The sequence below is a fragment of the Qipengyuania sp. S6317L1 genome, from assembly GCF_023015615.1.
Lineage (GTDB): Bacteria > Pseudomonadota > Alphaproteobacteria > Sphingomonadales > Sphingomonadaceae > Erythrobacter.
In genome coordinates this window covers 453,066-565,061 of sequence record NZ_JALKAJ010000002.1, presented here as the reverse complement: position 1 = coordinate 565,061, position 111,996 = coordinate 453,066, and the positions used below count along the sequence as shown (strand labels likewise).

118 protein-coding genes and 2 tRNA genes (2 of these 120 running past the window's edge) are annotated in these 111,996 nt (G+C 57.4%); 49 read left to right on the top strand and 71 right to left on the bottom strand.

Translation table 11 applies throughout. From position 1 onward, the window contains the following. From MWU38_RS04040 to MWU38_RS04030, 3 genes are all read left to right on the top strand, one after another. Positions 1–1,096: the 3' portion of a phospholipase D-like domain-containing protein gene (locus tag MWU38_RS04040; RefSeq protein ID WP_247270545.1), read on the top strand. The gene continues 314 nt to the left of window position 1, outside the view; the window shows 1,096 of its 1,410 coding nt (coding positions 315–1,410); its start codon lies beyond the left edge, outside the window; the stop codon is at positions 1,094–1,096. 133 nt (positions 1,097–1,229) lie between these two features. Then, positions 1,230–2,549, top strand: coding sequence for an MFS transporter (locus MWU38_RS04035; RefSeq protein ID WP_247270544.1), 1,320 nt, complete (start codon positions 1,230–1,232; stop codon positions 2,547–2,549). Between the two features lie 102 nt (positions 2,550–2,651). Then, on the top strand, positions 2,652–2,996 hold the full coding sequence (locus tag MWU38_RS04030; protein ID WP_247270543.1) for a hypothetical protein: 345 nt from the start codon (positions 2,652–2,654) through the stop codon (positions 2,994–2,996). A gap of 81 nt (positions 2,997–3,077) precedes the next feature. Here MWU38_RS04030 and MWU38_RS04025 read toward each other — a convergent pair whose 3' ends face one another. Both MWU38_RS04025 and MWU38_RS04020 read right to left on the bottom strand, forming a co-directional pair. After that, positions 3,078–3,797 (bottom strand): hypothetical protein, encoded by a 720-nt coding sequence (locus MWU38_RS04025; RefSeq protein ID WP_247270542.1) that lies wholly within the window; start codon positions 3,795–3,797, stop codon positions 3,078–3,080. Next, positions 3,794–4,303, bottom strand: coding sequence for an RNA polymerase sigma factor (locus MWU38_RS04020; protein WP_247270541.1), 510 nt, complete (start codon positions 4,301–4,303; stop codon positions 3,794–3,796). Before MWU38_RS04020 ends, MWU38_RS04025 begins: the two co-directional genes overlap by 4 nt. Before the next feature lie 125 nt (positions 4,304–4,428). Between MWU38_RS04020 and MWU38_RS04015 the strand changes: the two genes are divergently transcribed. The 4 genes from MWU38_RS04015 (at position 4,429) to MWU38_RS04000 (ending at position 8,674) form a co-directional block, all read left to right on the top strand. Further along, positions 4,429–5,625, top strand: a complete 1,197-nt coding sequence (locus MWU38_RS04015; RefSeq protein ID WP_247270540.1) for a S8 family serine peptidase — start codon at positions 4,429–4,431, stop codon at positions 5,623–5,625. 104 nt (positions 5,626–5,729) lie between these two features. Beyond that, complete coding sequence (locus tag MWU38_RS04010) at positions 5,730–6,659, top strand: hypothetical protein (RefSeq protein WP_247270539.1); 930 nt, start codon at positions 5,730–5,732, stop codon at positions 6,657–6,659. A gap of 245 nt (positions 6,660–6,904) precedes the next feature. Beyond that, positions 6,905–7,756: a mechanosensitive ion channel family protein gene (locus tag MWU38_RS04005; protein ID WP_247270538.1), complete on the top strand. Its 852-nt coding sequence runs from the start codon at positions 6,905–6,907 to the stop codon at positions 7,754–7,756. Positions 7,757–7,858: 102 nt separating this feature from the next. Then, on the top strand, positions 7,859–8,674 hold the full coding sequence (locus tag MWU38_RS04000; protein WP_247270537.1) for a formate/nitrite transporter family protein: 816 nt from the start codon (positions 7,859–7,861) through the stop codon (positions 8,672–8,674). Positions 8,675–8,682: 8 nt separating this feature from the next. Here the strand turns inward: MWU38_RS04000 and MWU38_RS03995 are convergent, their stop codons facing one another. The 11 genes from MWU38_RS03995 to MWU38_RS03945 form a co-directional block, all read right to left on the bottom strand. Continuing rightward, positions 8,683–9,993, bottom strand: a complete 1,311-nt coding sequence (locus tag MWU38_RS03995) for a radical SAM protein (RefSeq protein WP_247270536.1) — start codon at positions 9,991–9,993, stop codon at positions 8,683–8,685. Between the two features lie 109 nt (positions 9,994–10,102). After that, the gene (locus MWU38_RS03990) at positions 10,103–10,318 is read right to left on the bottom strand and encodes a hypothetical protein (RefSeq protein ID WP_247270535.1); all 216 of its coding nucleotides are present in this window, start codon (positions 10,316–10,318) and stop codon (positions 10,103–10,105) included. Continuing rightward, complete coding sequence (gene ccoS, locus MWU38_RS03985; protein ID WP_247270534.1) at positions 10,315–10,467, bottom strand: cbb3-type cytochrome oxidase assembly protein CcoS; 153 nt, start codon at positions 10,465–10,467, stop codon at positions 10,315–10,317. The genes MWU38_RS03990 and ccoS overlap by 4 nt, the downstream gene beginning before the upstream one ends. After that, a complete protein-coding gene (locus tag MWU38_RS03980; RefSeq protein WP_247270533.1) occupies positions 10,464–12,602 on the bottom strand; it encodes a heavy metal translocating P-type ATPase in 2,139 nt (712 codons plus the stop codon). Before MWU38_RS03980 ends, ccoS begins: the two co-directional genes overlap by 4 nt. Next, complete coding sequence (locus MWU38_RS03975) at positions 12,603–13,061, bottom strand: FixH family protein (protein WP_247270532.1); 459 nt, start codon at positions 13,059–13,061, stop codon at positions 12,603–12,605. Next, positions 13,061–14,614, bottom strand: coding sequence for a cytochrome c oxidase accessory protein CcoG (ccoG, locus tag MWU38_RS03970; protein WP_247270531.1), 1,554 nt, complete (start codon positions 14,612–14,614; stop codon positions 13,061–13,063). Before ccoG ends, MWU38_RS03975 begins: the two co-directional genes overlap by 1 nt. Further along, on the bottom strand, positions 14,601–15,554 hold the full coding sequence (gene ccoP / locus MWU38_RS03965) for a cytochrome-c oxidase, cbb3-type subunit III (protein WP_247270530.1): 954 nt from the start codon (positions 15,552–15,554) through the stop codon (positions 14,601–14,603). Before ccoP ends, ccoG begins: the two co-directional genes overlap by 14 nt. Then, complete coding sequence (locus MWU38_RS03960; protein ID WP_247270529.1) at positions 15,547–15,708, bottom strand: cbb3-type cytochrome c oxidase subunit 3; 162 nt, start codon at positions 15,706–15,708, stop codon at positions 15,547–15,549. The genes ccoP and MWU38_RS03960 overlap by 8 nt, the downstream gene beginning before the upstream one ends. Beyond that, positions 15,705–16,484 carry a cytochrome-c oxidase, cbb3-type subunit II gene (gene ccoO / locus MWU38_RS03955; RefSeq protein ID WP_247270528.1) on the bottom strand — a complete coding sequence of 260 codons (780 nt, stop codon included), beginning with the start codon at positions 16,482–16,484 and terminating at the stop codon, positions 15,705–15,707. Before ccoO ends, MWU38_RS03960 begins: the two co-directional genes overlap by 4 nt. A gap of 12 nt (positions 16,485–16,496) precedes the next feature. Beyond that, positions 16,497–18,173 carry a cytochrome-c oxidase, cbb3-type subunit I gene (gene ccoN, locus MWU38_RS03950; protein ID WP_247270527.1) on the bottom strand — a complete coding sequence of 559 codons (1,677 nt, stop codon included), beginning with the start codon at positions 18,171–18,173 and terminating at the stop codon, positions 16,497–16,499. A 186-nt stretch (positions 18,174–18,359) separates the two neighbouring features. Beyond that, entirely contained in the window at positions 18,360–19,058 is a 699-nt protein-coding gene (locus MWU38_RS03945) for a Crp/Fnr family transcriptional regulator (RefSeq protein ID WP_247270526.1), read from the bottom strand. Positions 19,059–19,384: 326 nt separating this feature from the next. On the opposite strand from MWU38_RS03945, the gene MWU38_RS03940 reads away from it, so the two are divergent. Both MWU38_RS03940 and MWU38_RS03935 read left to right on the top strand, forming a co-directional pair. Beyond that, entirely contained in the window at positions 19,385–20,056 is a 672-nt protein-coding gene (locus MWU38_RS03940; protein ID WP_247270525.1) for an OmpW family outer membrane protein, read from the top strand. Between the two features lie 51 nt (positions 20,057–20,107). Continuing rightward, a complete protein-coding gene (locus MWU38_RS03935; protein ID WP_247270524.1) occupies positions 20,108–20,878 on the top strand; it encodes a DUF2189 domain-containing protein in 771 nt (256 codons plus the stop codon). A gap of 30 nt (positions 20,879–20,908) precedes the next feature. Here the strand turns inward: MWU38_RS03935 and MWU38_RS03930 are convergent, their stop codons facing one another. The 24 genes from MWU38_RS03930 to leuC all read right to left on the bottom strand — a co-directional run bounded on the left by MWU38_RS03930 (position 20,909) and on the right by leuC (position 44,330). Beyond that, positions 20,909–21,649 carry a sigma-70 family RNA polymerase sigma factor gene (locus MWU38_RS03930; RefSeq protein ID WP_247270523.1) on the bottom strand — a complete coding sequence of 247 codons (741 nt, stop codon included), beginning with the start codon at positions 21,647–21,649 and terminating at the stop codon, positions 20,909–20,911. 332 nt (positions 21,650–21,981) lie between these two features. Next, a complete protein-coding gene (locus MWU38_RS03925) occupies positions 21,982–22,479 on the bottom strand; it encodes a DUF892 family protein (protein ID WP_247270522.1) in 498 nt (165 codons plus the stop codon). An 85-nt stretch (positions 22,480–22,564) separates the two neighbouring features. Next, positions 22,565–22,720, bottom strand: a complete 156-nt coding sequence (locus MWU38_RS03920; RefSeq protein ID WP_247270521.1) for a DUF1328 domain-containing protein — start codon at positions 22,718–22,720, stop codon at positions 22,565–22,567. Between the two features lie 190 nt (positions 22,721–22,910). Next, positions 22,911–24,884: a hypothetical protein gene (locus MWU38_RS03915; RefSeq protein WP_247270520.1), complete on the bottom strand. Its 1,974-nt coding sequence runs from the start codon at positions 24,882–24,884 to the stop codon at positions 22,911–22,913. A 98-nt stretch (positions 24,885–24,982) separates the two neighbouring features. Then, positions 24,983–26,482 carry a serine protease gene (locus MWU38_RS03910; RefSeq protein WP_247270519.1) on the bottom strand — a complete coding sequence of 500 codons (1,500 nt, stop codon included), beginning with the start codon at positions 26,480–26,482 and terminating at the stop codon, positions 24,983–24,985. Beyond that, the gene (locus tag MWU38_RS03905; RefSeq protein ID WP_247270518.1) at positions 26,460–26,717 is read right to left on the bottom strand and encodes a hypothetical protein; all 258 of its coding nucleotides are present in this window, start codon (positions 26,715–26,717) and stop codon (positions 26,460–26,462) included. Before MWU38_RS03905 ends, MWU38_RS03910 begins: the two co-directional genes overlap by 23 nt. A 21-nt stretch (positions 26,718–26,738) precedes the next feature. Then, positions 26,739–28,688, bottom strand: a complete 1,950-nt coding sequence (locus tag MWU38_RS03900) for a TIR domain-containing protein (RefSeq protein WP_247270517.1) — start codon at positions 28,686–28,688, stop codon at positions 26,739–26,741. A 744-nt stretch (positions 28,689–29,432) separates the two neighbouring features. After that, on the bottom strand, positions 29,433–30,683 hold the full coding sequence (locus MWU38_RS03895) for an LlaJI family restriction endonuclease (RefSeq protein ID WP_247270516.1): 1,251 nt from the start codon (positions 30,681–30,683) through the stop codon (positions 29,433–29,435). 29 nt (positions 30,684–30,712) lie between these two features. After that, positions 30,713–32,146, bottom strand: a complete 1,434-nt coding sequence (locus tag MWU38_RS03890; RefSeq protein ID WP_247270515.1) for an AAA family ATPase — start codon at positions 32,144–32,146, stop codon at positions 30,713–30,715. A 97-nt stretch (positions 32,147–32,243) separates the two neighbouring features. After that, a complete protein-coding gene (gene vsr, locus MWU38_RS03885; protein WP_281494511.1) occupies positions 32,244–32,696 on the bottom strand; it encodes a DNA mismatch endonuclease Vsr in 453 nt (150 codons plus the stop codon). Continuing rightward, entirely contained in the window at positions 32,693–33,943 is a 1,251-nt protein-coding gene (gene dcm, locus MWU38_RS03880) for a DNA (cytosine-5-)-methyltransferase (protein WP_247270514.1), read from the bottom strand. Before dcm ends, vsr begins: the two co-directional genes overlap by 4 nt. 102 nt (positions 33,944–34,045) lie before the next feature. After that, complete coding sequence (locus MWU38_RS03875; protein WP_247270513.1) at positions 34,046–35,134, bottom strand: site-specific integrase; 1,089 nt, start codon at positions 35,132–35,134, stop codon at positions 34,046–34,048. A gap of 487 nt (positions 35,135–35,621) precedes the next feature. Then, on the bottom strand, positions 35,622–35,789 hold the full coding sequence (locus MWU38_RS03870; RefSeq protein ID WP_247270512.1) for a helix-turn-helix domain-containing protein: 168 nt from the start codon (positions 35,787–35,789) through the stop codon (positions 35,622–35,624). A gap of 120 nt (positions 35,790–35,909) precedes the next feature. Further along, a complete protein-coding gene (locus MWU38_RS03865; protein ID WP_247270511.1) occupies positions 35,910–36,869 on the bottom strand; it encodes a hypothetical protein in 960 nt (319 codons plus the stop codon). A gap of 73 nt (positions 36,870–36,942) precedes the next feature. Next, positions 36,943–38,172 (bottom strand): integrase arm-type DNA-binding domain-containing protein, encoded by a 1,230-nt coding sequence (locus MWU38_RS03860; protein WP_247270510.1) that lies wholly within the window; start codon positions 38,170–38,172, stop codon positions 36,943–36,945. 185 nt (positions 38,173–38,357) lie between these two features. Further along, a tRNA-Leu gene (locus tag MWU38_RS03855) sits at positions 38,358–38,444 on the bottom strand. 111 nt (positions 38,445–38,555) lie between these two features. Continuing rightward, on the bottom strand, positions 38,556–39,365 hold the full coding sequence (locus MWU38_RS03850; RefSeq protein WP_247270509.1) for an NUDIX domain-containing protein: 810 nt from the start codon (positions 39,363–39,365) through the stop codon (positions 38,556–38,558). Positions 39,366–39,734: 369 nt separating this feature from the next. Then, complete coding sequence (gene grxD / locus MWU38_RS03845; protein WP_247270508.1) at positions 39,735–40,067, bottom strand: Grx4 family monothiol glutaredoxin; 333 nt, start codon at positions 40,065–40,067, stop codon at positions 39,735–39,737. A 55-nt stretch (positions 40,068–40,122) separates the two neighbouring features. Next, complete coding sequence (locus tag MWU38_RS03840; protein ID WP_247270507.1) at positions 40,123–40,356, bottom strand: BolA/IbaG family iron-sulfur metabolism protein; 234 nt, start codon at positions 40,354–40,356, stop codon at positions 40,123–40,125. A gap of 5 nt (positions 40,357–40,361) precedes the next feature. Continuing rightward, complete coding sequence (locus MWU38_RS03835) at positions 40,362–40,685, bottom strand: DUF1476 domain-containing protein (protein WP_247270506.1); 324 nt, start codon at positions 40,683–40,685, stop codon at positions 40,362–40,364. Positions 40,686–41,001: 316 nt separating this feature from the next. Continuing rightward, complete coding sequence (locus MWU38_RS03830; RefSeq protein ID WP_247270505.1) at positions 41,002–42,000, bottom strand: NADPH:quinone oxidoreductase family protein; 999 nt, start codon at positions 41,998–42,000, stop codon at positions 41,002–41,004. Positions 42,001–42,033: 33 nt separating this feature from the next. Next, the gene (leuD, locus tag MWU38_RS03825) at positions 42,034–42,633 is read right to left on the bottom strand and encodes a 3-isopropylmalate dehydratase small subunit (protein ID WP_247270504.1); all 600 of its coding nucleotides are present in this window, start codon (positions 42,631–42,633) and stop codon (positions 42,034–42,036) included. A gap of 17 nt (positions 42,634–42,650) precedes the next feature. After that, positions 42,651–42,839, bottom strand: a complete 189-nt coding sequence (locus tag MWU38_RS03820; protein WP_247270503.1) for an isopropylmalate isomerase — start codon at positions 42,837–42,839, stop codon at positions 42,651–42,653. 48 nt (positions 42,840–42,887) lie between these two features. Beyond that, positions 42,888–44,330 carry a 3-isopropylmalate dehydratase large subunit gene (leuC, locus tag MWU38_RS03815; RefSeq protein ID WP_247270502.1) on the bottom strand — a complete coding sequence of 481 codons (1,443 nt, stop codon included), beginning with the start codon at positions 44,328–44,330 and terminating at the stop codon, positions 42,888–42,890. Between the two features lie 124 nt (positions 44,331–44,454). On the opposite strand from leuC, the gene MWU38_RS03810 reads away from it, so the two are divergent. From MWU38_RS03810 to MWU38_RS03800, 3 genes are read left to right on the top strand one after another with little or no spacing between them, the layout of a single operon-like run. After that, a complete protein-coding gene (locus MWU38_RS03810) occupies positions 44,455–44,868 on the top strand; it encodes a thioesterase family protein (protein ID WP_247270501.1) in 414 nt (137 codons plus the stop codon). A gap of 45 nt (positions 44,869–44,913) precedes the next feature. Then, a complete protein-coding gene (locus MWU38_RS03805) occupies positions 44,914–45,720 on the top strand; it encodes a fatty acid desaturase (RefSeq protein ID WP_247270500.1) in 807 nt (268 codons plus the stop codon). After that, positions 45,717–46,250: a sterol desaturase family protein gene (locus tag MWU38_RS03800; RefSeq protein ID WP_247270499.1), complete on the top strand. Its 534-nt coding sequence runs from the start codon at positions 45,717–45,719 to the stop codon at positions 46,248–46,250. The genes MWU38_RS03805 and MWU38_RS03800 overlap by 4 nt, the downstream gene beginning before the upstream one ends. A 20-nt stretch (positions 46,251–46,270) precedes the next feature. Here MWU38_RS03800 and MWU38_RS03795 read toward each other — a convergent pair whose 3' ends face one another. From MWU38_RS03795 to MWU38_RS03740, 12 genes are all read right to left on the bottom strand, one after another. Then, a complete protein-coding gene (locus MWU38_RS03795; RefSeq protein WP_247270498.1) occupies positions 46,271–46,618 on the bottom strand; it encodes a YbaN family protein in 348 nt (115 codons plus the stop codon). Between the two features lie 9 nt (positions 46,619–46,627). Next, complete coding sequence (locus tag MWU38_RS03790; protein ID WP_247270497.1) at positions 46,628–47,044, bottom strand: SufE family protein; 417 nt, start codon at positions 47,042–47,044, stop codon at positions 46,628–46,630. A 56-nt stretch (positions 47,045–47,100) separates the two neighbouring features. Beyond that, a complete protein-coding gene (locus MWU38_RS03785) occupies positions 47,101–47,358 on the bottom strand; it encodes a hypothetical protein (RefSeq protein WP_247270496.1) in 258 nt (85 codons plus the stop codon). After that, a complete protein-coding gene (locus MWU38_RS03780) occupies positions 47,355–47,705 on the bottom strand; it encodes a hypothetical protein (RefSeq protein WP_247270495.1) in 351 nt (116 codons plus the stop codon). Before MWU38_RS03780 ends, MWU38_RS03785 begins: the two co-directional genes overlap by 4 nt. Continuing rightward, the gene (locus tag MWU38_RS03775; protein ID WP_247270494.1) at positions 47,705–48,064 is read right to left on the bottom strand and encodes a hypothetical protein; all 360 of its coding nucleotides are present in this window, start codon (positions 48,062–48,064) and stop codon (positions 47,705–47,707) included. Before MWU38_RS03775 ends, MWU38_RS03780 begins: the two co-directional genes overlap by 1 nt. Further along, positions 48,061–48,408 carry a hypothetical protein gene (locus MWU38_RS03770; protein WP_247270493.1) on the bottom strand — a complete coding sequence of 116 codons (348 nt, stop codon included), beginning with the start codon at positions 48,406–48,408 and terminating at the stop codon, positions 48,061–48,063. The genes MWU38_RS03775 and MWU38_RS03770 overlap by 4 nt, the downstream gene beginning before the upstream one ends. Further along, positions 48,408–48,722, bottom strand: coding sequence for a hypothetical protein (locus tag MWU38_RS03765; RefSeq protein ID WP_247270492.1), 315 nt, complete (start codon positions 48,720–48,722; stop codon positions 48,408–48,410). Before MWU38_RS03765 ends, MWU38_RS03770 begins: the two co-directional genes overlap by 1 nt. A 45-nt stretch (positions 48,723–48,767) precedes the next feature. Then, positions 48,768–49,034, bottom strand: a complete 267-nt coding sequence (locus MWU38_RS03760) for a hypothetical protein (protein WP_247270491.1) — start codon at positions 49,032–49,034, stop codon at positions 48,768–48,770. 27 nt (positions 49,035–49,061) lie between these two features. Beyond that, positions 49,062–49,439 carry an envelope stress response membrane protein PspC gene (pspC, locus tag MWU38_RS03755; RefSeq protein WP_247270490.1) on the bottom strand — a complete coding sequence of 126 codons (378 nt, stop codon included), beginning with the start codon at positions 49,437–49,439 and terminating at the stop codon, positions 49,062–49,064. Further along, positions 49,436–49,741: an envelope stress response membrane protein PspB gene (gene pspB, locus MWU38_RS03750; RefSeq protein WP_247270489.1), complete on the bottom strand. Its 306-nt coding sequence runs from the start codon at positions 49,739–49,741 to the stop codon at positions 49,436–49,438. The genes pspC and pspB overlap by 4 nt, the downstream gene beginning before the upstream one ends. A 2-nt stretch (positions 49,742–49,743) precedes the next feature. Then, on the bottom strand, positions 49,744–50,583 hold the full coding sequence (gene pspA / locus MWU38_RS03745) for a phage shock protein PspA (protein ID WP_247271235.1): 840 nt from the start codon (positions 50,581–50,583) through the stop codon (positions 49,744–49,746). A gap of 203 nt (positions 50,584–50,786) precedes the next feature. Then, positions 50,787–50,954 carry a hypothetical protein gene (locus tag MWU38_RS03740; RefSeq protein ID WP_247270488.1) on the bottom strand — a complete coding sequence of 56 codons (168 nt, stop codon included), beginning with the start codon at positions 50,952–50,954 and terminating at the stop codon, positions 50,787–50,789. A gap of 211 nt (positions 50,955–51,165) precedes the next feature. Between MWU38_RS03740 and pspF the strand changes: the two genes are divergently transcribed. The 7 genes from pspF to infB all read left to right on the top strand — a co-directional run bounded on the left by pspF (position 51,166) and on the right by infB (position 59,053). Then, on the top strand, positions 51,166–52,245 hold the full coding sequence (gene pspF, locus MWU38_RS03735; RefSeq protein ID WP_247270487.1) for a phage shock protein operon transcriptional activator: 1,080 nt from the start codon (positions 51,166–51,168) through the stop codon (positions 52,243–52,245). Positions 52,246–52,372: 127 nt separating this feature from the next. Then, entirely contained in the window at positions 52,373–52,699 is a 327-nt protein-coding gene (locus tag MWU38_RS03730; RefSeq protein ID WP_247270486.1) for a hypothetical protein, read from the top strand. 112 nt (positions 52,700–52,811) lie between these two features. Next, positions 52,812–53,297: a PilZ domain-containing protein gene (locus MWU38_RS03725; RefSeq protein WP_247270485.1), complete on the top strand. Its 486-nt coding sequence runs from the start codon at positions 52,812–52,814 to the stop codon at positions 53,295–53,297. 167 nt (positions 53,298–53,464) lie between these two features. Then, positions 53,465–54,043, top strand: coding sequence for a ribosome maturation protein RimP (gene rimP, locus MWU38_RS03720; RefSeq protein WP_247270484.1), 579 nt, complete (start codon positions 53,465–53,467; stop codon positions 54,041–54,043). After that, the gene (nusA, locus tag MWU38_RS03715; protein WP_247270483.1) at positions 54,043–55,692 is read left to right on the top strand and encodes a transcription termination factor NusA; all 1,650 of its coding nucleotides are present in this window, start codon (positions 54,043–54,045) and stop codon (positions 55,690–55,692) included. Before rimP ends, nusA begins: the two co-directional genes overlap by 1 nt. After that, entirely contained in the window at positions 55,673–56,407 is a 735-nt protein-coding gene (locus tag MWU38_RS03710; protein ID WP_247270482.1) for a DUF448 domain-containing protein, read from the top strand. Before nusA ends, MWU38_RS03710 begins: the two co-directional genes overlap by 20 nt. A 78-nt stretch (positions 56,408–56,485) precedes the next feature. Then, entirely contained in the window at positions 56,486–59,053 is a 2,568-nt protein-coding gene (gene infB, locus MWU38_RS03705; protein WP_247270481.1) for a translation initiation factor IF-2, read from the top strand. A 2-nt stretch (positions 59,054–59,055) separates the two neighbouring features. Here the strand turns inward: infB and MWU38_RS03700 are convergent, their stop codons facing one another. Further along, positions 59,056–59,256 carry a hypothetical protein gene (locus MWU38_RS03700; protein WP_247270480.1) on the bottom strand — a complete coding sequence of 67 codons (201 nt, stop codon included), beginning with the start codon at positions 59,254–59,256 and terminating at the stop codon, positions 59,056–59,058. 37 nt (positions 59,257–59,293) lie between these two features. Between MWU38_RS03700 and MWU38_RS03695 the strand changes: the two genes are divergently transcribed. From MWU38_RS03695 to rbfA, 3 genes are read left to right on the top strand one after another with little or no spacing between them, the layout of a single operon-like run. Continuing rightward, the gene (locus MWU38_RS03695) at positions 59,294–59,737 is read left to right on the top strand and encodes a PaaI family thioesterase (RefSeq protein ID WP_247270479.1); all 444 of its coding nucleotides are present in this window, start codon (positions 59,294–59,296) and stop codon (positions 59,735–59,737) included. Then, on the top strand, positions 59,734–60,267 hold the full coding sequence (locus tag MWU38_RS03690; protein ID WP_247270478.1) for a DUF1697 domain-containing protein: 534 nt from the start codon (positions 59,734–59,736) through the stop codon (positions 60,265–60,267). Before MWU38_RS03695 ends, MWU38_RS03690 begins: the two co-directional genes overlap by 4 nt. Positions 60,268–60,287: 20 nt before the next feature. Next, a complete protein-coding gene (gene rbfA, locus MWU38_RS03685; RefSeq protein WP_247270477.1) occupies positions 60,288–60,689 on the top strand; it encodes a 30S ribosome-binding factor RbfA in 402 nt (133 codons plus the stop codon). Here rbfA and MWU38_RS03680 read toward each other — a convergent pair. Beyond that, the gene (locus MWU38_RS03680) at positions 60,686–61,276 is read right to left on the bottom strand and encodes a YceI family protein (RefSeq protein ID WP_247270476.1); all 591 of its coding nucleotides are present in this window, start codon (positions 61,274–61,276) and stop codon (positions 60,686–60,688) included. The genes rbfA and MWU38_RS03680 overlap by 4 nt on opposite strands. Before the next feature lie 78 nt (positions 61,277–61,354). Then, entirely contained in the window at positions 61,355–62,986 is a 1,632-nt protein-coding gene (locus tag MWU38_RS03675) for an AbgT family transporter (RefSeq protein WP_247270475.1), read from the bottom strand. Positions 62,987–63,141: 155 nt separating this feature from the next. Here MWU38_RS03675 and MWU38_RS03670 point away from each other — a divergent pair, with 155 nt between their 5' ends. Further along, complete coding sequence (locus tag MWU38_RS03670; protein WP_247270474.1) at positions 63,142–63,735, top strand: thymidine kinase; 594 nt, start codon at positions 63,142–63,144, stop codon at positions 63,733–63,735. 46 nt (positions 63,736–63,781) lie between these two features. Next, positions 63,782–64,498: a site-2 protease family protein gene (locus MWU38_RS03665; protein ID WP_247270473.1), complete on the top strand. Its 717-nt coding sequence runs from the start codon at positions 63,782–63,784 to the stop codon at positions 64,496–64,498. Here MWU38_RS03665 and glpD read toward each other — a convergent pair. Continuing rightward, positions 64,495–65,982, bottom strand: coding sequence for a glycerol-3-phosphate dehydrogenase (gene glpD / locus MWU38_RS03660; protein ID WP_247270472.1), 1,488 nt, complete (start codon positions 65,980–65,982; stop codon positions 64,495–64,497). The genes MWU38_RS03665 and glpD overlap by 4 nt on opposite strands. Positions 65,983–66,031: 49 nt before the next feature. On the opposite strand from glpD, the gene truB reads away from it, so the two are divergent. The 4 genes from truB (at position 66,032) to MWU38_RS03640 (ending at position 70,505) form a co-directional block, all read left to right on the top strand. Then, complete coding sequence (gene truB / locus MWU38_RS03655) at positions 66,032–66,970, top strand: tRNA pseudouridine(55) synthase TruB (RefSeq protein WP_247270471.1); 939 nt, start codon at positions 66,032–66,034, stop codon at positions 66,968–66,970. 12 nt (positions 66,971–66,982) lie between these two features. Then, entirely contained in the window at positions 66,983–67,252 is a 270-nt protein-coding gene (gene rpsO, locus MWU38_RS03650) for a 30S ribosomal protein S15 (protein ID WP_247270470.1), read from the top strand. A 206-nt stretch (positions 67,253–67,458) separates the two neighbouring features. Beyond that, the gene (pnp, locus tag MWU38_RS03645; protein ID WP_247270469.1) at positions 67,459–69,747 is read left to right on the top strand and encodes a polyribonucleotide nucleotidyltransferase; all 2,289 of its coding nucleotides are present in this window, start codon (positions 67,459–67,461) and stop codon (positions 69,745–69,747) included. A 71-nt stretch (positions 69,748–69,818) separates the two neighbouring features. Beyond that, positions 69,819–70,505, top strand: a complete 687-nt coding sequence (locus tag MWU38_RS03640; RefSeq protein ID WP_247270468.1) for a spermidine synthase — start codon at positions 69,819–69,821, stop codon at positions 70,503–70,505. Here the strand turns inward: MWU38_RS03640 and ahpF are convergent. From ahpF to MWU38_RS03615, 5 genes are all read right to left on the bottom strand, one after another. Beyond that, on the bottom strand, positions 70,502–72,091 hold the full coding sequence (gene ahpF, locus MWU38_RS03635; protein WP_247270467.1) for an alkyl hydroperoxide reductase subunit F: 1,590 nt from the start codon (positions 72,089–72,091) through the stop codon (positions 70,502–70,504). The two genes, MWU38_RS03640 and ahpF, sit on opposite strands and share 4 nt — an antisense overlap. Before the next feature lie 208 nt (positions 72,092–72,299). Continuing rightward, positions 72,300–72,866, bottom strand: a complete 567-nt coding sequence (gene ahpC / locus MWU38_RS03630; protein WP_247270466.1) for an alkyl hydroperoxide reductase subunit C — start codon at positions 72,864–72,866, stop codon at positions 72,300–72,302. Positions 72,867–73,055: 189 nt separating this feature from the next. Further along, the gene (locus MWU38_RS03625; RefSeq protein ID WP_247270465.1) at positions 73,056–73,979 is read right to left on the bottom strand and encodes a DUF481 domain-containing protein; all 924 of its coding nucleotides are present in this window, start codon (positions 73,977–73,979) and stop codon (positions 73,056–73,058) included. Positions 73,980–73,983: 4 nt separating this feature from the next. Next, positions 73,984–74,508 (bottom strand): DUF1993 domain-containing protein, encoded by a 525-nt coding sequence (locus MWU38_RS03620; RefSeq protein ID WP_247270464.1) that lies wholly within the window; start codon positions 74,506–74,508, stop codon positions 73,984–73,986. Positions 74,509–74,622: 114 nt separating this feature from the next. Next, a complete protein-coding gene (locus tag MWU38_RS03615) occupies positions 74,623–75,312 on the bottom strand; it encodes a GcrA family cell cycle regulator (protein WP_247270463.1) in 690 nt (229 codons plus the stop codon). Positions 75,313–75,404: 92 nt separating this feature from the next. Between MWU38_RS03615 and MWU38_RS03610 the strand changes: the two genes are divergently transcribed. After that, entirely contained in the window at positions 75,405–76,292 is an 888-nt protein-coding gene (locus tag MWU38_RS03610) for an ABC transporter permease (protein WP_247270462.1), read from the top strand. Positions 76,293–76,308: 16 nt separating this feature from the next. Here the strand turns inward: MWU38_RS03610 and hspQ are convergent, their stop codons facing one another. Beyond that, entirely contained in the window at positions 76,309–76,689 is a 381-nt protein-coding gene (gene hspQ / locus MWU38_RS03605) for a heat shock protein HspQ (RefSeq protein ID WP_247270461.1), read from the bottom strand. Positions 76,690–76,894: 205 nt separating this feature from the next. Between hspQ and MWU38_RS03600 the strand changes: the two genes are divergently transcribed. The 7 genes from MWU38_RS03600 (at position 76,895) to MWU38_RS03570 (ending at position 80,554) form a co-directional block, all read left to right on the top strand. After that, positions 76,895–76,984: transfer RNA gene (locus tag MWU38_RS03600), tRNA-Ser, on the top strand. 143 nt (positions 76,985–77,127) lie between these two features. Beyond that, positions 77,128–78,303 (top strand): site-specific integrase, encoded by a 1,176-nt coding sequence (locus tag MWU38_RS03595; protein ID WP_247270460.1) that lies wholly within the window; start codon positions 77,128–77,130, stop codon positions 78,301–78,303. Next, on the top strand, positions 78,303–78,824 hold the full coding sequence (locus MWU38_RS03590; RefSeq protein ID WP_247270459.1) for a hypothetical protein: 522 nt from the start codon (positions 78,303–78,305) through the stop codon (positions 78,822–78,824). Before MWU38_RS03595 ends, MWU38_RS03590 begins: the two co-directional genes overlap by 1 nt. Before the next feature lie 95 nt (positions 78,825–78,919). After that, positions 78,920–79,123: a helix-turn-helix domain-containing protein gene (locus MWU38_RS03585; RefSeq protein WP_247270458.1), complete on the top strand. Its 204-nt coding sequence runs from the start codon at positions 78,920–78,922 to the stop codon at positions 79,121–79,123. Beyond that, positions 79,120–79,506, top strand: coding sequence for a hypothetical protein (locus MWU38_RS03580; RefSeq protein WP_247270457.1), 387 nt, complete (start codon positions 79,120–79,122; stop codon positions 79,504–79,506). Before MWU38_RS03585 ends, MWU38_RS03580 begins: the two co-directional genes overlap by 4 nt. Then, positions 79,503–79,760: a PC4/YdbC family ssDNA-binding protein gene (locus MWU38_RS03575; RefSeq protein WP_247270456.1), complete on the top strand. Its 258-nt coding sequence runs from the start codon at positions 79,503–79,505 to the stop codon at positions 79,758–79,760. Before MWU38_RS03580 ends, MWU38_RS03575 begins: the two co-directional genes overlap by 4 nt. A 248-nt stretch (positions 79,761–80,008) precedes the next feature. Next, positions 80,009–80,554 (top strand): hypothetical protein, encoded by a 546-nt coding sequence (locus tag MWU38_RS03570; RefSeq protein WP_247270455.1) that lies wholly within the window; start codon positions 80,009–80,011, stop codon positions 80,552–80,554. Positions 80,555–80,620: 66 nt separating this feature from the next. Here the strand turns inward: MWU38_RS03570 and MWU38_RS03565 are convergent, their stop codons facing one another. Beyond that, entirely contained in the window at positions 80,621–81,502 is an 882-nt protein-coding gene (locus tag MWU38_RS03565) for a hypothetical protein (protein WP_247270454.1), read from the bottom strand. A gap of 305 nt (positions 81,503–81,807) precedes the next feature. Here MWU38_RS03565 and MWU38_RS03560 point away from each other — a divergent pair, with 305 nt between their 5' ends. After that, complete coding sequence (locus tag MWU38_RS03560) at positions 81,808–82,374, top strand: hypothetical protein (protein WP_247270453.1); 567 nt, start codon at positions 81,808–81,810, stop codon at positions 82,372–82,374. 107 nt (positions 82,375–82,481) lie between these two features. On the opposite strand, the gene MWU38_RS03555 is transcribed toward MWU38_RS03560, so the two are convergent. Beyond that, the gene (locus MWU38_RS03555; protein WP_247270452.1) at positions 82,482–82,859 is read right to left on the bottom strand and encodes a PH domain-containing protein; all 378 of its coding nucleotides are present in this window, start codon (positions 82,857–82,859) and stop codon (positions 82,482–82,484) included. A gap of 416 nt (positions 82,860–83,275) precedes the next feature. Between MWU38_RS03555 and MWU38_RS03550 the strand changes: the two genes are divergently transcribed. The 4 genes from MWU38_RS03550 to MWU38_RS03535 all read left to right on the top strand — a co-directional run bounded on the left by MWU38_RS03550 (position 83,276) and on the right by MWU38_RS03535 (position 87,431). Beyond that, positions 83,276–83,632 carry a thermonuclease family protein gene (locus MWU38_RS03550; protein ID WP_247271234.1) on the top strand — a complete coding sequence of 119 codons (357 nt, stop codon included), beginning with the start codon at positions 83,276–83,278 and terminating at the stop codon, positions 83,630–83,632. Between the two features lie 15 nt (positions 83,633–83,647). Next, on the top strand, positions 83,648–83,980 hold the full coding sequence (locus tag MWU38_RS03545; RefSeq protein ID WP_247270451.1) for a hypothetical protein: 333 nt from the start codon (positions 83,648–83,650) through the stop codon (positions 83,978–83,980). Positions 83,981–84,292: 312 nt separating this feature from the next. Further along, positions 84,293–85,789, top strand: a complete 1,497-nt coding sequence (locus MWU38_RS03540) for an ATP-binding protein (RefSeq protein WP_247270450.1) — start codon at positions 84,293–84,295, stop codon at positions 85,787–85,789. Continuing rightward, a complete protein-coding gene (locus MWU38_RS03535; protein WP_247270449.1) occupies positions 85,776–87,431 on the top strand; it encodes a response regulator in 1,656 nt (551 codons plus the stop codon). Before MWU38_RS03540 ends, MWU38_RS03535 begins: the two co-directional genes overlap by 14 nt. On the opposite strand, the gene MWU38_RS03530 is transcribed toward MWU38_RS03535, so the two are convergent. Beyond that, positions 87,428–88,855, bottom strand: a complete 1,428-nt coding sequence (locus MWU38_RS03530; protein ID WP_247270448.1) for a WecB/TagA/CpsF family glycosyltransferase — start codon at positions 88,853–88,855, stop codon at positions 87,428–87,430. The two genes, MWU38_RS03535 and MWU38_RS03530, sit on opposite strands and share 4 nt — an antisense overlap. 280 nt (positions 88,856–89,135) lie before the next feature. On the opposite strand from MWU38_RS03530, the gene MWU38_RS03525 reads away from it, so the two are divergent. From MWU38_RS03525 to MWU38_RS03510, 4 genes are read left to right on the top strand one after another with little or no spacing between them, the layout of a single operon-like run. Beyond that, positions 89,136–90,410 (top strand): oligosaccharide flippase family protein, encoded by a 1,275-nt coding sequence (locus MWU38_RS03525; protein WP_247270447.1) that lies wholly within the window; start codon positions 89,136–89,138, stop codon positions 90,408–90,410. Continuing rightward, positions 90,410–91,339, top strand: a complete 930-nt coding sequence (locus MWU38_RS03520) for a glycosyltransferase (protein WP_247270446.1) — start codon at positions 90,410–90,412, stop codon at positions 91,337–91,339. The genes MWU38_RS03525 and MWU38_RS03520 overlap by 1 nt, the downstream gene beginning before the upstream one ends. A gap of 27 nt (positions 91,340–91,366) precedes the next feature. Further along, entirely contained in the window at positions 91,367–92,353 is a 987-nt protein-coding gene (locus tag MWU38_RS03515; RefSeq protein ID WP_247270445.1) for a glycosyltransferase family 2 protein, read from the top strand. Next, complete coding sequence (locus tag MWU38_RS03510) at positions 92,350–93,339, top strand: glycosyltransferase family 4 protein (RefSeq protein WP_247270444.1); 990 nt, start codon at positions 92,350–92,352, stop codon at positions 93,337–93,339. Before MWU38_RS03515 ends, MWU38_RS03510 begins: the two co-directional genes overlap by 4 nt. A 100-nt stretch (positions 93,340–93,439) precedes the next feature. Here the strand turns inward: MWU38_RS03510 and MWU38_RS03505 are convergent, their stop codons facing one another. The 3 genes from MWU38_RS03505 to MWU38_RS03495 are packed head-to-tail and all read right to left on the bottom strand — an operon-like array spanning position 93,440 to position 97,313. Next, entirely contained in the window at positions 93,440–94,687 is a 1,248-nt protein-coding gene (locus MWU38_RS03505) for an O-antigen ligase domain-containing protein (RefSeq protein ID WP_247270443.1), read from the bottom strand. Further along, a complete protein-coding gene (locus MWU38_RS03500) occupies positions 94,642–96,069 on the bottom strand; it encodes a hypothetical protein (RefSeq protein WP_247270442.1) in 1,428 nt (475 codons plus the stop codon). The genes MWU38_RS03505 and MWU38_RS03500 overlap by 46 nt, the downstream gene beginning before the upstream one ends. Beyond that, positions 96,066–97,313, bottom strand: a complete 1,248-nt coding sequence (locus tag MWU38_RS03495) for a polysaccharide biosynthesis/export family protein (protein ID WP_247270441.1) — start codon at positions 97,311–97,313, stop codon at positions 96,066–96,068. The genes MWU38_RS03500 and MWU38_RS03495 overlap by 4 nt, the downstream gene beginning before the upstream one ends. A 252-nt stretch (positions 97,314–97,565) precedes the next feature. Between MWU38_RS03495 and MWU38_RS03490 the strand changes: the two genes are divergently transcribed. Both MWU38_RS03490 and MWU38_RS03485 read left to right on the top strand, forming a co-directional pair. Beyond that, positions 97,566–98,096 carry a heme NO-binding domain-containing protein gene (locus MWU38_RS03490; protein WP_247270440.1) on the top strand — a complete coding sequence of 177 codons (531 nt, stop codon included), beginning with the start codon at positions 97,566–97,568 and terminating at the stop codon, positions 98,094–98,096. Beyond that, entirely contained in the window at positions 98,096–99,508 is a 1,413-nt protein-coding gene (locus MWU38_RS03485; RefSeq protein WP_247270439.1) for a sigma-54 dependent transcriptional regulator, read from the top strand. Before MWU38_RS03490 ends, MWU38_RS03485 begins: the two co-directional genes overlap by 1 nt. Before the next feature lie 123 nt (positions 99,509–99,631). Here MWU38_RS03485 and MWU38_RS03480 read toward each other — a convergent pair whose 3' ends face one another. The 4 genes from MWU38_RS03480 to MWU38_RS03465 form a co-directional block, all read right to left on the bottom strand. Beyond that, positions 99,632–100,444 (bottom strand): SDR family oxidoreductase, encoded by an 813-nt coding sequence (locus MWU38_RS03480; protein ID WP_247270438.1) that lies wholly within the window; start codon positions 100,442–100,444, stop codon positions 99,632–99,634. Positions 100,445–100,640: 196 nt separating this feature from the next. Beyond that, positions 100,641–103,643: a TonB-dependent receptor gene (locus tag MWU38_RS03475; protein ID WP_247270437.1), complete on the bottom strand. Its 3,003-nt coding sequence runs from the start codon at positions 103,641–103,643 to the stop codon at positions 100,641–100,643. Positions 103,644–103,946: 303 nt separating this feature from the next. Then, positions 103,947–105,983, bottom strand: a complete 2,037-nt coding sequence (locus tag MWU38_RS03470) for a 3-hydroxyacyl-CoA dehydrogenase NAD-binding domain-containing protein (protein ID WP_247270436.1) — start codon at positions 105,981–105,983, stop codon at positions 103,947–103,949. Positions 105,984–105,996: 13 nt separating this feature from the next. After that, entirely contained in the window at positions 105,997–107,229 is a 1,233-nt protein-coding gene (locus MWU38_RS03465; protein WP_247270435.1) for a serine hydrolase domain-containing protein, read from the bottom strand. 379 nt (positions 107,230–107,608) lie between these two features. On the opposite strand from MWU38_RS03465, the gene MWU38_RS03460 reads away from it, so the two are divergent. Continuing rightward, positions 107,609–109,342 carry a class I adenylate-forming enzyme family protein gene (locus MWU38_RS03460; protein ID WP_247270434.1) on the top strand — a complete coding sequence of 578 codons (1,734 nt, stop codon included), beginning with the start codon at positions 107,609–107,611 and terminating at the stop codon, positions 109,340–109,342. A 61-nt stretch (positions 109,343–109,403) separates the two neighbouring features. Then, positions 109,404–110,633 (top strand): TetR/AcrR family transcriptional regulator, encoded by a 1,230-nt coding sequence (locus MWU38_RS03455; RefSeq protein ID WP_247270433.1) that lies wholly within the window; start codon positions 109,404–109,406, stop codon positions 110,631–110,633. 3 nt (positions 110,634–110,636) lie between these two features. On the opposite strand, the gene MWU38_RS03450 is transcribed toward MWU38_RS03455, so the two are convergent. Together MWU38_RS03450 and MWU38_RS03445 are read right to left on the bottom strand one after the other, a co-directional pair. After that, entirely contained in the window at positions 110,637–111,947 is a 1,311-nt protein-coding gene (locus tag MWU38_RS03450) for an MFS transporter (RefSeq protein ID WP_247270432.1), read from the bottom strand. Between the two features lie 4 nt (positions 111,948–111,951). After that, positions 111,952–111,996: the 3' end of an acyl-CoA dehydrogenase family protein gene (locus tag MWU38_RS03445; RefSeq protein WP_247270431.1), read on the bottom strand. The gene runs 1,026 nt beyond the window's last position; only the last 45 of its 1,071 coding nucleotides appear in the window; its start codon lies beyond the right edge, outside the window; the stop codon is at positions 111,952–111,954.

Here is a 111,996-nt window from a genome sequence, read left to right as displayed (position 1 = left end):
TACCTTTTGGACCCTGCTGCGCTGGATATTTCACCCGCGCATCCACCTCAAGCTCGACCGGCATCACCCGGCTATGGCATCGGCCCATGGCAAGGTGATCAGCATTGATCAGGGCACGGCTTTTTGTGGCGGGATTGATGTAACCGAGCGGCGTTGGGACACGCGCGAGCATTGCGATCATAACCCACGCCGTGCTCCACCTGGCGGCGATGATTATGGCCCGTGGCACGATGCTTCGATGATTGTGCAAGGCCCGGTTGCGCGCGCGCTTTCCGAATATTCGGAGAAGCGATGGAAAAGCGCGGGCGGACGCGACATGGTCCCGCCGCACCCCACTGCACATAGCTGGCCCGATTATCTGGAACCACAGTTTCGTGATGTCGAAGTCGCGATCGCGCGCAGCCAACCGGAGATGAGTGATCAGGTCGAGGTGCGCGAGATCGAGCGCCTGTTTCTTGACATGATCGCGAGCGCAAAGCGCTGGATCTACGCTGAAAGCCAATACTTTGCTTCAAGTGCGATTGCAGATGCCATCGAGGAGCGCTTGTCCAGTGACGATTGCCCGGAAATCGTTCTTCTCAATCCTGTTACGGCTGATGGTCCGATCGAAAGCGCGATAATGCAGCCCCAGCGCGCGGTCTTGCTCGAAAAATTGAAAGAGCATCCAAACGCCGAGCGTCTTCAAGTCTATCACCCGATCACGGCGCAAGGTAAAGAGATATACTGCCACGCCAAGATAATGATCGCCGATGACGATATGCTTCGCATCGGTTCTGCCAATCTCAACAACCGCTCTATGGGCCTTGATACCGAATGCGATCTTGCGCTGTGCTCCAAAGGCGATGAGGCGATGCAATCTCGCATCGCCGAAGTGCGCGCAGATTTGCTTGGTGAACATCTATCACAGCCGGTAGAGGCCATCTTATCGCGGCTTGATGAGACAGGTTCGCTCATCGATGTAATCGAGCATTTTTCGAGCATTGCCAAGGACGCTGGGAAGAAAAGACTGCGCCCCTATCGCTTTCCCGACCACGGTCCGGTGGCGCGCATGATTGGCGAATCCAACCTTATGGATCCTGATACCGGGGGCAAGTGATGCGCACCCGATGCGCATCGGTCATGAAATATCGCGCCAGGCAACCCTTCGGGCAGGAACCCACACCACTTTTCAAGCATTTGAGTACGATCACAGGCATATTCTGTTGCCTCGAATACGATTGGCTCAATGCATGACGAAATCCAACGAGTGGCTCAATCCCGCTTTTGAAGCGATCGCGATTGACGATGAGGGCCGCGCGTGTGCGGATATCCCGGACAGCGCGTGCAAGGACGAGGCTGGCAACTTCTTCGCGCATGTTAGTGCGCTCACACTATCGAAAAGCTCCGATGCACTTGTCGATCCCAAGCTGGTCCTGAGCTGGCTGATGACGGCGCTGGGCGCTCCGGCTGCGCTTGTCGGTTTGCTGGTTCCGATCCGCGAAGCGGGGGCTTTGTTGCCGCAAATGTTCACTGCAGCGAAGTTGCGAGAATTGCCCAAGCGCAAATGGGCCTGGACCGCCGGGGCGGTGGTCCAAGGGCTGTCTGCTTTGGCTATTGGTGCATCAGCGGTTTTTCTTACCGGTTATCAGGCGGGGCTTGCTATCCTGGCGGCTCTCACCGTTCTTTCCCTCGCGCGCAGCGTGTGTTCGGTCTGCTATAAAGATGTGCTCGGCAAGACAGTCGACAAATCGCGCCGGGGGCACGCGACCGGTCTTGCGGGCAGCCTTTCAGCGATCGCCGCGATCGGCTTTGCCGCGACCTTGTATTTCAGCAATTTCGAGCGTTTTGACATTGTGGTGGCAGCGCTTTTCGTGGCGGGAGTTGTCTGGATAGCAGCAGGGCTCGTGTTCACGTCACTTTCCGAACAAGCCGGCGCGACCCAAGGCGGGGCAAATGCGTTCAAATCGGCAATGGATAATCTCAGTTACTTCAAGACTGAACCGCAGCTAAGGTCGTTCATTGCAACGCGTGGTCTGCTAACGGCAACGGCCTTTGCGCCGCCATTCATGGTGGCGCTTGGCTCCGGCGATCAATCGAGCCCCGAAAACCTCGGTCTGCTGGTTTTTTCATCGGCGCTTTCGGCACTCTTGAGCAGCTTTATCTGGGGCGCCTTGTCTGACCGATCGAGCAGGAAGGTGCTTGTCCTCGCCTCAGTGATTGGCGCGGTGGCGCTTGGTGCAACGGTTGCCGCCTCGGTTCTCGGGTGGATGCAGGGTGATTTTGTCCTTCCTGTGCTGCTGTTCGTTTTGATGATTAGCTACCAAGGCGTGCGACTGGGGCGATCAACCCATTTGGTCGATATGGCGACGGAAGAAACAAGAGCCGCTTTCACCGCACTTTCCAACACTGCAATCGGGATCGTGCTGCTCGCTGGTGGGGTTTTCAGCCTGATCGCCAATTTCGCAGGGCTTGAAGTGACGCTGACCATTCTGGCGGTGATGTGCGTTCTTGCCATATGGCCTGCACTACAGCTCGATGAAGTGCAAAAGCCGAAAACCGATAAAAATTGAGGCTTGGCGAAAGTTTATTTGGATTAAAGCCGAAAGCTCGCTCGTTTCCAATCTGACGGGTCGCACTGATGCGCCGTGATCTTAGAACTTGGAGACCGACACATGAAACTCATCACCACAACCGCCGCCATCGCGCTTGCCGGACTTGCTGCTTCGGCTCAGGCGAGCATTCCCATGCTTCAGGCCGAGGCCATGGCGCGTGTAGAGGAAAAGCTCATCATCAACACCCCGATTGCCGGGATCGAGAACCGTTTCTGGTTCGACTACCGGATCGATATTACTGAGGCGCAAAAGGAGCTTCGCAGCGACCTCAATCGTGCCAGTGACCTTGAAGATATCAGCGACGCCTGGGAAGAATATGCCGACGAGCTCAAAGGGGAGCGCGAGCATTACATCGAGGAAATGGCTGAGCGCGGCTACCGCTATGTCACGGTGACGGTTGGCTGACCCGCCAATCGCTTGCCCCAAATTTGAGGGACCGGCAGCAATGCCGGTCCCTTTTTTGTCTGTGACAGCTGCGGTGCAGGTTTATTTACGCCAACCTTGTTCTCTGGCGCTCGCTTCGGCTGCTGCATCGAGCGCGCCGCTTGGGGCCATGGCCTGCGCTGCGGCCATGATGTCGCTGAGGCTTCCGGCCTGGCGGAACTCGGTCACCTGACTTTCTTGCAGTGCGAACTGCCGCTCAATTTCCCACCCTTGCGCATCGCGGCAGGCGATCCCGCCTTCGCCTTCGCTTTGATAGGCGCGGCAATATTCGCCCGCTTCGTTCTCAAAGCTCAACAGCACCCGCGTTGCCGCGTCTGCATCCTGCGTTGCGGCAAGCTGTGTGTCGAGCGCACTGGCAAGCTCTTCACCTGCATACCCTTCGAGCGGCGGCGAAGTCTGCCAAGGCTGGAAAATGGCAAGAACCAAAGAGGCCGCCAATGCGGGCCCTGCAATGGGCGCCCAGCGACGCAAGGTGGGGGCAAGCCCGCGTTTCTGGCGTTCCTTGGCAAAGCTGACGACCTCGCCGTTAGTTTTGTCCTGCGCGGCATCGCTCTTTCCACTCAGCATTGCGGCCAAATGATCGGGCACCGGCTGATCGAGGATTGGCGCATAGTGACCGGTGAGCTGCGCTTTCAGTGCGCGGTGCCCGTCAACCTTGGCGGCCAGAGCGGGATCGGCGGCAATCGCGGCTTCCACCCGTGCTTTTTCATCACCTTCAAGCTGATCATCGGCGTAGGCGGCGATTTGTTCTTCGGTGATCATGCGCTGTCTCCTGAAGGGCCGTCTCCTGCGAGCAAAGCCTGAAGTGCATCGCGCCCGCGCACGAGCCGCGAATTGAGCGTGCCGACCGGGCATCCGACAATCTCGGCGGCTTCTTTATAAGCATATCCTTCGACCATCACGAGCAGAACAGCCTCGCGCTGATCATCGGGAAGTCGCGCCATCGCGCGGTCCACCATCGAAAGCTCAACGCGCGCTTCTTGTGCTCCGTCGGCGCCGACGCCGAGGCCTGCGTCTTCGCTCACAAATGTCTCCTGCCTGCGGGTGCCCGCGCGGCCTTCATCAATGTAAATATTGCGCATGATGCGATACATCCAGCTGTCGAGGCGCGTGCCCTCCTGCCATTGATCCCGGCGGGTGAGCGCGCGCTCTATGGTCATTTGGCACAAATCATCCCCATCGCTCGGCGAACCAGCGAGCCCGATTGCAAAGCGGCGCAAGCGCGGCAGCAGATCGAGGACTTGCTGTTCGAAAGTTGGGGCTGACATAATTGCCTTGGCTATGGATGAAACGAGCCGGGTGCATCGTTTAATCCAAGCTTAAGCTGAAAAAGTGGAAAGAAACAATCATGCGCGCAAGCTTCATTGCCCTTTTTGCAAGTATTGCCCTTTGTGTGCCTGCATTCGCCCAATTGCAGGTGCCTGATGTCGGCGGGACGATCGGCAAAACCGTTGGACAGGCGACAGATGTTCTTGGCCAGGGCATTGATGGTACGCAGCAGAGCCTCAACCGCAATGTGGCACGCTTGATGCGCGCGCGGGAAAGGACGCTTTCGCGTCTTTTACGACGCAATTCCGACCGGATCGAACGTGACGCCAATGGCGATCTGGCCCGGCGCGGCGAATTGCTTGCGCTCGCGCTTGATGGTCCGGCGCGTGCTGCACTTTCTGCGGCAGGTTTTGCAGTGGGCACCAGTGAAGAAATCGAAGGGCTGGGCCTTTCCGTCACCACACTCAAGACCCCTCAAGGCATGCAGCTCGCCCAGGCGCAGGCGCTTGCCCAACGGTTGGCCCCGGGGGCTGATGTCAGCGCAGATAGCCTTCACTTTCAGTCGGGCGCTGCCCTTGTAGCGAGTTCGTCTGCGAGCGCGCCGATTGGCCGCTCTGCCGTCCCAATCGCGCTTGAAGTGGGAGTGATCGATACAGCGCCGGGTGCTCGCATTCGCGTTGCAGGAGAACGCGGCTTTGCCAGCGGCGCGCCTGCTCCTGCCGATCACGGCAGCGCAGTGGTCGGCCTGCTCAATTCTGCCGGTGTCGAAAAGATCAGGGTTGCGGATGTCTATGGCAAAGATCCGGCAGGCGGCAATGCCTTGGCGATTGCCCGCGCGCTGGGTTGGCTAACGCAGTCGGGAAGCAAAGTTGTCACCATCAGCCTGGTCGGGCCGCGCAATCCGGTGCTGGGCCGTGCGGTTGCGGCCGCGCAAGCACGCGGCGTTGTTGTCGTTGCGGCCGTTGGAAATGATGGCCCTGCCGCGCCCGTCGCTTATCCTGCCTCTTATGATGGTGTGGTTGCAGTCACCGGTGTCGATCGGCGCAACCGCGCATTAATCGAGGCGGGCCGCGCTTTTCATCTTGATTATGCGGCGCCCGCTGAGCGTGTTTACGCCTATGACCGGGGTGGCAAGATGAAGCGCTGGCGCGGCACCTCCTTTGCCACTCCGCTTGTTGCTGCGCGGATTGCAGATGCTCTGCAACACGGGCGCAATTGGCGCGTACGCAGCGATGCCGAAGCGCGCGACTTGGGTAAGCGCGGCCCGGATGAAATCTTCGGGCGCGGGCTGCTTTGTGAAGGATGCGCACAAAAGAAATGAAATTTTTTGGGGCAGGCATGGATTAAACCAAAACGCCCATCCGTTTTCCTTTCGAGCGAGCACAGGACCCCGAGCTCGCTGAGAATTTTGAAAGGAAACGCATCATGAAAAAGCTTATTCTTACAGCAAGTGCAATTGCTCTTATCCCGGCAGCGGCCAGCGCTCAGTTGCTGGGTGGTGGCGGGCTAACGGGCGGTCTCGGCGGCGGACTGGGCGGATCGCTCGGCGGTACGGTTAATTCGACGCTCGGCTCAAGCCTCGACACAACGACCCGCTCGGTTCGCAGCACAGTCGACAACACGGTTCAGGGCACGGCTTCCACCAGCGGTGACCAGTCTGTCGATGCGCGCAATGGTAGCGTGGCTGCCAACCGAAGCGCGAATGGATCGATCGCCGGTTCGACCGCAAGCCTTGCAAATCTTCCAGTTCCTGCACTCGGCAATGCGGTAAACGGTTCCGCCAATGGCCAAGCTTCGGGCAATGGCAACGCTAGCGCGCAATTGATGGGCACCGATGCGGTAACTGGTGCTATCGCGCCTGTCGCAGGGCAAGCTCAAGGGATTGCCGGTGGGGCATCTTCTACCGTCGCTGGCCAAGCAACCGGCGCAGCCAGCACGGCGCTCGCTTCCGTGCCTGTCCTGCCAAGCGCCCCGACCCCCGGTCTCCCGGGCCTTGGTTCGGTGACCGGTTCAGCAAGCGGCTCTGGCTCGGCTGAAGGTAATGGCGCTGCCTCACTCACTTCGGCACCACTTGCCGTTGCAGGCAGCGCAGCGTCTGCTGCTCAGGGTGCCGGAACGGTTGCTCCGGGTATGCCGGTGACGACACCCGAAGGCGCATCGCTCGGGCAAGTTGACCAGATTGTCGCTAATGGCCGCGGCGAAGTTCAGCAGGTTGTGGTGACGCAGGGCAATGTAACACGCACGCTACCGGCCGGTATGTTCAGCGCCAGCGGCGATGCCCTGATCGCGGGTAATGCCGCAGGTTCAGCCAGCGCCTCGAGCCCTGCTCCGACCCAAAACGAGGGAACCGAGTAACCCCCCGCGAAAGCCGAGGGCGGCGTTAAGCACGCCTTCGGATCACCGCACACCCCACGCCAGCCGGCTGCCGCTATCGGCTGGTGCGGCGTTCCCCCAGGACCGGTGCTCTTTCAGGAGGACCGGTCCTTTCTCGTGGTTATTGCCCCTTGAGGTCCTGGTCGGTGGGGCAAGGCACCCTTGCCAATATTGGAACAATCACGCTCGCCAGCCATTTGTAAGATAAACGAGGAGCCTTTCGATTCATGATCAACACGCTGACAGATCAAATTAATTCCATAGTCGAAGGCACGGTGGCCTTGCTGCCGGCACTCGGCGTTGCAGCTGTTATCTTGGTGATCACATGGATCGTTGCGAAATTCGGCAATTCGATCACGCACAAGCTCACCGGAAAGACCGATCTCAAGCCATCGCTGAGAAATCTTGCAGAGGTTTCTGTGCGCCTCGGCATCTGGATCGCCGGTACGCTTCTGGCCGCGATGGTTGTCTTCCCCAATTTCAGTCCTGCCGGAGTAATCGCGGGGCTCGGCATCGGTGCGGTTGCCATTGGTTTTGCGTTTCAGGATTTCTTCGAGAATTTTCTGTCAGGTGTGATGATCATGTTGCGCGATAACATGCAGGTCGGCGATGTGATCAAGGCGGATGGCATCTACGGCAAAGTGCAATTCATCAGCCTTCGCGAAACCCACATCCGTGCTTTTTCCGGTGAGCTTCACGTGGTCCCGAATTCGATGCTGTTCAAGAACCCGGTCGAAGTCGAAACCGCAGAAGACGAGCGTCGTTTCGAAGTGATCGTCGGCGTCTCTTACGATACTGATCTTGACGAAGCGGATAAAGTCATTCGCGCCGCGGTCGAAAAGGTCGACCTTGTGAATACCGACAAACCTATTCAGGTGTTGGCAGATACGTTCAACTCAAGCTCGGTCGATTTCCGTGTCCGCTGGTGGGCATCAGCCTATCGCCCCGAGGCCGTAATCAATCGTGACAAGGTTATCCGTTCTATCAAACGCTCGCTTGATGATGCCGGGATTGAAATTCCATTCCCATACGTCACCCACACTTTCAAAGAGAAGGTGCCGCTCAAAGAAGCGGAATAAGATCGAGCATCTGGCAAACTATAATTGACGCGCGCGGGCGGTTCGGTTTTGACTGGGCCGCCCGCCGATCATTTGCCATCAGATTAGGACGCAGGAACAGATATGTCTGACCATGACAAGACGAAGACGGCATCGGAAAACTGCGCTGATCAACCCCACGATGCACCGACCTCGCCAGAGATCTACATGGAGATCGTCCATGAGGGGATCGAGGAAATGGGTCGCCCATCGGTCTCGCTCTTCTGGTCAGCAATCGCAGCCGGGCTGCTGGTCAGTTTTTCATTGATTGTGAAGGCCGCGCTATACGCTGAAACAGGTGATCTTCCGTTCGGGCACGCGATTGATAGTCTGGGCTATACCATCGGGTTCATCCTTGTAATCTTTTGCCGGTTGCAGCTGTTCACTGAAAACACAATTACTCCGGTTTTGCCGACCATTAGCAATCCCAGCTCCACAAATATCTGGAACACAGTGCGCGTATGGGGAATTAGCCTCGTCGGTAACTTTATCGGCACCGCCACCATGGCTTTGCTGTTTGCTTCGACACCGATTGTCACAGCCCACACTTTCGATGCCATGATCGCTGTAAGCGAAAAAGTCGCTGATCTGGGCTTTGGGGAATCGCTTGTAAGAGGCATGCCATCAGGTCTGCTGATTGCGGCCTTGGTGTGGATGCGGCCTAGTTCTGGCAACAGCTTCCTCGGGCTTGTTTTCCTCATCACTTATGTGATCGCGCTTGGCGATTTCACCCACGTCATCGTCGGATCGTGCGAGATTTTTCTGCTTGCCTTTGAGGGCGAGCGCCCGATTTTGGCGATGCTTGCCAACAATGTCCTCCCAACGCTGATCGGCAACGTCATCGGCGGCACGGCGCTCTTTGCGTTGCTGGCATGGGTTCAGGTGAAGGACGAATTGTAGGCGGCTGGTCAAATAGCGGAGCTGAACCGCCGCGAAGTCTCTTCGCGATAAGGATCGAAGAGGCTGGAAATTGTTCTTGCGTAAGGCAGACCTTCGGGTGTGATGGTGAGTGTCAAACCATTGAGCCGGGCAAGATCGCGCAAGAGAAATATCATCAGGCTCTCACGATGCGCGGCGAGCAGACACGGGCTTAATTCAGCGGTATTCTGGCACAGCAAACCCTTGATCACTTTGCCAATCATCTGGTCTCTTGCGCTGCGCACAATACCGTTAGTCGCGGATAAGCGCCCTTGTGAGGACACCATGCGATAGCGCCCGGAATTCTTCTCGTTCTGAACGATGAGGTCTGGGAAAACATTGATTGCCGACGAACCCAGGCCAAGCAGAACAGGCGCAGGATCGTCGGTGAAACCCTGAAAATTACGATTGAGAGTGCCATTGCGCGTTGCCACAGCCACAGGATCAAGGGGCAGTGCGAAGTGGTCAAAACCGACCGCCTGATACCCTTGGTCCGCAAGATACTCATATCCTTGACGGGCCATCGCGAAGCGCGCGTCTTTATCCGGCAAGGCGCTTTCGTCGATCACCCTCTGGCGGGCGATCAAATGCGGCACATGGGCATAACCGAATAGCGCAATCCGGTCCGCACCAAGCAGGCTTGCATATTCAAGAGTTCCGGCAAGATCCTCCTCGCTTTGATGCGGAAGGCCATACATGAGATCAAAGTTGAGTGAGGTAACACCGGCGTCGCGCAGCCAGTCGATCGTGCGGCAGATAAGGCCGTCGCCTTGCTCGCGCCCGATGGCCTTTTGACAGTGAGCAGCGAAGGTCTGGACACCAAGGCTCGCCCTTGTGATGCCAGCTTCGGCTATCGCATCCGCCCATTCGCCCGTCATGGTGCGCGGGTCGATTTCAATCGACCACTGTGTTTCGCGCAGCCAGAAGTGACGGTTGAGCGCATCGACAAGCTCGATAAATTCCGAAGGCAGGATTGCGTTGGGGCTGCCCCCGCCAAAGGCAATACGGCGCACGCTAGCCTCGCGCGGCAACAGCTTTGCCACCGTCTCAATCTGCGTGTGAAGCGCATTCAAATAGCTTTCGACCCGCTGGCGCCGACCGCTCGCCGCAGTGTTGCAGCCGCAGTAAAAGCAGATTTTTTCGCAAAACGGGATGTGGATGTAGAGTGATACATCGCCCGTGGTCTGCTCTATCCGCTTTTCCAATACGCGCGGTGGCAATTCTCGAAAATCGGCTGCCGTGGGATAGCTGGTGTAGCGCGGTACAGGCGTTTCGAGCAGGTCAGGATAATAGGGCCACATGATTCAAGATCGCTCCAAAAGGATAGTGTCCGGCATCGCCCTTGAGGCAAGATCGACGGGCGGATGCCGGACCCTGTTTATGAAGAGAGCGCCCAGTTGCGTCTTTGCGCTAGATCAATTTGGCCTTTTTGATCTTTTCGCGGCAGGTGCCTGCATGACACGCCTGCGGGTCGCAGGGGTGATCGTCTGCGGGTTCATCGCGGCCCAGCGGAATGGTGATCTGACCTCCGCTGCACAGCTCGATAAGAAGCGATTTTTCCTCGTGGGGGAGGGGGCCTGTAATCACTGGCAGAAGGGTAAGTGAGGCCAGAAGGACTTTGATCATGCCTCGTCCTCTTCATCATCGATAAGGATGCGGGTGGCGGCCCCTTCCAGATCCTCATACTGCCCTGATTTCATTGCCCAGAAGAAAGCGACAAGCCCAAGCGCGCCCATACCAAGAGCGATCGGGATCAGAAACATGAGCGTAGTCATTTGGCAGCTCCATTAAGGCGCAGGGAATTGGCGACCACGACAAGACTGCTCACCGACATGGCGATCGCAGCGATGAGCGGGGTGACATATCCAAACAGCGCAAGCGGTACGGCGAGTACATTGTAGATAATTGAAAAGCCGAAGTTTTGTCGCACAATGTGCATTGTTGCGCGCGCGGTTTTGATGGCGAGCGCAACCGGCAGAAGTTTTTCGCCAAGGAACACCGCGTCGGCGGCTTGCTTGCTCGCATCGCTAGCGGTGCCCGGTGCGATGGAAGCGTGGGCGGCTGCCAAAGCTGGACCATCGTTAAGGCCATCACCCACCATCAAAGGTTTGTGTCCTTGTGCTTTCAACTGGTCGAGGATGTCCAATTTGTCTTTGGGGCTGGCATCGCCATACCCTTCGATTGCAAGGTCGATAGCAAGCGCTTGGACACTTGCGGTGCGGTCCCCGGAGACAATGGCGGCCTCCATGTTGAGATCGCGCATCATCCGAAGCGTTTGGGCAGCATCGCTGCGAAGCGGGTCGTGAAAGGTGATGAGATGGGCCGTATCGCCAATGACGAGGGTGCTGGAAAGGCCGGCGGGCTGGCACGCTTGCGCGCCGTCTGTTGGCCGGCCCAGAGTGACGGTTTGCCCTTCCCATAGCCCGCGCATCCCTTCGCCTGCGGCTTCGGTGATCTTCGTGAGTGGTGCTGGCTCAACACCCTCGGCCCGCAACTTTTTTGCAAGCCCTTTGCTCAAAGGGTGAGCACTCGCTTGGGCCAGGGCCAGGGCGATGGATTGCTGCTCTGCGCTAAGTCCGGAAATCTGCGGTACCGGCTCGCCGACGGTCAAGGTGCCGGTTTTGTCCATCAAGGCTGTATCGCACTCGGCGAGCCGCTCCAATGCGCTGCCATCCTTGACCAGAAGCCCACGTTTGAGAAGTGCGCCCGATGCCACCACTTGCGCAGTCGGGACGGCGAGACCCATGGCGCAAGGGCAGGTGATGATGAGAACCGCAATCGCAATGACGAGCGATTGGTGCCAGCCAGCGCCTGCGATCATCCAGCCCACAAAGGCGAGCGCTGCAAGGCTGTGCACCGCGGGCGCGTAAGCGCGGCTGGCGCGGTCGGCGATACGCACATAAGAGCCGCGCGATTGCCCCGCTTCATCCATCAACCGCGAAATATCAGCAATCGCAGTGTCGTCAGCTGTAGCCGTCAGTCGCACGCGAATTGGGCTGGAGATATTGACCGCCCCTGCCAGCACATGACTTCCTGTTGCGACCGGTTCTGGCCGGCTTTCACCGGTCAGCATGGAATTGTCGATTGCGCTGGTGCCTTCGATGATCTCACCATCGGCCGCCAACGCTTCTCCTGCTGCGACAAGCGCGACCATGCCGGGTAGAAGGTCGCTGGCGGCGAGCGTGCGGGTCGAACCATCTTCGCCAAGAATTTGGGCAGATTTGCCCATCCGGCCAAGAAGCGCACCGATCCCTGCGCGGGTCTTGTCGCGCATCACGGCATCAAGCGCGCGCCCTGCGAGAAGGAAGAAGAGAAGCATCACCGCGCTTTCGAAATAGGCGTGCTCGCCGCCTGTGGCGGTTTCATACAGGCTGAGCGCGGTGGCCAGCACAACGCCGATTGAAATGGGCACGTCCATATTGGTGCGCCCGTGCTTTAACGCCATGAGCGCGGAGGCAAAAAAGGGCCGCCCGGAATAGGCGATGACGGGGAGGGCAATGAGAGCAGAGAGCCAGTGGAAAAGCTCCCGCGTAGCCCCTTGTGCGCCCGACCATATACTGACCGACAGAAGCATGATGTTCATCATGCCAAATCCCGCAACGCCAAGCGCACGAACAAGCTTGGTGCGCTCTTTATCGTCGCTGCCCAGTGGGTTCTCTTCAACCGCTTGCGCTTCAAACCCGAGTTGCCCAAGCGCGCGGGTGAGGGACGCTTCGTCCACGCTTGGGTCGTGCTCAATGGCCACCCGCTTGGCCGAGAAATTGACCCTCGCGCTGGCGACACCGTCCACTTTCACAAGCTCGCGTTCGATCTTTGCGATGCAGCCAGCGCATTTGATGCCGGGCACGGTAAAACGTGTGGAGTTCAGCGCCTGCGCGGTCTGCCGGGAAAGGGCGTTGGGGGCGTTCACTTAAAGCTCGCTCTCGCTCATCCAGACATCTTCGCCCGAGGTGATGGTAAGGCGCATGGTCCAGCGGCCAGCATCGACGGGCGTTTTCGAGACAAATGTGCCATTGCGATCGGGCACGAATGACAGGCTCGCAAAGGCGTGTTCGCCGATCGGACGGCGCAGCTTGGCGCTGACTTGCGCTCCTTCGGGCACGCCCTTTGTGGTGATGGTCACGAACCCTGTAGCATCGCGTTCAGCCGAGGCTCTCCACCCGAGCGCCTCGGACGCTTCGGCAGCTTCGAGCCAGCCGTTGAACTTCTGGCTTGCTACATAGGAGTTCTTGACAACCACCCCGTGAAAGCCACCCACGGCAAGGCTCGCCATGTAAAAATTGACCGCCGCAACAATGCCAAAGCCTGCGATAAAGATCATCGCGACGCGCCGTCCGGTCAGCCGTTGCCTGATTAGTTTCGTCGCCATTATTCCGCTCCTGGCAGGGTAAAAATCGTCTCTTCGACATCACGCTCGCGCTGTTCGTCGAGTGAGGTCAGTTCGAAAGAGAAAGCGTCGGTTGTGGTGCCTGCGGGCACGCTCACATAGGTGCGCACAATCCGCGTTTGGTCGGCGGGCACCAGGATTGTCTGGGTTGGCGCCGCCGCCTCGCGCCCGATCCGGTCGGTCCACATGACAGACCCTTCGGGAAGCCCCACGAGCGCTACTTGCATATCGCGCGGGCGCGCTTCCATATTGCGCAGGCGCAGCGTGAAGGCATTTCGCACCGAGCCGTCTTTCATCAGCATGAAAGGCGGATTGCGTTCAGGCGACACGGTAAGATCGGTGTGGGTGCGCGTGCCAAGCGAGAACAGCAAACCAGCGCCAATTGCTGCCCAGACCCCGAAATAGATGAAGGTGCGCGGGCGAAGAAGGGCCTTGTAGGCAGGTTGAGCGGGAGCGCCCGCCGCCTCTGCCTCGCATTGGTCGAGGGTAGCATAATCGATCAAGCCGCGCGGGCGGCCCACATCTTTCATGATCCGGTCACAGGCATCAATGCACAATCCGCAAGTGATGCAGCCGATTTGCTGGCCTTCGCGAATGTCGATCCCGGTGGGGCACACCGACACACATTCGCGGCAATCGATGCAGTCGCCGTATTTTGCAGGGTTTTTCTTTGCTTTTTTAAGGCTCCCGCGCTCTTCCCCGCGCCAATCCTTGTAGGTGACGATCAACGATTTTTCATCAAGCATCGCCCCTTGGATGCGCGGCCACGGGCACATGTAAATGCAAACCTGCTCACGCATGAACCCGCCCAGCCAGAAGGTGGTGCCGGTAAGAACCGCCACCGTCATATAGGCAACAGGGTCAGCGTTCAGGGTGAAAAAGTCGCGAAACAAAGTGGGCGCATCGGCAAAGTAGAGGATCCACGCCCCGCCTGTGACCATTGCGATCAGAAGATAGATAGTCCATTTGCCGCCGCGCCGGGCGATCTTCGACGCGGTCCAAGGTGCCTTGTCGAGCCGCATTCGGGCATTGCGGTCACCATCGATGAAACGGTCGACGTGCTGGAAAAGATCGGTCCACACCGTTTGCGGACAGGCATAGCCGCACCATGCGCGGCCTACAGCTGAAGTGACGAGGAACAAACCAATCCCGGCCATGATGAGCAGGCCCGCCACGAAGTAAAATTCATGCGGCCAAATCTCGATGTCGAACATGTAAAAGCGGCGGTTGGCAAGATCGATGAGCACCGCCTGATCGGGTGCGTATGGACCCCGGTCCCACCTGATCCACGGGGTCACGTAATAGATCGCCAGGGTCACGATCATAATCGCCCATTTGAACCGGCGAAACGGTCCGTCGATCCTCTTGTTGTGGACCTGTTTGCGCGCTTCGTAGAGCTTGGGCGACGGCTGCGATGGGGCGTGACGCTGTGTTGCGGCGAGGGGCTCTGCCTCGCTGGCATTCAACGCTCCGCCCCAGTCGCGGCCCACCGGCTTGTTATCGCCGGTCTTTTCGAGATTGTCAGGAGTTGTCATTCTCTGCGCTTCCTGACACCGCGGCTACGTCGTCGGCTTCGAGATCCGGCGCGACTTCATCATTTGCCTCGCCTGCATATTCACCGCCACCGCGAGAGTGCACATAGGCAGCCAGCATCTTGATTGTTACAGGATCAAGCTTGTCGCTCCACCCTGGCATCACACCGTGGCGCGGCGCTTTGATCTGTTGGCGAATGCTCGCCTCGCTGTCGCCATAGAGCCAGATCGCATCATTCAAGGCTGGCGCGCCCTGAATGCGGTCGCCTGAACCACTCGAATTGTGGCAAGCGGCGCAATTTGTCTCAAACAGTTCAGCACCTGCCGCGCTTCCCGGACCAGTGCCGCTGAGCGATTTGACGTGTGCTACCAACGCATCAATCTGACCTTGGTCGAAAATCTCGCCAAAGGCGGGCATGTAGCTCAACCGGGTCTCGTCCGAGCCTTCCCAGCGAATACCGTGGGTCAGGGTGTATTGGATGGCTTCAAGGTCGCCGCCCCAAATCCAGTCATCATCATTTAGGTTGGGATAGCCAAATTGTTCATAGCCCGCCGCACCCGCGCCGTGGCATTGGACGCAGTGTTGCTTGAATGCCGATGCACCGCCAGAAATGGCCTGCCCCAAAAGTTCGGGATCGGCTGGTAACTTGGTGATGTCGGTTGCGGCGATCCGTTCAAAGGTGCTTTGACGCGCCAGGTCGGCTGCCGACAATTCTTCAGCCAGTTCGCCGCGCGAAGACCAGCCGAGGACGCCGTCGGTCGCTTTCTCAACCATTGGCCAGGCCGGGTAAAGGACGACATAGACGGCCGCCCAGGCAATCGTTGCGTAAAATGTCCAGAGCCACCAGCGCGGCAGCGGAGTGTTGAGTTCTTCAATACCGTCCCACTCATGGCCGACAAGTTCGGTGCCGGTGGGTTCGTCGATCCGGGTTTTATCAGACATCTTGGTCCTCCTCGAAGATCGAGTTTTTGGCCTGTTCGACCCTGGCTTTGGAATTCGGGAGGAAGCTCCACCCGCAAAGCACAAGGTAGAGCGCGAAGATCACCACGAGGCCGTAGCTGTCAGCGAGGTGACGCAAGGTTTCATAAAGGGTCATCGGCCCGTCTCCTCCGCAAGTTCCGCTTGGGCGGCAGCACTGTCGACATCGACCAGCGTGCCAAGCATTTGAAGGTAAGCAACAAGCGCATCCATCTCGGTCACACGGGCCGGATCGCCGTCGTAATCGCGGATTTGTGATTTGGGATAGCGCTCCTGAAGATCGCCGGCATCAAGGTCCGGATTGGCCTGCGCATACATGTCATTTTCCGCCATCTCGATGTCGATCGCGGTGTAGGGCACGCCCACGCGCTGCAAGGCGGTGAGATTGGCGGAAATGTCGGCAATCTGAAGCTTGGTGTCCGCCAGGAAGCTGTAGCTTGGCATAATGCTCTGCGGCACCACGCTTTGCGGGTCCTTCAAGTGCTGGACGTGCCACTCATCCGAATACCGTCCACCCACCCGTGCAAGGTCCGGCCCGGTGCGTTTCGAACCCCACTGGAAGGGGTGGTCGAACATGCTTTCGGCCGCCAGCGAATAGTGGCCGTAACGCTCCACCTCGTCGCGGAACGGGCGGATCATCTGACTGTGACAAGTGTAGCACCCTTCGCGGATATAGATGTCACGGCCCGCTTGCTCCAGCGGGGTGTAGGGCCGCATCCCGTCTACTTCCTCGATCGTGTTGTCGATCCAGAAAAGTGGTGCGATTTCGACGATGCCGCCGATGGCGACTGTCACGAGCGTGGCCGCGGCCAGCAGTGTGACGTTTTTCTCGAGCCTTTTGTGGCCTTCGAATGCGCCCTGGTCGGGAGCGTTGTCTGGTGAGGTCGTGCTCATAGGTTAAGCTCCTTATTCTGCTGGTTCGGCTTGAGGTCGGGCGCCATGCGGTGGCAGCGGACGATCCGCTTCTTCGTCATATTCCATGTCGCTCATCGGGGCTTCGGCGCGCTGGTATCCAGCGATCGTCATCCAGATGTTGTAGGACATGATGACCGCACCCGAGAGGTAGAGAAGGCCGCCAGCAGCGCGCATCAGATACATCGGGTGAAGCGCTGCGACGCTGTCGACGAAGCTGTTCACCAGATATCCGTCCGCGCCATATTCGCGCCACATCAACCCTTGCGTGATCCCGGCGACCCACATGCTGGCGGCGTAAAGAACGATGCCAAGGGTCGCGAGCCAGAAGTGCCAATTGATCATGCGAAGCGAATAGAGACGCTCTTTCTTCCAGAGCTTGGGCACGAGGAAGTAGACACAGGCAAAGGTAATCATGCCATTCCATCCAAGCGCGCCGGAGTGCACGTGGCCAATCGTCCAGTCGGTGTAGTGCGAGAGCGAGTTCACCGCCTTGATCGACAGCATCGGCCCTTCGAAAGTGCTCATGCCGTAGAAGGCGAGCGCCATGACCATCATGCGGATAATCGGGTCGGTGCGGATTTTGTCCCATGCGCCATTGAGCGTCATCAGGCCGTTGATCATCCCGCCCCAGCTCGGCATCCACAGCATGATCGAAAACACCATGCCAAGGGTCTGCGCCCAGTCGGGAAGCGCGGTGTAGTGGAGGTGGTGAGGACCCGCCCAGATATACAGGAAGATCAGCGACCAGAAGTGGATGATCGACAAACGGTAAGAGTAAACCGGACGGTTCGCCTGCTTGGGGACGAAGTAATACATCATCGCCAGGAAGCCTGCGGTCAGGAAGAAGCCCACCGCATTGTGGCCATACCACCACTGCGTCAGAGCATCCTGGACGCCCGCAAAGGCAGAATAGCTGCGCGATCCCAGAAGACTGACCGGCATGGAGAGGTTGTTCACCACGTGCAGCATCGCCACCGTGATGATGAAGGCGAGATAGAACCAGTTAGCAACGTAGATGTGCGGCTCTTTACGCTTCAGAAGCGTGCCCACAAACACAGCCAGATAGGCGACCCAGACAATGGTGAGCCACAAATCGACATACCATTCGGGTTCGGCATATTCTTTCGATTGCGTAACGCCGAGCAAGTATCCGGTCGCCGCCAGCACGATGAAAAGCTGATAACCCCAGAATACAAAGCGGGCGAGGCCAGGCAGCGCCAGCGTCGTGCGGCAAGTGCGCTGAACGACGTAGAAGCTGGTCGCGATCAATGCGTTTCCGCCAAAGGCAAAAATGACCGCCGAAGTGTGCAGCGGGCGAACCCGGCCAAAGTTCAAGTAGGGTTCAAAATTCAACCAGGGAAAAGCTAGCTGCGCTGCGATAAACACGCCAGCAAGCAGGCCAGCAAGGCCCCAGAACATCGTTGCAATGACACCCCAGCGCACAACATCGTCGTCGTATCGTTCAGGTCCGGAGGGCATTCTGAAAATGCTTTGCGCTTTGGCAAGCGGGTCGAACGCGCCGAGCGTTGCCACCATCATGATGACAAGCACAAGGCCGATAATACCCATATGAACGGCAAAGCCGGTGTCCTGTGCACCAGCGATAGCCGCAATTACAGCGAGTAGGGTGAGCGCGTAGAGGCCCAGCCGACTAAGGACAGCTTCCATGTTGTTGATCCCTTGTTGATCTGATGATCTTTTGGTGAAGCCGAAGGTCCGCGTATTTGACTCAAATCAAACTGGGGCGGATGCGAGGCATTTTTGTTCAGGCCAGCCCTTGTGAATTCAGACCGGCTGGATGGAGCAAATGGCCGGACTGGGCTCGATGATTTGCATCAACTTCCAAAAATCCGTTCAGGCGGCTTCCTGTATGTGTCCCGCTCGCGATTTGAGTGCGGCAACATCGCGCAGCAGCACTTGCGACCGGCCCGGTGTTTCAATCACATTGGCGCTGCGCAGTTCGGTCAACTGGCGACTGACGGTCTCGATGGTGAGTCCAAGGCTATCGGCGATGTCGCGGCGCGACATGGGCAGGACGATCGCAATGCCGTCATGCGTTTTGGTCCCGATCCGGTCAGCCATAGAGAGAATGAAGCCGGCAATGCGCTCTCCTGCGGTTTTGCGTCCGAGCGCGATGGTCTTTTCCCGGCATCTCGCAAGCGCTTTCAATGCGCGCTCGAGCATGTCGTAAACGAGCACCGTCTCTTCACCGGCCAACTGGAAAAATTCGTTTGCCGGAAAGTAGATAAGCTCGCAGTCTTCGAGCGCGATCAGCGAATATGAGTGCGCCGCTTTTGCTGGCACGGAAACCAGATCCCCGTCGAAGTTGAAAGCGACGATTTGTTCGCGCCCTTGCGAGGCCTGCGCCACAAGCTTGGTGCTCCCGCGCGCTACAAAAATAATCTGGTCGAGCCCCGCACCTTGAAAGGGTGCATCGCCTTCGCGCGCGCTCGCATAGCGGGCGACGGATTGAAATTTGAGATGGATCGCATCTGAGATGTCGAGCGGCAGAACCCCTGTGGCAAAGCGCTCGAACAAGTCTGGGAAAGTCATGGCCTGATGCCCTCGATATCAGTCGTGCTGGCAAAATCCGCCAACATTGCACCATGACTTTTGAGGTGAGTTTGTGCGCCTCACATTGATCTGAATCAATGCTGTCGAATTTGTGCAGCTTTATTCGGGTCCTCAACAGCAAACATCCTGGGCCGCGATGGGTGGCCACTGCTGTTGATGGGAACGAGGCGACAGAGAATTCAGCGGAATTGCAGGCGGCTTAGGCCTTTCGGCAGTCCACCTGGCTGACGATCCCGAAGCGCAATTGAGTAGTTTGCAGGACCAGCCCCCTTCCTAATTTTCAAGCTTAATCAGGGATTTGATAAATGAAGAGAGTACTTTTTGGCGCCGCAACAGTTGCAATGGCGTGTGTAAGCTCACCTGCTCTGGCACAAGAAGCCGGCGATTTTCAGGTTAAAGTGGTGGGCACGCTCGTTGCGCCGGATGGCGGCATCGAGGACGTCGTGACCGATGCGGTTGGCTTGCCCGCGGGCACCGATACCGCGGCCAATGACAACTTCGTGCCGACTATCGCGATTGAGTATTTCGTCTCTGAAAACTTCTCGATCGAAACCATCGCAGGCACCACCCAGCACGATGTCGATGCTGTTTCGGGCCTACCGGCTGGCACCGAGGTCGTCTCAAACGCGCTGCTTCTGCCAGCAACCGTTACCGCCAAGGCGCATTTCGATCTGGGCGGGGTGAAGCCTTACGTAGGGGCAGGTGGCGCCTACTTTATCTGGCTGCAGGACAAACCTGGCGCAGGCATTGTGCCGCTGGGCGCGACCGACGCCGATCTTTCAAACGAATTTGGCCTCGTGCTGCAAGCCGGCGTCGATATTCCGGTGAACGATAGCGGGCTTGGGATCACTTTCGATGCAAAGCGTTATTTCATCGATACGACGCTTCAGGTGAGCGCGGGCAATACGGTGGTGCTTGAAACCGACCACAAGCTGGACCCGTGGGTTGTCAGCGCGGGTGTATCCTACCGCTTTTGATGAGCGCCCACTTGAGATGACAAGCTCGCAGCGGGGTAGGGAGAGCGGCATATGGCCAAAGTCAGCCAATCGGACGGAGCATTGCTTCATGGCAAAAGCGGCCTGACGACCGCTGATTTGCGGGCGGCGCTGCGTTTGGGGTGGGCTGATTTTCTGGCCAAGCCGCAATATGGGCTCTTTTTTGGAGGACTTTTTGCAGCCTCCGGAATAGTTCTCACCTATCTCCTGCTTGCACGCGGCGAGGTGTCGTGGCTGATCCCGGCCGCAGCGGGCTTTCCGCTTCTTGCTCCGTTCACGGCGGTTGGCCTCTACGAGGTCAGTCGCCGGAAGGAGCAGGCCATCCCCATTGGCTGGAAAGCGGTTCTTGGCGCGATACGAACGCGCAACGACGACCAAATTCTCAGCTTGGGTGTACTCATTTTCGTAGGCTTTGGATTCTGGGTGATTATCGCTCACCTGATCTTTTCGATCTTCCTCGTCGAAGCAGGGGCGGGGTCTGAATCGCTAGGCTTTCTGCTCACTGGCGCAGGGCTTGCAATGATGGGTGTCGGAAGCATTTTCGGCGCGATTATCGCGCTAGGCTTTTTCGCCACTACCGTTTTCAGCCTTCCCATGCTTGTCGATCGGGAGGTGGATGTCCTCACGGCGATATTCACAAGTCTTGCTGTTGTCAGGTCAAACTTCGCAGTGTTGCTGGTCTGGGCTTCGTGCATCGGCGCGCTGCTTTTTATAGCAATGATCCCTGCGTTTCTTGGCCTGTTTATTGCTCTGCCCGTGCTGGGCCATGCAACATGGCATCTGTATAGGGGCGCCATGCTATAAATTGCTAGCGGCCCCGACTTTTCCATCGGTTCAGGCAGGCGAAGCCTGATCCAGATTGAGCACGTCTTCGATGTTTCCACCTTCTTCGACCGTTTTGACCGCAGCAACGAAGGTTTCTGCGATGTTTGTCGCATCTTCAGTATCGGCCAGCGGCATTTTAACCCGGCCACTTTCAAAGATATCGCCCAAAGTAGTACGAGCGCGTGAAACCCGGCTCTTCACTGTGCCTGGCGCGCACCCGAGAATTTCTGCTGCCTCGTCATAGGTAAGATCTCCTGGGCCCACCAAGAGCGCGGCTTCCAGTTGATCTGTCGGCAATTCGGACATTGCCCGCTGCAAGTCAGCGAGATTGAACGTGGTCGTTTGCGATGCCGGCGCGGACAGCATTTGTTCGGCGGCCTGTTCATCATAGTCAGGTACGAACTTTTTGCCCCTGCGCAGCTGGTTGATCCAGGTGTTGCGCAAAATGGTGAAAGCCCAGCTCAAAAACTTGCTGCCTGGCTTGAACTGCTCGCGAGCCTGCCAGGCTTTAAGCAGGGTCTCTTGCACAAGGTCTTCTGCCATGTCTTCGCGCCCACAAAGGCGAAGCGCAAACTTCCTCAAGGGATCTTGTGCTGACACCATCTGGCGTTTGAAAGCCCGCGTGGAAACGGGTTTGCGTTTGGCTGGTTTAAGATCAGCCTTCGACCAGGAGTGACGTTGCCGGTCGGTGGACTTCACCTCTTTTTCAAGCAGGGCCTCGCTGTGAGAGGCCGAAACAGCGCTCTTCATAAGGGGGTGAGACTCTGCATTGGAATTGAGGCTAGGCGTCATTGAAATCTCGCTGTTCACAGTTGTAAGAACTGCAAGATACAGCGCTCGAGAACGAAGTTTGTTCCGAGAAGTTTGATGCTCGGCTTGCGAATTTTTCGAAGCAAAGTCGCATTGGCCGCTGCGATGGCACGCTTGCCCCCCCTACATCACGAAGCGTTGGCGGTAGGTTGTACCCGGCAAAAAGCCCTGCCTCCATCAGTGTGGAGCAGGGCTTTGAGAAATCGAATTGTTTCGACAAGCCGCAGCGCCAAGCCATAACCCGGCATCGCAGCTAAGATCGGTTTGCCGGTTTATGCAGCTGCCGCCTTGTTGACTTCGCCTGTGGCGATGCGCGTCATACGTTGGTCACCACCATAGGTTTCGTCGAGACATTCCTGCAGACGCTTTGCTTCGTCCTGAAGTCCAAGACGACCGGCAAAGGCTACCAAGCAGCCCCAACCCGCAATCGCGTAGTGTGCCATTCGCTGATACTGGGTGATAATCATTGCATCGCGTGCGTCATCGTCAGTGAACTCGGCGTCAAGCGCGTGGGCCTTCGCTTCTTTGACAAGGCCTTCCATGCCTTTGCAGAACTCGTCGGTTGGTTCGGCGTTGTGCGAACGAGCGATATCGGTCGCAACACCCATGCCCGAAACAATACCGCTCGAGCCTGCTTTGAGTGCGTCTTTCAATTCCTGATTGGTCGCTGCCTCGGCAAGCTTGTCGGTCATGCTCTTGCTCTGCGAACAGGCACTGTAGAGGTCCTGAAGTTGGTCGATGTAAACGTCTTTGAGTGTGGCGATTGCCATGGTGATCTCCTTTTAACTGGGTAGGTTGTCCCGACCGCGTGGATTGACGATACGCGGTTGATCGCGTTCGCGACCGGGACGCGGATTATGCAGCGCGGCGCAAAAAGCTCACGACTGCGAGAATAAGAAAAACAACGAAGAGAATGTAAGCGATATTGGTCGCTGCACCGGCCAGGCCACCAAAGCCGAGAACGGCTGCTATGATTGCCAAAACGATGAATGCGATTGCCCAGTTAAGCATGTGTAATCTCCTGCGTTGTCGATACTTTGCTTAGGGGCGGGCACGACGATCGTTCCAAATGAATTTCGCAGATCTATGTAGTCGGGCCAGTTCGCAAATCGCATCGAGGCGTGCCCTGGCGCGCGTGGTTTCGCAAAGCGCAAGCGATCAGTTTCCGTGATTTTTCGAGGAGAAGGATCGGCCCAGTTTTTCAGGCCGGAACGGTCAGGATCTTGCTGCTGAAGACCGACTGCCAGCTTTGAATTTCGTCGAAAACAATCTGATCGGTTGCGCGGGCAATATCGGCAACCTTATCGTATGTGACCGCGCCTTGCGCAGTGGCCAGCAAGATGTCGATCCGTGCCGCTACAACGTCAAGCTTTGCCTGCGTCACTGCCGAAATTTCTGCAAAGCGTTCAAAATCGCCAAAGTAGCGCATGCCCGCAAGCGCGCCGCCGAGCGTCGGCAATGCAACTGCGAGGACGGTAAACCATTTTGCCGTGCCGGTTACCAGCGCCGCACTCACCCAGCCCAACTGGCTTGCCGCGGTAAGGACAAGAAAGGTCGCAACAACAAATATCGCACCTGCAAACAGGCGTTCTGACAAGTGGTCGAGCCCGTGATGAACGCGCTCGAGAAATTGCGATTTGTCATGATGGTAGCGACGCTGGGCATCTATATGGTGATCGCGAAGTGCGCCGAGGGCTCTTCTCAGATAATCTTCGTCGACGCGCGCCTCGGGCAAGCTGACTTCGCGTGAGACACTCCGGGCAAGTCTTTCGGGCCATGACGTGCCCATGGTTTGTGGCCATTCGCCTTTGGACCGGGCAACGCCCAAGCTTGCCAGGATCGGATTGTGACGCAGATATTCAGCAGCGCGCCGGGTCTCGAACCAGCGGCTGTGCAATTCGCGCTTGCGTCCGATTGAGGTGTTCAACACAATCGCGAGAAGAAGAGCCAGCTCGGCTGCGGCAAACATCCATTTTTGCTCAGGGTCGACCAGGGGCAGGTAAAGCACGCCGACAATGATCGCAGCGGCGCCCAGAAGAAAATTGATGATCATGCCTGAACGGTGACGGTCGGAAAAATGCGAGGCTATCCCATCGAGCCAGATGTGCCGCTGCAAAATCAGCGAGCTAACCTTTTGTGAGAACCGTTTATTTTCGGGTGTGAATGATGCGATCGCTGTGATGACCGATTTGCCGCTTCCGTTTGCGACCTCGGCGGGTTGTTCATAATTCTGCCGAATAGAGCCGAGCTTGCGCGCAAATTTGCGCTCCCCAAAAAGCGCCTCGACGCGCCGGAAAGCGTGGGCTGAAAGGCTGCTTTTTTCCCGCAGTTTCAGGCTGCCGAGCATTGCGCTTGTCTTGGTATCGAAACCAGCTGAAGCCTGCGCGACCAAGCGGTCCAGACGGGCGGTCACAGCATCACTTTGCTTAATTTTCGAGGTCCCGAACAGTTCTTCGGGAGTGGTGAGGAGGTTCCAGGCATCCGGGCTCATCGGGTCAATCCAGATCACGGGCACTCCGCGTTCCAGAGCGCTCAGGGCGGTGTGCCCGGTCCCACCGATATTGGCGGTCGATTGCCCATCCCAAACGGCGATGAGGACATCGGCTTGCTCAATCAGGATTTGCCCCGCAAGCGCAGCGCGCAGCGCGGTGGCGGTGGCAAATGCGTTCTGAGCAGTCTGGCTCCCCGGATCATCAACAGCTTCGAGAAGAAGTCGTTCGATCTTTGCGTCATCATCGGCCAATTCGAACAGCGCACTTTGCTCGGCAAGTTTTTCGATTGTTGCGATCTTCTGCGCTATTTCAGGATGGGATGGAACATTGCCCGAAAGTATCGAGCGAAGGATCGTCGGGTCTGATGAACCTGAATTGATGGCGGCATTGAGCCTTCGGCCAAAGGGGAGGGGGACGGTTAGCTCCCACTCCCTTTCAATTGCCAGTTTCGCGGCCAGGTGATCCGTCCCATCCGACAGCAGCGTGAGCAACCTGCCTTTTGGATCAGCACCCCCTATATTGGCGAGATTGGTTTCGATCCGATCAGTGATTGCGCGCAGGACGTCGATGAGGTCGCCAGGATCATCGGGGAAAGAGGCGTGCGCTTCGCGGTGTCCGGTGACGCCTACCGAAAATCTCGAAACCGGTAATGACAGGGCCTGCGGACCAGCGGATCGTTTCACTTCACTTGAAATCGCAACGTCCCCCTACCTTGCAACTACCCGACGCTATCCATGCCAGCGACCGAGCACAACCGGAAAGCCATTTCGGGCAAAAGCTCTTATCGAAAGCGATGCTTGCGATTTTGCCTGAGGCGCGGGGCAGCGGCCTTTGCCCGGTCGATCCAGTCGCGGTAATATCCGACATCGGTGAAAATCGAAGGCGTGCCTGTCAGCCCGCACCCTGCGCTGCCCGAGACGAGGCCGACCAGGACTTCGGATCGTGGATTGACCAGAGGACCTCCACTATCACCGCGGCAACTGTCGATGCCCCGCGGTGAACCAACGCAAATTTGTCCCGGATACAATTGTATCTGTCTGCGCCTGAAGTGGCGGTTGTTCTTGCACAGAGAGATTTTCTGGACCCAAACGTCGCCCTTGAGAAGCGTGGGTTGGGCAGCGGCCTGTCGCTGACCGTCCAAGGCAAAGATCGCGTTCGAACTGGAGGCAGGGCGGTTAAACCCCCAACCGCTCAGCAATAGCGGAACACGACCAGAGGGTTGTGCTGGTGCTCTTGCCGGTCTGACCGATCGGAGATTGCGTCGAAACCCAGTTGGCACTTTTTCAAGTTGGATGAGAGCGATATCGTTCTGCAGGGTCTCGCCTTTGAAATCAGCATGAACCAGCACATTCCTGATTTTGTAAAGGTTGCGTTGGCCGTCGATTTTTACCGAGCCCAGATGGATGCGTCGGCCAGCAAAAAACCGTGTGTCCGCCAGTTCGCCGATACAATGCGCAGCGGTCAGAACAAATTTCGCACCGAGATAAACGCCGCCGCAGGTATGGTTGATTTCCCAATCCATCAGCTCGCGCCCGAACCGTTCGACCTGCCTTGCGCGCGCGCTCTGCCCCTTGTGCGCACGGGTGCTTGCGCCGTGAAGCGAAAATTGAACCTGCCAGGGGATTTCTCCATCATTGGCAAGCTTCCCATGGCTGACATATTCGCTGCTTGTATTGAAAAAAGTCTGCTTGAACCTGTTCTCAGCTTCGCTGCAATAGCGCACCGCAAAGGCATCAGCGTCAACGCCGGATCCGATTAGATCTCCGTCCTGCGGATATTCGCAGGGATTTTCCGCCTCGGACCCCAGCAGCATATCGCGTGCGTTCGCATAGCTTTCGCTGCGAACCAGCAGCGGGATTGCTTCCCAACGGTCATAGTCGCGTTCCTTGAGCAGTTCCGTGACAAAGGTCAGCTGTTCGTCGCTATAGCCGCCCAGCAAGCGCAAAGTCTTGATCGCTGTGGGCGTGTCCGTGTTTGTCAGGAGATGAGCGAACATTCCCAGTTCGCCCGCATCAAGGCGCTCTATTACCCGTGCCAGAGCGAGGCGATCATAGGCATCGAGCCCAGCATAAAAACTATCAAAAGCCCCTGTTTCCTCAGGGTAAAGCTCTGCGACAATGCGGTGATAGCTTTCGCCGGCTGAGAGCGTGGATTGGGCTTGGGCGGTGGGTGCAAGGGCGAGCGATGCCCATATGGCGAGCCAGACGAAAAGGCCCGAAAAACGAAATCTTCCGGGCCTGTTCGCTTTGTGAAAGTGATCAGTCGTGGACGGGGTTGCCATCTTGATCGACGCCGGTGGAAACGTCGCCTTCGCCCTCAGCCTCGCTGGCTTCTTGCGTCATCTCGCCGTCCATCATTTCGCCATCCATGGCCGCATCTGCTTCGGCGCCAGTTTCTTCAACCTCTTCCATCGCTTCTTCAGCCGCATTGTCGCCTTCGTTTTCTGCGGGCGGTGTGCAGGCCGCGACACCAAATGCCAAAGCAATTGCTGACCCGATTGCAAATTGTTTTCTCATGTAATCCCCCTGTTTGCTTGCTCACTCAAATCCGAGCCTCTTTTGTATAGCCACAAAGGTGGCATCGTGTCGAATTGGGTCAAGGTTTTGATCTGAGCGCGACAGAACCAGCCCGGCATCACCGGCATCCAACGCGCGCTCTAATGTGGCGATGGCCTCTTGTGCCTGCCCCCACTGCGCCTGAACCTGCGCCTGCTGGTAGAGGCTGTTGTCGCCAAATGCGTCAACCATCTCGGCGAATGCCTGATCGGCGGCTGCGCGGTTGCCCTCCTGTGCCTCGAGGATTGCCAGACTTGGCAAGCGAGACAGCGTGCTTGGCTCAACCGCGTAAAGCTCTCGCGCATCGTCAAGCCGCCCCTCATATCGGGCAATATCTCCCAAAATCCGGTTGGCGATGCTGATCCCTTCAGTGAGCGACAATGCCCGTCGCGCCGCAGCCGCCGCTGCGGGGTAATCACGCGCCGCGAACTCCAGAAACGAGTCTGCCCGAAACACACCTGCATTGAGTGGATCAAGCCGTTCCGCGCGTGCAATCGCCGCGCGTCCGTCATCAAATTCGCCAATATATGACGCGAAAAAGGTGTAGCCAGTGAGAATATCGGCGTTGCCATAGCCGAGTTCGAAACTGCGCTCATAAGGCCGTTTCGCCGAAGCGAGGTCAAGCTTGCCATTGGCGAGCACCGAACCCAGCGAATCGTAGCCCTGCGCCAAATCAGGCTCCAGCTCGATTGACCGTCGCGCTGCCTCCATCGCCCTTTCGTAATACGATGCGAGCGTCTCGCCGCTCGCATAGCGATTGCCAAGCGCCGTCAGGACACGTGCACGATATGCGTGAGCTGCGGCATATTGCGGGTCGAGAGCAATGGCATCATCCAGAGCGGCGAGGGCTGCTTCGTCTGTCGCCTGATTGGAGCTGATCTGTTGGTAAAGCGCTGTCCCGCGAAGATAGTGGTTGAGCGCCTCTGGATTGTCGGTGCCTCCGATCCTTTCGGTTCCCGCAATCTCGCCTGAAGAAAAGCTGGCGAGCAAGGAATCCACCACCAGCGTGGCGATCTCGCTTTGCACCGAAAGGACATTGTCGATCTGGCCCGAGAAGACATCCGACCAGACATCAAGGTCGCTCGTCCCGTCTATCAGCCGCGCTGCCACTCGCAGTTCATCGCCCTCGCTCCTGACACTGCCCTCAAGCACATGTTGAACGCCGAGCGCGGACGCAATCTCGCCAGCGGTAGCGTCGCTTTCCTTGAATTTATCAGACGAGGTCTGGGCCGCTACGGCAAGTTGGCGATGGCGGCTGAGAATTGCGCGCAATTCCTCTGACAATCCGGCGGACAGGTAGTCGGTCCCGGGGCCTCCGGTAAGGTCCTCAAAGGTCATCACCGCCACGCTGCCGGGCGTTCCTGAGCCGCTCACCAGTCCGCTTCGCCACAAGGCAACCCCGGCCCCGGCAGCGAGAAACCCTCCTCCAGCAAGAAAAATGGCATTGCGGCGTGATAATCCGGTGGTCGATGAAGATACACCGGCGCTGCCGAAGTTGAGATCCGTCCCCGCCTTATCTTCGACCTTGTCGAGTGCCGCTGTAACCTCGGCAAAGCGCGAGCGTTTTGCAGGGTCGCCGCTTCCCGACAGGTCGATATACTGGATCTGTCGAAACCCAAGCGGTGGCTCGGTCCCGTCGAGCGAGACCGACACCATCCGCCCACGGTCGCGCCCTCGCGTGGCCTCATCGCGCACCCAATGCGAGTTGATCGAGGTCCTGGTCCAAACAACGAGCACCACATCGCTTGTTTCAAGCGCGGTCTCGGTTACTTGCGAAAAACGGTCGCCGCCTTCGAGGAGACCGTCCCACCATACCGAATGCCCCCTATCGCAAAGCGCGGTAATGACAGGAAGAACGCGGTCGCGATCGCTTCGCGAATAGCTGACGAAGATCGATGCCCGGGCATCCGCAATGGAATTGTCGCCGCTCACATATCCCCCCAAGGTGAGGCGTTGAACGGACCGAACGCATGCCGCCTTGCGAGCAAGCTTCGGACAATCGAACTGAAACGCACGATACCTCTGGTGGGAGCCTAGGCCAAACAATCACCGGGAGGCAAGTTTGGTTCACTGGTCAGGCTGTCAGGTAGAGAAAGTTGAGCTGGCTCCGGAACGTATCCGCTTCCAAAGTCTCAGCTCACTTGGCTGCAAAAGAAGACGATTGTTGGACAGGTGGATATTTCGATATCTGCATCAGATCATCACAGTCAGGCAGAGGCAGCGGATGTGCACCTGATCCAAAGCGTTCGTACAACGATTAGCTGAACGCTCTTGTCCAGCCAAATGGTGGTGGGTAGCGCCCCATCTTGTCTGACCATTTCCACCTCTTTTCCCGCGGCTTCGCGGCGTAAACAGCTTCGCATGTTAGAGGCCTTGGAGGCGAAGCTTTCACGCTAGATCGGTATAAATTGCCCAACATCGGATTGAGACGCCCCTACATTGGTCCCAGTCGTCGGCGAACTTTGACGAACGCCAGCGGCTAGAAGCTAACCATTCTGCGCAAATTGCCGGGGTTTTTGCAACCGTCAGCGAATTGTGATGAATGTGTAGATGGTGCCAGAAGAGGACTCGATTACGTAAGATAGATACTTGATTTGAAATCATTAAATTTTCTATTCAAAATTCAATGCCCCCAATAAAGCCCCCAAATCGGATATACTTATGTGCGAGAATTGGTCACGAAATAGCAGGTGCTCCGGCCGACAACAGGCCGTCAAGCCAGCCGGAACCATCGATCTTCCTGCGCTCGGCATATGCCTCGATAATTTCTGCCGTTGAAACATATAGGCAATCAACAGGCTTGAACCGGCGTGCCTTCGTCGGATCTTGATCTGTGATCTCAACCCTTTGGAATGGGCCCGCTCCAGTCTCCCGCGCGGGAAATATGAATGCGTTCTTTGGAGGGGGAGTTCCCTCGCCCTGAATGCTCTCAAAAGCCATCTGGTACATTATCTGCTTCGAGACATCGGGCATTCCAGGCGAAACGTTGCTGCTAGTAGCCTTGTAGTATTTCGCATCCAATATGCAGAAATGACCCGTTCTGCGCAGGACGATGTCAATCTCCATCCGCCCACCCTCATGACGGCTTCCATTGCTTTGATAGTAGTATGCTCTGGGAAGCTTTGAATTCCACCCTTCGTCGACATTGGGGAGGGCCTTGCGCAGCATCTCTTCCCACATCGTCGAGAAATCGGAGATGCCGCAAATAGTCTGACCAGCTCCCCTACCAGCCTTGCTTTCCAGATAGTCGATCAAGAGATGTACTAGTCGCACCGCGCGTTGCTCGAATAGCATTCTCAGGGTCAGCCTAAGGAACTTGATCCATTTTGATCTCGCTAGCCCTCTGGCGGCCCCTCTTTTTGGCGGCTTCCTGTTGCCGAAGTAGCTGGCTATCCACCAACCGTGGTTCTTGTCTATTTCGGCTAAGACCTCGGACTGGATCATGGCTATCAAGTTCGAAGTCTCGGCGGACAGTTTTGTAGTCTTGAGATCGAGAAAGATCGGTGTTCCGTCATCCATCGGGTAAACGATCGATCTTTTGACCGTCCTTGCCCAATCCGGCTTACCGTCGGCAGAAGTCTGGATTCGCTTTCTTTGAGAGAACAAACCATTTTCCCGATAATCCGTTGCGAGTTCCGCAAGCAAAGCCGCGTGATTTGGTCCCTCGCTACTGCGGCCTTCTCCGGGTCGCGAGTATTCTCGTGCGAAACGCACAATGGCCCGCATCAGCTTTTCCGCGAAACGGTCTTGACCAGCGGAGCTTTCGGAAACACCGTGAGGTAGGAACACCGTAGAGTTGTCTGAATCGACATGCGCTATTCCGACCCAAGCGACCGTTTCCCGACTGTTTTCCATTACGGCCGCTTTTCTTCGACTGAGATTCTCTGCGACCTCCGGATACTCGGCGAAAAGAACGGCCTTTGGCACTCGGTCGGGTAGGAACCTGATTGCCAATGTCAGGCCTCCGTGGTCGCGACCTCGGACGCCTCGCCTTCTGCCTTCGCTTGCTCGGCGAGATTAGCCAGAAAGCCATCCGAGAAGATTGCTGCGCCTTTCTCAACCTTTGCATGAAGGTCGCCGTAGGTCTTGATCCCCGAACGGAATAGCTCCTCACGTCCGCCATGACGGAGAAGGTCGTCCCAAAGATAAATCAGTAGCTTTCCCGGCAGCTGACCATTTGCGAGTTCGGACTCTCCCACAAACCGTGGGGCAACCAGCCGGTCTTCCTCTATATCGAGACGATCCGTCAGAATTGCGTTGAGACCCCTGACAAACTCTCCCCACGGCAGATCGAGGTTGGTACTTCCGTCATGAATCTTTATTACCGCCCCGTAGTCATCTTCGTACCGTATCGGGAGATATAACTGCTCCCATCGCCGTCTAAAGGCTGTATCCAGCGGGAACACGCCCTGATCGGCAGAATTCATCGTCGCTAGTATCCAGAGATTGCTTGGAATTGATAACTTGTCATGATCGAGGCCGGTCTCGGCGTTGAACCAGTCTCGGAATTCAGGCGAAGGGAAATCCACTTCGTAACAGCTGCTTCCGTCATCTTCACGGTCAAGCAGCTGGAAAAGCTCTCCGAACACCGAAGCGGCTGCAGCGCGGTTAAGTTCTTCAATAACGAGAAAGATCTTTTCGCTCGGCTGGCTCCAAGCCATCGTTGTTGCGGCAGCGAAGGGACCGGGCTGAAAGGAGTAGGTGATGGCATCGCCATCGGAACGTGGCTTTAGGGTGCCGACAAAATCACTATTCTGAAGGTCAGCGTGGAAAACAGTGACTTTGGCATGCTTCTTATTTTCAATTCGGTTCCAGACCGAGTAGCTTTTGCCAGTCCCAGGCGCTCCGTAAAACAGGACATTGCTGCCACCTGTCATACGATCGGGATTGTAGGGAGACGGTTCCGCGTCACCAATAGAGCCTGATATTTTTGAACTTTCCTCGGACAACTCGATAATCGCTTCGAGTGCTTTCTCGTAGTCTTCCTTCGTTAATGCATGCAGCCACCTCGACGAGGTGTAGGGATCATCATGCCTCGCGGCGTAGGCAACTGCATTGATTAGATGCAGGAAGCCTCGGCGCTGAACCTCAGCAAGGTCCTTGTGCGCGCCCTCGGAAAAGTTCGATTTTGAAAAGTCGTTTAGAGTTACGTCTGGATTGATCGAGTTCTGGTTTAGTTTCTTTCCAGTCCACTCATCCCAGTTGGTCAGGATGTCTTGGAATGCCGCAGCAAGATCCGCGTTTGAGATCTTGAAATATTTGCCCGATGTGCTGCGAAAGCCCCAAGTAGTTTCAAAGCTCTCAGCATAGAGGCGATAGGATTGCCCTGCGAAGCTTTTGCTAACGCGCTCTGGAAGCTCGGCGACAGCATTGTCTGATTCTTGTTGCAAGCGGACCCCACTTAATCTTGGCGATTCTCATCAATTGGATTTGAGAAAATGCCGCCAATAAATAGATTCCACAACGGCTTTTATCGCTTGGCGGGTATCAAGACCTGATATGTGTCAATGGAGCCGGATTCCTAATAGCACCTACAAGAACTGAAGTCAGCGCGTCGGGTGATAGCCTGTGCTTCTTGGCTACAGCACATTCCCACACCACCACGACGGACCAGCCGATCTGTTGGAGCTCGTCCCATTTTGCTCGATCCCGCAGCCGGTTCTTGCTGATTTTATCTTGCCAGAAAGATGTGTTTGAACTGGGCAGCTTGAATAGGTTGCAGTCTTGGTGGCCATGCCAAAAACAGCCGTTTACGAAAATGGCAACTTTGTATCGAGGAAGCACAATATCTGGTCGCCCAGGAAGGTCTTTACGGTGCAAGCGAAAACGGAAGCCCTGACTATGCAAGAACCTCCTGACCACCAGCTCTGGTTTGGTGTCCTTCCCCCGAATACCGGACATCATCCGGCTTCGGGTTTCTCTATCAACTATGTCAGTCAAACGACCGGCGCACGCACCGCGAGGCTACCGCCAGCCCACTCTTTCATCCGCTTGGCGATGCTCCGAATGACTGGAACTGAGACCGAGTTTCCAAATTGCCGGTAAGCCTGCGAAGCGGAGACCGCATCGACAACGAATTCCTCGGGAAAGCCCTGAATCCTCGCGCACTCGCGGGGGGTCAGCTTCCTCGGATTTCGGCCGACGTCCGACTGGTCGATCAGGATCTCGCTGCCGTCCTTATAATAGCGCGCGCTAATGGTATTGCAGTAGGGACTTTCTGCATTGAAAACCGAGTAACCGAATCCATTCCCCTTTCTGGCATGCTCGATACGTCGCCTTTCATGCCCCTGAAGCAACCGGTCCGAGATCGTGTAATTTGCGGGGACCAAGCGGTTGTCTTCCAAAACGGAGCCAAGAGGCTGGGAAGTGACCCGACCAGGCAAGTCCGCGAAAAAGTCTTTCATGCACAAACTCGGAAATAGGCTGCGAGAGAAACCGACGAGATAGATGCGCTCTCTCTTCTGAGGCACTCCGAAGTCCTTTGCGCTCAGAACGGCAAAACCGGTTTCGTAGTCCAAAGGAATCGATAGGCTGGCGCGAGCCTCCTCCGACATGGGAATGTTGTGAGGAACGGTCGCATCCGTATTCCCGTTCAGTATGTCTAGGATAGTTTGCAGCGTCCTACCCTCGTCGTGACCTCGCAACTGTTTCACGTTTTCCAGAAGAAATGCTGCAGGCCGCTTTTCTGCCAAGATCCGCTGGATCTCGAAAAACATGGTTCCTCGTGTATCGTAAAATCCTTGTTTAAGACCTGCATTTGAGAAAGCTTGGCAGGGAAAGCCCGCGACCAGTACGTCGTGATCTGGGATCGATCCTGCGGTAATCTGCGTAATATCTCCGTTAGGAAGTTCGCCAAAGTTTGCGGCATATGTCTTCTTCGAAAACTTGTCCCATTCGGACGTAAAAACGCACTTGCCGTTCTCCTGCTGGAAACCAAGTCGAGTTCCTCCGATCCCAGCGAACAGATCGATAAATTTGAACTCACCCTCACCTTCATGCTTAAATGGCGCGATGTCAGGCAAAGTTTCAATTTGAGCCTTTCGAGCAGGTGATGGAACGTGCTCCCCCAGTTCCCATCCTCGAATAGTACGCTCGCCCCCCTGCTTTAGCCCCAGCAGTTCGGAAAACTCCTTTTGTGACAAACCGAGGTTCTCGCGCTTGATGCGCACAAGTGAGCTAAGTTCCATTCGAATACTCCTTTGGAACAGATCATGAATCTTTTGATTCGCCGGGTCAACAAGAGGATACGTCCATTTCGAGGGTTTTCCGGAATTCTATGCGCTACCGAACTAACGATGCCTTTGGAGGACAGCCTGCAGATCCCTCAAAAGCATTTCAGAACTTCCTTGGCTGGCTCTATCGCTTGCTCCAAGAATCAATTCTCCCTGCTTGTGAGCGGGCACTTTGCCGTAGCTTGTCAGCGTTGTAAGAACCTCTTCATGGCCGAGGTTTTGGCTCCAAGCCTTCATCTCCATTATGGACAAGTTCAAGCTCATTGCATGACGCACCAGCATATCGCGGAAAGAGTGCGGATTGTAGTAGGGCAAGCCAGCCGCCGCGAAGGCTTTGCGGAAGATGTCACGAATAGGTCCAGTCGAAGCCCAGCCCTTGCGGGCGAGGCCCGTCGGCTGGAACCCGCCATTCTCTCCAATGCCCATCTGAGTGGCCGGAAAGAGCGGATCAGTGGGGCCGAATAGATGCTCTTCCCTTAGCTCGCGCACCCAGTCGGACACCATTTCCAAAGCGCCATCGCAAACAGGCATAAAGTAGGTCTCAAAGGTCTTCGCAAACTTGGTACGTACCGTGCGAGCATCTTGCTTCACCACACCATTCTTAAGATCAATGTGCTCCAAGCAAAGGCTGGCAATCGCGTTGACCCGAGCGGCTGTAATTGCCGTAAGGGCCACAAGAGCCCGGTCGCGGCGCTCAATCACCGTATCGGCTGGCATGGCTGCTAACACCCGCCCCACTTGCTCCAGCGAAGGCACGCGCTTCTCACGAGGCGTGCGGGCAATCGTCTTATCTTTGTCGCTCAAATTGAAATAATCAGCGTCAGAGTAGGACAAGTGGGAGCGATAACCTGGCTCACGTGAAAGCCACTCAAAAAAGGCTTTCAGATCGCGCAAGATGGATTGAACAGTTGCTTTGCTAAGCCGCTCGCCGGTCTTGGCGTTGACCGCCTCTGTCAGCCGTTTCTTGAAGGCAACGGCTTGCTCTTTGTGAAAGCGCTTGAAGTCCTTGTATCGCGTTGAGGCTTCTAAGCGTGCTAGCGATTGTGCCACCCGGTCAATCGTGGCCACATCGCGGCCTTTAGCTTCTTTCAAAAAGGCAAAATATTCGCGCTTGATGCGCTCATTCGCAGCATTGTGTTTTGCCATGACCTAGCCCTCCTTCTTCAAGTCACAATTTAGGGAAGGAGAAGCCCGCCCACTTAGGCTTGAGGGGGCTTCCTGAAATTTGACATCACAACCCGGCATTTTGACCGCGATTTCTGCCTCGCGGATACTACGATGCATGATGCTATCACACACTTCGCAAATGCCGCGCAGGTTGCCGCTAGTCTCGCGCACGGGGAGATAATCCAGCATTCCATCAGCGGGCTTGCGAGGCTCTCGGCAGGACACACAGAAGAGCGTGCCATCAGGACAAGTACGCTTGCGGCTGGCACGGCGGCTCTTGAGAAACGAGCGGACCACTGCGCCTTGGAAAAGATATGGGCGGCAATCGTCATTCGGCTCTAAGCCTTGGCGTTGCCAATTGCGCACAGTGTTCTTGTGAACGCCTAAGCAATCAGCAAGCTCGCTCGCAGTGTAGCTGTAATGGGTCTTGACCTTATTGGGGTTGACCCGGCGCGCGGGCATATCCTTATTCCTCGCCATCCACCAAACGGCGGATCGAAGCGGTAGTCACCATGCGGCGACGCCCCATCTTGCGGGTATCCAACTTATCTTGCTTGATCAGTTCATAGATCGAACTGCGGCCAAGGTTCAGCGCCTTAGCGGCTTCATTGATCGAGACGAGGAGAGGTTCCATTCGTAGTGTCCTTGCATGGTGCCAACGAACGCCAGCGGATGCAGGGATTCATCTGTGAAAGTATCGGGATTGTCGGACGAAAAGGCCGAACTAAGGCCAATATCTGCTAGACGGTCAATTTCAGGCCTTGCAGGCTTCTTCCCAGATTTGCTTTGCATAGGGCCTCACCGTACTCTCAGAAGGCCCATTATCTCCGTCACTTAGGTGCAACATTAGTGCGCGTTCAACATCGGCTTGGACTTCTGGCTTAAGGTTACCCCGGTGTATTTCGCCGAAAACTGCCAAGCAGGCTTTTGGCCAATCATAGGTTGGTTTGCGCCCGGTCTTAGGCATCTCCTTCTTGGGCGTTAATTCTGCCGCAAGTCCCAAGTTCGCCAAGCCCGAACGATGAAAGTGCACGCCTTGGAGGACTATTTTGATCCACCTACCTTCTCGTCGGCCATCCCCCTTTATCTTGCTCAAGGTCCAGTCTTGAACGTCTCCGTCATCAATAAACTCACGCCAAAACCAAAGCGGCACATCCCAAGCCATCGACGAGTATCTTGATGAAGGGTCGAGCTTACTGGGACTTGTAGATGATTCCCCTGTCATTCTTTCGGCACGGCCTGCAAGATGTCCAAGTTGGCAGGCTTCGATAATTGCGCTGCCAGCCTTCATTGGATTGTGGTTTGCATACATCTTTTCACGAAGCTCGCGGGCGCTGATCCAATCCTTGTTAGAGGATAGGCTGATCTGGCGCATCGCGTCGGCTTGTCTGTGTGCAGGGACCAACTCAGAGATAGCGACAAAGTCGAAGCTGACGCCAAATGCTTGTTCTTCGATTTCAAAGCGGGAACGGCGCTCAAAATCGCCTTGTTCCCAGTCTTCATCTAGATCGTCGTCCAAAGGATCAGTTCGCCAGAATGCGGGTGGTATACGGTTGTTGCGGTGCTCTTCTCTTTCCCAAATAAGTGTATCCGCCTTTGCGGCAATCAATCCTGCATTAGCACGCTCGATTATTCTCTTTCGAACAGAGTATTCGTCATCGCCAAACGACGCATACTTCAATGCGAGATTTGCTTTAATCCATTCAACAGCCATGTCGCCTTGGCTAAAGTATGGGGAACATTGAACGCAAGCGAGCTTAGACGCTCAGTCCTGAACAATCCTCAGTTCATCTAGAAGTAGACCTAGTCGGAAATTCAAGGACCTCGCCACCATCTCGCAATGTATCGAGAAAATCACTCCACCATTGCGCCATCTCGACGCGCTCTTTCCAGTATGGCGAACGGTTGTAGGTTGCACGAACCGCGTTCTTGTCTTTGTGAGATAGTGCGCGTTCAATTGCGTCTGGGTTCCACCACCCAGACTCGTTTAGCAAAGAGCTGGCCGTTGTTCTGAAACCGTGGGCAGTCATCTCGCTCCCCGCGAAGCCCAGCCGCCTAAGCGCGCCGTTGATTGCGTTCTCTGACATCGGTCGCAGCTTTGTGCGAGCAGACGGAAATACGTATTCTGAGTGACTGGAGATACTTTGCATCGAACGCAAAAGCTCAACCGATTGTCTTGATAGTGGCACCGCGTGATCGTCTTGTCGTTGCTTCATTCGGCTGGCCGGAATGATCCAGATTGCGTTGTCTAAGTCCAATTCCGCCCAGCGCATCTTACGAACTTCGCTCGGACGTTGGAACAGATGAGGGGTTAGCTTAAGAGCAATCATGGTCGCTGGCTCGCCAGAGTAGCCGCCGATAGCCCTTAGAAGCTCTCCCAGCCGCGTCGCGTCAGTGATCGCAGCGAAGTGCTTCACGACCGGTGCGGCCAGCGCACCTCTTAGAGCGTGAGCAGGGTCAGCCTCGGCGCGTGCCGTGGCCACCGCGTAGCGAAACACGCGGCTGGCGAAGGAGCGCATCCGATTGGCAGTCTCTCGCTTCCCAGCATTCTCTACCTTTTTGAGCGCTTGCAGCACTTCTCGTGGAGTAATGTCGGCAATGGGAATCTTGCCAATGCTCGGGCGCAGCTGATCTAGAAACCAGCGGTTCTTTGATAAGGTTGTCGCTGCCAAGCCCTCTTTCTCACGCTTTTCGAGATATTCCTCGGCAACCGCCTCAAAACTGTTCTCAGCACCAAGTTTGGCCGCCGCCTTCTCTTCTTGCTTTCGGCGTGCCGGATCAATGCCCAGCGCGAGTTCGCTTCTAGCCTCGTCACGTAAACGCCGCGCCTCTTTGAGGCTCAAATCAGGATAGAGACCCAAGGAAAGCTTCTTCTCCTTACCCGCGAATCGAAACTTCATGTTCCACCGCTTCGAACCCTTGGGTGTGATGAGCAGGTAGAGACCCTTCTCATCTGACAGTTTCCAGTTCTTTTCCCGTGGCTTAGCGGCTCGAATAGCATTGTCCGTTAGAGGCATTGGGGGCCTTTCTCGTCAAAATCGGCATAAATTACCCTACATTTGCTTGAGAAGCCCCCACCGTGGCCCCCAAGAGCCCCCAGCTGTAGACAAGCTTTCACGAACGCCAGCGACCAGAAACTGGCCGTTATTGGCAGAATTCCGGGGTTTTTTCAACCGTCAGCGGACTGTGATGAATGAGTAAATGGTGCCCAGAAGAGGACTCGAACCTCCACGCCCTTGCGAGCGCCGCCACCTGAAGACGGTGCGTCTACCAATTCCGCCATCTGGGCACTTGGGCCGCTCAAACTTCGCGGTTTGAGCAGCAGGTAGGAGGGGGCCGATAGCGAGACATACGTCGTAGTGTCAACCGATATATGTACTGCCCGGGATTTGACCCGCCGCTAGGCGCGCGAGACCGTCTCCAACGCTTCGCTTGTCACAGGATAGCCTGCGTCCTCCAAAATCCTCAGGACCGGCTTTTCGCCGACGGTGTCGATCTTGGGAATGATCGTTTTGACCGGAATGGCTTCTGCCTGAGCGCGCGCTTCTTCGAAGCTTGCAAAGAGCGCCAGCCTTTCAAGGTTCCGCCGTGTGGGGAAGATCAACTTGATCTCGTCCGTGTCGGCCATCTCGAGTGCGCCCTTTGCGCTTACCCAGAAGAGGCGGGTGTTTTCTGCCTGGTCGGCCGAGACCTCGACTTCGCCCGTGCCAAGGTTCGCAAGGTAGAAGCGGGTGTCGTAAACACGCGGGATCTTCTCGTTTTGAGGAAACCAGCGGGCGAAGGGTACGATCTGGTCGAGGTCCAACTCCCAACCGAAGGCATCAAGGACAGGGGCGAGGGTCTTCGTCTCTTGGAGCAGCTTGCGCGCTTCCCGAGCGGTTTTAGCGCTGATGTCGCCCTTTAGACCGAGGGCAAGCCCCGTTTCTTCCAAAGTCTCGCGTACGGCTCCGATCTGGTGCGCGGCCTCGTCCGGGGTGAGGGCGCCTGCGCTTTCACCGGCGATTTTCTCGCCCAACTCGAAGTCGGCGGGATCGATGCGGCCTCCCGGGAACACTGCCATGCCACCTGCAAAAGCCATGTTGCGCGAGCGCACAGTCATCAGGACCTGCGGCGGCCCCCCATCGGGCGCGTTGCGGAAGATGATGATCGTCGCGGCGGGGATGCCATCCGGAGCGCCGGTTTCCCCTGTTTTTGGCGTGTTGTTTGTCATTGCCTGGCATGATGCAGCCTTGCGCCGCTCTTGCCAAGAGCAGGGCATCCACAGGCTGGCGCTGTGAGCCGTGTTAGGCGAAAGTTGGCGTCGAGCGCGCCTCGATGTCGAGATTTCTTACAAAGCCGGCAAGGTTACTGCAGCGGTAACCATCGCAACCCGCAGAAAAGTAGGAAACCGCCTTTTTGGCACGGGGGATGCATAGTGGGATGCGAAGAAAGTGGTCTTCGAATTGAGGCGTGACCCTTCCTGGTCTCTGGGTCTGGCCTCCCCACGAAAAAACCGCCTTGCATTACCCGGTGCAAGGCGGTTTTTTGTTTTGGTACTGGTTTTGAAAAGGCGCATGCGCGCCTTCAAAAAACCTATCTTCTAGCTTTCGGCTTTGGCGACCTTGTTCTCGTCCATCATCTGTTGAAGCTCGCCCGCTTCGAACATTTCCATCATGATGTCGCTGCCGCCGACGAATTCGCCTTTGACATAAAGCTGCGGGATGGTGGGCCAATCGGAGTAGGTCTTGATGCCTTGGCGGATTTCCATGTCCTGAAGCACGTCGACGCTTTCATACTGAACGCCGCAATGGTCGAGGATCGCAACCGCCCGGCTGGAAAAGCCGCATTGCGGAAACAGGGGCGTGCCCTTCATGAAAAGGACCACATCATTGTCGCCAACAACGGAGGCGATACGGGCGTTGGTGTCAGACATTACGGAGAACCTTTGATAAATCTCGTGGGTGCGCGTCCTTGCGCTTCAATGCGTCTTAGTTGGGAACCACGGTGGTGACTTGCAAGGCGTGCAGTTCGCCGCCCATTTTGTCGCCAAAGGCAGCATAGACCATCTTGTGCTGCTGAACGCGCGATTTGCCTGCAAATTGCGGCGCGGTCACTTTTGCAGCCCAATGGTCGTTATCGCCTGCAAGGTCTGTAAGTTCGACTATGGCGCCGGGGAGGGCGGCCTTGATCGCCGCCTCGATTTCGTGGCCGGGCATGGGCATGAGTTTTAGCTCTGGCTCATGTATTGACGCTTGGCCTCTATCGCCATTTCCTCAAGCTTGACACGAATGTCGGCTTCGCTGATGTTGGTTTCAGCAGCGGTGAGATCGCCAAGGAGCTTGCGGATCACGTCTTCATCGCCCGCTTCTTCAAAGTCGGCTTGAACCACGGCCTTCTTGTAGGCTTCCGTTTCTTCTTGCGTCAGCTTCATTTCAGCCGCTGCCCATTCGCCAAGCAGGCGGTTGCGGCGCGCAGCGATTTTGAAGGCAGTTTCTTCGTCCATTGCAAACTTGGCTTCTTCGGCGCGTTCGCGGTCTTTAAAGTCGGTCATTGGGTCGATCCCTTGATAGTGTTCTTAGAAGAAATAGAGGGCGCAAGCGCGCGCTGCAAGGCACAGAATTCTGGATGCCGCTTTTTAAGTCAAAGGCGGCCCACGTTCATGTTCGCGCACTCTTTCCTGACGTTTGAGACACTTGAGACACTGTTCAAGGGTCGAAAATCTCTCGGGCCAAAAGCCGTGGCCTAGACGCGACGAGGGGGAGGGGCGCAGCACTGCTTCATTGCGCCTCTATCGCAGGATTGCTGTGTGTAGGACAGCAAGGCTCCCGCTTTCACGGGAGCCTCAAAGCCTCGGTCTCCGAAGAGGTTCAATCCATCGTTACGACGAGCTTGCCGACCGCCTCGCGGGCCTCAAGCTTGGCGATGGCATCGCCTGCGCGTTCAAGCGGGAAGGTTTCGGACACCAGCGGGTCGATCTTGCCTTCTTTCATAAGCGCGAAAAGCTCTTTGACTTGCTCGACAAATTTCGCCGGTTCACGCGCGGTGAAGGCGCCCCAGAAGACGCCGCAAACATCGCATGATTTAAGAAGCGTGAGGTTCAGTGGAAGCTTGGGGATGCCAGCCGGGAAACCGACCACGAGAAACTTGCCCTCCCAAGCGATCGAGCGAAGCGCAGGTTCTGAATATTGGCCGCCGACAATGTCATAGACGATGTTTGCGCCATTGGGACCGCAGGCCGATTTGAACGCATTGGCGAGTTCTTTGGAAGCGGCCTTGTCCATTTCTTCGCGCGGATAGATCACCACATCGTCTGCACCGGCATTGCGCGCGATTTCGGCCTTGGCTTCGGAAGAAACGGCCGCGACGACCTTCGCGCCGTAAGCCTTGGCAAGCTCAACTGCTGACAGCCCCACACCGCCCGCCGCGCCAAGGATCAGGACAACATCGCCTTCCTTGATATGGCCACGGTCTTTGAAGCCGTGGATGGTGGTGCCGTATGTCATGAGAAGCGACGCGGCTTTTTCAAACGGTACGCCGTCGGGAATGGGGAAGAAGCGACCATCGGCCACAATTGCCTTTTCACGAAGCCCGCCATTGCCGAGCATACCGATCACACGGTCGCCGGGCTTGCAGCTGGTGACGCCTTCGCCAACGGCCTCGACCACGCCCGCGATTTCGCCGCCGGGGGAATAGGGGCGCTCTGGCCTGAACTGGTAAAGGTCGCGGATCATCAGCGTGTCGGGATAGTTGATCGCGCAGGCCTTCACATCGACCAGAACTTCGCCTTTTCCGGGGGTCGGCGCGTCGATTTCGTCGAGCTTCAGCGTTTCCGGGCCGCCGACTTCATGGGTCTGGATGGCTTTCATGATTTATATCCCTCTCTCGTATTCGAATTTGGTTTAAGCGCCTGTGCCTTCCATCAGCCAGGCTTTGTCTGAAGTGCGCCCTGCTTCGAAGGTCGAAATCGCCTCCTTGCTTTCGAGCGTCAGCGACACCTCGTCGAGCCCGCCCAGAAGGCAGTGCTTGCGAAACGGGTCTATTTCAAAGGTGAAGCGGTCCTGGAACCGGGTGGTGACGGTTTGCGCTTCGAGGTCGATTGCAATGGGATCACCACCACGCGCTACTTCCATCAACCGGTCGACTGCCTCTTGCGGAAGAACCACTGGCAGGATGCCGTTTTTGACAGCGTTGCCGGAGAAAATGTCGGAATAGGAAGGTGCGATCACCGCGCGAATGCCGAGGTCGCCGATTGCCCAAGCCGCGTGCTCGCGGCTCGACCCGCAGCCGAAATTGTCGCCTGCAAGAAGGATCGGCGCGCCCTTGTTTTCAGGCGCGTCAAAGATGTTGTCCGGGTCCTGACGAATGCTCTCAAAGGCTCCATTGCCAAGCCCCTCGCGCGAGATGGTCTTAAGCCATTTGGACGGGATGATGATATCTGTATCGACATTCTTCGCGCCAAAGGGAATGGCGCGGCCTTCGACCTTGGAGAGGGGCTGCATTTGCGTTTCCTGAAAATTCAGTCGGTTTCTGGTGGTTCGCCCGAGGGCGCCGTATCGGCCTGGCCTTTGCCAAGGCTCGTGTCCTTGTCCTTGGTCATAAAACGCTTGCCTGCATAAAGAAGTGCGGCGGCGATGGCAGCGGAGCCGATGGTGGCCGCAGCGCCGATAGCAGCTTTGCGGCCGTTGGTGGATTTTTCGTCAGTCATGAAATGCTCATGCTCCTGCTGAAGTGGGGTTTCAAGTGGGCTCGGCAATCAATCCAGTGTGCGAACGTCGGTGAGCCTGCCCTTGACCGCTGCTGCTGCAGCCATGGCCGGGGATACAAGGTGCGTGCGTGCTCCGGGACCCTGACGGCCAACGAAGTTGCGATTGCTGGTCGAAGCGCAGCGTTCTCCGGCGGGGACTTTGTCAGGGTTCATGCCAAGGCATGCCGAACATCCCGGCTCGCGCCATTCAAAGCCTGCCTCGATGAAGATTTTGTCGAGGCCCTCTTCTTCGGCCTGGCGCTTTACAAGGCCAGAGCCCGGCACGACGATGGCCCAGCGCACATTGTGTGCCTTTGTGTGGCCCTTGAGCACGTCGGCGGCTGCGCGAAGGTCTTCGATCCGGCTGTTGGTGCACGAGCCGATGAAGATGTTCTGCACCTCCACCTCGGTTAGCGGGGTACCGGGGGTAAGGCCCATATACTCCAGGCTCTTTTGAGCGGCTGCTTGCTTGGTCGCATCCGCAAAGCTGTCGGGTGAGGGCACAAGGCCGGTGATGGGAAGCACGTCCTCCGGGCTGGTGCCCCAGGTGACGCTTGGCGCAATGTCGGCCGCCTCGATTACGACCGATTTGTCGAATGCCGCGCCTTCGTCGGTGTGCAGAGTTTTCCAATAGGCAAGCGCTGCATCCCAAGCCTCGCCTTTGGGCGCCATCGGGCGGCCCTTGAGATAGCTAAAGGTGGTGTCGTCAGGCGCAATCAAGCCGGCGCGCGCGCCACCTTCAATGCTCATATTGCAAACGGTAAGGCGCTCTTCGACGCTCATCGCCTTAAACACAGGTCCACGATATTCTATGACGTAGCCGGAGCCGCCCGCCGCGCCAATCACACCAATCACGTGCATGATAACGTCCTTGGCTGTGACGCCGGGGCCCACTTCGCCCTCGATCCGCACTTCCATCGACCTGGACTGTTGGAGCAGCAGGGTTTGCGTCGCGAGCACGTGCTCGACCTCGCTCGTGCCAATGCCGAATGCCAGCGCGCCAAGCCCGCCGTGGCTGGCCGTGTGCGAATCGCCGCAAACGATAGTGGTGCCAGGGAGCGAGAAGCCTTGTTCAGGCCCCACCACGTGAACAATTCCCTGTTCTGCGTCTGCATCGCCGATGTAGCGGATGCCAAAATCGGGCGCGTTCTTCTCAAGCGCGGCCAATTGCTGCGCGCTTTGCGGGTCTTCGATAGGGATTTTGCCGCCACTCGCATCGCGGCGCGCGGTGGTTGGCAGATTGTGATCGGGCACGGCAAGAGTGAGTTCAGGCCGGCGAACAGGGCGGCCCGCCAATCGCAGCGCCTCGAATGCCTGCGGGCTGGTGACCTCGTGGACCAGATGCCGGTCGATATAAATGATCGCGGTCCCGTCATCGCGGGTTTCGACGACATGATCGTCCCAGATTTTCTGGTAGAGGGTGCGCGGTTTGGTTTGGGGGGATTTGGACATTGGAGTGCTCGTTTTTCTCTTTATTGCAGCCGATAGCCGCCCTTTGACCGGCCTTGCAAGATTTGGTCGCTTTTGTCGCAGCATTATTGCTAGAAATTTTCCGATCATGTGATAACTGACACCTATGTCAGCAACGCCATTCCAATTTCCGATCAAAGTCCTGCCCGAGGACATCGACTTCATGGGGCACGTGAACAATGCGCGCTATCTCAACTGGGTGCAGGACGCAGTGCTTGCCCATTGGCAAAAGGTTGCGCCCGCAGAAGAAGTCGCGGCCAAGGCTTGGGTCGCGCTGAAGCACGAGATTACTTACCGAAAGCCTGCCTTTCTCGACGATGCGGTTATCGCTCAGACCGTGCTCGAGCGTTATAATGGCGCGCGCGCTTTTTATCGCACGGTGATCAGCCGGGGCGAGGATGTGCTTGCCGAGGTGCAATCTTCCTGGTGCTGCATCGACGCCAAGACACTGCGGCCTGCGCGCATTGGCGAACATTTGCGCGAATTCTTCTTTGCCGATCAAAACAAGGCGGCCGAATAAAGCGTCCCTTTGCGCGAAGGAAACTTGCAGCCTATACGAAGCCCGATGCTTTCGCCCTTCGTATCTGATCCCATGCAATCAGCGCGCCTCTCTTTGCCTTCGCAAAAGCAGCAAAGCGTGATCGGCATTGTGCTCGCGGCTTTGGTCGCAGGGACTTGGCTTGGCATCCATGCCTATGCGATGTTTGTATTCGAACTTAGCTGGCAGAACTGGCCCGTGGCGCTCGCGATGGCAGTGGTTCAGTGCTGGCTTTCGGTTGGCGTCTTTATCGTGTGCCACGATGCGATGCACGGCACATTGGCCCCGGCTTTTCCCAAGCTCGCAGACCGGACCGCAGCGGTGCTGCTCTTCCTTTATGCAGGCTTTGGCTGGAAGACTTTGCGCGAGGCGCACCACACCCATCACCGGCTTGCCGGGCGCGCGGGTGATCCCGATTTTGACGAAGAGAACCCCGGGCATTTCTTCAAATGGTACTGGACCTTCTTCAAACGCTATTTCGGCTGGCAATCGCTCCTTTTCGTCCACACGGTCGTCGGCATCTATTGGCTGGTGCTTGATATTCCGATGGTCCAGATTGTCGCGCTTTACGGAGCGCCTGCGCTTCTCTCTTCGCTCCAGCTGTTTTATTTCGGTACCTATCGTCCGCACCACCACAAGAACGGCGCATCATTCGCCGATGAAAACAATGCGCGAAGCGACAATTTCGGCACTCTGCTAAGCCTCGCCACCTGCTTTCACTTCGGTTATCATCTCGAACATCATCGCCGGCCCGATGTCCCGTGGTGGGCATTGCCATCGGCGCATAAGGCTGGTGTTGGACTGGACACAAAGGAAAAGGCGGGCTCACAATGAGCTGGTTAGCGGCAATCTCGATAACTCTCGGGGCTCTGGTGTTCATGGAGTTCTTCGCCTGGTTTGCGCATAAATACATTATGCACGGCTTTGGCTGGGGCTGGCATCGCGATCACCACGAGCCGCACAACAACACCTTTGAAAAAAATGACCTTTATGCGACCGTTTTCGGGACGATAGACGCCGCCATGTACATCTTTGGCGCCCTTTATTGGGAGTGGCTGTGGTGGGCGGCTTTGGGCGTCAATCTGTACGGCGTAATTTACGCGATTGTGCACGATGGTCTGGTTCATCAACGCTTTTTCAAATGGGTCCCGAAAAAGGGCTATGCCAAGCGGCTGGTACAGGCGCACAAGCTGCACCATGCGACCATTGGAAAGGAAGGCGGGGTGAGCTTCGGCTTTGTTATCGCGCGCGATCCGGCCAAGCTTAAAGCCGAGCTGAAGGAGCAGGCCAAATCGGGGGTCGCCGTGGTGCGCGACAGCAAAACCGTGCGTGAGGATGCCGCAAACCGGGTGACGACGCTATAATAGGCCTTGCTGGCCGCACCTTATTCGGGCCGGGTTGCAATCCAGGGGCCGAAAATGGCCAGCGCTCCCACAGAGATCCACGCCCAGGGGAAACCGATCGTCGCCCAGGTGAACACCACGCCTGCGGCGATTGAACCGATTGCCATGACCTTGGCCTGCCGCGAGATGGCTCCGCGTGTTCGCCAATCGCGGATTTGCGGACCAAATTGCTTATGGTTGAGGAGCCGCTCCTCCCATGCCTTGTTGCTGCGCGCAAAAAAGAAGACCGCAAGCAGCCAGAAGGGCACAGTGGGCAGTAGCGGCAAGGGTATGCCAGCCGCGCCAAGCGCAAAGAAGAATAGCCCTGCGGCGAAATAGACGCGCCGCATCCCGCGCGCTTACCCTGCCTCGGCGAGCCGGGCGGCGTGCTCTTTTACCAGCGCGATCATGTTGGGGACGCCTTGAGTGCGGTTGCTGGACAATTGGTTCTTGAGGTCAAACGGGGCGAGGGCGCCTGCTACGTCCATCTCAGCCACTTCGCTCGCGGGTTTGTCCTGCACCGCCGAAATCACAAGGCTGACGATGCCCTTGGTAATCGCGGCGTTGCTGTCGGCGAGGAAGTGGAGCGAACCTTCGCCGTCGGTATCGGTGGGATAGACCCAGACCGAGGCCGAACATCCGCGCACCAGCGTCGCATCGGTTTTAAGCGCATCGGGCATTGGCTCCAACTCACGGCCAAGCTCGATCAGCAGGCCGTACCGCTCATCGCCTTCGAGAAATTCATATTCTTCCAGAATGTCATCAAGTGATCGCATGGTGCGCATGTAGGGTGCGCGCGGGATTTCGCAAAGAGCTTAAAACTCAGGCCCGCCTAGAGTTCTACACCACTCGCAATCGCTTCGAGCTTCTTGATCCGCTCTTTCATGTCGGCCAGTTCAATCCGCGCCGCTCCTGCGCCCGCGCCGCCTTCGATTTCGGGGGCATCGAAGACTTTGCGCGAATTCGCGCGTTCGAGTTCCTGACGCTTCAAGTCAAGCCAACCCTGCCATGCGCGCAGCAGAGCAAAGGCCACCACGCAAATTCCAACCAGACAAGCAGCGGTAATGACAAGTGTCGGGTCCATAATCATTGGCTCTGCTCCTTTTTCTTTGACGCGGCGGGGAGGGGAGCTCCACTGTCATTTGGAGTGTCTTTCGTGTCCCGCAAAGCTTCAATCTCGGCCGAAATGCGCGCGCGTTCGCGGGAATCGAGGGAATTGTTATCCGTGGCAATCCGCTCCAGCACCTGAAGGCGCTCGCGAAGCTGCTTCATCTCGGCGCGCATTGCCTCGGTCTCTTCGCGCGTTGCGCCGTCCGATGTGCCGATATAGGTTTCGTTACCGTCTTCATCCGAGATGATCCCGGCCTTTGCCTTGGCGGCCTGGACGATGCCCCAAACCACGATCCCGATGATGGCAACGATGACCCAGCCGCTCATTATGCGCTCCCTGCATCCTTCTGGTTCTCGAGCGAGCGAAGCTGATCGATCTCGCTCGACAATTGATAGCTGCCATCGGTGACGATGCGCTCGACATTGGAGAGGCGGTCTTTCACCGCGCCCAACTCTGCGCGAAGCTCGGCGTTTTCCTGTGTCAGCAAGGTCACGCGTTGTTTGGCTTCGTGGTCGGAAACAGGCTTGATTGCCTGACCCCAAGCGCCCTCAAGAGGATAGCCATGTTTGATGCGAAGGCGCGTGGTGTAGATCCACCCCATCACGCCTGCTCCGCCAACCGCCAGAGCGCCGCCGATGATCCACGGCAGATTGGGAATGATAACGGCTGCTGCGTCAGGGCTCATGACTGTTTCTCTTTTGTATTGAGGTTAAGGGGGATGCCGGCATCAGATTTGCTCGGCACATCGCGAAGTGCCTCGATCTCGTCGGCAAGGCCATAACCTTTGTCGGTGACGATCTTTTCAAGCACGATCATGCGGTCCTGCATATGATCCAGCTTGCTGTTGAGCTCGGCGTTTTCGGCCTTGAGACGCTTGGTTTCGGCGTTGTCGGCCTTGGGGGTCGACTTGCCGCCCCACTCGTCTTCGAGTTCATAGCCGTGCTTCGCGCGGATCCAGTTGTTGATGATCCACGCGCCATAGCTGACGGCGATGATCCCGATCACGAATTCAGGGCTTCCCCAATCCATTATGCTTTCTCCCTTGAGGAAACATTGAGCGCAACGCCTGAGCCAGTGTCTTCAACCGAGCGGGTATCGCGAAGCGCCTCGATCTGGGTGGCAACATCATATCCGCCGTCCGTCACGATGCGTTCGAGCACCTGGACACGGTCTTCGAGTTTGGCGATCTGCGATGCGTATTGCGCCGCTTTTTCCGCCGTCGCATCCGCGGTTGCATCGAGTTGCATCGTGGCGATTTTTTCCTTGTGCTTGGTCCAGACACCGAAGAATCCAAGCAGGATGCCAAGGATCGGGATCATGAAGACAAGTTGTTCGGGGCCCATGGGTTCAAGCTTTCAAGTTTGTGAGGTTCGGTTGGCGGCTGCGGGTTAGCGCAGCTTCTCGATCTCATCCGCCGTGCGGCGGGCGGGATCGGTGGCGATCTGTTCGAGCACGGCGATACGGTCCTGCATCAGGCTCACGGTTTCGCGAAGCTCGGTGTTTTCGTGGGTCAGCGTTTTGCCTGCCGCACCGTGCTCATGTTTCATCTCGAACATCTTTCGGCGGTGCTTGAGCACTGAATCGATGATCCCCCAGCATCCGGCAAAGAATGCAACACAAACGAAGATCATTGCGACGGCTTCTGCGGCTGGCATTGGTCTTACTCCCCTGTTGCGAGCGCTTTAGCGCAGTTGCTCGATTTCGGCGGTGAGGCGCTGGTTGCTGCTCACATAGTGGGTTTCCACGTCTGCAAGCCGGCGGTCGATGTCGCGGAAGCGCGCGCGGATTTCGCGGGCGGTGCGCTTCGGGCTCTGGCGAACGCGCTGCCAATACACCTCTTCTTCGCTGTCACGATAAAGGTGTGGCGGTTTCTTCTGGAGCAGAAAGCCCATGATGAAATAGGCAAGGAAGCCAATCGGGCCCAGCGCAAAGACGGTGAGGGCCACCATGCCAAGGCGCACCCAAATGGCCTCGACCCCGGTGTAATCTGCGATGCCCGCGGCAACACCCATCAATTTGGCGTTGTGCTTGTCGCGGTAAAGCGTCGTGCGGCGGTTCATGCGCTGGTTCCTTTCTTCTCGGCGATAAGCTGTTCAAGCTCACGCAGTTGCTGGTTGTCCTGTTCCTGGTCGGCCTGAAGGCGCTTGACCGGGGTGTAACTGGGGTCGTCATGGGCGACGAGGCGCTCGACCGTATCCATGCGCTCATCAAGGCGCTTGGCGAGATTGTAGAGCTCTTCCAGAAGCACTTCGTCGTCCGAAGTGATGGTCGCGGCTGTTTTCCATTTCGTGGTGTAGTGCAGGATCAGCCAGGGAAGCGCGATGAACAGCACTCCGAAAATGATGATCAGGTCTCCGTCCATGTTTACGCTCCTTTGTCTGCGTCGGGCTTGCCGAGCAGCTTCTTCATCTCTTCAAGTTCATCATCGATCGCATCCTGGCCTTCGAGCGCGGCGATTTCGTCTGACAGCGAGGGCGGGCCCTCATTGCCAATCGCAATCGCATCGGCGCGGCCTTCGGCGTAATCGACGCGGCGTTCCATCTGGTCGAAGCGGCTCAATGCTTCATCGGTGCGTTCTGTGCTCATCAGCGAGCGCAGCTTCACGCGGTTCTCGGCGCTCTCAAGACGCGCTGCGATCTGCGTCTGGCGGCTGCGCGCCTCGCGGAGGCGGTGCTGCAGCTTTTGAATGTCCTCTTCGTAAGCGCGAAGGGCATCGTCGAGGACAGCGATCTCTTCTTTCAGCTGATCAGCCATGCTGACCGCTTTCTTCTTCTCGACCAGAGCCGCGCGGGCGAGGTCTTCGCGATCTTTTGACAAGGCAAGCTGCGCCTTGTCGGCCCAATCGGCCTGCAAGCGGTCAAGCTTCACCACATGGCGGTGCATCTCTTTCTGGTCGGCAATGGTCCGCGCAGCAGAGGCGCGCACTTCGACCAGGGTCTCCTCCATTTCGAGGATGATCATGCGGATCATCTTTTGCGGGTCGTCCGCTTTGTCGAGCATATCGGTGAAGTTTGCAGCGATAATATCTCTGGTGCGGCTGAAAATGCCCATGAAGGCTACTCCATCAAGAAACGGGTTTGTTTTGTTCTGCGCATTTGAGCCGACTTCTTGGCCTGAGTCGATCTCGTCATACGCCCGGTACTCACTTTGCGTCGGAGTGGGGCTGGTGCGCAAGGCCTCGATTTCCTTGTCGAGGCGCGACAGCCTCTTGCCAAGGATAGGGATAAAACGATCATCCTCTTCTTCCGTTTGGACCGGAGCGCTTTTTGAAGAGCCGTCTCCTGCGGGGGACAACGCATCATCGAGGCTCTTGTCGGGCGTAGGGGTTTCGCCCGTGCGCTCCGGTCCGAGTGGAAGATCGTCTTTCTTGGTCAAGGTCAGGTGCCTGCTCAATTCAAGGATCGGGCTTACGCCAGCTCAACGCTGATCGGGGACGCGATGTGGGGCTGCGCGAAGTGGCTGTCGGCGGCGACCATGTTCATCTGCGTGGTGAGCGCAACCATAGCTGTCGTGGCAACGATGCTGGCGAGCGAGGCTTGGCCAAGTTTGGTTTGGAAGAATGCTTTGGTGTACATCGGTGTGGTCCCCTCTGGGTGAATGATTAAGTCTTGCCCGATACATTGCAGGGGGTGTGCCAAAATGTGCAAATGTCTGATTTAAAATCACTTTTGCATTTTTCCGCGATATTGCATCTGGCGACTATTGCCAAGCATTGGGAAAAATTCCTATATCTTGGCGGGTGGGGCCGAATGGCCGATTGGAGCTGCAATTCCCAGGGGAGGGACAGTGGAGCGCGAAAACCAGTTTATCGGCCAGTCAGGCGCCTTCCTTGATGCGGTCGAGCGCGCGTCCAGGGCCGCGCCCATGAGCCGCCCGGTGCTCGTCATTGGCGAACGCGGGACCGGCAAGGAACTTATCGCCGAACGTCTCCACCGTCTCTCCGACCGCTGGGGCGAGCCACTCGTCACCATGAATTGCGCAGCCCTTCCTGAAACCCTGATCGAGGCAGAGCTTTTCGGGCACGAGGCCGGAGCCTTTACAGGAGCGACCAAAGCGCGTGCCGGACGTTTCGAGGAGGCTGACAAGGGCACGCTATTCCTCGATGAGCTCGGCACGCTATCGATGGGTGCGCAGGAACGGTTGCTCAGAGCGGTTGAATATGGCGAGGTCACACGCATAGGTTCATCACGCCCCGTACGGGTGGACGTTCGCATTGTGGCGGCGACCAATGATGATCTTCCCACACTTGCCAAAAGTGGCGAATTTCGCGCTGACCTTCTCGACCGGTTGAGCTTTGAGGTGATCACCTTGCCTCCGTTGCGGGTGCGCGAAGGGGATGTGGCGGTGCTGGCGGAATATTTTGCGCGGCGCATGTCAAGCGAGCTGCGCTGGCACGACTGGCCCGGTTTTGCCTCTCATGTGACGGAGCAGCTCGAAAACTACGAATGGCCCGGCAATGTTCGCGAGCTTCGCAATGTGGTCGAGCGCGCGGTTTATCGCTGGGATGATCCGGGACGCCCCATCGGCCATGTGCAGTTCGACCCGTTTGAAAGCCCGTGGAAGCCCGCGGCACCTTCGCACCGGCGCTCTGCTGGCACCGTTTCTGGCGCCGCATCCGGCGCTGCAGCAGGCGCTATCGCAACTGACGACGGCACAGTTTCTGCCAGCAAGGGCCCGCCAAGCGAACAGCTGGACAAGGTCGATGACCTTCGCTCTGCCGTTGAGGCGCACGAGCGCGCGATTCTTGAACACGCGCTTGGCAAGCATCGCTGGAACCAGCGACAGACGGCAAAGGCGCTTGGGTTGAGCTATGACCAGCTGCGGCACGCGATCAAAAAACATGGGCTTATGGAAGAACAGGAGTAGCCATCAAGGCGCTCGGGAACGCTCGCGGATATTCAAGTTTTACCTGAAGTTTACGGCTTTCTCCTATCGCACCCCCATTGCCGTATCAGCGCGTTTTGGGCGCTGAGGCGTTACAAAGGATGCGACCATGCGTGCATTGGTGGATATGATTGATAGCGTCACAAGCACAGTACGCTTTGTGGTGGGGCTGCTCGTTTTGGGCGTGTTCGCCGTCATTTTCGTGATCATTGCAGGCGCAAGCTATATGGCACCCAAAGTGTCGGAAGATGCGACCGAGAAAGCTGCGGCTTTTGGCGAAAAGGCCATAGCGGAGGCCCGCCTCGAAATGCGCGAGGCGGAACTTGCACAGGACGGCTGGGGCTATGGCTCTGCTGGTTCGGTCGATAGAGAAACCGGTTCGCGGCGCCAGCAAAGCGCAGATTATGGCGACGGCTGGGGCGATACGTCGCGCTGACGAAACTTTCAGAGCCGAATTTCAGGCAACCAACGCGCCCGGCATCTAAGGGCGGATACCTAACCCAGAGTTTCCCATAGTTTGAAATTCCACCAGCTATCGAAGCTGGGCTATGGGCGCACCTCTACCCTTTTCCCGCGGTTCACGCGTGCATTCGATCAAGGCCCGCGCCTCCAAGGAGCGATTTGCACACGGCTCGGAGCCTGTGCCGGGCCCCACACCAAAATCCGAGCCTATCCCCGTCGGTAAACGCAGCGCGCCGCGCCTGCGACTGTCGATCCCTGCAACGCTGGTATCGCGCTACGCTAGCCATCGCTGCATTTTGATCGACGTCTCCAACACAGGGGCGCAAGTGGGACTGGAAGAGCCGCTAGCCCTTCAGGAAACCGCTGTTCTGCAGATCGGCGATCTGGAACCGTTCGGCGAAGTCGTGCGGACCATTCGTCGCAAGACCGGCGGCATCAACGGGTTGCATTTTGATCCGCCCCTTGATCCGGCCGACGTCCTCAAAATCAGGTCCTATGCCGAGAATTACCAGCGTGATGAAATGCTCGCGCTGCGCGCCGAGGTCCGCATGTGGGTCGACGGCATCAAATAGCGCACAGGCTTGTCGGCGATTGAAGCTTGCCAAGCGCGGGCTTTGCGCCTATCTGCCTTTTCATCCCGACATTGTCGAACACAACAAGGGCTGGCGCCGCAAGGGGCCGGCACCAAACGGCTTTGTCTCAACAGATTGTCACAAACAGCGAGTATCACTCCGACCATATGACCGATATTGCCCGCCTTACCACCTTGATTGAACCTGAAGCGCAGGCGCTTGGGTTTGAATTGGTGCGCGTTGCAATGATGCCGTCCGAGGCCGGGGACGGCGGAATGGCTCTGCAGATCATGGCTGAGGATCCTGCAACGGGCCAGCTGGTGATCGAACAGTGCGCTGCACTCTCGCGCCGCGTTTCCGACATGATCGACGAGCGCGAGGAGGCTGGCGAAATCTTGGTCGAAGGCGCATATCATCTGGAGGTGTCGTCGCCGGGTATCGACCGTCCGCTGACGCGCGAAAAAGACTTTGCCGATTGGGCAGGGCACGAGGCGCGCATCGTGATGACCAAAGGATGGTCGGGCGATGATAATGGAAAGCGCGTTTTTAAAGGTGAGCTTACCGGTATCAATGATGGTATGGTGCAGGTCACCGATACCAAGACGGGTGAGGTTGCCCTCCCCCGCGATGAAATTCACAGCGCAAAGCTTGTTCTGACTGACAAGCTGATCGCTGCTACAAAACCCATCGACGCCACCGGCGCTGATGAAATTGAAGAAGTCAACGAAGAGAAGGCAGACGACTGATGGCCAGTGCCATTTCCGCCAATAAGGCAGAACTCCTTGCGATCGCGAACTCGGTGGCAACCGAGAAGATGATCGACAAATCCATCGTTATCGAAGCGATGGAAGAGGCGATCCAGAAAAGCGCGCGCAACCGCTATGGTGCCGAAAACGACATCCGCGCAAAGCTGGACCCCAATACAGGCGATCTGACGCTGTGGCGTGTGGTCGAGGTGGTCGAAGAGGTCGATGACTACTTCAAGCAGGTTGATCTGAAGCAGGCGCAAAAACTTCAGGATGGTGCCGCGATTGGCGACTTCATCGTTGACCCGCTGCCTCCGGTCGACCTTGGTCGCATCGATGCGCAAAGCGCAAAGCAGGTGATCTTCCAGAAGGTCCGTGATGCAGAGCGTGAGCGTCAGTTTGACGAATTCAAGGACCGCGCTGGCGAAGTCATCACCGGCGTTATCAAGTCGGTTGAATTCGGCCACGTGATCGTGAACCTTGGCCGCGCCGAGGGCGTGATCCGCCGCGATCAGCAAATTCCGCGTGAAGCTGCCCGTGTGGGTGAGCGTGTACGCGCCCTCATCACCAAGGTTGAACGCAACAATCGCGGACCGCAAATCTTCCTCAGCCGTGCGCACCCTGATTTCATGCGCAAACTTTTCGCGCAGGAAGTGCCAGAGATTTATGACGGCATCATTGAGATCAAGGCTGCTGCCCGTGATCCGGGTTCGCGCGCCAAGATCGGCGTGATCAGCCACGATTCCAGCATCGACCCCGTCGGCGCCTGTGTGGGTATGAAGGGCTCGCGCGTTCAAGCCGTGGTTCAAGAGCTTCAGGGCGAGAAAATCGACATCATACCGTGGTCGGAAGATACCGCGACCTTCATCGTGAACGCGCTCCAGCCGGCAACGGTTGCCCGCGTGGTCCTCGACGAAGACGATGGCCGGATCGAAGTGGTTGTCCCTGATGACCAGCTCAGTCTTGCAATCGGCCGCCGTGGTCAGAACGTGCGTCTTGCGAGCCAGTTGACCGGTCAGCAGATCGACATCATGACCGAGGAAGAAGCGTCCGAGAAACGCTCGAAGGAATTTGCCGAGCGCTCCAAGATGTTCGAAGAAGAGCTCGACGTTGATGAAACGCTCTCACAGCTTCTCGTGGCCGAAGGCTTCGCAGAGCTTGAGGAAGTGGCTTACGTTGAACTCGCTGAACTGGCTTCGATCGAAGGCTTTGACGACGAGCTTGCCGAAGAACTTCAAAGTCGCGCTCTAGAAGCGATCGAGCGTGCCGAAGAAGGTCACCGCGCCACTCGCCGTGAACTCGGCGTTGAAGACGCGATTGCCGAACTGCCGCATCTCACCGAAGCGATGCTGGTCACGCTGGGTAAGGCAGGGCTGAAGACGCTCGATGATGTGGCTGACCTTGCCACTGACGAGCTGATCGCCAAGAAACGCGAGGCACCTCGCCGCCGCAATAACGCCGATGGTCCGCCAATGCGCCGTCCGCAGCGTGAGCAGGATAAGGGCGGCGTCCTTGGTGAGTATGGCCTCACCGAAGAGCAGGGCAACGAGATCATCATGGCTGCACGCGCACACTGGTTCGACGACGAAGAACCGGCAGCGGCAGAAGCCCCAACTCAGGAGGCCGCCGATGCGGACTCCCCACAATGAGTGCGTAAGCTCCGACATCACTGAAACTGGCGCTTCCGGAAGCAATTCCGGGAGTGCCAAGTCCTGCGCGACACGCCGCTGCGTTCTTTCGGGGGAAACTCTTCCCCGCGAGGAGCTAATCCGGCTCGCCATTTCGCCAGACGGCGAAGTGCTGCCCGATCCGCAAGCCAAGGCCCCGGGGCGTGGTGCATGGATCGCGCCCAACCGCGCGGCCCTTGAAACGGCAATGGCTGATGGCCACTTAAAGAAGGCGCTTTTGCGCAGCTTCAAGGGTGGCCCTGACGGAACCAGACTTTCCTACAGCGACAATCTTGCGCAACAGATCGAGGATGCGCTCAAACGCACCTTGTTGGACAGGCTCGGCCTCGAGCTACGCGGTGGCAACGTCGTGATGGGCTCTGCAAAGCTTGGTGAACACGCTCGATCCGGTCGCATCGCGCTGCTCTTGCATGCGAGCAATAGCAGCGAGGATGGGCGCAAGAAGCTGGACCAGGCATGGCGCGTGGGCACCGATCAGGAAGGATCAGGTGTGCGCGGAATGGTCTTGCCACTGGACCGGGATGCTCTGTCTGTGGCATTGGGCCGCGAAAATGTCGTGCATTTGGGGATTTCGGCGCGCGCCGGAGGCTCTGGCTCCAGCAGATCTGCGTCTGGGCGCGTTGCCCAGGCGGTCACACGCCTCTCGCGGTTTTTGGGGAATGATCCCCCGAGCTAGTCGCCAGGACCGACACGACAAAACGCGCGGGTCAATCGCGCGAAAAAATGAGATTTTTGAAGGACTATAGAAGCAAGCATGAGCGACGAAGAGAAAAAACCAGCCCGCAAACCACTTGGCCTGAAAAAGGCAGTGGAAGCGGGTGAGGTAAAGCAGACCTTTAGCCACGGCCGGACCAATAAGGTGGCGGTCGAGGTCAAGCGTCGCCGCAAGCTTCTGAAGCCCGGCGAAACGCCCGCCCCTGCGCCAGAGCCGGCCCCGGCTCCTGCGCCCGCGCCAACTCCGGCTCCTGCCCCCGCACCAGCGGCCAACAAGCCTGCGCCCAAGAAGCCGGCCGTTTCTGACGAAACGCCGCAAGAACGGGTCGCACGCCTGCAGCGCGAAGCTGAGGAAGAGCGCCTGCGTCTCGCGGAGGAAAATCGCAAGCGTGATGACCAACGCGCCAAACAGAACGCTGAAGAAGCGAAGAAGCGCGAAGAAGACAACCGCAAGGCCAAGGCGGAAGCCGAGGCACGCGCCAAGGAAGAGGCAGAGGCAGAGGCAGTAGCCAACAAGGCCGACGCTGAGGAAGCATCAGCGCCGGCTCCGGCCCCTGCGCCAACGCAATCCAAGAGCACGCCCACCCCTGCGGCGCGCAAATTCACCCCGGTTTCCCGGCCCGAACCCAAGCGGCCTGAAAAGAAACCTTCCAAGAAGAAGGACGACAAGAGCGCGGCTGCCAATACCGGCGGTGGCAAGGACAAACGCCGCTCCGGCAAGCTGACTGTGACCAAGGCGTTGAACGAGGATGAGGGGCGCCGCGCGCGTTCTCTCGCCGCGCTCAAGCGTGCGCGTGAGAAAGAACGCCGGATGCAAGGCGGCGGTTCGTCCAAGCCGCGTGAGAAGCAAACGCGCGACGTTATCGTGCCAGAGGCCATCACCGTTGGTGAACTCGCTAAACGGATGGGCGAAAAAGGCGCGGACCTCGTCAAAGAGCTGTTCAACCTCGATATGATGGTCACGGTCAACCAGACCATCGACCAGGACACAGCGGAACTTCTCGTCGAGCAATTTGGCCACAACATTCAGAAAGTTTCTGAAGCCGATGTCGATATTCAGGAAGAGCTAGATGGTGATCCGGAAGAGACGCTGAAACCGCGTCCGCCGGTGGTTACCATCATGGGACATGTCGACCACGGGAAAACCTCGCTGCTCGACGCGCTTCGCGGTGCCAATGTCACCAAGGGCGAAGCGGGCGGTATCACCCAGCATATCGGCAGCTATCAGGTCACCACCAAAGACAAGCAGAAGATTACATTCCTCGATACGCCGGGCCACGCAGCCTTTACCGAGATGCGTCAGCGCGGGGCCAATGTGACCGATATCGTGGTGCTCGTCGTTGCAGCAGACGATGGCATCATGCCGCAGACAATCGAGGCAATTAATCACACCAAGGCCGCCGGCGTTCCGATGATCGTTGCGATAAACAAGATGGATAAGCCAGAGGCGAACCCGGACAATGTGCGCAACCGCCTGCTCGAACACGAAGTGATCGTCGAAAAGCTTTCGGGCGATGTGCAGGATGTCGAGATCTCAGCGGTCAAGAAGACCGGCCTTGATGATCTGCTCGAAGCGATCAATGTCCAGGCGGAGCTGCTTGAGCTGAAAGCCCGTCCAGACCGCGATGCGGATGCAACCGTGATCGAAGCACAGCTTGACAAGGGCCGCGGTCCTGTCGCGACTGTCCTTGTGACGCGCGGGACTTTGAAGCGTGGCGACACCTTCGTTGTCGGCACCGAGAGCGGTCGTGTGCGCGCCATCGTCAACGATGCGGGTAAGCAGATTAAGGAAGCTGGCCCATCCATGCCGGTCGAGGTTCTAGGCCTTGGCGGCGTGCCATCGGCAGGCGATCGTCTGACCGTGGTTGAGAACGAACAGCGCGCTCGCGAAGTCGCTCAATACCGTCAGGAAAAGGCGACCGAAAAACGCACCGCGCTTGCGCCGACGTCGTTCGATACGATGTTCAACAATTTGGCGTCGAACGTCATCGAATGGCCGGTTCTGGTCAAAGCCGATGTGCAAGGTTCGGTCGAAGCAATTGTAAACGCGCTGCACAATATCTCGAATGACGAGATCAAGGCGCGCGTCCTTCACGCTGGCGTCGGCGCAATCACTGAAAGCGATGTGACGCTTGCCGCCGCTTCGAACGCGCCGATCATCGGCTTTGGCGTTCGTCCGAACGCAAAAGCACGCGAACTGGTCAAGCGCGACGGTGTGCGGATGATGTATTACGATGTGATCTATCACCTCACCGAAGACGTGGCGAAAGAGATGGCAGGCGAGCTTGGTCCAGAGCGGATCGAGACCGTCGTTGGCCGTGCTCAGGTCAAAGAGGTTTTCCGTTCTGGCAAGAAGGACAAGGCTGCTGGCCTCCTCGTCGAAGAGGGCGTTATCCGCAAAGGCCTGTTCGCGCGTCTCACCCGCGACGATGTCATTGTCTCGGCGACGACCATCGCAAGCTTGCGCCGCTTCAAGGACGACGTGGACGAGGTCCGCTCGGGCCTCGAATGTGGTGTCGTTCTGGAAGACACGAACGATATCAAGCCGGGCGACCAGCTTGAGGTCTTCGAAGTCGAAGAACGCGAGCGCACGCTGGAGGTTGGGTAGGGTCAGTGCTCTATCTTGAGGTGGAGGATCAGCAGGCTCATCTCGTGCTTGATCAAGATGGTGCGGATGCCCTGATGCGGACTCTCGCTCGCCTCAGGAAAGAGGGCAAATTTGATCACGATCACTTCATGTCCCAAGAATGGGGCGGAGATGGCGAGCTCATGGGCAACGCTGCCGCTGACGGGTGCAACCGGGTCGAACATTTGAAGGTGGTATTCCTTCCGGAAGGCCTTTGAGGCGATGACAGATTGGCAAACCCAAATCCAGGCGGGGGCTGAAGGGTCGCCGCATTCCAATCTGCTCGGCTCTAAATTCGTCTCCTTCGACGAAGCGACGCAGACCGCGACCATGCACTTCATCGTGCGTAGCGAAATGACGACATGGCGCGGCGGGGTGCAAGGCGGGCTGGTTGCAGGCTATCTCGACGATGTGATGGGCTATGCTTACGTGGCTGCGACCAAGGGCGAGATGGCACCGCTCAATCTTGAGATTTCGATGAGCCTTATCCGCCTCATCCCCGAAGGGCCGCTTATCGGCAAGGGTCGCGTGGTGAAGGGAGGGCGCAAGGTCGTCATCCTTGAAGGCGAGCTTTATTCCGAGGACGGTAAGCTGATGGCGCGGGCGACTTCAACCGCGCTTCCGACTTCTCGGCCAAGTCCGACCAACACCGGCCTCGACGCGTGAGCCTTTATCTCGCGCTGCTCGGTTCGATCAATATCGGCGGCAACCGGGTAAAGATGGTGGACCTCAAGGCGGCTATGGCCAGAGCCGGATTTGGTGAAGTGACCACGGTTGCTGCGAGCGGCAATGTGATCCTCGACGATGATCGCGAGCCCAAGGCGGTCGAAGCCGCGATCGAAACGCTCCTCAAGGACCAATTCGGTTTCAAATCCTGCGTCATGCTTCGCACGCAAGGCGAGGTTCGCTCGGCAATCGAAGACAATCCGTTCCGCGGCATCGGGTCGGACAAGATGGTGCACTCGATATTCTTGGCTGATGATCCTGCCCCCGGCCTTTTCGAAGCGTTTGAGCAAGAGCGCAAAGCCAAGGGAGATGAGACGCTGTCGATCGGGCCGCGCGTGCTTTATCTCAATTACGTCCACGGGGTGAGCAACTCAGATATTACCGGAAAGCTGCTGGAACGGCGGCTCGGCGTGCGGGGCACAGCGCGCAATATGAACAGCCTCAAGAATATCCTTGGCAAAATGGGCTAAGGGTCCCTATTTCGCTGCCCATGGCGAAGCGACAAGACTTCACAAGCGAACAGCAATCGGTCCGCGTCCTCAAAGTGGGGGAGCGCGTGCGTCACATCCTGTCCGAGCTTTTGTCGCGACAGGAAGTGCACGATGACGTGGTAAGCGCGTCAAATATCGCGGTGACCGAGGTGCGCATGACGCCGGACCTTCGCAATGCAACCGCCTATGTGAAACCGCTTTTAGGCAATGCAGAGGACGATGTGGTGAAGGCGCTGCGCCAGAACACCGCTTTTCTTCAACGCGAGGTGGCGAAGCGCCTGGGCCTCAAATTTGCGCCCAAGCTGAAATTTCGCAAGGATGAAAGCTTTGCGGAAGCCGACCGGATTGAAACTCTTTTGCGCGATCCGAAAGTCACGCGCGACCTTGAAGACGAGGACTAAGTCGGCACAATCCGCGCGTCGAAAGTGATATCGACCGTATTCCCGACGATCAGTTGAAAGCTTTTCATGCCGTAATCGCGCCGGTCAATCTCGGCGTTTGCGGTGAAACTGATCGGCGCACCGGGCCCCGCGGTCAGCGGGTCGCGGTCAAATGTTACCTTCAATGTCTGATTTCGGGTTACGCCGCGCGCGGTCAATTGTCCGGTGATGGTGCCCTTGGTCGCGCTCGTCATGGTCAATCCGCGGCCCTTGAAGCGAATGTTCGGATGCTGTTCGACCCAGAAGAACTTCTCGCTCTTGAGCCGGCCGAGGGTCACATCGTCAGGCGCGGTGATCGCGGTTGCATCAAATGTGACGTCGATGGCGGCCTGGCTGGGGTTATTGCCCTCGATCCGTGCCGTCCCGCGCATCTTGGGAAAGGTGGCGGTTTTGCTGGCGATGCCGAAAAAGGGCACCTTCGCACTGAGCAGTGAGCTACCTTCATCGAGGCGATAGTTCACTGGCGCAGATGTATTGGCCGTAACCCCGAGCCCGAGCAGTGCGGCGAGCAGCGGAAGCCAGAAGGTGCGTTTCAAAAGCGGGATCATTCAAAGTCTCCTCACCTTGATACTACCCTTGGGGCGGCCAAAAGGTTTCACTGGCCCCGATTTTAATGTCGCGCGTTTTTATGTTTGGCCGGGAAGCGTGTATCCCACCGGCGCATCGGGACCAAGCGGAATACCGAGGTAGAACCAGATCACGATCAGCACGGTTCCTGAAATCAGCAGCCAGATGGAATAAGGCAGCATGGTCGCCGTCAGGCTTCCAAGTCCGAAACTCGGCACCCAGCGCTGCGCAAAGATAAGGATCAGCGGGAAATACACCATCAGCGGGGTGATGATATTGGTTGCGCTGTCGCCTACGCGGTAGGCCGCGGTCGCGCCTTCGGGGCTGATGCCAAGCAGCATGAGCATCGGCACCAGGATCGGCGCAAGAAGGGCCCATTTGGCGCTGGCGGAGCCCACGAACAGGTTCAGTAACCCTGCAAAGATCACCATCAGCCCGATAACGATGGGCAGCGGCAGACCGGTCGACTGGATCGCGGCGGCCCCATGTACAGCGGAGATAAGGCCAAGGTTCGACCATGCGAACATGGCGACGAAGTGCGCCGCAGCAAAGGCAAGGACGAGGTAATAGCCCATGTCCTTCATCGCCTCGGCCATCATGTTCACAAGATCGCGGTGGTTCTTAATCGTGCCAACCGCTTTGCCGTAGGCCCAGCCGCAGGCAAGGAAGAGAATGAAGAAGGCGGCGACGAGCGATTGGTAGAACGGGCGCAGCTCTCCGTGGATGGAGCAATCGGCGATACGCTCTCCGGTATCGGTCAAACAGGCTGCTTCGTTGATCAAGGGAGTGCCCGGTGCAAACACCATGACCGCCCAAAGCGCCACAACGCCAAGCGCGGCAAAACCTGCATTGCGAAGGCCCTTGCTCGCGTTTTCGGGTGAGGCTTCGGCAATCGCATCGTCTTCGGCGCTGGCCCCTGCCTTTGCGCCGCCCGTCCACGGGCCGAGCTTGGGCTCGATCACCTTGTCGGTGACATACCAGATGATCGGGAGATAGAGCACGGTCATCGCCGCGATGAAATACCAGTTGCCGGCAAGGTTGGCGGTCCAGACCGGGTCGAGAGCGCTTGCGCCCACGGCCTCTTCGGTGATGCCGAACAGCAGCGCGTCGAGTTGGCCGGGCGAGATATTGGCCGAGAAACCGCCCGAGACGCCCGCGAATGCGGCCGCAATCCCTGCAAGCGGATGGCGCCCAGCGGCAGCAAAAAGAATGCCTGCTAGCGGGATCAGTACCACGTAGCCAGCGTCGGCTGCGTGGTTGCCGATCATCGCCACCAAGGCCACCACGGGGGTGAGCAGGCTTACTGGCGCACTACGAACCGCGCTCGACATACCGGCGGCAAAAAATCCCGAACGCTCGGCAACGCCTGCCCCCAACATCACTACGAGAACATAACCAAGCGGGTGGAAGTGGGTGAAAGTCTTGGGCATTTCGACCCAGAGTTTTTGAATGTTGTCAGGCGATAACAGGCTGACCGCTTGGATCACCTGCGGGTTGCCCGCTTCATCCACGCTGGTCGGGTGCAGGGCCGACACGCCAAGCGCCGACAACAGGACCGAAATCGCCACAAGCGCGATGATCAGATAGAAGAACAGGAACACCGGATCGGGCAGTCTGTTGCCGGAGCGTTCAACCCAGCCCAGAAAGCCGGTCATGCTTTGATGCGTATTCCCCTCGGCAGCCGATGCCATATGTGTTCCCCGTCAATTTGTCTCGATTGGCTTGGGGCTAACATTGCGCAAACCGCCTGTCACATCAATGAATACAGAGAAATCAACAGGGCTTTGCACAGACCAATGCTTTTCGCCCTTCGACTTTTTGCGCTGGCGAAGCTTAGGTGCAACGCATGGCCAAGCTCTACTTTTACTATTCCAGCATGAATGCCGGCAAATCGACGACCCTTCTGCAAGCGGACTTCAACTACCGCGAGCGCGGGCAGCAAACGATGGTGTGGACAGCCGAACTCGACACCCGCTCGGCAGGGCTGGTGAAAAGCCGCATTGGGCTGGAGGCGGATGCGCACCTTTATACGCCCGAAACCGACCTGAAGGCGCAGATCCTCAAATCGCACGCCGATAAAGCGCTTGATTGCGTACTTGTCGATGAAGCGCAATTCCTGACCCCGGCGCAGGTCTGGCAGCTTGCCCATCTATCCGATGATCACGGCATTCCGGTGCTTTGCTATGGTTTGCGAACCGACTTTCAGGGCGAGCTGTTTCCCGGCTCAGCCGCGCTGCTTGGTATTGCCGATTCCCTGGTGGAATTGAAGGCGGTGTGCTGGTGCGGGCGCAAGGCATCGATGAACTTGCGCGTTGATAGCGATGGCCGTCCCGTCAAAGAGGGCGCGCAGACCGAAATCGGGGGCAATGACCGCTATGTCGCTTTGTGCCGCAGACATTTTAGCGCAAGCCTTCGCGGTGAGGCCGGTTCGCTAGGCTAGCGCTGGGGCCTAGCGAGTAACGACTTGCGACCCTACATAAAGGTCGATGTCCGAAACCCTCACATTTGCGCTCATCTTCGTCCCCTGCCTGATCGTAGCCATCGTGTTCCACGAGGTCGCGCACGGGTGGGCGGCCAAAGCATTGGGCGATCCCACCGCGAGTGAGCGGGGGCGGTTGACGCTCAACCCCATTCGCCATGTCGATCCCATTGGCACCCTGCTGGTTCCCGGAGGGCTATTGCTGATGGGCGCGCCTGCATTCGGCTGGGCAAAGCCTGTGCCGGTCAACAAATGGCGGCTTTCCAACCCGCGTTTTGGCATGATGGCGGTCGCCGCCGCAGGTCCCGCTAGCAATTTTGTGCTCGCATTGGTCGGCGCGGTTTTGTTCGGACTGACGATTGTGCCGGGCGCGGCGTGGTCGGAAAGCGCATCTGGATTGCCGATGTTGATGGGAGCCGATGGCGCGGCATTGCCGATTGCAACCGGTCTTTATCTCTTCATCACGATCAACGTGTTCTTGGGCCTGTTCAACCTTTTACCGATTCCCCCGTTTGACGGCTCGCATATCGTCGGAGGGTTGTTGCCTGCAAAGCTGCGTTACCAATGGGAGCGGCTCCAGCGGCTTGGCATGGTGCTGATCCTTGGCGTAATCGGCTTTAGCTGGGTGTTTGGCACTGGCTGGCTCGAAGTGACGGTTCTGCCGCTCGTCACCAAGGTGATGTCCTTTTACGAAGGTATCGCGATCGCGATTGCCACGGCTTAGGCAATGACTGTCGGTCTCGCCGCGAACCAGGCCTCGACGCGGGCCTGTTCTTTACTCGTGAGGTGCAGATACAGCTTTGACCGGCGTGTCAGCACATCCTCAGCCGTCATCGCGAATTCGTGGGCAACCAGATATTCAACCTCGCGCGCATAGAGCCCGCCGCCCATGTGCTCGCCAAGGTCATTCACGCCCCGCGCATCACCGATCACGTCGATCATCCGCGTGCCATAGGCGCGAGCCATCCGGTGCAGTGTATCACGCGGCGCCCAATCGTACCGCGCGCATTGGTCGGCTACGAAGTCGTCGAAGTGTAGCGGATCAATCCCGCCGCCGGGTAGAGGCTTGCTTGCGGTCCAGTCCTCGCCGCCGATGTTTAGGCGCTTCAATGCGTGCACCGCCAGCTTGCGATAGGTCGTGAGCTTTCCGCCGAAGATCGAGAGAAGAGGAGGGCCGTCCTCTTCCACCTCAAACTGATAATCGCGGGTGACAGTCGAATTGGACGCAGCTTTATCTTCGTAGAGCGGGCGCACCCCGGCATAACTTGCGACCGCCTGATCGGGCGCCACGCCGACCTTGAGATATTCGTTCGCCGCATCGCATATATAGCTCGCCTCTTCGGGCGAAATGTCGATGCCCTTGGGATCGCCTTTGAACGCCTGATCGGTGGTGCCGACAAGCGTGTAATCGCGCTCATAGGGGATGGCAAAGATGATCCGGTCATCCTTGTTCTGGAAAATATAGCTGCGGTCATGTTCGAACAGCTTGGGGAAGATCAGGTGGCTTCCTTTGACTAGGCGCAGGTTCTGATGCGTTTCCTCCGGCATGGCGCGGCCCAAAACCGTGTCGACCCACGGGCCCGCGGCATTGACCACCTTGCGAGCGATAACCTTTTCATCGTGGCCATCGGCGGTTTTCAGCGTCGCGATCCAGCTGTCCTCGCGCCTCTCCAGCCCCACGCACTCGGTGCGGGTGCGAATATCGGCTCCGCGCTCTTTTGCATCCATGCAATTGAGCACGACAAGGCGCGAATCCTCGACCCAGCAATCGGAATATTCCCAACCCTTGGTCAGGCGGTCTTTCAGCACGCGGCCATGCGGTTCGTCGCGCAAGTTGACGCTGCTCGTGCCGGGGAGGATCTTGCGGCCGCCCAGATTGTCATAGAGAAAAAGGCCAAGGCGCAGCATCCACGAAGGGCGAAGGCCCTCATCATGGGGAAGCACAAATCGCATGGGCCAGATGATATGCGGCGCCATTTGAAGCAGGCGCTCGCGTTCGATCAAGCTTTCGCGCACCAAGCGGAATTCGTAATGTTCAAGATAGCGCAGACCGCCATGGATGAGCTTTGTGGAGGCGCTGGATGTCGCGCTTGCCAGATCGTCCTTTTCGACGAGGCATACCGATAGGCCGCGCCCTGCCGCATCGCGCGCGATACCAGCGCCATTGATCCCCCCGCCGATCACCAAAAGGTCGAAATGATTTTCCATTGCGGGCAAATGCTTGGCGAAAGCGTTTGCGTTTGGCTAGAGGGCGCGTGTGACTTGCGACAAGAAACCTGCGCCAAACGGCTGGATCATCCTCGACAAACCGCGCGGGCTTGGCTCGACGCAAGCTGTGGGCGCGGTCAAGCGCAATTTGCGCGAAGGTGGTTATGCGAAGACCAAGGTGGGGCATGGCGGGACACTCGATCCATTGGCCGAAGGGGTGCTGCCGATTGCCTTGGGTGAGGCGACCAAGCTTGCCGGGCGGATGCTGGATGCGAGCAAGATCTACGAGTTCATGGTGCAGTTCGGGGTGGAGACAGAGACGCTCGATACCGAGGGTGAGGTCGTAGAGCGTTCGGATGTCCGACCCACCTTGGCAAAGATCGAGGCGGTGCTGCCCCAGTTTACCGGAGCAATCGAACAGGTGCCCCCGGCGTATTCAGCGCTAAAAATCGATGGAAAGCGGGCCTACGATCTCGCGCGGGCGGGGGAAGAGGTGCAATTAAAGACGCGGGCGGTGACAATTCATGCGCTTTCAATCCGTCATTCCAGCCTGCGCGATAATGACGAAGTGGATGAAGTGACCCTCCAGGCCCATGTGTCGAAAGGCACATACATCCGCTCGCTTGCACGAGATATCGCCCGCGCCCTTGGAACTTGCGGGCACGTTACCTATCTGCGTCGCAGCAAAGCCGGACCTTTTGCCGAGGCCCAAGCGATTTCTCTGGACAAATTGAACGAAATCGCTAATGGCGCGCAATTATCTGACCTACTCCTGCCGTTGGAGGCAGGGCTGGACGACATCCCGGCCCTTTCCCTCTCCCAGACTGACGCGCAGGCGCTCCAACAAGGGCGGGTCGTGTCTGGATTGCCCCAATCTCCCGGGCTTTACTGTGCGATGCTGGACATGCGTCCCATTGCTCTAGTCGAGATCAAGGAGGGCGCCGCAAAGGTGGTGAGGGGTTTTAACCTACCCGATGTCGCTGAGTAGAAAGAGAAATACATGTCAGTAGCACCTGAACGCAAAGCAGAAATCATCAAGGACAACGCGCAAGCCAAAGGCGACACCGGTTCGCCAGAAGTGCAAGTCGCGATCCTGACCGAGCGTATCCGCAACCTCACCGAGCACTTCAAATCCAACCACAAGGACAATCACTCACGTCGTGGTCTCCTTATGATGGTGAACAAGCGCCGTAATCTTCTTGCCTATCTCAAGAAGAAAGATGTGGAGCGTTACAACGCGCTGATCCAGAAACTGGGTCTTCGTAAGTAAGAGTTTTGAGAAGCGGTCCCAACGGGGCCGCTTCTTGCTTATGGGCCTCATATGGACGAGGCTCTCTAAAGAGGGGCAAGGGTCACAATTCGGTGGTCCAGCCTTGGGGCTTAGCAAACCACGCCCCACACCCGACCGGGCGGGCACTCCCGGTAAAAGTAGGCCCCGCACCGCAATAAGGCCGTGTGGGTTCAAAAGGAAAATCAATGTTCGACACGAAAACCGTATCGCTGGAGTGGGGCGGAAAGACCCTCACTCTGGAAACAGGTCGTATTGCCCGTCAAGCAGACGGCGCCGTACTGGCCACTTATGGCGAAACCGTGGTGCTTTGCGCCGTGACCGCCGCCAAGTCAGTCAAGGAAGGCCAGGATTTCTTCCCTCTGACCGTCCACTATCAGGAAAAATTCTCGGCTGCTGGCCGTATTCCGGGTGGCTTTTTCAAGCGCGAAGGCCGCGCGACGGAAAAAGAAACGCTCACATCGCGTCTTATCGACCGTCCTTGCCGCCCGCTCTTCCCTGAAGGTTTCTACAACGAAATCAACGTGATCTGTCAGGTTCTCTCCTATGACGGCGAGACCGAGCCAGACATCGTCGCAATGATCGCAGCTTCTGCTGCACTCACCATTTCGGGCGTTCCATTCATGGGCCCGATTGGCGCTGCGCGCGTTGGCTTTAACACTGACGGCGAATACGTCCTCAACCCGACTGTTGAATCAGCGCTCGGCGAAGATGGCCGCCTCGACCTCGTAGTCGCAGCGACGCAAGACGCAGTGATGATGGTGGAATCGGAAGCCAAGGAACTGACCGAGGAAGAAATGCTCGGCGCTGTGATGTTTGCCCACGAAGAGAGCCGCAAGGTTATCGGCGCGATCATCGACTTGGCTGAAAAAGCTGCGAAAGATCCATGGGAAGTCGACGTTTCTGACGACACGTCCGACATCAAGGAAAAGCTGCGCGGCATCGTCGGTGATGATATCGCCGCTGCTTACAAGCTGACCGACAAATCGGCTCGCTCGGACGCTCTGAACGAAGCGCGCGCCAAAGCGAAAGAGGCGTTCGCAGGCGAAGAGCCACAAACGCAAATGGTCGCCAACAAAGCGGTCAAGAAGCTGGAAAGCGAAATCGTTCGCGGCGCTATCATCAAAGACGGCACCCGTATCGACGGTCGTAAGCTGGATCAGGTTCGCCCGATCGAAGCGATGGTTGGTCTGCTTCCACGCACCCACGGTTCGGCGCTTTTCACGCGCGGTGAAACGCAGGCGATCTGCACCACCACGCTTGGCACGAAAGATGCCGAGCAAATGATCGATGGTCTTGAAGGGCTTAGCTACAGCAACTTCATGCTGCACTATAACTTCCCGCCCTATTCGGTCGGCGAAGTGGGCCGTTTCGGCTTCACCAGCCGCCGCGAAACCGGTCACGGCAAGCTCGCCTTCCGCGCGCTTCGTCCGGTTCTGCCAACGGTTGAGGATTTCCCTTACACCATCCGCGTTCTGTCAGACATCACCGAGTCAAACGGCTCGTCTTCGATGGCCACCGTTTGCGGCGGCGCATTGTCGATGATGGACGCAGGCGTTCCATTGACTCGCCCGGTATCGGGTATCGCCATGGGCCTTATCCTTGAGGGCGACGACTTTGCAGTTCTTTCAGACATCCTTGGTGATGAAGATCACCTTGGCGACATGGACTTCAAGGTGGCTGGCTCTGAAGAAGGCATCACCTCGCTTCAGATGGACATCAAGGTTGCCGGCATCACGCAGGAAATCATGACAAAGGCGCTTGAGCAGGCGAAAGCAGGCCGCGCGCACATCCTTGGCGAAATGGCGAAAGCTCTCACCGGTGCCCGCACCGAGGTCAGCAAGCACGCTCCGCGCATCGAGACCATGCAGATCGACAAATCGAAGATCCGCGACGTCATCGGTACAGGCGGCAAGGTGATCCGTGAGATCGTCGCTGAAACCGGCGCAAAGGTCGACATCGACGATGAAGGCACGATCAAGATCTCGTCCTCCAACGCTGATGAAATCGCAGCTGCAAAGGCCTGGATCGAAGGCATCGTTGAAGAAGCCGAAGTCGGCAAGGTCTACACCGGTAAGGTCGTCAACATCGTCGACTTTGGCGCATTCGTGAACTTCATGGGTGGCAAGGACGGTCTCGTCCACGTTTCCGAAATGAAGAACGAGCGCGTTGACAAGCCCACGGACGTTGTGTCCGAAGGCCAAGAGGTGAAGGTCAAGGTCCTCGAAATCGACAACCGCGGCAAGGTCCGCCTGTCGATGCGTGTGGTTGACCAGGAAACCGGCGAAGAGCTCGAAGACACCCGCCCACCGCGTGAGAATAAACCACGTGGTGATCGCGGTGATCGTGGCGGTGATCGTCGTGGCCCACGCGGCAATCGCAGCCGCGGTGGTGACCGTGGTGGTCGCCGTGATGGCGGCAGCAAGGGCGGCGACAACGACGGCCCAGCAGAAATGCCTGACTTCCTGAAGGACTAATCCTTCAAGAATGGATGACAATAGAAGGGCCGCCCCATAAGGGTGGCCCTTTCTTTTTGGGACCATACGAAATGCTCAAACGTCAACTTTTAGACACCGTTGAAATTCCGGGCGGCGAGGTGCTCGAGCTTTTTCAGCACGGACGCGATTTCATGATTGTGCTTGGCTACAATGAGTTGATGAGCACGCGGATGCGTTTTTCCGAGGAGCAATTGGCGGAGATGACACTCGACCGGCTGAACAAGCCGAACCCTCGCATCCTCATCGGTGGCTATGGAATGGGATTTACCCTGCGCGCGGCGCTCGCCCGCCTGCCAGAGAATGCGCAAGTCGTGGTCGCAGAGATATCAGAGAAGATCATCGAATGGGCGAGGGGGCCGATGGCGGAGCTTACGGGAGACTGCCTTGAGGACCCGCGCCTTGACCTAAAAATTTGTGATGTGGCCGCGTTGATCGACGATGCAAATGACGGCACATGCGCCAAGTTCGATGCGATCTTGCTCGATGTCGACAACGGCCCCGATGGCATGGTGAGGGCTGACAACAACCGCATCTACTCACGCACCGGCCTTGGCAAAGCGCGTGATGCTCTGGTGCCCGGCGGGATTATATCGGTGTGGTCGGCTGCGCGCGACTATGGCTTTACCAAGCGCATGAAAGAGGCTGGCTACGAAGTTGAAGAAGTGGGTGTGCGCTCTCGTCCCAATAACAAGGGCGCACACCATGTGATCTGGTTCGGGAAAAAACGAGCGAGTTAAGCCGCTTCGGCAATGTCCTCGACCGGCTCGTTGCGGATGAGATAGTCAAACGCACCAAGGCCAGCTTTCGCGCCTTCGCCCATCGCAACAACGATTTGCTTGTCGGGAACGATGGTCGCATCGCCGCCCGCGTAGATGCCGGGGACGTTGGTTGCGCCGTGTTCGTCGACGATGATCTCACCATATTTGGTGAGATTGAGGCCCGTGCCCTGCAGCCATTCGGTGTTGGGGACGAGCCCGATCTGAACGAACACACCTTCAAGCGTGATCGTGCGCTCTTCGCCCGTTTCGCGGTCCTTGAGAACAAGGCCATTGCAGCGTGAACCGTCGCCCACGATCGCGGTCGTCTCGCCATTGGTGACGATCTCGACGTTGGGTAACGAGCGCAGTTTGCGTTGCAGCACCTCATCAGCGCGAAGCTTGGTGTCGAATTCGATCAGGGTCACATGGCCAACGATTTTTGCAAGGTCGATTGCGGCTTCAACGCCGGAATTGCCGCCGCCGATGACTGCGATGCGCTTGCCCTTGAAAAGCGGGCCATCGCAGTGGGGGCAATAGGCAACGCCCTTGTTGCGGTACTCCGCCTCGCCCGGAACGCCGAGGTTGCGCCAACGCGCGCCGGTCGAAAGGATCAGCGAACGCGATTTTAGAACAGCGCCATTGGCAAGTATAACTTCGTGCATGCCACCCGCTTCGCCCGCAGGTTTGAGCTCGGTTGCGCGGGCAAGGTCCATCAGGTCGATGGCATTCTCGGTTGCCTGCGCTTTCAGATCGCCTGCAAGCTTGGGCCCTTCGGTGTAGCTGGTGCCGGGCAGGTTCTCGATGCCGAGGGTGTCTTGCAGCTGGCCGCCAAAGCGTTCTGCTGCAATACCGGTGCGGAAACCTTTGCGCGCGGTGTAGATCGCCGAGGCAACGCCAGCAGGGCCGCCGCCGATCACGAGGACCTCGAACGGGTCCTTGGCGGAGAGTTTCTCGGCCGCTTTCTCATCCGCGCCGCTGTCCAGTTTGGACAGGATTTCCGCAAGTTCCATCTTGCCGTTGTAAAACACTTCGCCGTTCAGGAAGGTTGCGGGCACGGCAAGAATATCGCGCGCTTCAACCTCGTCCTGGAAGGTGCCGCCTTCGATAAGGGTCGCGGTGATGTGAGAGTTTTCAAGCGCCATCAGCGTGAGGGCCTGCACTACGTCGGGGCAATTATGGCAGGAGAGCGAGAAGAACATCTCGAACTCATGGTCGCCCTCAAGCGCGCGGACCTGTTCGATGAGGTCAGCGTCAACCTTGGGCGGGTGGCCGCCTGCCCATAGGAGGGCGAGAACGAGAGAGGTAAACTCGTGGCCCATCGGAAGGCCGGCAAAACGCACCCATTTGCTCGCATCGCTGGCGCGGCGGATGATGAAGCTTGGCTTGCGCTCATGCGTTCCATCAAAGCTTGCGCTCACCATCTCGTGCAGTTCCGCGATTTCAGTAAGCAGTTCGCGCGTTTGCGCAGACTTCTCGCCATCGTCGAGCGAGGCGACAAGCTCAATGGGCTCACGCAGGTTGGTGAGATATTGCTTGAGCTGGGCTTGCATATTTGCGTCGAGCATGAGGAAATCTCCGTTGCGATGACGTGAAATGGGAAAGGGAACTGGAAGCGCCTCACCCATAAGGGAGAGGGGAGACGGGGAGGCACTTCCAGTCCGTTCAAACCAGGGCGCGATGAGGCGCCTAGGCGGGGTTTGGGCGTGACGGCTTTATAAGGGAGGGGGATACAAGCGCGTCACTGCCCGAAGATCGGTAAAAAGCTACCGAAAGTTAGATTTTCCCAACGAGGTCAAGCGATGGGGCAAGCGTGTCGGAACCCTCTTCCCAAGCTGCCGGGCAGACTTGTCCTGGGTTCTCACGAACATATTGCGCCGCTTTGATCTTGCGGGTCAGTTCGTTTGCGTTGCGGCCAACACCTTCACAGGTGATTTCCATGATCTGGATCACGCCGTCCGGGTCGACAACAAAGGTCGCACGGTCAGCAAGACCCATTTCTTCGCGAAGAACGCCAAACTGCTTGGAAAGCGTGTGGAGTTGGTCGCCGAGGAACGGGAAGTTGAGCTTACCGATTTTCTCGGAGCTGTCGTGCCATGCCTTGTGGCTGAAATGAGTGTCGGTCGAGACCGCGTAGACTTCAACGCCCATCGATTGGAGCAGTTCGTACTTCTCGCCCATGTCTTCAAGCTCGGTCGGGCATACGAAGGTCCAGTCGGCAGGATAGAAGAAGAAGACGGCCCACTTGTTCTCGATGTCTTTTTCAGTGACGTCGAAGAAATCTTTGCCGGCCTGGAAAGCGGTGGCTTTGAATGGTTGGACGGTTGATCCGATAATACCCATGATTGTTCCTTTGTTTGGTCTTTGAGAGGAGTTTGTGAACTTATAACGCACCAGATATGGGATTTGTTGCATCGCAACGAAATTGAATTATGCGATCACATTAATCGCCACCGCCGATGAAATCTAAGTAACTGAATGTGCTATGATTTTGTGTCGGTCCGATGGGAAATTTCTACTGATGCTGTGCTGCTAAAATCCGTAGATCACCGTGATCCGGCTCAACGTGTCGGTCTTCACCGCGCCAGCGGGCGGATCGGTGTCATGCTCTACCGTGTAGGACAAACGCACCGACAAAGCGTCGGAGATCGAGGCCTGCAAACCGGTGTCAGAGACATACGTGCTTGAGCCCGATTGAATGAGAGCGTTGGCGTCCTGCGTGAAGGTGATTGTGTCGGAAAGCGCCCAGTCGAAATCGGCTGCTGCAAGACCGGCAAGATTGCTGGTGCTGCCGCCCCCGATAAGTTCCGTGCGCCGCCATGCGGGGCCTGCTTTTACAGAAAGCGTCGGGCCTTGGGTCAAGACATCATAGCCAAGACCGCCCGATGCCGAGTAACGTGCGCCAAACCCTTGGAAGCGGTCGCGCTCATATTGACCAAGGGCATAGGCGAACAGGCGGTCGGAGATCTTGTAATTGACCTCGTAGGCAGCAAGGAATTGCTCGCGCGTGGTAACCCCTTCTGTGCGTTGATAGTCGGCACGTCCGCGCAGTTTGTGGCGCCAGTTTATGCCTTCTTTAGTGAGGCCAAGGCTGGCCGTGACACCTGTGTTATCGGCATTACCTGACGACATGAAGGCGCCAAGCTCGCCTTTGCCTGACCAATTTTCCAAAAGGCCTGCAGAACGGATGTTTTCATCCTCAACGGCCTTTGCCAAGCGTTCCTGTCGGTCCAGTTCCTGCTCGAAATCGGCAAGGATCTGTACCAGTTCATCGGCATCATCGGGATTGGTTGCGCGTGCCAGATCGATAACGGTGCGCACCTTGGCTTCATCGCCAGTTTCAATCGCGGCATCAATCATTGCCCGCACCGGCTCTGGCAATTCTGCCTGGGCGGCGGTGGGCACGGCGGCGAGGCACGCAGCAAGGGCAGCGGTTTTCAGTTTGGCTGAAATCATCGAATTACGCCTTCCTGATGCGCACGCGGCCCATATAATCCATCTTTCCAATCGGCACGCCCAAATGACGCGCAATCGAATAGGCGGCGGTGCAATGGAAATAGAAGTTGGGTTGGGCAAAGCTCAGGAGAAAATCCTCGACCGTGAAGTCCATCCGGTTCTCCTTGAATTCAAAGCGCATATCGCGACCGATCCAACTTTCCATTTGGCCTTCTTCAAGACCTTCCATCACCGACTTCGCATGCGTTAATTTCTCGCGAAGGCCCTCGAAAGTGGTCGGTGGAGGATTGAGGTCCGGACGGTATATGCCTTCGCCAATTGCCTCGATTGCACCAGCCGTATGCTCAGCTACCGATTTGATCTGATAGGTAAAGGGCAGCATGTCATCGATCAGCCGCGCGGTGAGGATCGCGTCATGGTCACAATCGCGTTCGGCGCACCAGCTTTCGGTTTTGTTGAGCAGGTGACCGGCGGTGCCAATCATTTGAAGCGCGCTGGGGACGAACGCTTGGTGAAGCGACAAAGGCATGAAGGGTGTCTCCTTTTATTGAGAAAAAGGCCCGGAAGCTTCACGAGCAACCGGGCCTTGAAATCTTTCTGAATGGGTGCGGGCCTATCACACCCGGTTTAGCGCAAGTTTGTTCTAGCGCACCCGGGGCCCACCAAATGGCAGTGGCGGTGGGGGTCTGCGCGCACCACGTGGCAACTGTGCCTGATAGGCTCGGCCACAATGTTCGACGCAATATGGGAAGCCCGGGTTCACCGGCGTGCCGCAGAAGTGAAAATCAGGCTCGCCCGGGTGGCCCATGGGCCAGCGGCAGACCTTGTCGGAGAGGTCCAGGAGGCTGGTCTTGTCCTTGATCGATGGATCAGGCTTTGCGGGAACCAGTCGGCGCGGCGGCGCAGGCGGGATTGGCGCTTGCTGGTCGCCGGGGCCCTGACGCAGGAAGCCGCCCGGACCCACCGAAACGACCTTTGGAAGATCGGGCGTCGGGTTTGGCACTGGCTGGCTGTTGATCGGCGCAGATGCCGATTTTGTCGCCGGAACGGGCTCAGGGGTTGGTGCTGGCGCAGGAGCGGGCTTTGCCGCAGGCTTCGCCGCAGCTGCCGCTTTTTTCGGCGCCGCTTTGACAGCAGGCTTCTTGGCAGCCGCCTTTTTCTTCTTATCGCCCGATTTTACCGGCGATGGCCGAGATTTCAGGCCCAGGCGGTGCGCCTTACCGATAACGGCATTGCGGCTCACTCCGCCCAGTTCTTCTGCGATTTGGCTCGCGGTTGAACCGCCTTCCCACATCTTCTTGAGCGTTTCGATGCGCTCGTCAGTCCAACTCATAAAACGTCCGTTCTTTCTTGGCGTGTGTTTCTACGCCATCTTTAGATAGGCAGCTTGTCACGATGCACCAGAGGCCCTAGGCGGGAAATCCCATGGAAAGAGACTTTTCAGCCACACCTCAAAGCGTAAGCGCTCCCAACGAGAATGATCAAGCGCGAAGCACCCGGTTCCCCCCTCGCGGTGTTCCGGTGATTACCGGAATCAATCGAGTGGGGCTGTTCGCGCTCTATATGAAGGAAGTGCGCCGTTTTCTCAAGGTCCAGACGCAGACGATCTGGGCGCCAGCGGTCACGACACTGCTGTTTTTGATCATTTTCACCGTTGCACTCGGCCGAGGAGGGCGCGAGGTCCTTGGCGTGGAGTTTGCAAGTTTCGTGGCGCCGGGACTGATTATGATGGGCATGATGCAAAATGCCTTTGCCAATTCCTCCTTCTCGCTTTTGGGCGGAAAGATCCAAGGGACCATCATCGATTATTTGATGCCTCCGCTTTCCCCTGGTGAAATGATGGCGGCCATCGTGGGCGCAGCCGTCACGCGCGCTGTTCTGGTTGGTGGCGCGGTGGGGGTTGCGATGCTGCTTTGGCCCGGTGTGTCGCTGTCGGTCGAACACCTGTGGGCAGTGATCTGGTTCGGGCTGATGGGGGCGGTCATGCTCGCCCTGGTGGGCCTTGCAACCTCGATCTGGGCCGAGAAGTTTGATCACAATGCCGCGATCAGCAATTTCGTCGTCGCGCCGCTTTCGCTTTTGTCAGGCACGTTTTACGTGATCGACAATCTTGCGCCGGCGTTTCAGGCGGTGAGCCGCGCCAATCCGTTTTTCTATGTGATTTCGGGCTTCCGCTATGGCTTTCTGGGCGAAAGCGACATTGGCGATGGCAGCGCGGTTGCAGTAGCCGCTTTGGGAATTGGTCTGTTCAACCTCGTTATCGCACTTGCGGTCTTTGCGGTTCTGCGCGCAGGTTGGCGACTTAAAAGCTAATGCGCGGCTGGGCCGATCAATGTGTCAGTGAACGACGCATCCGATAGCGTCCGTCCTTGAACTGTTCGAACAATTCAGGGACTGTCGGGTGATCGACGGGACCACCTTCGCTGTCGCAAACCAGATTTCCCTGACTCACATAAGCGACGTATGACGATTCGTCGTTTTCAGCGAGCAGGTGATAAAACGGTTGTTCGCGCGATGGCCGCATATCCTCGGGGATCGCCTGATACCATTCTTCGCTGTTGGCAAAGACCGGGTCCACATCGAACACCACTCCGCGAAAGCCGAACAGGCGATGGCGTACGACTTCGCCGATACCGAAGCGGCTGCGGGTTTGCCGCGGGACCGTGATCGTCCGGCCCGCTTGACTGGAGAAGAATTGGGAGCGTTCCATAACTGCTCGAATATGGACCTTCACGGACGCAAAACAAGCGGTTTCGGAGTCAGTGATTCCAGATATGCCCGCATTTTCTTGGTCAAGAACCCTTGGCAAGCGGCGGGCTGGCGTGTAACGGGCGCGCTTCTCGTGAGTGCCAGACAGTCTTTGACCGGATTGGATTCGCCTTCAATAAGCGGAAATGCAGCCCACGAGACAGTGCGGAGAGATGCCGGAGTGGTCGAACGGGGCGGTCTCGAAAACCGTTGTGCTCTCACGAGTACCCAGGGTTCGAATCCCTGTCTCTCCGCCATTTACTCTTTTCCAGCCGTTCGCTGCTTTTCACGAAAACCCCTGATTCCCATGGTGTAAGCGACCTAATCGGTTCCGACGTGGACCTTGCGGTTCCTGTGTGCTCGCCCTATAGTGTGGGGAGAAACGTGGGGGTATTTGCAAATGGGCAAGCTTACAGCAACATCAGTGAAAGCAGTGAAAGAGCCGGGGAGCTATAGCGACGGCGATGGGCTTTTCCTTTTGATCGGCAAGCGCGGCGGGAAAAGCTGGATTGTCCGCATTCAAAAAGACGGGCGGCGGCGCGATATTGGGCTGGGCAGCGCGAAAAAGGTTCCTCTCAAACTGGCGCGCGAGCGGGCGGCGGAAGTACGTTGTCAGATAGAGGCGGGAATTGACCCTGTTGCTGAGCGACAAAAGGCGGCTGGCATTCCGGTATTTTCCGAAGCGGCAAAGCTTGTTCATGCTGAGCACAAGGCAAGCTGGAAAAACGCCAAGCACGCTCAGCAATGGATAAACACGCTTGAGACTTACGCTTTCCCCGCGTTTGGCAATCGATCAGTTGCCAGTGTGGACGCGGCGGCGGTCCGGGACGCATTGGCGGCGATATGGCTGGAAAAGCCGGAAACCGCGCGGCGGCTTCGGCAACGCATTAACTCCGTGATCGATTGGGCGGTTGCCAAGGGCTATCGCGAGAACGGTTTGGCCTTGCCTGTGATCGATAAGGCGCTTCCAAAGCAGCGGGTACAGCCAAAGCACCACAAGGCGGTGCCCTATACTGAGCTTCCCCTATTTATGCGTAATTTACGCGAAAACGAGAGCATGGGGCGGCTAGCTCTTGAAGCGGTTATCCTTACGGCGGCGCGTTCGGGTGAGGTTCGCTTGGCTGAGTGGAGCGAGCTAGACCTGGAGGGCGCGCAATGGACAATTCCAGCCGAGCGAATGAAGGCGGGGCGCGAGCACGTTGTGCCACTATCGCAGGAAGCGGTTTCCCTTTTTGAGCGAATGAAAGCGCACAAGCGCGGCGATACGGATTTGGTCTTTCCGGGACAGCGCCGGGGCAAGCCTCTCAGTGATATGACGCTAACCAAAGCAATGCGCGATATGGGGCGCAATGAAACCCCGCACGGTTTCAGAAGCACGTTTCGCGATTGGGTTGCCGAGCAAACGAACTTCCCGGACGCGGTTGCCGAGATGGCTTTGGCGCACACGGTAAGCGAGAAAACGGTTGCGGCTTACAAGCGGACAACCTTGCTGGAAAAGCGGCGCGAGTTGATGGCGGCTTGGGCTGGCTATTGTGAGGGGGCGAGCGGCAGCAATGTTGTGAGCTTTGGTCAATAATGGCCCATGACGAAAAATATCGATCGCCACCTCAGCGTTTAAATGGCCTCAAAAAGGATGCGGCGTTCTTCGAGCGCAATACGTTTACCCAAAAGAGCATTGAAAGCCTCCTATTCGGATTGGCTTGTTCGTATGATGTCACAGATAAGCATCTAGAATTGCTCGTGGCGATTGCGGAAGGTCTGCGCGGAACGCATCCTCATATGCGGATTAGTGTAGGTGAAATCCCAGATGGAGTAACACCAAAAGCCATAAAGTCGTCGGAATCGGCTCGCATGATGATGGCGGTCTCAGACGAAATAGACATGGCGGTAGCTCAAGGGGTTAAGCAAGAGGCAGCCGTTGAGGATGCCATTCAAAAGCATAAAATCTCAAGACGCGAGGTCTTTCGAATGCTGAAAAAGGCAAGAGCCATAAGGGTTAGTTGGAAAGCAGAAGAGCACTTGTTGGCTTGGCCTTGTTACGAGCACCACGAGATTGCCGATGATGGAACATTAGTGCCAACCGTGCGAAACGAGTGACACCGTAATTGATTGGCTTTGACGCGCGAATATAGCCAATTCTTGGTGCACCCCGGCATTCGCTGAGGTGCGCACCCGGCGCTGAACATCCGGGTATGGATAAATCGATGGACCTTCCTGAATTGCTTACGGTTGCTGACTTCTGCGACCGCTTCTCTATCGGCAAAACCTCATTCTATCGTGAGGTGAATGACGGTCGCTTGAAAATCCGCAAATTTGGATCGGCAACGCGCGTAGCTCGCGCCGATGCAATCGCGTGGGCGGAAACGCTCCCCATTTATAAAGGGGAGGCGGCATGATGGCAGACAAGAAAAAGGCCCCGGACGCGGTAACGTCCAAAGGCCAGCCGAAACCCGTGGAGGCATTCGACAATCCCCATATCGCCCATGACGCTGGCACTAGCAAGTCGATTGTCCGGTTTCGCTCTGGTGAGGGCCGCGTTTGGACTTATCACGGCAAGCGGGCGCGTGTGCTTTCCATGCTGGTCAATGCGCGCAACGGTGTGACCCAACATGATACTTACCCTTGGCACACGCGGCTGGGCGGTACGATCCACGCAATGCGCGAGGATGGGCTTTCCATCACAACCGAATTGGAAGGCGAGTATCGCCACGCACGCTATCGTCTCGCAACGGCGGGTTGCCTGATAAAACAGGCAAGGAACACGCGAGGCGGACAATGAGCGAGCTTCCCGGTTTCACCTCTCCCCCCGTTTGGGAATTGGACAAGCATGACGGGCGGCTGGTCGCTGGTGAGCGCGAATACAAAGGACGCTTGTTCTTTGAGCTTCGCCTCTGGGCTGGCCAGCATGGCGACAAGGCAACGGCAAAGGGTGTGACCCTGCCTGTGGAGTCCGTAGAGGGCCTTGCCAACGCTTTGACCGCCTACGCGAAGGCAAAGGCTCTCCAAGGGCCTCAAAGCGGCTCTCAAGGCTAAAGCGAGCGGGGCGCTTCGATCCAGCCGGATTGCCGCGCCCCGTTTGCCAATCTTGAAACTTCACCGCGATGTCAGATTCAGCTTCGCCGCACTCGCTTGATAGCGGTTTAATAACGGCGGAAAACGGGCAATCGCCCAAAACTGGCACGGGGATTGCAAACTATAGTCCTACTGTAAGTTGCGACCTTGCCCAGCCGAATAAGGCTCCCAAAGGCACATGGGGCGGTGCTCGAAACCGCGCCGATAGGGTGAGCTATCATCTAAGCGATGCCCAGATTGAAAAGCTGATGCGAGCGGCGGGCAATGCGTTTGATAGCGGGCGGACATTCCAACGGCATTGGACGGTGCATTATGGGCTGGCAGGGATCGAACCGGGGGACGGGGCGCGCTTTGTTGGCAAGCTGATTGACCTTGTGAAGAAACAAGCGCGGCGCGAGGGCGGCGATGCCTATGTGATTTGGGTGAGAGAGCGGGCGAGCGGGAAAGGCGAGCACGTCCATATCCTGATGCACCTGCCAGCCGGAATGAGCCTGAGAAACCGCACACGGCGCTGGATAATGGCGGCTGGTGGCACATATCGCGCCGGGGTTAGCAAGGTGACGGTGATCGGTGGGCGGCTCTCTAAAGTAGAGGAAAGTAGTGAAGACCGCGCGCGCGTAAATGCGGCAAATGTGGTGCGCTATTTCCTGAAAGCAGGAAAGGCTGAAACGGGCGAACGGCTGGGATTGGGGCGTTTTGGCGAGGGCGGTGAGATAGTTGGCAAGCGGTGCGGGTGGACGCGCAACCTGGCATAGATGTCTCGCTCAGAGTTGACGGTGTTATGAAACTAGCGGGCCTTAAAAACGCATCAGAAAACGCTGTTATTCGAACAGGTCGTCTTGATCCGGCGGCGGGATAATCTGCTTCACATGCTTCACTAAAAACGATGGTGGGCTTTTCTTGTCTCGGGGCTGCGTAATCTCCATCGTCACGTCTAGCCAAGCTCCCGGCCTTGCGTCTGGTTCGTCACCATTTTGAAACCGCTCTAACCATCTTTCATCGTCAATTTTCATTTGGCGCGTGCGTCCGGTCCACCATAAACCCCATTGGGCGGAGCCCTTGTATTGCGCAGTCACAATTTCAACTTGGCCATCGACCATCGAAACAAAGCTTTCTGGCTCAGTTTCACTTGGCAATGGAAGCGCTCGCGACTTGATGTGACGAGCTTCCTCACGATCAATTTGAAGGAGAGGTTTGTCTTCAGTCAAAATCGTAAAGTCTTCGTAGTCCGGCTGGTGCAGTGGCTCCAATACAGTCTTAACGTGCTGTAAGACCCTTGGGTCTTGCGCAAGCTTCGCTGTTTGGTTTGAAACCTCGATAGAGTTTCCGTCTCCATTAATGTTTATGATAGTGGTTCCGGTTGCCTCATTAGCTTCAAAGGAAACCGTCGTGTCTTCACCGTCTTCGCGCGGTTTGCCGTAGATGCGCTTGTAGAGCCAAAAAAGCCCGCCCGCTGGCGGACCTGCCAAGCCAATTATCTCCGCAATTTGACGTGCTGTCGCCACATTGTCTTTGCCTATCAGCATTGATGCTTGATCCATCCAAGATTGGATTAAGCTTAGGTCTAATTGGAAGCATTTTTGTTCGGTGTCAGCGTTCACAAGAACTTTGATGGAAGCACGGTCACCATTGACCTGCTTATTCGCAGTCTTAGCAATCTCGGCCAAGGCAAGAAGCGCTGGGGCGAGGTCTTGCACGTCCATTTCGTGCCCCTTAAGCGCGGGACCATCGTAACGGATTGTGGTGTTTACGTGCTTTGCCAATGATTTCTCGCGAGGATTAGGCTGAAGAGAGATGCACTAATACATGCAAGAGTCGTAATCGCAATCGATCACGGGTTCGATTTAGTTTCTAGGCGTTCCAAAAGCAGAAAACTTCTAATGATTTAGGAAAATGTCTGGCTGAGATTCCAGCCGATTCCTATGTCACTTGGATGGGCGGATACGGTTCTGGGCGCTATGGCGGAAGGCCAATCGCTGAGCATTGCTTGCGGATCGATTTGGCGTGGATGTTGCGCCGAGGTCTAGCAAAAAGCGGCACCTCCCAAGCGGGCACGCTTAGCTGGTCTTGCAACGGCTCTCCCAGCGGATCGATTGGCTATCACGCCTTGATGCACGAGCCGGGAAGCGAGCGGCTGAAACTCACCTACACACGCAGTAAAGGCGATGATGCGGAGTGTGTCAATCAGACAATCGCTTTGACCTTCACCCAGCCGAACTTTGGCGGGAAACGCTGGTGGATGATTTGCCCCTATCGGGGTATTCGCGTGGGCAAGCTTTACCTTCCCCCCGGCGGTGATCGGTTCGCGTCTCGCAAGGCTTGGCGGCTTGGCTATCAATCACAAAGAGACGCGGCGCGAGATAGGCCCTTTGAAATGCTCTTTCGGCTTCAAAAGAAACTGGGGTGTCCGCAAGGCTGGGGCAATTTCCCAAGAAGGCCTAAAGGAATGTGGCAGCGGACCTATGACAGGCACTTTGAAGAATACTTGCGCCTAGATGAGCTTTGCGCGCTCGAAATGAGTGCGACTATGGCGCGGCTCACCGGAGAGCTAGGGAAGGGGTGGCGCAATCTCTAGGGCTTTGCGGCTGGAAACCGGGGGCAATCGTTTGTTTTATCGCTAAGTCAGTTTTTCTCCCGCGCGCGCGCGCGCGAAGCGAAAAATAAGAATTTACCGAAAAGAGTTTAGGCCAACAGATGCGAATTAAATGCCTCTGCAACAGCAGAAACGTCGGTGCCTTTTGTCATTTGGACCTCGCAAACGCCCCAGCCTGAACCGCAAATTTTCAACTCTGCATCAAGATCGAGAGTGCCAGAATTTTCAATCGCGTAAGCAGTGATTGAGCGCCAAGGAAATGAGGTTACCTCAGTTTTCTTGCCCGTGATTCCTTGAGCATTCCAAACCAATATCCGTTTGTTTGTGAAAACCATCCCATCGCGAAGGCCTTTAAACTCAAGTGTTGGTTCTTCGCCTGCCATAAGCAAATTGCTGTAGCGCTTTGCGCTGGTTCCAATATCGACTGGGTTGCCGACAAAAATCTTATCCATGAAAGGGTTGCTCATATCCTCAGCCTAGCTAAATTCTCGAATGATGCAAGTTCGTTGCCGTTCGCCTATGTTCTTGTATTGTTCCAATCATGTCACGACATTCGATTCGGCAAGCAAAGCGAGATGATTTGGCTTTTCCTGTAAGGGTGAAGGTGCGGGTTCCAGCCGGGGGCCTTGGTTCGCTTTTGGACAATATGCACTCTTGGCTGAATGAGAATATCGGGGCGTTCAATCACGCTTGCCATAACCAGCCGGGAATGGCTTGCAGTACGGCGGCGTTCTATTTTCGAGATACTGAGGCCGCTACGGCTTTTGTGAGGGCGTTTCCGGGGGCAGAGCTTGCGGATGGCCTTGCATCGCCCGCATATCGCTCTGAGCGGCGCAATTAGGAGGCGAATTTGCTGGCATTGGCACTAGCGACAAGTTTGACGATGGCAGCGGAAGTGTCTGGCAAGCAATTCCCGATTTGCGGCGCGGGTCGGCGGGTCACTTGCGTTGTGGATGGCGACACGTTTTGGCTTGATCGGGTGAAGTACCGGATTGCCGATATTGACGCGCCAGAGATTAGTAACCCGCTATGCGCTGCGGAAAAGAGAAGTGCTGAAGCTTCCACCGCGCGGCTTGCCCAATTGCTCAATGCTGGACCGTTTCGGTTGGAGACGCGCGGGACGGATCGATATGGGCGTATTTTAGCCGTAGTGTCTCGCCGGGAATATTCACTTGGCGCGCGGCTGGTGGATGAAGGGCTTGCCCGTAAGTGGGGCAATAGGAGGGGTTGGTGCAACTGAGGGAGTTAGTGGAACATGACGAACAATGACCTTCAAAGGCATCTAGTTGGACTTGAGAGTCGATTGGAGAACTATCACGATGAGTTAACGCATAATCTAGTCGAGGATCGGTCACGATTGGCAGAGGAGCTGGCGCTCGCGCGAGGCCAACTCATTTGGCCTATCATGCTGGGGCTTGGAATTTATGTGCTGACAACTTTTGACCTTCACGCTTTTTGGGAAGCGGTTGGTGCCATTTCCATCGCTGTAGTCTCGTTGGGTGTGACGGGACTCATAGTCAACTCGGAGGAAAAGCGATTGAAGGCGCGCACAACCAAGCCTCCCGAATGGCGACATACCGACTGGTGAGAGCAGTGAACGTGGGGAGAATTGTGGGGGGATTATAGATGGCTTTGAATCTAATCAAATTAATTCAATTGAATAAATAGCTATCTAGGCGGACTGTCTCTCCGCCATTAACCACTCACACAATTGATGCGTTTTGCGGGTCGCAAGCCGATTTGCACGACCGTTCTTCTATCGGCTCGAGGCTTGGAGTGCATAGAAGCGAACAGTAATTTACATTTTGTGCTAGCTCCAAATCGGTCATCCTTGATGGTTTGTTCAGCCAATCCTGCTATTACTTGACCGAAGACTAGCACCAGAGGTCGGGATCGAAGTGTGGACGCAATCTATGAGCTGAAACAGCAAATGCTGTTCCTTGAACGGGCGCATGCGTCAGCCCGTATGGGGCACTTCGTCGTTGATCCCAAACGTCGCACTATCGAGTTTTCGTCCTGGGTCAGAAGCAATATCGGGCTCAACGATATGCCCATCCCGCTGGCTCGTCTTCCGGAGATTGTGCCGCACGACGAGCGCGAGAGCTTTGCCAAGACGGTCGATGACATCATCGAGGCAAAGGAAGACTTCGCGTTCGAAACCAATGTTGTGACCGCAAAAGGCGTGGTGCGAACACAGCGCATAAGCGGTATTGCAGCCTTTGAAAATCCGGTGGCAAAGGAAGGCCTGATCGCATTCTACGGCATCCTGCAGGAGGTCACGAGCGAAAAGGAAGCGCAACGCAGCCTGATCGAAGCACGCGACAAAGCCCAAGCCGAACTTGAGGCTCGCACGAACATTCTTGCAGCCGTATCTCACGAGATCCGCACTCCGCTGGGAGGCGTCCTGGGCATCATCGATCAGCTAAAACGCGAGCGTTCTGCAACCGAACGAGAGCGCGCGCTCGAATTGATGGAAGATTCCTGTCAGGCCTTGCTCGACACGCTCGATGCAATCCTCCAGCAAGCACAGCTTTCGCACGATGACGGGCAACGCGAAGAAAAGAGATTTCGCCCAAGCGCGCTGGCGCAGCGGGTGGCCGAGCTGTTTCGGCCCCTGGCCCGCCGCAAAGCCCTCCGCATCGAGGTTGCAGCTGTTTGCGATGATCAAGCCATGGGTGATCCGGCACGAATTCAGCAGGTGCTGGCGAACTTCGTCAGCAATGCCGTCAAATTCACACAAGCAGGCGCCGTGACCATCGATGTCGCGCCGCCCGCCGATGATGAGGAAAAATGGGTGTTTGTCGTGTCGGATACTGGATCAGGCATGGACCAACATCGCCTCAACACCATTTTCGACCCGTTCGACACGAGCGGTAAAGACTCGCTGGGGCGCTCGGTCGGGGCAGGTTTAGGCCTTTCCATTGCCCGCGATCTGGTCGACGCAATGGGCGGTGAGATCGAAGTCGACAGCGAAGTGGGGCGGGGGACCTCATTCACTATCCTGCTTCCTCTTAAGTCGGCCAAGGACGAAACCGCCCGGCACGACCAGGACGGGGCCAAGGGAGGGGTCTTTATCGCGATGGAGACCGCAACCAAGCAAATCCAGGCGGAAGCGGTGGCAGCGCATTCGGGCTGGAGGGTGCTGACCAGCGAAAATGACTTGGGTGACCATCAGCAAGAACTGCGTCCCCTCGTAATTCTGTGCGATGCGAACAGCAGGTCCACTATTGCGCGCGAACTTTGGAATTTCGCTTCGTGCATCATCGTAATCGCAGATGATCGCCAGAGCATTGAGGTCAACGGGGAGGCGGAAGCCCCGATCATGACCATACCGGGCAGTGCCATGATGCGCCAACTGCCCGAACTGTTGAACAGGATAGCCGATGAGCAGTCTTGAGGAACTTCCAGTAGATGAACAGGTTCGCATCCTGAAAGTCCGGCTCGACCGGGCCGAACGGGCGCTGCTGGATGCGGAAAATGCGCTCGAAGGACGGATGCGCCAACTCGACAGCGCTAACAGGGAATTGAGTCAGCGCGAAAGCGAGCTCATCAAGAAGCTCGATATTGAAAGCCGCAAACTACTAGCCGCCCAGACGACGGGACAAATGGCGACGATTTACGGGGAGAAGGGCAAGCAATTCACGGCCTCGGAGGGGGCGGGCAGTCTGCTCGGACTTCCAGACGGCACCGAAGGGTCACTCGAGAAGCTGGTCGAGGCGCTCCATCCTCTCGATCGGGAGCGGATCATGCGTGACGGCATCGCGTTCTTCACAAAGCTGAAGCCGGGTGTCGAGCACCGATTTGAACACCGCATCCTTCGTTTTGACACGGGCGCAACACATTGGCTCAGCTGGACGATCAGGCGCGATGCAGGTAGCGAAGAAGCCTCTTCGCGCGTTTATGGCACGGTGCGTGACATCACACTGAGCAGGGCGAATGAGCGCACTGTGCGTGCCTTGCAATTGCGCGCCGAGCGCCGCGTACGCGAACTTAATGACCTTAGCCGTGAGCTTACCGAACAACAGCAGCAAACCGCACAGGCGTTGAAAGCGCGCACGGAGTTTCTCAGCGAGATGGCGCACGCAATCCGCACTCCTCTCAATTCCCTCAACGGCGGGCTCGAATTGTTGGCGGATGAACTGCCTCAGCGATCGAAGGACTTCGATGTCGTCAGGGAAGCTGCCGATCAACTGGTTGAAATCGCATCAAGGCTGTTTCAGCAGAGCAATCAGGGAGCAGCCGCACAGGGAATGCTCGCCCCCGATGTCTCATTTGGAGAGCACGATGAGCTAGAGGCCGGCGCCAAAGCGCCCAAGGTGTTGTTGGCTGAAGACACGGAAAGCAATCGCTACGTACTGGAACGCATGCTTCAATCTATGGGATATGAAGCGGTCATTGTGACCAATGGCGTAGAAGCAGTTGAAGCTGTGCGTTCTGAGTCTTTTGACGTTATCTTGATGGATGCGATGATGCCGATCATGAATGGTAAACAGGCGACACAGGCCATTCGCGCCATGAGTGGACCAGCATCGCGCATCCCGGTGATCGGCGTGACGGCCCACAGCCTGCAAACCGAACGCGAAGAGCTGATCTTGGCGGGTATGACTGCGTGTCTGACCAAACCAGTGCGCCGCGAGGAGCTTGAAACGGCGATCCGCACGGCGTTGATTGGCAGGGAATCGGTGCAGCCGGTCAATGCGCGATTTGACCATGAATTGTTTCAACGGGTCTTCTTCGATCTGCCCCAATCCTATCGCGACCGCATGCGTGAGGCCGCCAAAAAGGACATCAGTGACTATGGCGAAGAGGTTCTGAAAGCGGCCAAATCCGGCAATCCAGAAGAACTCTCTCGCGCCGCGCATAGCCTCAAGGGTGTTGCGATCAATGTGGGCGCAATCGGGATTGTCGAAGAACTTACCCGCTACCGCGAACGGCTGGCTGACGATCCCGGCTTTTCCAGCGCGGCTTTGCGCCAGGAAATTGCTGCAAGCCTGCTCGCCTTCGATGATCTTTATCGCGCTCTTGTCAGCGAGGATTAGTAAGCGCCGCGTCCTCCCAAGACCGCACCGGGAGTGCACAGCAGCAGCTTGATATCCACCCACAGATTGGTTCGCTTCAAATAGGCGCGATCCATGATGGCTTGGCGCTCAAACGGAATCTCGGCGCGTCCCCGAACTTGCCATGTGCAGGTGATGCCGGGCTTGCCGCAGAGGCGCTGCCAGTGGGTTCCGCGATAGGTGGTGACCTCACTGGCCAAAGCAGGGCGAGGGCCGACCAGAGACATGCTACCACCCAGCACATTGAAGAGCTGCGGCAACTCATCGATCGAAAAGCGCCGGATGAATCGGCCGGTGCGTGTGATGCGCGGATCATTGCGCATTTTGAAGCAGGTTCCGTCGCGTTCTGACTGCGACAACAGAGCTTTGCGGCGTTCTTCGGCGTCGGTGTACATGGACCGGAATTTGATCATGCTGAAGGGCGTGCCATTGGCACCGATGCGGGTCTGACTAAAAAAGACCGGCCCTGCATCCTCAAGCCGGATGGCAAGTGCGGTCGCAATAAATATGGGCAACAATGCCATGATCGCGAGGCTCGCGCCCACGATATCCATCGCGCGCTTTGCAATAGTGTTCGCATAGTCGAATGCGCCTTTTTGTCGCGCTGCGAAAAGCATGGAGTGAGCCAGAAACTGCGCATTGCCCGCGACATAACGTTTGGCCATCCGGCGCGGCTCCATGGCAAGGCGCCAGATCCACTCGCTCTTGCATGCGCGCACGAATTTTGGCGCACGCGCAATGCGGCCCGAGTAGTAGTCGAACAATCCGCCAACCCCCATGACCACCGGAGCGGTAAGCTTGTGGCGATTGCGTGCGATCCACTTTTCTTGAAGAGGGACACCAAAACCGACCAGAACGATGCCGGCATGAGAGCGGTTGATCCGTTCAATGAGGGCATCTTCGTCACACGGGTTGAAATAGCCCGATTGCGTTCCAGCGATGCGCAGAGCCGGGAATTGCGTCGTCGCCCAATCGGCTGCGCGATCCGCGACATGGGGAAGCCCGCCAAGCAGAAAAATACCCGTGCCTTCGTCCTCGGCCTCGCGGCAAAGCTCGGGAAAGAGATCGGTGCCGTTGAGGTTTTCGCCAAACTGCTCCGCGTTCATTTTGGCGGCTATCTCCAATCCGACACCATCAGGGAGCAGGAGATCACTTCCTTCGAGTGCGGCACGATAAGAAGTATCGCTGCGCTGCTGATTGATGCAATGCGCGTTGACGAAGTTGATTGTGGACCTTTTGCGCGCCCCCACCAGTGCAAGGATGTGGCGAGCCATCGCGCTGCGGCTAGCCTGAACAAGGGGCAGACCAAAAAGCTTCGTGGTTGGCCACGTGCGGCTCGCTTCAATGCGGTCTGATACTTCGGTGTTGGAAACGAAGCGGAAGTCGCTGGAGGGGGTATATTTCATCGGACAAGCTCCTTGGATGGTCTTGCCGAGGAGTTCGCAACGCCCGTGCCAAATTCTTAAGCCGCTAATTTATGGTGGTTTTTCCTGATTGGCCCCAATTCGATATCGTCGTCTTAAGCGTTTTTCGCATTTTGCACTGTCGATTCTTTGCAATTTGCAAAACGATTGGATCGTTTCGCTAATTTAGGCAGCCTTTAACCTCGAAAACCGCCGATTTGCGCCATTCGATAGATTGGCACGAAAGTTGAACTTCTTCCCTCGAACTTATCGCGAGGAAAGAATGCACGCCGCAATTCGCACTTTCGTTATGCCTGAGCATTGGCCGGCCTTTGCCCGCGGGATGCTGGCCTATGGCTCGGCTGAAGCTGTGACACGTATTGTCCGGCTGGGCGCGATTCTGGTGGTCGCGCGGCAAATCTCGCCTTCCATGCTCGGCACGGCTGCGCTTGCGCTGAGCGTGTTTGAACTCGTGCGCGTGCTCACGAATGTCGGCATCGGGCAGCGGATCATAAGAGCAAATGATGAGGAACTATCCGCGATCTGCAACGCCGCCGCGCGGTTGTTCTGGATCGTCTGCCTTAATGTCGCAGGGGCGCAGCTTGTGATCGCAGCCATCGCAAAATTCGCCTTCGGCCTGAGTGATGTGGCCATGATGTTGGCGGCTCTGTGTGCAGTGTATCTTTTCATGCCAGCTGGACTGGTTCAGATCTTCCTGGCCATGCGCGCGCAGCGCATGGGGGCAACCGCGAGGGTGGCAGCCGCGCAAAACATTGCCGACTGTGCTCTCACGGTTGCTCTGGCAGTTGCCTGGCCCAGTCCCTGGGCGATCGTCCTGCCCAAATTGCTTACCGCTCCGCTTTGGCTCGTCCTTGCGCGGCGCGCATATGAATGGTCGCCCGATCATACAGCCGGGCACGCACCTCTAAGCGCCTTTTCCAGTTTTGGCCCCGCCATTCTCGCCTCCGAGTTACTTACCGCTGCCCGCCTGCACTGTGACAAGCTGCTCGTTGGTGCGTTGCTCGGGACCGAGGCGCTTGGCCTTTACTACTTCGCGTTCAACGCAGGTCTTGGCATCACGCAATCACTTGTCACGGCAAGCAATCTGGTTCTCTTCCCTCATCTCGCGACGATGGGTGGGGAGGAACTCGAACGCGAGTTCAGGCGGGCTTTCGTGACCGGCCTTGGGGTGGTCGTCCCGCTGGTTGCTGCACAAGCGCTGCTGGCACCCGTCTATGTCCCGATCGTTTTTGGCGACAGTTGGGTTGAGGCAACGCCATACCTGTCGCTGCTGGCGTGTGCCGCAATCCCCCTGTTTATTGCCGCGCTTCTTGGAGCCCGCTTCCGCGCGTTGGGCACACCCTATGCCGAGACGATGCTGATGGCGATCACAACGCCGGTTGCATTGCTCGGCGTATCGCTTGGTGCACAATTCAGCCTCATGGCGGCCTGTATCGGTTTTTGCGCGGGCCTTGCTTTTGTCCTGATCCCTGCCGCGGCGCTCCCGTTTCTGCCGTCCCGTCCCATCCGCCCTGTCATTGCCAAAGGAGACCAATAATGTCTGCTGCCCACTTCTCTGTCATCATCCCTGCCTATAACGCTGCGGCAACCTTGCGCGGGACGGTCGCGAGTGTTCTTGGTCAAAGCGATCAGGACTTCGAAATCATCATCGTGGATGATGGATCTTCAGACAACACACTCAATGTCATGCTCGACCTGGCGGTGATGGACTGGCGGATCCGCGTGGTTTCCCACCCGAACTCGGGCGTATCGGCAACGCGTAACTATGGCGCATCACTCGCCAAAGGAAAACTGATCGCATTTCTCGATGCCGATGATCAGTGGCAATTTGACAAGCTGGCTCAGCATCGCGTCATCCACGCGCTCGACCCGCAGTTGACCGCAAGTTTCGCCAAGGTTGAATTCGCTCCGGAGCGACGCGGCAAGATCGCGCGGGGGCGGACTTTTTCGAATGTCCCGGCGGGCTATCTCGACGTAACCAACGTGCTGGTTGAAAACCCGGTCTGCACAACGTCGAACCTTGTGATTGAACGGGAAGCCTTTCTGAACCTTGGAGGCTTTGACAAATCCATGCGCTATGCCGAGGATCAGGAACTGCTCGCCCGCGTGATCGCAGATGGCGGCCTTATTCAGGGCATCGACCAAAGCCTCACCCGTTATCGCATGAGCGAGGATGGCCTTTCATGTGACTTTGAGGCGATGCTTTCGCACTGGCGTCGCTTTGCCTCGTGCTGGATCAATGGCGCCGAGCTTGCGAAAGCCGAGGCTACCTACTGTCGCTACCTGACCCGCCGCGCCTTGCGCGCTGGCGCCTCAATTCACGTGGCGCGCTCCTTTGCGAGGCGCGGGCTGAATGCCGATCGGAGCAGCTTCATGGCGGGCGGCACTCGCAGCCTCTTTACCCTCGGTAGCGTGATCGCCGGGGGAGCTTTGCCCGCACCCTTGCGCCGTGCCGTCTTTGCCTAAACCTTTCTGATTTCAGGAGACACCCCCATGACCCATCCAAAAATCTCTGTCGTTATGCCGGTCTATCATGTCGAGAAATTCATCGGCGAAGCGGTACAGTCAGTGCTCGACCAATCTTTTGGCGATTTCGAACTGATCTGTGTCGATGATGGCGGCACAGATGCCTCGATGGACCTAGTGCGCGGATTTTCCGACCCGCGCATCCGCATTGTTTGTCAGGCAAATCGCGGACTGGCCGGTGCGCGTAACACAGGCATTTCTCACGCTCGAGGTGAATTTGTCGCCCTGTTGGACAGTGACGATATCTGGCATCGTGAGAAGCTCGCATTGCACTACATTCACCTCATGGCGAACCCCGAGATCGGCGTAAGCTATGCCGGTTCGCGGATGATCGATTGTGACGGCGCTGTCTTGAGCGTTGCTATGCGTCCCCAGCTTGGCCGGATCAGCGCACGTGACATCATCTGCCGCAATCCGGTTGGCAATGGCAGCGCGCCGGTTCTGCGCAAGACTGCGCTCGATCTTGCTGCTTTCACCCATCCTGAAGACCCCAGCCGCGGATGCTGGTTTGACGAAAGCTTTCGCCAGTCAGAAGATATCGAATTGTGGATACGGCTCGCCGTCAAGCACGGGGTCGTATTTGCCGGAATTGACGGCCTGCTGACCGACTACCGGATTATACCAGGAGCCTTGTCTGCGAACGTCGTGAAGCAATATCTCAGCTGGACCAGGATGCTGCGCAAGCTGCGCAGCTATGCGCCGGATTTTGTTGCCGAACATGGTGATACGGCGCGCGCTTATCAGCTGCGCTACCTCGCGCGGCGTTCGGTTCAGCTTGGCAACTTCGAACTTGCGCGCGATTTGATGCGCAAGGCGTTTAGCCTTCAGCCGCGCATCCTTGCACAAGAGCCACGAAAAACGGTCGTAACGGCTGGCGCTGTCGCGATTGGCTCTGTGCTGGGTCATGAACGTTTCACTGCGCTGATGCGCCCTTACCTGAAAAATGCAGCGTGATTGAAGTCGCACATCTGCTCGATGATTTCGGGATGGGCGGGGTGACCCGTGCTGTCACTCTTTTCGAAGAGCCAGCGCTCCGACGTCTTGCCCGCTCGAAGGTCGTGTCGGTTGACCCTGACGCGAAGCTGGCAGCGCGTTTGGATGCGGCGCTGATCATCGATCATATGGCTTTATCGTGGAAGCGGCTGGTCTTTCTCGCCAGCCTGCGCGCGCGCAACCCGCGCACACGTATCGTGCATGTCGAGCACAGCTACACCCGCGCATTTGAACAGCACAATGTGCAGTCCAAGGTGCGCTTTAGGACGATGTTGAAGATCGCGTCCTTTTTGGTCGATGAGATTGTGTGCGTTTCGAATGCGCAATGTGACTGGCTTGGCGAGGAGGTTGGCATACCATCGCACAAACTTCGGGTGATACATCCCTGGACCGACCGCGATGAACTGTATTCGGTGCCAGCAGCACAGCCAGCGACTGACCGGCCTGTGCGGCTCTTGGCCTATGGCCGCTATGCGCGGGTAAAGAATTTCGCGCCGCTCATCGAGGCTATGCGCCGAGTTTCTCCTGATACTGCTACGCTGACCGTTTTCGGAGAGGGGCCCGATCGCGCCGAGCTTGAAGCTTGGGCGGCTGATCTGCGCAATGTCGAAGTGCTCGGGCCAAGCAGCTCCCCTGCCGACTTTCTTGCACACTGCGATGCGGTTGTCGTGCCTTCTCGTTGTGAGGCATTCGGGCTCGTTGCGACCGAGGCGCGCATGGCGGGCCGGGCAATTCTGGTCGCTGATGTCGATGGATTGCCAGAGCAGGTTGGCAAAGCTGGATTAGTGGCACGAATGGACACAGCTGATGCCATCGCAGAGGCGATCCATTCCCTCGTGCAATGCGATCTCGCCGCTATGGGCGAAACGGGTCGTAGCGCCGCAAAGGCACAGGCGGACACGATCATTTTGCGGTGGGCCCAGTTGATCAAACAAGCTCCTGTTTAGATCCCTTTCGCGCCCGCAACTGCACACAAGACGGCCGCCAATTTCATAAGAACTCGGCGGCCTTTCTGTATTCACCCCCTTGCGACAGGAAGATGCCGTTTCAATCACTTCTGCGCAGCGCGATCCCGATGACCACGAGGGCCGGCCAATAAAGATAGGCGAGTATTTCGAGGTTCTCACCGAAGGAATAGAGCACCAGTGCAAGAGCAAGGCCCAATCCGGCCCGAGCGGTTCGATCCGCTTGCGCTTTGACAAGAAGCACAAGGAAAGTCGCAACAAGCGGAACAGCGAGAGACGCCGCGCCCAAAAGGCCTTTCACAAATAGCAGACCATACCAGGAATGGTGACTGCCAATTGGCATGTATTCGACCAGATGTGGCCCGTTCTCGACGATGCCGTGCCCGAACCAATAGGCCTCTGTCTCCCAGCGATGGATCGCAATCCGGCCAAGTGCGGCCCTGACCCGGCTGGAATCGGCACGCGCGGCGGAAAATTCGCTGACGGCGCTGTCCACTAGCTCGATCAGCATTGGGCCGAAGATGCCAAGCGCGAATACGGCCGGGGCAGCCATTAGCCAGAGATGTCCCTTGCCCATACGGCTCGCGCCCCAAACGAACGGGACGATCACGATCAGGGCAACGAGTGCCAGGCGTGATTGCGAAAACAGCGCGAGCACCAACCCGCCGGCAATACCGACCGCTTTCCATCCGCGATGTTTCTCTTGCGCTGAAAGGAGGACATACAACACGCCCATCATTCCAGCAGCAGGCGACCACGGTGCAAAGAACTGCCAGCGCGGCGAGCCAGCCCCCGGCTCAATCGTGTAAAGCTGCGCTGCGAAATACTCCGGCCCCGCGCCGCCAAGGATTTTAAGCGGCGAGGTCCAAAGAAGCTCCGGCAGTCCGATATAGGGCGCCAAAAGGAAAATCGGCAGGAAGATCAGGGTCTGTAAACCCAGCTTGCATACGGCCCGATAGATCACGCTTGCGCGAATATCGAGCAACGCACCGGCGAACACGAACAAGGCAATCAGCGCCCAGCCTTTCGCCCAGCCGATGCTCGACTTGATGGTTTTGGCAATCCCCAGCTCGAAATTGGCATGGCCGACCCACAAGATGAGCAGCATCGCCAGCATGGCAGCAAGCCAGATCCAGACAGTCGACGGGATCGCGCCTGGCTTTGCCTGGCCAAGATAAAGCGCCACCGTTGCCATACCGGCCATAACCCAACCGAGCACCGGGCCGGCGATGTACAGCCCACCGACCAGCCACAACGCCCAGGTCCACTGGATGGTCCCGGCGATCAGCCGTTCGGCAGCAGTTTGCGGATGATTGGCTGTCTCAGCCATAGCAGCAAGAACCCGATAAGGACGAATACAGTGGCACCCATGGCACCAGCGATAACGAACAGCGGTGAAGGCGCCGATCTGGTTCGCGGAAGCGAAGGCGCCTCGAGCGTCTGGACCAGAGGATAGGAGGCAAACGGGTCCGATTTGTTGGTGTCGAGCCGCGCCAGAGCAGAGCTGAACACCGCTTCGGCAACACGCAGGTCGCGCAGCAGATCGGCCAATTGCGCAGCCTGTGCTACCTGCTCCTCGGTGTCAGCCGATTGTGCCGCGATCTGGCGGCGAAGTTCGGCAAGAGCTGCACCGTGACCACTGCGATCGCTGTCACGCTCGGATAGGCTGGCGAAGAGGTTTTCGCGCGTGTTCGAGACGGAAAGGTCAGCAAGCTTGATGACAGCCGCGCCATCGATGCCCGTCAACGCTTCGCCGCGCCGGGCAAGGTCGTTTTGCAGCGACGCTTGCTCGGCGGCGAGTTTTTCGATGCTCGCATGTGCGTCGCCCAAAGTGCCCGATTTTTCAGCGTGTTCGCCGCTTACCTTGGCGTAGCGGCCAAGCAGTTCCTGAAACTGGGGATCTGCCTTCAACTGCATCGCACGGCGCGCCTGCGGGAGGGAAATGTTGAGTGTCGAAGACAATCGCGACGCCGCCGCACCGATCTCTGCCACGCGTACACGGCGGTCGCGTTCGTTTGCCTTAAGCTGATCGAGAGCCGTAATCCGTCCTGCGAACTGGTCGAGCGAGACAAGACCCGTTTTTCCCTGAAAATCGAGCAGAGCCTGCTGCGCCTCGTCGACCTTGCGCTCAAGCTCGGCAATGCGCGACGCGTCGGCTTCTTCGCGGGCGCGTGCTTCACCATCGCGCAACGTATCGAGCGCGGTGTCGAATGATTTCTGAAGTGCTTCCATGCGCAATTGCGCTTGTTCGGGCGAGCCAGCGCTCATGCGCAATTCGATCAGGTTCGTCTGATCGATGAGTTTGATGGCAGGCTGAGGGAAACTGTCTGCATCCTCACCAGCAATGCCCGCCGCAACACGCAGGACGAGGTCAGACATCAGTAGTCGCTTGTAATTTTCCGTCGGGCTCAAGCTGGGGGAGGAGAATGCCGATGAGGTGTTGGTAGTCGCCTGACCAATCGATTCCAGGTTCATGCTCGCGCCGACGCCTGTGCCGGGCAGGATAAGCGTCATGCGGCTGTCGAACCGGTCGGGGGCGAGCACGATATAGCCGAGCGTCAGCACCCATATGAGTGCCAGTGGACCCGCCAGCGCCGCGATGTAACGACGGTAACGCCCAACTGAAGGCAGGCCATCGCGCACCACGACCCAAAGGCGCATGAGGCGCCGGGGCGGAGCAACCCGTTCAAGATCAGGGGAAAAGCTCTTCACAGAGCGTTATCCAGCAGGATCGCGGGGGTCACCGTATTCACCGCATCGGTGACCAGACCAACGGCTTCGCGAAAGTTTGTCCAGCGGCTGTCATAGCAGGCGATGGCATCTCCCGGCATCAGATAGGGGTTGAGCGCATCGCGGTTGGCACCGCGAACCAGTTTCTCAATATCACGCTCGATCACGATGCTCTGCCCGTTGATCGGGTTGCGCGAAATCAGCACTGCGCGGCGATCGGCCTGCATGTAGCTTCCGCCAACGCAATTGGCTGCAACGAGCCCCTGAAGAAGGCGGGTGCCATATGGCAGTGAAGTGGTCTGGTGGCCGATGGCAGCGCCCGCATTGTTCATTGCGCTGCGGGTCAGGTTCGACATGTAAACCCGGATGCCAGGTGCAGTCAGCGCGGTGGGGCGGACAAGGTCCGCATTGAAGCAGGTTCGGCTCGGCACGATAATGCGGTCACCGCTGGACACAGATACATCGCGGCTCGACCAACCGTGGACGAAACCGGAGAGATCGAATTCAGCATAGGTCCCGTTGCGCAAGAGATAGATGCGCTGGACATCGGCGTCCGGGCGAACGCCCCCGGCTGCGCGGATCGCGCCAGCCACAGTGCGGCTGACATTGTCATCACCGCTTACCGCGCCTTCTCGAAGGCCGATGCGGCTGTCCGGATCACGCTCGCCTGCGCGCACAGCACCGGGCTGAAAGACTGCGCCCCCCACAAAAACCGATACGCCGGCATTCTCGATCAAGGCGATACGAACGGCGTTTTGCAGCGGGCGCACGATATTGGCGTCAACGAGTTGCTGACGCAGGCGTGCAGTCAGATCCGCGATCGACAGGCCCGACGCCTGAACCGGGCGCTGCCCACGAACAGCTAAAGTACCATCGCTTCCGATAACGTACGTCCCGGTAAGCTTGTCCTGGTCCCCAAGGACAGTGATTTCCAAACGGTCGCCTGCGCCAAGAGGTGCGGTGCGGTCCAGAAAGCTTGCTGGCGAAACACGAGTGTAGGTGTCGAGTTCGCGCGGAGCTTGCCAACTGCAGGTAGGCGCGCCGCGGGCAACAGGCGCATCGGTGATCCAATCGCCTTGAGGCTGCTTGCTGCCTTGCCATGCAATCTGGCCCGGCGCGTAGGCCGAACTTGCAAGGTTGGCAGGGGCAGGGCCGGCAACGCAGCCTGACAGAAGCGCGAGGCTGGCCGCACCTGCCATGGCTTTGTGGACGATAGAACGGAACATTGTGATACTCCCTGAGCGGTGTTTGCCCCACCATTCTCAAGGATCGTGCCAATCGAGCGGAACCGCAGAAATGCGCGCATTGCGAAAGCTTCGAGTTTGAGTAATTGCAAAATGCGTCAGTGAATTTTGCGATTTGCAAATATATTCGCATTATGCGAGACTTTGGTCGTGTCAAAGCGTTCTTAAACCGCGAAATTTCCGGCACGCAGTTTGCATATTGAGAGACAAAGCAAATCACCGGAGATGTCTTGAATGAAGGGTATTATCTATGCGGAGCTAGTCGGCTTCCTTGATGCAACGGGCGGGCCAAGCTTCACAGAGCAGGTTCTTGAAGGCGCTGAGCTACCTCATGGCGGCGCGTTTTCACGCGTCTCGCGCTACCCTTGGGAGCAAGCCGTACAGGTTGTCACCTCGGCGTCCAGAATCACGGGCGCAGACGCGAACGATCTTTGCGAGGCATTTGGAAAGTTTTTGTTCGACCGTTTTACAGTCCTCTACACAGAGTTGATCGAACGCTATCCAACGGCTGAAGGCATGCTCGCCCATATCGAGGATCACATCCACGAAGAGGTGCGCGTGCTATATCCTGACGCGGTTCCGCCGCAGGTTGCCTCCAGAAAAGATGGCGATGGGTTTGTCGTCGAATATTCCTCCCACCGCCCGTTCGCCCATATCGCCTTTGGCCTCGTTCAAGGTTGCATGAAGCATTTTGGCGATACCCGCTCGATCGATTGGCTCGACCGCGACCCCTCGGGCAGAACAGCTTTCTTCAGGATCCAATAATGCCAGACGCCAAAGTTCTCATCGTTGAAGACAGCGCCTCTTTGGCGCTCGGCTACGCTGCTCAGCTCGAAGATGCCGGGCATGAGGTCAGCCTGTGTGAGACTTTGGCAGCGGCGCGCCGGTCGCTGGCAACGGAGCAGTTCGACGTCGTTCTCCTCGATTTGCAATTGCCCGATGGTGACGGGCTAACGCTGTTTGATGCCTTGCCGGCTAGCAAGGGTAACCCTGCTGTAATCGTCGTGACCGCCGACGGCTCGCTCAACCGCGCGATCACCGCGATGAGGCATGGGGCATATGATTTTCTCGTAAAGCCTGTGTCGGGTATCCGTTTGCTCAACACTGTTAGCAATGCCGCCGAGCAAGGCGGCAGCACGCCGGAGCGGCAGGATTTACCTTCTGATGTGGCCCCAGATCCTGACGGATTTCACGGCTTTATCGGTAAATCACCTGTGATGAAGGCGGTGTTCCGTACAATCGAAAGCGTTGCGGATTCCAAGGCCACGGTGTTTGTCACAGGTGAGAGCGGCACCGGTAAGGAAGTAACGGCCGAAGCGATCCACTCTGCCAGCAAGCGCCGCAGCGGACCATTTGTGGCGATCAACTGCGGAGCGATCCCCGAAAACCTTCTGGAATCCGAACTGTTCGGGCACGTCAAAGGCGCATTTACCGGTGCGGTCGAAAACCGTATCGGCGCAGCCAAAGCTGCCGATGGCGGCACGCTGTTTCTCGACGAAATATGCGAAATGGATCTGAAACTTCAGGTCAAATTACTGCGCTTTCTGCAAACCGGCATGATCCAGCGCGTCGGCAGTTCGGCAGCAGAACCCGTCAATGTTCGCATCGTGTGCGCAACGAACCGCAACCCCGAACGCGAGGTCGCCGAAGGACGCTTTCGCGAGGACCTTTATTATCGCCTCAATGTGATCCCCATCGCGCTTCCCGCCTTGCGTGAGCGCGGCGATGATATTGCACTCATCGCAGGTTCGCTTGCACAGCGCATTGCCGCAGAAGAAGGGCGCGCCATCTCAGGCTTTTCGAAGGCCAGCGAGGCCTTTCTCCAGCAGCATGATTGGCCGGGCAATGTGCGCGAGCTGCAAAATGCGCTGCGCCGGGCTATCATCACCGGCTCAGGCAGCACGGTAGAATTATCGGGAGGCTCGCGCATCACAGCGCGGGCCGCCGCGCCTCTTCACGCAAGTCCATCGTTCGAAACGCCTTTGCAACCCGTTGCAACCGTGGCGCCGCAGCACGCATCAATCGCTGACTTCACCGGCATGACCCTCGATCAGGTCGAACGCCTTGCCATTGAGCAAGCTATTGCCCGCAGCTCAGGGAATATTGTCCAAGCCGCGCGCGGCCTCGGAGTGAGCCCATCCACCATCTATCGCAAGCTCGAGCGATGGGGCGGATAGTTCGTAAGACCGCTCCCTAGTGCGAACGATTTCGTGCTTTTGGCAGGGGCAGAATTTGTTCCTGTACGCTGTGAGGATCCATGAATATCCGGCTGGTGCGGGATTGCGGCAACATGGACGACCTTAAGAGCTTGGCCTGTTGGGATCGCCCGGCGGGCGGGAAGTGGGATGTGAACTCGATAGCCCGCCATCTACTGCAAGCGCCTGACCATTCACGTAGCTGGCATCGTCGCTCGCGAGAAACAAAGCGGCAGCAGCGATCTCTTCTGGTTCGCCGCCGCGCAGCGTCGGGTTCAATTGGCCGATCCGGTCTTCTTTTCCCGCAGCACGCGCGCCATCATACATCGGTTTGGTCATGCCCGTTTCGGTCAAACCGGGCAGCACTGCATTCACCCGCACGCCGGTCCCTGCAAGTTGCTGGGCTGCGGTCTGGACGAGATTGATCACGCCCGCCTTGCTGGCCGAATACTGGGCTGGACCCGCACCAGATCGCAGTCCGGCGACTGAAGCCGTGCAAACAATCGCACCGCCGCCGCTGTCACGAATGACGGGCGCTGAATGCTTCACGGCAAGGAAAGGACCGATCAGGTTTACCCGCAAGACCTCGGACCAGTGTTCAGGGGTCGCGTCGAAAAACCCGCCACGCACGCCGCCGGTAACACCTGCATTGGCGAACATCACGTGAAGGCCTCCATATTCGGACCGCGCCATCTCGACGAGCTTCTCGATATCGCTTTCCTCGCCTGCATCACCCGTGCAGGCGATGGCCTGGCCGCCATCAGCTATAATCCGTTTGGCCGTGTCATTCACATCTGCCGAACGGTCAAAAGCGACCACGCTAGCGCCTTCTTTGGCAAAGAGGGCTGCGCTCGCCTTGCCAATTCCTGATGCGGCGCCGGTAATAATGGCAACCTTGCCTGAAAGCCGACCTGTCATGTTGTTGCTCCTTCATCGACCACGATAATCTGCACGATATTAGCCATTCTGGCTCATCCCCATAAGGTTCGGGAGCGCATCTCTTGTGGGTCGCATCACGCTTTTCCGAGCACTGCTTGCGACCATACGTCCCATGGACTCGTAAAAATGCCCGGCCCCTTTCGGCGCCGGGCATTCTTTTGATTGAGGATATTGGTTAGAAAAGCACTTTGGCCCCCAACCGGAAGGTCCGGCCAATTGCATTGCCAAGGAACGGGTTATAGCCGAGCTCTAGACGCGCAATCGGCGGGTCTTCGTCGAAGATATTCGACACCGTGCCTTGCAACTGAATATCCGCCGCGTCGATCGGCAGGTCATAAAGGACCGTCAGATCGCTCTGGGTGAAGTCTCCCGATTCTTGTGCGTAGAACGACTGGGCCGTGGTCCGCGGAATGGTTGCGAAAGTGGGCGAATCATAGCGGTCATCCGTGACGCCGGTGGCATAACGGAAGGTGTAGCGAGCATTCAGCCCGCCAATGCTGAAGTTGGCAAAAAGGTTCGTCCGCAGGTCAGAAATAGCCGGAGCCGAACGGTCGAAATTGCCAAAGCCAACGGCGCTGAATTCAGGCTGGATTGTGATGTTCTGCGCTTGGAACGGGTCGACGTCATAGGTCAGGACCCACGTGCCGTTCGCTCCGAGCCGCAAATTCGCATCACCACCCACTTCGATATCATAGCTGACTTCGAAATCGATACCCGTCGTCTCAATCGGCGGGCCATTCACGACATTGGTGATTACGCGGCTGATGTCGCCGCCAACCGTGGTGCCCTGAACACAGCCACCCTGAAAGACGATCTGCGAAGCCAGAGGATTGTTACAATCAGCCGGACCATTCGGGACCGCGACGACAGCGTTTGCGATTGCATTGGAGTCTTCGACCACGATCTGATCTTCAAACTCATAGCTCCAGTAATCGACCGATGCCCTGAACGGACCGGTCTGGATCACCGCACCAATGTTATAAGTAAATGCGCTTTCCGGGCTAAGGTTCGGATTGCCCAGCACATCGACCGAAAGGAATCCGCCACCAGCTGCGTCGATTGGCTGGAGAGCGGTAACCTGTGACTGGCTGACTTGCCCGGGCAGCGGCGCACGGAAGGTCGTACCGACTGACCCGCGTAGAACAAGCCAGTCACTTGCCTCCCAACGGAAACTTGCTTTGGGATCGAGAGTCGAACCGATCGGATCGCCGTAATCCTCGAAACGCAGAGCGAAGGAAAGCTCAAAAGCGGGCGAGAAGGGCACAAGCACTTCTCCGAACAGCGCATAAACGTCCTGTTCCACCGAAATATCGCGCGCCTGTCCCAGGAAGGAGAAAGGCCCCTGCTGGATCGTACAGCTTGTATCTCCGGGGACCGCACATGGGTTCAGTGCAAGGCTGTTAAGTGCATTGCGCGGCCTGCTGTCGAAGTTGGAAGAGCGGTATTGCGCACCCACACCAAAGGCAAGCGGGCCGCCACCGAAGTCAGCTTCGCCCACCTCGCCACTGATCAGGAAATCTGCAACGAACTGCTTTTCATTCTGAAGCGTTCCGGTGTCGCCATAAAGGTAATCGACCACATCGTTCCGGTTTGCGAGCGCCGGATTGAAGTTGGGGTTGTCGATCCCCAGTGCCGGGTTTGTCTCGACCGAGTTGAAAAACGGGTTGAAGTAATAACAACTGCCCTGACCCGGTGTTCCGTTGGCCACATCGCAATCCGGGCCTCCAAGGCCGTCAAGCGCTTGCTGGATGCGCAGCGGAAGGACGTCCGGCACGAGAGAGCGCGATTTCGTGTTGATGTAGGTGCCCTGCAACGACATCAGGAGGTTTTCACCCATGTCGTATTCAAAGCCGGCAGAGATGCGATAGCTTTCGTTTTCGGAAAAGCTTTCGCTCTGACCGAAGGGCGATTCTGTCGCCAAAGGATACCCGCCGAGCGAAAAGGGCCGGAAAACCAGCGCCTGAGCGCCTGTCACAGGAACCGCAGGTGTCGTCGGGTCGCCATCGGTGTCGATCGAAGTTGGAAAGCCGGTACGTGCTGCAAATTCCGCAAACGCGGGGTTGGTGTTCGGGATGTAGTATTGGAAAGTCGCGCCCGGTCCTGCCAGACCCTGTGTGGTCGGATAAGATGGCGACAGGGCGGTGTCGATACGGCTGGTGGCATACAGCCCATCGGCATTGAACCGCAGGGTATCGGACACGTCGGCAGTGATCTGCAGATAGCCCTGATAGTAATCCTGTTCTTCGACGAGATTGTTGTAATCGGTGAACTGGTAGCCACAGAAGATGCTGATCGGCAGGCCGCCTACATCATCACAATCGGGATCGAGCCCTCCTGGTACACCGGCAAGCAAGGTGCCGCGATATGACGCTGCGCCAAGGCTGGCGGCGGCAGGATTTTCGCGGACCGGTCCGGAAACGCGCAGCGCCGGATACCAAGCGTTGGTTACAGTCGTCGAAAAGCCCGATGGATTGGTGAAGTAGTCCTGGTTTGAAATCTCCCGGTCAACGGCGGCCAGCGGCGAGCGGTGGCGGTAGCCGAAGCCGGCCATGATATTGATGTCGGGCGTCACATTGTAACCAGCAAGGATACTCAAGGTCTGGTCGCCGTCGCTGTCCATGACGAAGGTGTGATCGCCCTGGATTTCGATCCCTTCAAAATCAGTGCGGGTGATAAAGTTCGCAACGCCCGCAACGGCATCCGAGCCATAGGTCACAGCAGCGCCATCTTTAAGCAGTTCGACGCGTTGAAGAGCAAACAACGGCAGAAGGTTGGTGTCGGCCACCCCGTCACCGGGTGAAACCAGTGTCCGCCTGCCATTCAAGAGCACCAGCGTGCGGGTCGCACCAAGGTTGCGCAGGTTGATTGTGCCGACGCCGCCAAGGCCTTGCGCGTCCGAGGAGAATTGGTTGGAGTCGCCAAGGACCGCACCAACCGAAGGAATGTCTTTGATGAAATCGAGCGGGTTGGTCTGACCTTCCGCCGCCAGCTCTTCGTTCGAAATCACATCCACCGGCAGCGCACTGTCCTCTGGCGTGCCGCGAATAAGCGAGCCCGTCACGACGATGGTGTTGTCAGTGTCCGGTTCTTCCTGGTCCTGCGCCAGAACCGGTGTCGCACTGAGGCTCGCCGCAATCGCAGCGAACGCGCAGCTGCGGCGCAACTGTACTTTTGTCATTGGTTTCTCCTCTCCCCATGGGTGGCGACTTTTGTAGCCTACCCAAATTTGAGTTGCTCAGTTTGAAAGCATACCCAAAAAAGGAAAATGAGAACCTGCGATGCAATATGTCAAGACTTATTGGAAAATTGATAGAACATTATCCGCAAGATGTGCTTTTGCATCAGCACGTATTGCCCCTTCTCCCTTACGTTATCCGCGCGGTTTGCCTTCGGCACCCGATCCGCGTGAGCCGCCGCGCTGTAAGGCGCAGCGGCAGGATCGCATCATACTAGGTATTCGAAAGAGGACTTACTTTGGCGATCAGCCGAAGCGTTCACCCGCTTGCGCTTTTTGAAGAAGATAGCCACTCACTTCCAGCCCATGACGCTCAAGTCCCGCGACCACTTCATCCAGTCCCACTGTGCTCGCCCAGAACATTGGCCCACCGGTGTGAAGCGGCCAGCCGTAGCCATTGATCCAGACCACATCGATATCGCTTGCGCGTTGCGCCATGCCTTCATCGAGGATCTTCGCTCCTTCGTTGACCATCGGATAAAGCAACCGCTCGCGGATTTCGTCCTTTGAAATTTCACGTTGTTCGCTGCCTTCCTTTGCGGCGAACTCGGAGATGATCTGCCTTACCTCATCAGAGGGTGTACGCTGACGGGCTTCATCGTAGTCGTAGAAGCCTTTGCCGGCTTTCTGCCCGAACCGTCCAACGGCACAAAGCGCCTCGCGCACCGTTGTCACCTTGCTCGGATCGCGATGCCAGCCAATATCGATACCGGCGAGATCGCCCATCTGAAACGGCCCCATGGGGAAGCCGAATTCCAGCAGCACGTCATCTACATCCCAGTAATTTGCGCCTTCCATGATGAGCTGATTGGCCTGCTCCTGTCGTTTGGAAAGCATACGGTTGCCGATAAAGCCGGGGCAAACGCCCGAAACGGCGGCGACTTTGCCGATTTTCTTGGAAAGCTTCATCGACGTGGCCAGCACGTCACCGCGTGTCTTTTCGCCGCGCACGATTTCAAGCAGTTTCATAATATTGGCAGGAGAGAAAAAGTGCAGGCCCAGCACATAGCCAGGACGCTTGGTCGCAAGAGCGATCTCGTCGACGTTCAGATAGCTGGTGTTGGTGGCAAGGATTGCGCCGTCCTTCACAACCTCGTCGAGTTTTGCGAAGACCTGCTTTTTTACATCCATGCTTTCATAGACCGCTTCGATCACGAGGTCGCAATCGGCAAGATCATCATATTCCAGCGTTGGAGTGAGTAAGCCCATCGCCGCCTCAACCTGCTCGCTTGTCATGCGACCGCGTTTGGCTGCATTCTCGTAATTCTTGCGCATGACGGCCGTTCCCCGATCAAGCGCATCCTGCTTCATTTCGAGGATGGTGACCGGGATGCCCGCAGACAGGAAATTCATCGCAATCCCGCCGCCCATGGTTCCGGCCCCGATGATGCCGACCTTGGCGATGTCGATCAGGGGGGTATCGGCTGGAACATCGTCAATCTTGTTCGCGGCGCGCTCTGCAAAGAAGTAGTGGCGCATTGCCGCAGATTGCGTTCCGGTCATCAGCGTGGTGAAAAGCTCGCGTTCTTTCTTCACGCCGTCGGCATAGGAAAGCTCGCCCGCAGCCTTGACCGCCTCAATTGCGGCGTTTGGCGCATCGAAGCCGCGCATCTTGCGAGCATGCTTGGCGCGGAAATCGTCGAAGATTGCCGGGTTTTTGACGCCATCCTGATTGGCTTGACCTTCGCTTGAGCGCGCGACAGGCTGACCAATCTTCGACTGGGCGAACGAAATGGCCTCTTCTGCAAGCTTGCCTTCTTCAACGATTCCATCGAGCAGGCCAATACCTTGTGCTTTTTTGGCCGAGATTGGATCGCCGATCGCGACCAAGGGCAGAGCGGCCTGGGCGCCGACAAGACGCGGCAGGCGCTGTGTACCTGCGGCTCCGGGGATGAGGCCGAGTTTAACCTCGGGTAGTCCCATTTTCGCGCTTGGCACTGCGATCCGGTAATGACAGGCGAGCGCGACTTCGCAACCGCCGCCAAGTGCCATTCCGTGGATTGCGGCAACAACGGGCTTGTCGCTCGCCTCAAGCTTGTCGAGAGCTTCCGGCAGGCTGGGGCCCTGTGGGGGTTTGCCGAATTCGGTGATGTCGGCACCGGCAAAGAAGGTTCGGCCATCGCAGCGGATGACAACGGCCTTGACGCTATCGTCGCCAACCGCCTCTTCAATACCTGAAGCAAGCCCGGCGCGGACCGCTTGGCCAAGAGCATTTACGGGCGGATTGTCGGAGATGATGACAAGAACATTGTCTTGACGTTCGGTGCGAATGGGTGATGTCATGAAGGGCTCCTTTTCAGACGTAGCTATCAGTAAGGGCGGAATAGATCAGCGTCTTCAACTGACGACGGATCGGATATGTAGACGATGGGTACAATTGGGTCATGAATACCATGGTGATCCGTTCGACCGGGTCGACAAAGAACGCGGTCGAATAGGCGCCGCCCCAATAAAACTCGCCTTTGCTCGCAGGCATCAGGGTGCGTGCCGGGTCGATCACCATTGCGAAGCCCAGACCGAAACCGGTTCCCGCGTTGTTGGCTTCACTGAACAGGCTTTGACTGATCTGGGTCAGATCGGCGCCACCGGGCAAATGGTTGGCTGTCATGAGGTCGAGCGTCTTGGGCGCGACGATACGCGCGCCGTCAAGTTCGCCCTTGTTGAGCAGCATGGTGGCAAACCGGTGATAGTCGGCGATGGTGCCGATCAGACCGCCACCACCGGAATGGAACCTCGCGGGTTGGCACAGGCGAGCGTCTTCGGCTTTGTCGACAAGCACCGGCGAACGACCCGGACGGTAACTATAGGCGTCCACTAGCCGGTCGATGCTCTCGGGCGCGACATCGAAGCCGGTGTCGGTCATTGCAAGCGGTCCGAAGATATGCTGCTTGAAATACTCGCCAAGCGACATGCCGGAGATCCGCTCCACCGCAACGCCTAGCACGTCGGTTGAAACGGAATAATTCCACGAAGACCCCGGTTCAAACTCCAGCGGTATCTTTGCAAGTGTCGCAATATACTCATCAGAATTTATTGCCCCGCGCGACAGATCGAGACGCGCATCGCGGTAGGCTGCGTCGATGCTGGTGCGGTTCTGGAAACCGTAAGTCAGCCCGCTCATATGCGAAAGCAGATCGACAAATCGCATAGGCTTGCCGCGCTGCATGGGAGCGAAGGGCGCCGCTCCTCCTCCGCCCGTGTAAGCGCCCAATTTCGCGAATTCCGGAAGAACCCGCGCAACGGGGTCGTCGACGGCGACCTTGCACTGCTCAACCAGCTGCATGAATGCGATCGAGGTAATCGGCTTGGTCATGCTGGCGATGCGGAACAGGGCGTCCTCGCGCATCGGAGTGCCGTCATCGCGCAAGGTGCCCATTTGGGCGTAATGAACCGGCTGACCTTCGCGCGCGACCACGATCTGCGCATTAGGCAGCTTGCCATTGTCGATGTAGTTGGCCTTCACAAATTCATCGATCAGGGCCAGGCGGGAAGGGTCAAAGCCGCGTTCGGCAGCAGCTGCCAATTTCATTCCAAACTCTCCCATCAAGGCGTCGGATGCGCCCATACCGTTTTTCTAGAAGCTACTGTCTAGACTATTCTGTGTCGATGAAAACCTCATACCTGAAATTCGAATCAGTGAATTGCACCTTGTGCGCTCGACCTGCTTCTGCATAATCGCCCGAGCAAGAATCAATGGCGGATTGCGGAGAGGACGAAAGATATGCGCGATGCAATTTATGTGGCGTGCGCCCGTCCCCCGCTTGCAAAGTCGCCTCGCCAGCAAATGCGAAACAGGGGATCAACGCAAATGCAATTTCCCCCGGTTGAATCGATGCACCGGCTGCCAAGGTCGGAACGACGTAGCGTGAGGACACGCGTAGGTTAGAATTACCCGAGGGGAGAGTGGGATGGGAACTTTGGCGAAATCGATTGGCTGGAAAGCCCCGGCAGGGTGGCCTGCACTCAATCGAGAGCAATGCGAGAAGATACTCACCGCACATGGGCAGCGGTTCGAGATGGAGACGCTTGATATAGGAGGCATCCCGACGCGGGTCTGGAAGAACGCTCCCGAGAACCTTCGTGTGCTCGCAATGGTCGGTGCTGGTTACGCGGACCGGGAATTTCTGGTCTATGAGGATGAGAGGGTTACCTACGATGCCTGGTTCCGCGCGGTGTCGTCGCTTGCCCATGAGTTGCAGCGGCAAGGTGTAGAGAAGGGCGACCGTGTTGCCTTGGCTATGCGCAATCTTCCCGAATGGCCTGTCGCCTTCTTCGCAGCAGTCACCATCGGGGCGATCTGTGTGCCGCTGAATGCGTGGTGGACCGGAGATGAGCTCGCCTACGGCTTACAGAATTCGGGCACCAAGGTCCTGATCTGCGATGACGAACGCTGGCAACGTATTGCCCCGCATGTCGCGGATATCCCATCACTAAAGGCGAGCTTCGTCTCGCGCGGAGATGTTTCGGGCGAGGGGGTGCAGACGCTGGAGTCAGTCATTGGCACGCCAGAAAACTATTCCGATCTTCCGCAACAGGCGCTGCCCGAGGTGACAATCGCACCCGATGATGATGCGACCATCTTCTACACCAGTGGGACGACAGGCCGTCCGAAAGGCGCGCTTGGCACCCATCGCAACTTGTGCACCAATATCCTTTCAAGCGGCTACAATGCGGCCTGTGCTGTCCTTCGGCGCGGAGAGGAAATGCCCGAGCCATCTCCTCGCACAACGCTAACCGTTATTCCGCTGTTCCACGTCACCGCCTGTTCGGCCGGTCTGATGGGCAATATCGCCGCCGGAAACAAGCTGGTCTTCATGTACAAATGGGACCCGGTGAAGGCTTTCGAGATTATCGAGCGCGAGAAGGTCCACGCTACTGGCGGTGTGCCCACCATCGCGTGGCAGTTGATCGAACATCCCGAACGCAAGAATTACGATCTCTCCAGCATCGAAGCCATTGCCTATGGCGGCGCACCTTCCGCGCCAGAATTGGTGCGCAAGATACACGAGGTGTTCGGCGCCTTGCCCGGCAATGGTTGGGGTATGACCGAGACGATGGCCACAGTCACAAGCCATTCAAGCGAGGACTATCTCAACCGCCCCGATAGCTGTGGCCCGCCCGTGCCCGTCGCCGATCTCAGGATAATGAGCGAAGACGCCGCGCATGAATTGCCGGCCGGCGAGATCGGAGAATTGTGGGCACGCGGACCTATGGTGGTGAAAGGCTATTGGGAAAACTCGGAAGCGACCGCCGAAACTTTCGTCGATGGCTGGGTCAGAACCGGCGACCTTGCCCGTCTTGATGAAGAGGGCTGGTGCTACATCGCTGACCGCGCCAAGGACATGATCATACGCGGGGGCGAGAACATCTATTCCTCCGAGGTGGAGAACGTTCTTTACGACCATCCAGCGGTTACGGACGCGGCGCTGATTGGCCTGCCGCACCAGCAGTTGGGCGAGGAGCCGGCGGCAGTCGTGCACCTCGCTCCGGGCACGCACGCAACCGAAGCCGAGCTGCAGGAATGGGTCGCTGGACGGCTTGCCAAATTCAAGGTTCCCGTCCGGATTGTCTTCTCGAAAGAGACGCTGCTGCGCAACGCGAACGGCAAAATCCTGAAAAAGGAGCTTGCAACCTTGTTCTGATACGGGGGATTTTAGACTGCGCTGGCTCGAAACTTTACAAAAAGTACCGTAAAGGAGGGATATGGCGGCGAGAGGCGAAAGTACGAAACGGTTTGGCGAAAAGCGCCAGGCGATCGTGCACGCCGCCTCGGTTCTGATAAATGCGGTGGGTGTACAGGCGACGACCCTGTCCGATGTGGCGAAAGCGATCGGCCTCAACGCTACCAGCATCACCTATTATTTCTCACGCAAGGACCAGCTGGTTGTTGCCGTCTATGAGGAAACGCTGGACCGGATGGAGCGTATGGCGAGCGAGGCGCTGGCCGAGCCCACCCCCGCGAAACGTCTCCACAAATATGTTGCACTCCATGTCGAGTTGCGCGCTCGCGTAAGACGCGGCGAGAGCGGGCTTTTAACGGCACTGTCGGAAGTGCGGACTTTAACCCAGGAACGACAAAAGCCTCTGCTTGAACGATACAGCAAGGTTGTCGAGACAATCAGGCAGTTTTTCGGACAGGCCGATACATCTGAAAAGCGCGCCTTGTTCTCGGCGCGGGCGCATATCCTGCTCGAAGCCATGATGTGGTGGCCCGTTTGGTCGCTGCGCTACTCGACACTCGATTTTCCGAGAGTTCAAGAGCGCATCGTAGACATCCTCAGTTTTGGCATCCCTGCGAGGAAAGGCGAATGGGATCCCTTTACGCTCCACAACCGCACTTGGCGTACGGATAATGGCGGTGACACGAAGCAGAACGAGGAGTTTTTGCGCGTCGCGACAATCATGATCAACGAGCGTGGCTATCGCGGAGCTTCGGTCAACCGCATCGCCGAAGCGTTGAATGTGACCAAGGGCAGTTTTTATCATCACCACGAGGCCAAGGACGATCTCGTGCTGGCGTGTTTCCAAAACAGCTACGACCGGCTTTCGGCAACGCAAATGGCAGGGCAAAATGCCCAAGGCGACTATTGGACCCGGCTTGCCAGCGTCCTTCACGAATTGCTTGATGTGCAGTTCTTCGACCAAACGCCGCTGCTGCGCACCACTGCTCTGCAAGCGCTGGAACAAGAGCACAGGATGGATGTCGTTACCCGCTCGAACCGGCTCGCCAGGCGGTTTGCCGGGATGTTGATTGACGGCATTGCCGATGGATCGGTCCGCGCCATTGATCCGCTCGTGGCAAGCCAGATCATCATGTCCACGCTCAACGGCGCTTACGAGGCCCGCCGCTGGGCGCAGCGTTTTGATGACGGCGAAATGGCGATCTGCACCTATGTCTCTGCCTTGTCCGAAGGCCTGCTGGCGGACGTTTGAACTTTATCGGGCGGCCCGGTTGCGCGGTTCACGCACACGCAAGACCAGCACTGCCACAGCAAAGGTCATCGACGCCAATACCACCACGAAGAGCGGCATAAAGCCTGCTCCTGCAACCAGCAGACCCGCCGCGATTGGCCCGATTGCCGCGATTGCCCCCTCGACGGTGGTGACAAAAGCGAGCCGCATCGGGATATCCTCGCTTGCTCCGAACTCAAGCACCATTGTGGTCGAGGCAAGCATCCAGCCCGATCCGCCAACCCCCAAGAAAACAAAGGCGGCGTAAATCGGCAGTTCGCTGCTCCCGGCGATCAGTAGCGCGACACCCACGATCGATGAGATTAGCGAGAGAAGATAGACCAGCTTGAAGCCGAACCGGTCGCCCAACGGGCCCCAAAAAATGTTCGAGACGGTGTCCGAGCCGAGGAACACGAAGCTGAGCCCGCCGATCAGCGCGCCATCCAAACCCAGTTGCAAGCCTGCATAGACCGTCCAGAACGGTGCACCCACGCGGGCCATCGTCGAAAAGCTGTGGGTGACCAGGAAGCCTGAAAAGTCGCGGTCACGCAGCAAAGCCGGAAATTCCTTGATTCGGTCCGCTATCCGCATCTGGGGACGAGAAACCGGTGCGGCAGGCTCGCGTATCATTGTCTTGAGGACAATCAGCCCCGCGCTGGTCAGCAGGAAAGCGAAAAGGAATGTCGTCGCGTAGCCATTGCCCAACCATTTGTCGGCAATCAGATAATTGCCTGCCACCCACGCCAGAATGGCGGCGATCAACCCGCCTGCAAAGTTGCGATAGCCCTGCAATCGACCGCGCTGGCGGATCGGGATTAGCTTGCTCATCAGCATCTGGAAGGCGACCCGCTGCGCGCCTGTAAAAAAGCCGAGCAGGAGAAAGCTGGCGAAGGTGGCCACCAGCAGCAAATTTCCGGTCAAGAACCAACCGGACAGTGCCAGAAACAGGATCATCAGCCGCATGAGTGATCCGACATTGATCGCATAGGGCAGGATGTGGCTGCGGTGCTCAATCCTTGATCCGCTCAGGATCGGGCTGATTGTTGCGCCCAATTGCAGCAGTGCCGCACCAAGGCCAACGGCCGCGGTGCTATCGGTCAGCAGCAGCATATAGGCAGGAATGATCGTGGGCGCATAGATCAGGCGAAAGCCCGTCATTCCCAACACGCCGTGGATGAAATTCGCGCGGTAATTGCGTTTCAGATTGTCTTCGACAAAACGCGCATGGTCGGCCAGAGCACGCTGCTGCTGCGCGCTGGCCGAATTCAGTCCTGCAGAATTCTCAAGCGGGTCCAAAGCCTCAATAGCCGCCGAGCGTTGCGAAACGATCCTTGAGGAAGGATGT

Coding starts and splice junctions, on each gene's coding strand:
- MWU38_RS03625 (WP_247270465.1), bottom strand. CDS start 73,979: ATGATTTCAGCCAAACTGAAAACCGCTGCCCTTGCTGCGTGCCTCGCC.
- MWU38_RS03835 (WP_247270506.1), bottom strand. CDS start 40,685: ATGACCGACTTTAAAGACCGCGAACGCGCCGAAGAAGCCAAGTTTGCA.
- MWU38_RS03530 (WP_247270448.1), bottom strand. CDS start 88,855: ATGAAATATACCCCCTCCAGCGACTTCCGCTTCGTTTCCAACACCGAA.
- MWU38_RS03850 (WP_247270509.1), bottom strand. CDS start 39,365: ATGACAAACAACACGCCAAAAACAGGGGAAACCGGCGCTCCGGATGGC.
- MWU38_RS03675 (WP_247270475.1), bottom strand. CDS start 62,986: ATGGCATCGGCTGCCGAGGGGAATACGCATCAAAGCATGACCGGCTTT.
- MWU38_RS03785 (WP_247270496.1), bottom strand. CDS start 47,358: ATGATTATGGACCCGACACTTGTCATTACCGCTGCTTGTCTGGTTGGA.
- MWU38_RS03575 (WP_247270456.1), top strand. CDS start 79,503: ATGAGCGAGCTTCCCGGTTTCACCTCTCCCCCCGTTTGGGAATTGGAC.
- MWU38_RS03680 (WP_247270476.1), bottom strand. CDS start 61,276: ATGATCCCGCTTTTGAAACGCACCTTCTGGCTTCCGCTGCTCGCCGCA.
- MWU38_RS03770 (WP_247270493.1), bottom strand. CDS start 48,408: ATGGATTGGGGAAGCCCTGAATTCGTGATCGGGATCATCGCCGTCAGC.
- MWU38_RS04005 (WP_247270538.1), top strand. CDS start 6,905: ATGATCAACACGCTGACAGATCAAATTAATTCCATAGTCGAAGGCACG.
- MWU38_RS03525 (WP_247270447.1), top strand. CDS start 89,136: ATGCACGCCGCAATTCGCACTTTCGTTATGCCTGAGCATTGGCCGGCC.
- MWU38_RS03865 (WP_247270511.1), bottom strand. CDS start 36,869: ATGGCTGTTGAATGGATTAAAGCAAATCTCGCATTGAAGTATGCGTCG.
- rpsO (WP_247270470.1), top strand. CDS start 66,983: ATGTCAGTAGCACCTGAACGCAAAGCAGAAATCATCAAGGACAACGCG.
- MWU38_RS03820 (WP_247270503.1), bottom strand. CDS start 42,839: ATGACTGACGAAAAATCCACCAACGGCCGCAAAGCTGCTATCGGCGCT.
- hspQ (WP_247270461.1), bottom strand. CDS start 76,689: ATGGAACGCTCCCAATTCTTCTCCAGTCAAGCGGGCCGGACGATCACG.
- MWU38_RS03585 (WP_247270458.1), top strand. CDS start 78,920: ATGGATAAATCGATGGACCTTCCTGAATTGCTTACGGTTGCTGACTTC.
- ccoN (WP_247270527.1), bottom strand. CDS start 18,173: ATGGAAGCTGTCCTTAGTCGGCTGGGCCTCTACGCGCTCACCCTACTC.
- MWU38_RS03520 (WP_247270446.1), top strand. CDS start 90,410: ATGTCTGCTGCCCACTTCTCTGTCATCATCCCTGCCTATAACGCTGCG.
- grxD (WP_247270508.1), bottom strand. CDS start 40,067: ATGTCTGACACCAACGCCCGTATCGCCTCCGTTGTTGGCGACAATGAT.
- MWU38_RS03610 (WP_247270462.1), top strand. CDS start 75,405: ATGGAAAGAGACTTTTCAGCCACACCTCAAAGCGTAAGCGCTCCCAAC.
- pspB (WP_247270489.1), bottom strand. CDS start 49,741: ATGGACGGAGACCTGATCATCATTTTCGGAGTGCTGTTCATCGCGCTT.
- MWU38_RS03470 (WP_247270436.1), bottom strand. CDS start 105,983: ATGACATCACCCATTCGCACCGAACGTCAAGACAATGTTCTTGTCATC.
- MWU38_RS03560 (WP_247270453.1), top strand. CDS start 81,808: ATGTTGCGCCGAGGTCTAGCAAAAAGCGGCACCTCCCAAGCGGGCACG.
- MWU38_RS03975 (WP_247270532.1), bottom strand. CDS start 13,061: ATGGCGACGAAACTAATCAGGCAACGGCTGACCGGACGGCGCGTCGCG.
- MWU38_RS03935 (WP_247270524.1), top strand. CDS start 20,108: ATGGCCAAAGTCAGCCAATCGGACGGAGCATTGCTTCATGGCAAAAGC.
- MWU38_RS03665 (WP_247270473.1), top strand. CDS start 63,782: ATGTCCGAAACCCTCACATTTGCGCTCATCTTCGTCCCCTGCCTGATC.
- MWU38_RS03725 (WP_247270485.1), top strand. CDS start 52,812: ATGGGCGCACCTCTACCCTTTTCCCGCGGTTCACGCGTGCATTCGATC.
- MWU38_RS03805 (WP_247270500.1), top strand. CDS start 44,914: ATGCTTTCGCCCTTCGTATCTGATCCCATGCAATCAGCGCGCCTCTCT.
- leuD (WP_247270504.1), bottom strand. CDS start 42,633: ATGCAGCCCCTCTCCAAGGTCGAAGGCCGCGCCATTCCCTTTGGCGCG.
- MWU38_RS03580 (WP_247270457.1), top strand. CDS start 79,120: ATGATGGCAGACAAGAAAAAGGCCCCGGACGCGGTAACGTCCAAAGGC.
- MWU38_RS03910 (WP_247270519.1), bottom strand. CDS start 26,482: ATGGCAACCCCGTCCACGACTGATCACTTTCACAAAGCGAACAGGCCC.
- MWU38_RS03460 (WP_247270434.1), top strand. CDS start 107,609: ATGGGAACTTTGGCGAAATCGATTGGCTGGAAAGCCCCGGCAGGGTGG.
- MWU38_RS03700 (WP_247270480.1), bottom strand. CDS start 59,256: ATGTTCGACCCGGTTGCACCCGTCAGCGGCAGCGTTGCCCATGAGCTC.
- MWU38_RS04000 (WP_247270537.1), top strand. CDS start 7,859: ATGTCTGACCATGACAAGACGAAGACGGCATCGGAAAACTGCGCTGAT.
- ccoP (WP_247270530.1), bottom strand. CDS start 15,554: ATGTCTGATAAAACCCGGATCGACGAACCCACCGGCACCGAACTTGTC.
- leuC (WP_247270502.1), bottom strand. CDS start 44,330: ATGTCCAAATCCCCCCAAACCAAACCGCGCACCCTCTACCAGAAAATC.
- nusA (WP_247270483.1), top strand. CDS start 54,043: ATGGCCAGTGCCATTTCCGCCAATAAGGCAGAACTCCTTGCGATCGCG.
- MWU38_RS03795 (WP_247270498.1), bottom strand. CDS start 46,618: ATGCGGCGCGTCTATTTCGCCGCAGGGCTATTCTTCTTTGCGCTTGGC.
- MWU38_RS03565 (WP_247270454.1), bottom strand. CDS start 81,502: ATGGACGTGCAAGACCTCGCCCCAGCGCTTCTTGCCTTGGCCGAGATT.
- ccoO (WP_247270528.1), bottom strand. CDS start 16,484: ATGAGCACGACCTCACCAGACAACGCTCCCGACCAGGGCGCATTCGAA.
- MWU38_RS03740 (WP_247270488.1), bottom strand. CDS start 50,954: ATGTACACCAAAGCATTCTTCCAAACCAAACTTGGCCAAGCCTCGCTC.
- MWU38_RS03860 (WP_247270510.1), bottom strand. CDS start 38,172: ATGCCTCTAACGGACAATGCTATTCGAGCCGCTAAGCCACGGGAAAAG.
- MWU38_RS03480 (WP_247270438.1), bottom strand. CDS start 100,444: ATGACAGGTCGGCTTTCAGGCAAGGTTGCCATTATTACCGGCGCCGCA.
- MWU38_RS03485 (WP_247270439.1), top strand. CDS start 98,096: ATGCCAGACGCCAAAGTTCTCATCGTTGAAGACAGCGCCTCTTTGGCG.
- MWU38_RS03990 (WP_247270535.1), bottom strand. CDS start 10,318: ATGATCAAAGTCCTTCTGGCCTCACTTACCCTTCTGCCAGTGATTACA.
- ahpC (WP_247270466.1), bottom strand. CDS start 72,866: ATGGGTATTATCGGATCAACCGTCCAACCATTCAAAGCCACCGCTTTC.
- MWU38_RS03945 (WP_247270526.1), bottom strand. CDS start 19,058: ATGACTTTCCCAGACTTGTTCGAGCGCTTTGCCACAGGGGTTCTGCCG.
- MWU38_RS03490 (WP_247270440.1), top strand. CDS start 97,566: ATGAAGGGTATTATCTATGCGGAGCTAGTCGGCTTCCTTGATGCAACG.
- MWU38_RS03940 (WP_247270525.1), top strand. CDS start 19,385: ATGAAGAGAGTACTTTTTGGCGCCGCAACAGTTGCAATGGCGTGTGTA.
- MWU38_RS03760 (WP_247270491.1), bottom strand. CDS start 49,034: ATGCCAGCCGCAGAAGCCGTCGCAATGATCTTCGTTTGTGTTGCATTC.
- MWU38_RS03475 (WP_247270437.1), bottom strand. CDS start 103,643: ATGACAAAAGTACAGTTGCGCCGCAGCTGCGCGTTCGCTGCGATTGCG.
- MWU38_RS03555 (WP_247270452.1), bottom strand. CDS start 82,859: ATGAGCAACCCTTTCATGGATAAGATTTTTGTCGGCAACCCAGTCGAT.
- MWU38_RS03810 (WP_247270501.1), top strand. CDS start 44,455: ATGTCAGCAACGCCATTCCAATTTCCGATCAAAGTCCTGCCCGAGGAC.
- MWU38_RS03590 (WP_247270459.1), top strand. CDS start 78,303: ATGGCCCATGACGAAAAATATCGATCGCCACCTCAGCGTTTAAATGGC.
- MWU38_RS03730 (WP_247270486.1), top strand. CDS start 52,373: ATGCGTGCATTGGTGGATATGATTGATAGCGTCACAAGCACAGTACGC.
- glpD (WP_247270472.1), bottom strand. CDS start 65,982: ATGGAAAATCATTTCGACCTTTTGGTGATCGGCGGGGGGATCAATGGC.
- MWU38_RS03615 (WP_247270463.1), bottom strand. CDS start 75,312: ATGAGTTGGACTGACGAGCGCATCGAAACGCTCAAGAAGATGTGGGAA.
- MWU38_RS03695 (WP_247270479.1), top strand. CDS start 59,294: ATGACAGATTGGCAAACCCAAATCCAGGCGGGGGCTGAAGGGTCGCCG.
- MWU38_RS03930 (WP_247270523.1), bottom strand. CDS start 21,649: ATGAAGAGCGCTGTTTCGGCCTCTCACAGCGAGGCCCTGCTTGAAAAA.
- MWU38_RS03495 (WP_247270441.1), bottom strand. CDS start 97,313: ATGTTCCGTTCTATCGTCCACAAAGCCATGGCAGGTGCGGCCAGCCTC.
- MWU38_RS04010 (WP_247270539.1), top strand. CDS start 5,730: ATGAAAAAGCTTATTCTTACAGCAAGTGCAATTGCTCTTATCCCGGCA.
- MWU38_RS03830 (WP_247270505.1), bottom strand. CDS start 42,000: ATGAAAGCCATCCAGACCCATGAAGTCGGCGGCCCGGAAACGCTGAAG.
- MWU38_RS03670 (WP_247270474.1), top strand. CDS start 63,142: ATGGCCAAGCTCTACTTTTACTATTCCAGCATGAATGCCGGCAAATCG.
- MWU38_RS03870 (WP_247270512.1), bottom strand. CDS start 35,789: ATGGAACCTCTCCTCGTCTCGATCAATGAAGCCGCTAAGGCGCTGAAC.
- MWU38_RS04025 (WP_247270542.1), bottom strand. CDS start 3,797: ATGATCACCGAAGAACAAATCGCCGCCTACGCCGATGATCAGCTTGAA.
- MWU38_RS03800 (WP_247270499.1), top strand. CDS start 45,717: ATGAGCTGGTTAGCGGCAATCTCGATAACTCTCGGGGCTCTGGTGTTC.
- MWU38_RS03925 (WP_247270522.1), bottom strand. CDS start 22,479: ATGGCAATCGCCACACTCAAAGACGTTTACATCGACCAACTTCAGGAC.
- ccoS (WP_247270534.1), bottom strand. CDS start 10,467: ATGACTACGCTCATGTTTCTGATCCCGATCGCTCTTGGTATGGGCGCG.
- MWU38_RS03640 (WP_247270468.1), top strand. CDS start 69,819: ATGCTCAAACGTCAACTTTTAGACACCGTTGAAATTCCGGGCGGCGAG.
- MWU38_RS04035 (WP_247270544.1), top strand. CDS start 1,230: ATGACGAAATCCAACGAGTGGCTCAATCCCGCTTTTGAAGCGATCGCG.
- MWU38_RS03620 (WP_247270464.1), bottom strand. CDS start 74,508: ATGCCTTTGTCGCTTCACCAAGCGTTCGTCCCCAGCGCGCTTCAAATG.
- MWU38_RS03960 (WP_247270529.1), bottom strand. CDS start 15,708: ATGACCCTTTATGAAACCTTGCGTCACCTCGCTGACAGCTACGGCCTC.
- MWU38_RS03780 (WP_247270495.1), bottom strand. CDS start 47,705: ATGAGCGGCTGGGTCATCGTTGCCATCATCGGGATCGTGGTTTGGGGC.
- MWU38_RS03710 (WP_247270482.1), top strand. CDS start 55,673: ATGCGGACTCCCCACAATGAGTGCGTAAGCTCCGACATCACTGAAACT.
- MWU38_RS03455 (WP_247270433.1), top strand. CDS start 109,404: ATGGCGGCGAGAGGCGAAAGTACGAAACGGTTTGGCGAAAAGCGCCAG.
- MWU38_RS03995 (WP_247270536.1), bottom strand. CDS start 9,993: ATGTGGCCCTATTATCCTGACCTGCTCGAAACGCCTGTACCGCGCTAC.
- MWU38_RS03875 (WP_247270513.1), bottom strand. CDS start 35,134: ATGGCAAAACACAATGCTGCGAATGAGCGCATCAAGCGCGAATATTTT.
- MWU38_RS03535 (WP_247270449.1), top strand. CDS start 85,776: ATGAGCAGTCTTGAGGAACTTCCAGTAGATGAACAGGTTCGCATCCTG.
- pnp (WP_247270469.1), top strand. CDS start 67,459: ATGTTCGACACGAAAACCGTATCGCTGGAGTGGGGCGGAAAGACCCTC.
- MWU38_RS03595 (WP_247270460.1), top strand. CDS start 77,128: ATGGGCAAGCTTACAGCAACATCAGTGAAAGCAGTGAAAGAGCCGGGG.
- MWU38_RS04030 (WP_247270543.1), top strand. CDS start 2,652: ATGAAACTCATCACCACAACCGCCGCCATCGCGCTTGCCGGACTTGCT.
- dcm (WP_247270514.1), bottom strand. CDS start 33,943: ATGGAACTTAGCTCACTTGTGCGCATCAAGCGCGAGAACCTCGGTTTG.
- MWU38_RS03905 (WP_247270518.1), bottom strand. CDS start 26,717: ATGAGAAAACAATTTGCAATCGGGTCAGCAATTGCTTTGGCATTTGGT.
- pspC (WP_247270490.1), bottom strand. CDS start 49,439: ATGAACCGCCGCACGACGCTTTACCGCGACAAGCACAACGCCAAATTG.
- ahpF (WP_247270467.1), bottom strand. CDS start 72,091: ATGCTCGACGCAAATATGCAAGCCCAGCTCAAGCAATATCTCACCAAC.
- MWU38_RS03775 (WP_247270494.1), bottom strand. CDS start 48,064: ATGAGCCCTGACGCAGCAGCCGTTATCATTCCCAATCTGCCGTGGATC.
- MWU38_RS03840 (WP_247270507.1), bottom strand. CDS start 40,356: ATGCCCATGCCCGGCCACGAAATCGAGGCGGCGATCAAGGCCGCCCTC.
- MWU38_RS03790 (WP_247270497.1), bottom strand. CDS start 47,044: ATGCGATCACTTGATGACATTCTGGAAGAATATGAATTTCTCGAAGGC.
- MWU38_RS03920 (WP_247270521.1), bottom strand. CDS start 22,720: ATGCTTAACTGGGCAATCGCATTCATCGTTTTGGCAATCATAGCAGCC.
- MWU38_RS03515 (WP_247270445.1), top strand. CDS start 91,367: ATGACCCATCCAAAAATCTCTGTCGTTATGCCGGTCTATCATGTCGAG.
- rimP (WP_247270484.1), top strand. CDS start 53,465: ATGACCGATATTGCCCGCCTTACCACCTTGATTGAACCTGAAGCGCAG.
- infB (WP_247270481.1), top strand. CDS start 56,486: ATGAGCGACGAAGAGAAAAAACCAGCCCGCAAACCACTTGGCCTGAAA.
- MWU38_RS04020 (WP_247270541.1), bottom strand. CDS start 4,303: ATGTCAGCCCCAACTTTCGAACAGCAAGTCCTCGATCTGCTGCCGCGC.
- MWU38_RS03545 (WP_247270451.1), top strand. CDS start 83,648: ATGACGAACAATGACCTTCAAAGGCATCTAGTTGGACTTGAGAGTCGA.
- MWU38_RS03505 (WP_247270443.1), bottom strand. CDS start 94,687: ATGGCTGAGACAGCCAATCATCCGCAAACTGCTGCCGAACGGCTGATC.
- MWU38_RS03550 (WP_247271234.1), top strand. CDS start 83,276: ATGGCAGCGGAAGTGTCTGGCAAGCAATTCCCGATTTGCGGCGCGGGT.
- rbfA (WP_247270477.1), top strand. CDS start 60,288: ATGGCGAAGCGACAAGACTTCACAAGCGAACAGCAATCGGTCCGCGTC.
- ccoG (WP_247270531.1), bottom strand. CDS start 14,614: ATGACAACTCCTGACAATCTCGAAAAGACCGGCGATAACAAGCCGGTG.
- MWU38_RS03465 (WP_247270435.1), bottom strand. CDS start 107,229: ATGAAATTGGCAGCTGCTGCCGAACGCGGCTTTGACCCTTCCCGCCTG.
- MWU38_RS03765 (WP_247270492.1), bottom strand. CDS start 48,722: ATGGGCCCCGAACAACTTGTCTTCATGATCCCGATCCTTGGCATCCTG.